93 protein-coding genes, 3 pseudogenes and 1 riboswitch (1 of these 97 running past the window's edge) are annotated in these 107,590 nt (G+C 39.1%); of the genes and pseudogenes, 75 read left to right on the top strand and 21 right to left on the bottom strand.

Features of this window, described 5'->3' with window-relative positions:
* Positions 1-238: 238 nt before the first annotated feature.
* Positions 239-1,522: an O-antigen ligase family protein gene (locus LRP81_RS10005; protein WP_230501135.1), complete on the top strand. Its 1,284-nt coding sequence runs from the start codon at positions 239-241 to the stop codon at positions 1,520-1,522.
* A gap of 361 nt (positions 1,523-1,883) precedes the next feature.
* On the opposite strand, the gene LRP81_RS10000 is transcribed toward LRP81_RS10005, so the two are convergent.
* The 5 genes and pseudogenes from LRP81_RS10000 to LRP81_RS23440 all read right to left on the bottom strand — a co-directional run bounded on the left by LRP81_RS10000 (position 1,884) and on the right by LRP81_RS23440 (position 3,969).
* Positions 1,884-2,390, bottom strand: coding sequence for a competence protein ComK (locus LRP81_RS10000; RefSeq protein ID WP_230501134.1), 507 nt, complete (start codon positions 2,388-2,390; stop codon positions 1,884-1,886).
* Positions 2,391-2,462: 72 nt separating this feature from the next.
* Positions 2,463-2,720, bottom strand: a complete 258-nt coding sequence (locus tag LRP81_RS09995; RefSeq protein WP_230501133.1) for a helix-turn-helix domain-containing protein — start codon at positions 2,718-2,720, stop codon at positions 2,463-2,465.
* Between the two features lie 192 nt (positions 2,721-2,912).
* On the bottom strand, positions 2,913-3,101 hold the full coding sequence (locus LRP81_RS09990) for a hypothetical protein (protein WP_230501132.1): 189 nt from the start codon (positions 3,099-3,101) through the stop codon (positions 2,913-2,915).
* 159 nt (positions 3,102-3,260) lie between these two features.
* On the bottom strand, positions 3,261-3,461 hold the full coding sequence (locus LRP81_RS09985) for a hypothetical protein (RefSeq protein WP_230501131.1): 201 nt from the start codon (positions 3,459-3,461) through the stop codon (positions 3,261-3,263).
* Between the two features lie 155 nt (positions 3,462-3,616).
* Positions 3,617-3,969, bottom strand: a pseudogene (locus LRP81_RS23440) (competence protein ComK).
* A gap of 364 nt (positions 3,970-4,333) precedes the next feature.
* Between LRP81_RS23440 and LRP81_RS09980 the strand changes: the two are divergent.
* The 3 genes from LRP81_RS09980 to LRP81_RS09970 all read left to right on the top strand — a co-directional run bounded on the left by LRP81_RS09980 (position 4,334) and on the right by LRP81_RS09970 (position 9,694).
* Positions 4,334-8,467, top strand: a complete 4,134-nt coding sequence (locus LRP81_RS09980; RefSeq protein ID WP_230501130.1) for a cell wall-binding repeat-containing protein — start codon at positions 4,334-4,336, stop codon at positions 8,465-8,467.
* Between the two features lie 117 nt (positions 8,468-8,584).
* Positions 8,585-8,968, top strand: coding sequence for a plasmid pRiA4b ORF-3 family protein (locus LRP81_RS09975; RefSeq protein ID WP_230501129.1), 384 nt, complete (start codon positions 8,585-8,587; stop codon positions 8,966-8,968).
* Positions 8,969-9,109: 141 nt separating this feature from the next.
* Positions 9,110-9,694, top strand: a complete 585-nt coding sequence (locus LRP81_RS09970; protein WP_230501128.1) for a histidine phosphatase family protein — start codon at positions 9,110-9,112, stop codon at positions 9,692-9,694.
* Positions 9,695-9,751: 57 nt separating this feature from the next.
* Here the strand turns inward: LRP81_RS09970 and LRP81_RS09965 are convergent, their stop codons facing one another.
* Positions 9,752-11,074: a hypothetical protein gene (locus LRP81_RS09965; protein WP_230501127.1), complete on the bottom strand. Its 1,323-nt coding sequence runs from the start codon at positions 11,072-11,074 to the stop codon at positions 9,752-9,754.
* Between the two features lie 475 nt (positions 11,075-11,549).
* On the opposite strand from LRP81_RS09965, the gene LRP81_RS09960 reads away from it, so the two are divergent.
* From LRP81_RS09960 to LRP81_RS09935, 6 genes are all read left to right on the top strand, one after another.
* Positions 11,550-12,899, top strand: coding sequence for a TRAP transporter large permease subunit (locus tag LRP81_RS09960; RefSeq protein ID WP_230501126.1), 1,350 nt, complete (start codon positions 11,550-11,552; stop codon positions 12,897-12,899).
* Between the two features lie 10 nt (positions 12,900-12,909).
* Positions 12,910-13,143: a hypothetical protein gene (locus tag LRP81_RS09955; RefSeq protein WP_230501125.1), complete on the top strand. Its 234-nt coding sequence runs from the start codon at positions 12,910-12,912 to the stop codon at positions 13,141-13,143.
* Between the two features lies 1 nt (position 13,144).
* On the top strand, positions 13,145-13,783 hold the full coding sequence (locus tag LRP81_RS09950; protein WP_230501124.1) for an RraA family protein: 639 nt from the start codon (positions 13,145-13,147) through the stop codon (positions 13,781-13,783).
* An 84-nt stretch (positions 13,784-13,867) separates the two neighbouring features.
* The gene (locus LRP81_RS09945; RefSeq protein ID WP_230501123.1) at positions 13,868-14,722 is read left to right on the top strand and encodes a MurR/RpiR family transcriptional regulator; all 855 of its coding nucleotides are present in this window, start codon (positions 13,868-13,870) and stop codon (positions 14,720-14,722) included.
* Between the two features lie 25 nt (positions 14,723-14,747).
* Positions 14,748-15,617 carry a DUF1932 domain-containing protein gene (locus tag LRP81_RS09940; RefSeq protein WP_230501122.1) on the top strand — a complete coding sequence of 290 codons (870 nt, stop codon included), beginning with the start codon at positions 14,748-14,750 and terminating at the stop codon, positions 15,615-15,617.
* 110 nt (positions 15,618-15,727) lie between these two features.
* Positions 15,728-16,579 (top strand): nuclease-related domain-containing protein, encoded by an 852-nt coding sequence (locus LRP81_RS09935; RefSeq protein ID WP_230501121.1) that lies wholly within the window; start codon positions 15,728-15,730, stop codon positions 16,577-16,579.
* Positions 16,580-16,739: 160 nt separating this feature from the next.
* Here LRP81_RS09935 and LRP81_RS09930 read toward each other — a convergent pair whose 3' ends face one another.
* Together LRP81_RS09930 and LRP81_RS09925 are read right to left on the bottom strand one after the other, a co-directional pair.
* Positions 16,740-17,618 (bottom strand): hydroxymethylglutaryl-CoA lyase, encoded by an 879-nt coding sequence (locus tag LRP81_RS09930; protein ID WP_230501120.1) that lies wholly within the window; start codon positions 17,616-17,618, stop codon positions 16,740-16,742.
* Positions 17,615-18,286, bottom strand: coding sequence for a GntR family transcriptional regulator (locus LRP81_RS09925; protein WP_230501119.1), 672 nt, complete (start codon positions 18,284-18,286; stop codon positions 17,615-17,617). Before LRP81_RS09925 ends, LRP81_RS09930 begins: the two co-directional genes overlap by 4 nt.
* Before the next feature lie 232 nt (positions 18,287-18,518).
* Between LRP81_RS09925 and LRP81_RS09920 the strand changes: the two genes are divergently transcribed.
* From LRP81_RS09920 to LRP81_RS09890, 7 genes are read left to right on the top strand one after another with little or no spacing between them, the layout of a single operon-like run.
* Positions 18,519-19,721 carry a CaiB/BaiF CoA transferase family protein gene (locus tag LRP81_RS09920; protein WP_230501118.1) on the top strand — a complete coding sequence of 401 codons (1,203 nt, stop codon included), beginning with the start codon at positions 18,519-18,521 and terminating at the stop codon, positions 19,719-19,721.
* Between the two features lie 12 nt (positions 19,722-19,733).
* A complete protein-coding gene (leuC, locus tag LRP81_RS09915; RefSeq protein ID WP_230501117.1) occupies positions 19,734-21,158 on the top strand; it encodes a 3-isopropylmalate dehydratase large subunit in 1,425 nt (474 codons plus the stop codon).
* Positions 21,155-21,763: a 3-isopropylmalate dehydratase small subunit gene (gene leuD, locus LRP81_RS09910; protein WP_230501116.1), complete on the top strand. Its 609-nt coding sequence runs from the start codon at positions 21,155-21,157 to the stop codon at positions 21,761-21,763. Before leuC ends, leuD begins: the two co-directional genes overlap by 4 nt.
* A gap of 11 nt (positions 21,764-21,774) precedes the next feature.
* On the top strand, positions 21,775-22,038 hold the full coding sequence (locus tag LRP81_RS09905; protein ID WP_230501115.1) for a hypothetical protein: 264 nt from the start codon (positions 21,775-21,777) through the stop codon (positions 22,036-22,038).
* A complete protein-coding gene (locus tag LRP81_RS09900) occupies positions 22,035-23,543 on the top strand; it encodes a sodium:solute symporter family protein (protein WP_230501114.1) in 1,509 nt (502 codons plus the stop codon). Before LRP81_RS09905 ends, LRP81_RS09900 begins: the two co-directional genes overlap by 4 nt.
* A 25-nt stretch (positions 23,544-23,568) precedes the next feature.
* Entirely contained in the window at positions 23,569-24,204 is a 636-nt protein-coding gene (locus tag LRP81_RS09895) for a flavin reductase family protein (protein WP_230501113.1), read from the top strand.
* 7 nt (positions 24,205-24,211) lie between these two features.
* On the top strand, positions 24,212-24,712 hold the full coding sequence (locus tag LRP81_RS09890) for a hypothetical protein (protein WP_230501112.1): 501 nt from the start codon (positions 24,212-24,214) through the stop codon (positions 24,710-24,712).
* Between the two features lie 123 nt (positions 24,713-24,835).
* Here LRP81_RS09890 and LRP81_RS09885 read toward each other — a convergent pair whose 3' ends face one another.
* Positions 24,836-25,111, bottom strand: a complete 276-nt coding sequence (locus tag LRP81_RS09885; RefSeq protein ID WP_230501111.1) for a hypothetical protein — start codon at positions 25,109-25,111, stop codon at positions 24,836-24,838.
* A gap of 35 nt (positions 25,112-25,146) precedes the next feature.
* Positions 25,147-25,965, bottom strand: a complete 819-nt coding sequence (locus tag LRP81_RS09880) for a nuclease-related domain-containing protein (RefSeq protein ID WP_230501110.1) — start codon at positions 25,963-25,965, stop codon at positions 25,147-25,149.
* A gap of 322 nt (positions 25,966-26,287) precedes the next feature.
* Positions 26,288-26,393: riboswitch (SAM riboswitch) on the top strand.
* 90 nt (positions 26,394-26,483) lie between these two features.
* On the opposite strand from LRP81_RS09880, the gene LRP81_RS09875 reads away from it, so the two are divergent.
* The 8 genes from LRP81_RS09875 to LRP81_RS09840 all read left to right on the top strand — a co-directional run bounded on the left by LRP81_RS09875 (position 26,484) and on the right by LRP81_RS09840 (position 37,608).
* Positions 26,484-27,053 carry a carboxymuconolactone decarboxylase family protein gene (locus LRP81_RS09875; RefSeq protein ID WP_230501109.1) on the top strand — a complete coding sequence of 190 codons (570 nt, stop codon included), beginning with the start codon at positions 26,484-26,486 and terminating at the stop codon, positions 27,051-27,053.
* Between the two features lie 14 nt (positions 27,054-27,067).
* On the top strand, positions 27,068-27,889 hold the full coding sequence (locus tag LRP81_RS09870) for an ABC transporter permease subunit (RefSeq protein ID WP_230501108.1): 822 nt from the start codon (positions 27,068-27,070) through the stop codon (positions 27,887-27,889).
* Positions 27,889-28,614 carry an ATP-binding cassette domain-containing protein gene (locus LRP81_RS09865; RefSeq protein ID WP_230501107.1) on the top strand — a complete coding sequence of 242 codons (726 nt, stop codon included), beginning with the start codon at positions 27,889-27,891 and terminating at the stop codon, positions 28,612-28,614. The genes LRP81_RS09870 and LRP81_RS09865 overlap by 1 nt, the downstream gene beginning before the upstream one ends.
* On the top strand, positions 28,611-29,600 hold the full coding sequence (locus tag LRP81_RS09860) for an aliphatic sulfonate ABC transporter substrate-binding protein (protein WP_230501106.1): 990 nt from the start codon (positions 28,611-28,613) through the stop codon (positions 29,598-29,600). The genes LRP81_RS09865 and LRP81_RS09860 overlap by 4 nt, the downstream gene beginning before the upstream one ends.
* Before the next feature lie 403 nt (positions 29,601-30,003).
* The gene (locus tag LRP81_RS09855) at positions 30,004-30,243 is read left to right on the top strand and encodes a hypothetical protein (RefSeq protein WP_230501105.1); all 240 of its coding nucleotides are present in this window, start codon (positions 30,004-30,006) and stop codon (positions 30,241-30,243) included.
* Positions 30,234-32,372, top strand: coding sequence for a LuxR C-terminal-related transcriptional regulator (locus LRP81_RS09850; RefSeq protein WP_230501104.1), 2,139 nt, complete (start codon positions 30,234-30,236; stop codon positions 32,370-32,372). The genes LRP81_RS09855 and LRP81_RS09850 overlap by 10 nt, the downstream gene beginning before the upstream one ends.
* Positions 32,373-33,144: 772 nt before the next feature.
* On the top strand, positions 33,145-35,532 hold the full coding sequence (locus tag LRP81_RS09845; protein WP_230501103.1) for an EAL domain-containing protein: 2,388 nt from the start codon (positions 33,145-33,147) through the stop codon (positions 35,530-35,532).
* A gap of 33 nt (positions 35,533-35,565) precedes the next feature.
* A complete protein-coding gene (locus LRP81_RS09840; RefSeq protein WP_230501102.1) occupies positions 35,566-37,608 on the top strand; it encodes a flagellar assembly protein A in 2,043 nt (680 codons plus the stop codon).
* A gap of 47 nt (positions 37,609-37,655) precedes the next feature.
* On the opposite strand, the gene LRP81_RS09835 is transcribed toward LRP81_RS09840, so the two are convergent.
* From LRP81_RS09835 to LRP81_RS09825, 3 genes are all read right to left on the bottom strand, one after another.
* Complete coding sequence (locus LRP81_RS09835; RefSeq protein WP_230501101.1) at positions 37,656-37,802, bottom strand: YvrJ family protein; 147 nt, start codon at positions 37,800-37,802, stop codon at positions 37,656-37,658.
* A gap of 64 nt (positions 37,803-37,866) precedes the next feature.
* Complete coding sequence (locus tag LRP81_RS09830; RefSeq protein ID WP_230501100.1) at positions 37,867-38,085, bottom strand: DUF2922 domain-containing protein; 219 nt, start codon at positions 38,083-38,085, stop codon at positions 37,867-37,869.
* A 36-nt stretch (positions 38,086-38,121) separates the two neighbouring features.
* Entirely contained in the window at positions 38,122-38,340 is a 219-nt protein-coding gene (locus LRP81_RS09825; protein WP_230501099.1) for a DUF1659 domain-containing protein, read from the bottom strand.
* Positions 38,341-38,712: 372 nt separating this feature from the next.
* Between LRP81_RS09825 and LRP81_RS09820 the strand changes: the two genes are divergently transcribed.
* From LRP81_RS09820 to LRP81_RS09790, 7 genes are all read left to right on the top strand, one after another.
* A complete protein-coding gene (locus LRP81_RS09820) occupies positions 38,713-38,850 on the top strand; it encodes a hypothetical protein (RefSeq protein ID WP_230501098.1) in 138 nt (45 codons plus the stop codon).
* 85 nt (positions 38,851-38,935) lie between these two features.
* Positions 38,936-41,887: a thiopeptide-type bacteriocin biosynthesis protein gene (locus LRP81_RS09815; protein ID WP_230501097.1), complete on the top strand. Its 2,952-nt coding sequence runs from the start codon at positions 38,936-38,938 to the stop codon at positions 41,885-41,887.
* A gap of 13 nt (positions 41,888-41,900) precedes the next feature.
* Entirely contained in the window at positions 41,901-42,857 is a 957-nt protein-coding gene (locus LRP81_RS09810) for a hypothetical protein (RefSeq protein WP_230501096.1), read from the top strand.
* Complete coding sequence (locus LRP81_RS09805) at positions 42,854-43,903, top strand: hypothetical protein (RefSeq protein ID WP_230501095.1); 1,050 nt, start codon at positions 42,854-42,856, stop codon at positions 43,901-43,903. The genes LRP81_RS09810 and LRP81_RS09805 overlap by 4 nt, the downstream gene beginning before the upstream one ends.
* Positions 43,903-45,480 carry a YcaO-like family protein gene (locus LRP81_RS09800; protein ID WP_230501094.1) on the top strand — a complete coding sequence of 526 codons (1,578 nt, stop codon included), beginning with the start codon at positions 43,903-43,905 and terminating at the stop codon, positions 45,478-45,480. Before LRP81_RS09805 ends, LRP81_RS09800 begins: the two co-directional genes overlap by 1 nt.
* Before the next feature lie 17 nt (positions 45,481-45,497).
* Entirely contained in the window at positions 45,498-46,574 is a 1,077-nt protein-coding gene (locus LRP81_RS09795) for a hypothetical protein (RefSeq protein ID WP_230501093.1), read from the top strand.
* An 11-nt stretch (positions 46,575-46,585) separates the two neighbouring features.
* A complete protein-coding gene (locus tag LRP81_RS09790) occupies positions 46,586-47,971 on the top strand; it encodes an MATE family efflux transporter (RefSeq protein ID WP_230501092.1) in 1,386 nt (461 codons plus the stop codon).
* Positions 47,972-48,033: 62 nt separating this feature from the next.
* Here the strand turns inward: LRP81_RS09790 and LRP81_RS09785 are convergent, their stop codons facing one another.
* Positions 48,034-48,921, bottom strand: a complete 888-nt coding sequence (locus LRP81_RS09785) for a helix-turn-helix domain-containing protein (protein ID WP_230501091.1) — start codon at positions 48,919-48,921, stop codon at positions 48,034-48,036.
* A 169-nt stretch (positions 48,922-49,090) separates the two neighbouring features.
* On the opposite strand from LRP81_RS09785, the gene LRP81_RS09780 reads away from it, so the two are divergent.
* The 7 genes from LRP81_RS09780 to rbsK all read left to right on the top strand — a co-directional run bounded on the left by LRP81_RS09780 (position 49,091) and on the right by rbsK (position 55,467).
* Positions 49,091-49,246, top strand: a complete 156-nt coding sequence (locus LRP81_RS09780; RefSeq protein ID WP_230501090.1) for a hypothetical protein — start codon at positions 49,091-49,093, stop codon at positions 49,244-49,246.
* 214 nt (positions 49,247-49,460) lie between these two features.
* Positions 49,461-50,480, top strand: coding sequence for a LacI family DNA-binding transcriptional regulator (locus LRP81_RS09775; protein ID WP_230501089.1), 1,020 nt, complete (start codon positions 49,461-49,463; stop codon positions 50,478-50,480).
* A 147-nt stretch (positions 50,481-50,627) separates the two neighbouring features.
* Positions 50,628-51,026: a D-ribose pyranase gene (gene rbsD, locus LRP81_RS09770; RefSeq protein ID WP_230501088.1), complete on the top strand. Its 399-nt coding sequence runs from the start codon at positions 50,628-50,630 to the stop codon at positions 51,024-51,026.
* 117 nt (positions 51,027-51,143) lie between these two features.
* On the top strand, positions 51,144-52,625 hold the full coding sequence (locus tag LRP81_RS09765; RefSeq protein WP_399207448.1) for a sugar ABC transporter ATP-binding protein: 1,482 nt from the start codon (positions 51,144-51,146) through the stop codon (positions 52,623-52,625).
* A 1-nt stretch (position 52,626) separates the two neighbouring features.
* Positions 52,627-53,595 carry an ABC transporter permease subunit gene (locus tag LRP81_RS09760; RefSeq protein ID WP_399207446.1) on the top strand — a complete coding sequence of 323 codons (969 nt, stop codon included), beginning with the start codon at positions 52,627-52,629 and terminating at the stop codon, positions 53,593-53,595.
* 18 nt (positions 53,596-53,613) lie between these two features.
* The gene (locus tag LRP81_RS09755) at positions 53,614-54,546 is read left to right on the top strand and encodes a substrate-binding domain-containing protein (protein ID WP_230501086.1); all 933 of its coding nucleotides are present in this window, start codon (positions 53,614-53,616) and stop codon (positions 54,544-54,546) included.
* Positions 54,547-55,467, top strand: coding sequence for a ribokinase (gene rbsK, locus LRP81_RS09750; protein WP_230501085.1), 921 nt, complete (start codon positions 54,547-54,549; stop codon positions 55,465-55,467). It begins immediately after the preceding gene.
* 49 nt (positions 55,468-55,516) lie between these two features.
* On the opposite strand, the gene LRP81_RS09745 is transcribed toward rbsK, so the two are convergent.
* Positions 55,517-56,341 carry a hypothetical protein gene (locus LRP81_RS09745; RefSeq protein WP_230501084.1) on the bottom strand — a complete coding sequence of 275 codons (825 nt, stop codon included), beginning with the start codon at positions 56,339-56,341 and terminating at the stop codon, positions 55,517-55,519.
* 341 nt (positions 56,342-56,682) lie between these two features.
* Here LRP81_RS09745 and LRP81_RS09740 point away from each other — a divergent pair.
* Positions 56,683-57,137 (top strand): annotated as a pseudogene (locus tag LRP81_RS09740) (SRPBCC family protein).
* Positions 57,138-57,451: 314 nt separating this feature from the next.
* On the opposite strand, the gene LRP81_RS09735 reads toward LRP81_RS09740, so the two are convergent.
* Both LRP81_RS09735 and LRP81_RS09730 read right to left on the bottom strand, forming a co-directional pair.
* A complete protein-coding gene (locus LRP81_RS09735; RefSeq protein WP_230501083.1) occupies positions 57,452-58,159 on the bottom strand; it encodes a hypothetical protein in 708 nt (235 codons plus the stop codon).
* A 404-nt stretch (positions 58,160-58,563) separates the two neighbouring features.
* Positions 58,564-60,864 (bottom strand): glycerophosphodiester phosphodiesterase family protein, encoded by a 2,301-nt coding sequence (locus LRP81_RS09730; RefSeq protein ID WP_230501082.1) that lies wholly within the window; start codon positions 60,862-60,864, stop codon positions 58,564-58,566.
* 550 nt (positions 60,865-61,414) lie between these two features.
* Between LRP81_RS09730 and LRP81_RS09725 the strand changes: the two genes are divergently transcribed.
* The 5 genes from LRP81_RS09725 (at position 61,415) to LRP81_RS09705 (ending at position 66,849) form a co-directional block, all read left to right on the top strand.
* Entirely contained in the window at positions 61,415-62,431 is a 1,017-nt protein-coding gene (locus LRP81_RS09725; RefSeq protein ID WP_230501081.1) for an extracellular solute-binding protein, read from the top strand.
* A 69-nt stretch (positions 62,432-62,500) separates the two neighbouring features.
* On the top strand, positions 62,501-63,625 hold the full coding sequence (locus LRP81_RS09720) for an ABC transporter ATP-binding protein (protein ID WP_230501080.1): 1,125 nt from the start codon (positions 62,501-62,503) through the stop codon (positions 63,623-63,625).
* On the top strand, positions 63,622-65,412 hold the full coding sequence (locus tag LRP81_RS09715; RefSeq protein ID WP_230501079.1) for an ABC transporter permease: 1,791 nt from the start codon (positions 63,622-63,624) through the stop codon (positions 65,410-65,412). The genes LRP81_RS09720 and LRP81_RS09715 overlap by 4 nt, the downstream gene beginning before the upstream one ends.
* Before the next feature lie 15 nt (positions 65,413-65,427).
* Positions 65,428-66,219, top strand: a complete 792-nt coding sequence (locus LRP81_RS09710; protein ID WP_230501078.1) for an HAD-IIA family hydrolase — start codon at positions 65,428-65,430, stop codon at positions 66,217-66,219.
* A gap of 57 nt (positions 66,220-66,276) precedes the next feature.
* The gene (locus tag LRP81_RS09705) at positions 66,277-66,849 is read left to right on the top strand and encodes a glycerol-3-phosphate responsive antiterminator (protein WP_230501077.1); all 573 of its coding nucleotides are present in this window, start codon (positions 66,277-66,279) and stop codon (positions 66,847-66,849) included.
* A gap of 45 nt (positions 66,850-66,894) precedes the next feature.
* Here LRP81_RS09705 and LRP81_RS09700 read toward each other — a convergent pair whose 3' ends face one another.
* Entirely contained in the window at positions 66,895-67,107 is a 213-nt protein-coding gene (locus tag LRP81_RS09700) for a hypothetical protein (RefSeq protein ID WP_230501076.1), read from the bottom strand.
* Positions 67,108-67,337: 230 nt separating this feature from the next.
* Here LRP81_RS09700 and yhfZ point away from each other — a divergent pair, with 230 nt between their 5' ends.
* From yhfZ to LRP81_RS09660, 8 genes are all read left to right on the top strand, one after another.
* Complete coding sequence (gene yhfZ / locus LRP81_RS09695) at positions 67,338-68,273, top strand: GntR family transcriptional regulator YhfZ (RefSeq protein WP_230501075.1); 936 nt, start codon at positions 67,338-67,340, stop codon at positions 68,271-68,273.
* Between the two features lie 158 nt (positions 68,274-68,431).
* Positions 68,432-68,773 (top strand): PRD domain-containing protein, encoded by a 342-nt coding sequence (locus LRP81_RS09690; RefSeq protein WP_230501074.1) that lies wholly within the window; start codon positions 68,432-68,434, stop codon positions 68,771-68,773.
* Between the two features lie 13 nt (positions 68,774-68,786).
* On the top strand, positions 68,787-69,146 hold the full coding sequence (locus LRP81_RS09685; protein WP_230501073.1) for a DUF2620 domain-containing protein: 360 nt from the start codon (positions 68,787-68,789) through the stop codon (positions 69,144-69,146).
* A gap of 63 nt (positions 69,147-69,209) precedes the next feature.
* Complete coding sequence (locus LRP81_RS09680) at positions 69,210-70,508, top strand: YhfT family protein (protein ID WP_230501072.1); 1,299 nt, start codon at positions 69,210-69,212, stop codon at positions 70,506-70,508.
* 15 nt (positions 70,509-70,523) lie between these two features.
* Positions 70,524-71,459 carry a phosphotriesterase family protein gene (locus tag LRP81_RS09675; protein ID WP_230501071.1) on the top strand — a complete coding sequence of 312 codons (936 nt, stop codon included), beginning with the start codon at positions 70,524-70,526 and terminating at the stop codon, positions 71,457-71,459.
* Positions 71,449-72,558, top strand: a complete 1,110-nt coding sequence (locus LRP81_RS09670; RefSeq protein ID WP_230501070.1) for an aminotransferase class V-fold PLP-dependent enzyme — start codon at positions 71,449-71,451, stop codon at positions 72,556-72,558. The genes LRP81_RS09675 and LRP81_RS09670 overlap by 11 nt, the downstream gene beginning before the upstream one ends.
* A gap of 6 nt (positions 72,559-72,564) precedes the next feature.
* Positions 72,565-73,728 carry a YhfX family PLP-dependent enzyme gene (locus tag LRP81_RS09665; RefSeq protein WP_230501069.1) on the top strand — a complete coding sequence of 388 codons (1,164 nt, stop codon included), beginning with the start codon at positions 72,565-72,567 and terminating at the stop codon, positions 73,726-73,728.
* 3 nt (positions 73,729-73,731) lie between these two features.
* On the top strand, positions 73,732-74,976 hold the full coding sequence (locus LRP81_RS09660) for a phosphopentomutase (RefSeq protein ID WP_230501068.1): 1,245 nt from the start codon (positions 73,732-73,734) through the stop codon (positions 74,974-74,976).
* Between the two features lie 85 nt (positions 74,977-75,061).
* Here the strand turns inward: LRP81_RS09660 and LRP81_RS09655 are convergent.
* Positions 75,062-75,555, bottom strand: a pseudogene (locus LRP81_RS09655) (GNAT family N-acetyltransferase).
* 289 nt (positions 75,556-75,844) lie between these two features.
* On the opposite strand from LRP81_RS09655, the gene LRP81_RS09650 reads away from it, so the two are divergent.
* The 8 genes from LRP81_RS09650 to LRP81_RS09615 all read left to right on the top strand — a co-directional run bounded on the left by LRP81_RS09650 (position 75,845) and on the right by LRP81_RS09615 (position 87,507).
* Complete coding sequence (locus tag LRP81_RS09650) at positions 75,845-79,510, top strand: S8 family serine peptidase (protein WP_317987057.1); 3,666 nt, start codon at positions 75,845-75,847, stop codon at positions 79,508-79,510.
* 1,024 nt (positions 79,511-80,534) lie between these two features.
* Positions 80,535-82,628: a BglG family transcription antiterminator gene (locus LRP81_RS09645; RefSeq protein WP_230501067.1), complete on the top strand. Its 2,094-nt coding sequence runs from the start codon at positions 80,535-80,537 to the stop codon at positions 82,626-82,628.
* A 24-nt stretch (positions 82,629-82,652) separates the two neighbouring features.
* A complete protein-coding gene (locus LRP81_RS09640; protein WP_230501066.1) occupies positions 82,653-83,084 on the top strand; it encodes a PTS sugar transporter subunit IIA in 432 nt (143 codons plus the stop codon).
* 63 nt (positions 83,085-83,147) lie between these two features.
* Positions 83,148-83,411: a PTS sugar transporter subunit IIB gene (locus LRP81_RS09635; RefSeq protein WP_230501065.1), complete on the top strand. Its 264-nt coding sequence runs from the start codon at positions 83,148-83,150 to the stop codon at positions 83,409-83,411.
* A gap of 55 nt (positions 83,412-83,466) precedes the next feature.
* Positions 83,467-84,762, top strand: coding sequence for a PTS ascorbate transporter subunit IIC (locus LRP81_RS09630; RefSeq protein WP_230501064.1), 1,296 nt, complete (start codon positions 83,467-83,469; stop codon positions 84,760-84,762).
* 181 nt (positions 84,763-84,943) lie between these two features.
* The gene (locus LRP81_RS09625; RefSeq protein WP_230501063.1) at positions 84,944-85,936 is read left to right on the top strand and encodes a phosphotriesterase family protein; all 993 of its coding nucleotides are present in this window, start codon (positions 84,944-84,946) and stop codon (positions 85,934-85,936) included.
* Between the two features lie 13 nt (positions 85,937-85,949).
* On the top strand, positions 85,950-86,690 hold the full coding sequence (locus LRP81_RS09620; RefSeq protein WP_230501062.1) for a creatininase family protein: 741 nt from the start codon (positions 85,950-85,952) through the stop codon (positions 86,688-86,690).
* Positions 86,691-86,772: 82 nt separating this feature from the next.
* Positions 86,773-87,507, top strand: a complete 735-nt coding sequence (locus tag LRP81_RS09615) for an SIS domain-containing protein (RefSeq protein WP_230501061.1) — start codon at positions 86,773-86,775, stop codon at positions 87,505-87,507.
* A gap of 130 nt (positions 87,508-87,637) precedes the next feature.
* Here LRP81_RS09615 and LRP81_RS09610 read toward each other — a convergent pair whose 3' ends face one another.
* The gene (locus LRP81_RS09610; protein WP_230501060.1) at positions 87,638-88,009 is read right to left on the bottom strand and encodes a VOC family protein; all 372 of its coding nucleotides are present in this window, start codon (positions 88,007-88,009) and stop codon (positions 87,638-87,640) included.
* A 127-nt stretch (positions 88,010-88,136) separates the two neighbouring features.
* Entirely contained in the window at positions 88,137-89,252 is a 1,116-nt protein-coding gene (locus LRP81_RS09605) for an SGNH/GDSL hydrolase family protein (protein WP_230501059.1), read from the bottom strand.
* Positions 89,253-89,613: 361 nt separating this feature from the next.
* On the opposite strand from LRP81_RS09605, the gene LRP81_RS09600 reads away from it, so the two are divergent.
* From LRP81_RS09600 to LRP81_RS09535, 14 genes are all read left to right on the top strand, one after another.
* Positions 89,614-92,487, top strand: coding sequence for a family 10 glycosylhydrolase (locus LRP81_RS09600; RefSeq protein ID WP_230501058.1), 2,874 nt, complete (start codon positions 89,614-89,616; stop codon positions 92,485-92,487).
* A gap of 192 nt (positions 92,488-92,679) precedes the next feature.
* A complete protein-coding gene (locus LRP81_RS09595; RefSeq protein WP_230501057.1) occupies positions 92,680-93,333 on the top strand; it encodes a YesL family protein in 654 nt (217 codons plus the stop codon).
* Between the two features lie 47 nt (positions 93,334-93,380).
* Positions 93,381-94,097, top strand: a complete 717-nt coding sequence (locus tag LRP81_RS09590) for an N-acetylmannosamine-6-phosphate 2-epimerase (protein WP_230501056.1) — start codon at positions 93,381-93,383, stop codon at positions 94,095-94,097.
* Between the two features lie 21 nt (positions 94,098-94,118).
* Positions 94,119-95,069 carry an acetylxylan esterase gene (locus LRP81_RS09585; protein ID WP_230501055.1) on the top strand — a complete coding sequence of 317 codons (951 nt, stop codon included), beginning with the start codon at positions 94,119-94,121 and terminating at the stop codon, positions 95,067-95,069.
* 52 nt (positions 95,070-95,121) lie between these two features.
* Positions 95,122-95,982, top strand: a complete 861-nt coding sequence (locus LRP81_RS09580; protein ID WP_230501054.1) for a MurR/RpiR family transcriptional regulator — start codon at positions 95,122-95,124, stop codon at positions 95,980-95,982.
* 10 nt (positions 95,983-95,992) lie between these two features.
* Positions 95,993-97,570: an FAD-dependent oxidoreductase gene (locus tag LRP81_RS09575; RefSeq protein WP_230501053.1), complete on the top strand. Its 1,578-nt coding sequence runs from the start codon at positions 95,993-95,995 to the stop codon at positions 97,568-97,570.
* 37 nt (positions 97,571-97,607) lie between these two features.
* Positions 97,608-98,576: an ABC transporter permease gene (locus LRP81_RS09570; protein ID WP_230501052.1), complete on the top strand. Its 969-nt coding sequence runs from the start codon at positions 97,608-97,610 to the stop codon at positions 98,574-98,576.
* 13 nt (positions 98,577-98,589) lie between these two features.
* Positions 98,590-99,465 carry a carbohydrate ABC transporter permease gene (locus LRP81_RS09565; RefSeq protein ID WP_230501051.1) on the top strand — a complete coding sequence of 292 codons (876 nt, stop codon included), beginning with the start codon at positions 98,590-98,592 and terminating at the stop codon, positions 99,463-99,465.
* 225 nt (positions 99,466-99,690) lie between these two features.
* Positions 99,691-101,169, top strand: coding sequence for an extracellular solute-binding protein (locus tag LRP81_RS09560; RefSeq protein WP_230501050.1), 1,479 nt, complete (start codon positions 99,691-99,693; stop codon positions 101,167-101,169).
* A 73-nt stretch (positions 101,170-101,242) separates the two neighbouring features.
* Positions 101,243-102,331: an alpha amylase family protein gene (locus tag LRP81_RS09555; RefSeq protein ID WP_230501049.1), complete on the top strand. Its 1,089-nt coding sequence runs from the start codon at positions 101,243-101,245 to the stop codon at positions 102,329-102,331.
* A 17-nt stretch (positions 102,332-102,348) separates the two neighbouring features.
* A complete protein-coding gene (locus LRP81_RS09550) occupies positions 102,349-103,947 on the top strand; it encodes a DUF4127 family protein (RefSeq protein ID WP_230501048.1) in 1,599 nt (532 codons plus the stop codon).
* Positions 103,944-105,551, top strand: coding sequence for a beta-N-acetylhexosaminidase (gene nagZ, locus LRP81_RS09545; protein WP_230501047.1), 1,608 nt, complete (start codon positions 103,944-103,946; stop codon positions 105,549-105,551). The genes LRP81_RS09550 and nagZ overlap by 4 nt, the downstream gene beginning before the upstream one ends.
* Positions 105,551-106,480 carry an ROK family protein gene (locus tag LRP81_RS09540; RefSeq protein ID WP_230501046.1) on the top strand — a complete coding sequence of 310 codons (930 nt, stop codon included), beginning with the start codon at positions 105,551-105,553 and terminating at the stop codon, positions 106,478-106,480. The genes nagZ and LRP81_RS09540 overlap by 1 nt, the downstream gene beginning before the upstream one ends.
* 383 nt (positions 106,481-106,863) lie before the next feature.
* On the top strand, positions 106,864-107,590 hold the 5' portion of the coding sequence (locus LRP81_RS09535; RefSeq protein WP_230501045.1) for a CdaR family transcriptional regulator. 413 nt of this gene lie beyond the right edge of the window; 727 of the gene's 1,140 nt are visible here — the first part of the coding sequence; it begins with the start codon at positions 106,864-106,866; the stop codon falls past the right edge of the window.

Genomic DNA, 107,590 nt, shown 5'->3' with positions numbered 1-107,590 from the left:
TATTAATATTTATAACACATAAACTAATAATAATTTTGATTGGGATTTAACAATTTTTCACGTTATATTAAGTGATACAAAAAATTGAAAGTAATCCCGTTCTTAATAATATACTATTGAATTTTCATAGAAGTAAAGTTTTCATCTAGATAATCTGAGGCAAGCGTAGGACTTATGAATTTGCAAATATTAATATAGTATCTATTGTGTCAACTATCAAAGAATGGAGAAGTATGTTTTGAAGCCTTTTTCTTACCTCAATAATAGTGTGAATAGTGTTTCAATTCTATTTGCTATATCTGTACTATCATTATCATATCCTTATGGATTCCCTTTATTCGGTCTTTTGGTTTTATTTTTTGGATTTATGAAAGTTATTACTGGTAGGTTTAGGTTGAATTTAAATGTGGGATTTTTTTTCTTTCTTCTAAATGTTGTAGTCTATCTGATAGGAATGTTGTTTAATGGTGGAATTATCTATAAAAACAATATATCTGATTTAACAAATATTTTTAGCTTTTTTATCATATGGGCTTTGCTAAGTGATATTCAAAAAGATCAATATAACTTACTCATAAATAAAATTGCTAAATATACTGCTATTACAACTTTTTTAATATCTATTATATCACTTCATAAATTTTACGCTTTACTAGGAGATACAAAACTAGACAGGTTCTTTTTTAATGACTATTATCCACCAGGTACATCATTAGTACGTGATTACAACATGTATAGTTTTGCAATGACTGTTGGGTTAATAATGACCATCTACTTAATAAGCAAAGCAAATAAACTATCAACAATGTTTTTTTATATAATTACATTTAGCTGTATTTTTTCTTCATTGTTGTTTGCTGGATCACGTCGTGGCTGGATAGTTGCAGCAATTATTTTTGTTATTGTTATATATTTATTATTAAAATTCATCTTACGCTTCCGCAAAAATTTCAAAAAAATAATAAAATCAGCAATAATTGCGACTATTTCAATAATTTTCATTTATTTTTTAGCCTCTATCACCGGTATTAGTTTTAATTTTCAAGAAAACACAAGTCTTCAACAGTTAGAATATAGATTTAGTACATTAAAACTTCAAAACATGGAAGAGAGTATGAATCCTAGAACAGATCGATGGGACTATGCTTTAAATCTTTATAATGAATATAACCTTTTGGAAGCATTTGTGGGTGGCGGATTTGGTTACCTACCAAAATATGCTTCGATTTTTGGAACTAATTTGCAAGAAGACTATCCACACAATCCTTTTCTTTCTGTAATGCTTTATTCTGGGATTATTGGTTTATTGCTTTTATTGTTGCTTTTTGGATATACAATTTTTAGTTCAATTAAGACAGCAGAAGTGCTAAGTTTTTATTTTTCTTTACTTTTCTTTCTATCTCTTATTTTTATTGTTGTTTCGTCAAATTCTATATTCTCAACGAGTTTGTTTATTTTTATTATGCTAATTATTATTTCAATACCTATTAACAAACTTAATACTACTTTATCACGTAGTTAAAGATATAATTTTCATTAATACATTGCAATCGACGGTAGAGGTTCCCTGAGAGATGAAAACTAGAGAGGGATATTTTGTTATCGGATATGGTATTGCTAGTAACGGAATTCAGAGAATATTAACGGTAGGAACATCTGGAACCCTTACTACGTTAGTGTGCCATTCTTAGAAAAAAGTAAAATGGAATTATTACATCAAAAAAATATTTACTGCTTTAGCATAGGATACAGAAAAAAATAAAATCAATTTTTTGACACAAAACCTCAAACCAATTAATGACTTTTTTTGTGTTTATAGTCATTGTAAGAAAGGTAACTTGTTAGTGTGTCAGGAGCTAATCCCCTGACACACTAATTTAAATTTACCTTCTCTTCCCCCCATCCACCACCACAAAACTAAACTTAATCCTTTGCCCCGTACAAAAAATAGAATAAATAACCGCTGCTTTTTGAGTCTGTTGTCTCATTGTTTGTGAGGAAATAGGTATTTGAAGCTTTTTGTAGTTGTGGAAAAGCAAGTGGCATTGGTGAGAGGTGCTGGTATGGATGACTTCCTTGATTTGGTGGTACATGATCCAGGTGCAGTCGGGATGGTCTGGGGAGTGGGTTGGCAAGGCAATGATGCCGAGGACTTCTGAGATGAGGACGGGTGTTTTTTGAATGAAGTGGGTGAACTTGATAGCGGCTTCTCGTCGTCCGTCGTAGGAGGCACCGAAGTGGATACAGCTTCTTGCTAGAATCTCGATGGGGCGTTCGCTTGTGTAGAAGGTTCCTTCCAAATCACTGATTTTCGTTTGATATTGTGGATGAATATGGGGTTCAATTGCGATGGTGTTTTCGGTGATGGTGTAATCGTTGATTATTTGCATGGGCAGCTCCTTTTTGAGAGGGATGGATTCCCCCTTTATTTGTAGTAGAGGGAGGAGGGAGGCAGATAATTACTATTGTTTGCTAACACGGTTAAGTTTTTTCTTCAGCAATTCATTAAATTCATCAGCGGGTATTTCTTTCACCTTGTTGTTTATGATGTGGAATTGTGTTTTAGAAGATGGCGCTCTTTCTCCCCGCTCAAATTTGCCAATCGCCTTTGGGGGAAGTCCGGTATATTCCTCCATTTGCTCTTGCGTCCAGCCAAATTTCTTTCTAAATATTTTAATTACTTTCCCTAAAGCTACTGCGTATGGATCCTTCTCTGCCAATGAGGTTCCTCCTTTTACCTCATTATCAGTTTGGGAAATAAATGGGAACACACACAAGTAGGTCCCTTTCGCAGTTTTTTTGGGGAGGTCTTTTAATTTCTACATTCCTAGGGTTGGTTATTGCAGCATGAATTTTTTAGAGTTCCACCTCTCCAATCTAAAATGATTAACTACGAAACATGCTTGATACATTTACTCAATGTAGGAAAAGAGGAGATAAATCACCACCAAAACGCTGTGCTTCTGTAAATCTTCTCCCTTCCTGACTACAGCCATGCGATTGTTCCATCGTTGCCATGTTTTTGGTCCACTGCTGACAACAAATTGTTCCACTTCTGTCATTGAGTGATTACAGCCAGACAAATTGAACAGTCTTGCCATGTAATGTACCACCTAATGCCAAAGTTGTTACCGGACAACGCCAATCTATTGAATATTGCAGACAGAATGAGCCACTAGTACAAACTTTTGAGCCACCTAATGCGGATCAGAAAGCCACCAAGTGCGAGGTAAGTGAGCCACATTTCATGAGAATGATAGCTAGTGAACAAGGTCTTCCGTAATAAATACCCCAACTAAGTCACATATCTCCTCAAAACAACATTCATTCGTCAGAGGCTCCACAACCTCCCCATAACACCCAACATGAAAAACAGTATTCACCCCATCCACTATCACCCAATCATTTCTCTCAAACCGCTTCCGGCAAACCGGACAATAAATTGCCACAAGCATTGTCATCTACCTCATCCCTTGTTCTAGCCTCATAATCGAACCTTTCGCTTACTCCCATCCGTCACAAAGCTATAACTGATCTGCTGCTCCGTGCAGAAAACAGAATAGATAACAGCAGCTATTTGGATTTGCTGCCTCATGGTTTGGGAGGAAATAGGGAATTATTTTTCGTTGTAGTTCTGGAATTTCAGGTAGCAGGATGATTGTTTCGTGTGGAAGACTTCCAGTATTTGATGGTACATAATCCAGGCACAGTCTTTGTGGTCTGGTGAGTGGGTTGGGATGGCTATGATCTTATAGAACTCTGATAGTAGGAGAGGGTTTTCTGGATGAAGTTGGTGACTTTCATGGAGGCATCCCGTCTGCCATCGAAGGTAGCACCGTATTTGATGCAGCTTCTGGAGAGGATCTCGGCGGGTCGCTCGTATGTATAATAGACGCAGTCCATCTCTGTGATTTTCGTCTGGTATTGAGGGTGAAGATGTGGCTCGAGTGAAATGGTTCCCGGATGAATGATGTATTCGTTCCTAGTGCCGATTAAACCACTTAATTTATTCAGATTGGAGATAAGTTGTAAGCCCTATATAATGATATGGAGTAAAGACCAAAGTAAAGTAGAAAGCTTACAGGCGTTCATAGAGAAATTTTTTATTAGGTAAAAAATGGAAGCCGAGAGAAACCCAATGCCTGTCCCCCATCTCACAATCACTCCTCCCAACAAACTACCAAAAAATAAAACTATTTTTTCCAAATATATGTTTATATTAATCTAAATAGAGTATGATATAAATGGAATAAAAACACATTATTTCATGAAACTAAAGAGAGAAAAGTCATATGAAATATTTCATATTATGATACATAAAGGGGGATTTTAATTGAAGAAAATACATTTGATTTTTGCTGCTATTATTCTGTTATTTAGTACATTGGCACCTAGCAGCGTTGTTAGAGCGGCGGGCACCATTCCCTCACTTGAGAGCGTGAGTGTCGATAAGGCCCAGGTTGTAGCAGGTGAATCTGTGAAGGTGAGTGTGAAGGTATCCAAAAATGAAGTAGTAAGGTCGGTATATGTTTATTATGAGAGGCCGATTACTGGTGTATCCATGCAAGTAAAGATGGATTATAACCCTGAAACCAAACATTTCGAAAAAGAGATTCCGCTTGATACCTTTTATGAAATGGGAGTCTACAAGATTTCGGCAATATCCATTGGAGACAACTCAGGAAACTCATTCAATTTTTTTGATCATCAGGATACGGAGAAGAAAATGGAGAAGGGGCATTTTGAATTTTTAGGACCTAGCGAAGCGGATACGACTTTTCCTTCCATTGAAAGTATCAGTGTTTCCCAGAATACTGTAACGGCAGGAGATACCCTAATTGTAAGTTTGGATGTAAGAGATGATGCTGGTATTTCAACTGCTTATGTTTATTATAATAAACCACAAACTGGAAACTCCATGCAGTTGAGAATGGAGTTTAACCCAGAAACAGATAGATACGAAAAAATCATTCCTATAACGTCAAGTTTTGAGGTGGGGGTTTACAAAATTTCCGCTATTTCGGTTACAGATAACTCTGGAATTACGACAAGCCTCTATGATTATCAGGATGCGGATGGATTACTCGAAACCGCCCAATTTGAATTTGTTGGTGAAAGTGATGCAGATACCACTTTTCCGGTTATAGAAAGCATTAAAGTTAACAAGGATAAAGTATTAAATGGGGATACTTTAACTGTAATCATGAAAGCTACCGATACTTCAGGTATTTCTGGAGCCTATGTGTACTATAAGGCACCAATAACAGGTAACAACATACAAATGAGATTACGCTACAATGATTTGACAGATGCTTGGGAGAATAGTATTCCTGTAAACTCTAGTTTAGAAACAGGAATTTATAAGATAAGTATTGCTACAGTTACGGACAATTCAGGTAATAGAACAGTCATTTTTGACCATCAGGACGTAGAAAACGTGTTGGGCTCCGGGCAATTCAGGTACGTATCGGAAACGAACCTTCCGGAATTCATCTCTATCTCTACTAATGTAAAAGAGGTGGAATCAGGAGACGATGTCCTTATCCAGGTAGAGGCCACAGATGATACGGGATTAGAGAAGGCAATTGTTCATTATGTAAGCGCTGAAATGCAGGAAAGGCATTCCGTAAATTTAGAATACAACAAAGAAACAAATAGCTTTTTTGGTTACCAGCCGATTGACATGAATACTGAGGTAGGATTATGGCAAGTAGAGTCGTTGGAAATAACGGATGTAAATCTTAACAAGCTGACGATTTCAAGTAATCTCTCTGACGGAAATTATACCGTGATTCCTCCTGTGGAAGCCCTTGAAGCCTATATGGTGACATCCAATGAAACGTGGTCAAATAAGACGGTTGACTCGGATGTCTATATTTCCCCGGGTACGGTACTTACTGTTAACGGAAATGTGAAGATTAATGGAGACGTTTATGTAATAGGAGGGTTACGGAGTTTAGGAGGACTAACCATTAATGGCAAACTCCGTGCCTCATATATGACTTTCGGTTACTATTATCCTTCAGATGGACAGGCGATCTTGAGTGGCTCCAACTCCATCTCAAGTACGATCGTCTCTTCGAAACTTCTGGATAAAGTGCCGTTCACCATTCATGATACCCCGATTATTATAGCGGGTGGTAGTGTTGATATTACTGGAGCGACTCTCCCGTTCGTTCTTGTAACAATCAATGGAAAACCTGTTGATCTTAAGGAAAATGGTACGTTTAGAATCAAAGGATTTGATTTGGTTGGTCAAGAGACCCTTAAGGTGAAGGTGAGAGATACACAAGGCAATGAACATACATCATCCTTCGAGGTAAGCGAGCTTTATGTAGAAGAAATAACAAAAGATACCACGAGAATTAAAGGAAAAACACAACCATTTGTTAAAATAGTTCTTTCAGTCAAAAACCAAAAGCTTGGAGAAACAACATCCGATAAAGATGGTCACTTCAACCTTGCTGTATCGGGTCTTAAAGAAAACGCCACCCTTACTTTTAAAGTCATGGGATTAGACGGCTCTCTTATTACTGAAAAAGAAGTTGTGGTGCCAGATACAACGCCACCAAGTAGGCCAATTGTAGAAAGTGTTTCTGATAATTCAACTTCAGTAAAAGGAACAACCGAACCAAACGCTACGGTAGTAGTGAAATCTGGAACTACAGAATTAGGAAAAGGGACTGCTGATGGCGCAGGCAAGTTTACCATAACCATTGCCAAGCAAAGAGCAGGAACAGAATTGTCTGTCACCGCAGCGGACCAAGCAGGAAACCAAAGTGAGCCGACGATAGTCAAAGTGGTAGATAGGACGCCTCCAGCAAAACCGATTGTAAACGAAGTGAGCGACCAATCCACCACAGTGACAGGAACAACGGAAGAAAACGCAACGGTTGTAGTTAAATCGGGCACAACAGAAATAGGAAAAGGGACGGTTGATAACACAGGCAAGTTTACCATTACCATCGCCAAACAAAGAGCAGGAACAGAATTGTCTATCACCGCAACGGACCAAGCAGGAAACCAGAGTGGATCAACGATAGTCAAAGTGGTAGATAGAACAGCTCCGAACTGGCCAACAGGAGGAAAGCTTGAGATTAGTAATATCAAAGACACTTCCCTCTTATTAAAATGGCCAAATGCAACAGATACCTTTTTAGATTCTTATATCATCTATCAAAATGGGAAAGAAATAAAAAGATTACCAGCGAATCAAACCAGCCTTGAAATAACAAACTTAGAATACGAACAAACATATAAATTTTCCGTTATGGCAGTAGATGCATCTGGAAATAAGTCTATTCTTCTGGAGTCACAACAAATTACTATAAAAGATGAAATACCACCGAATTGGCCCAAAAATAGTAAAATACAAGTGACCAACAAGAAAGCGTCCAGCTTTTCAATTAAATGGACGTTAGCTGAAGATGCTGAAACATATAACTGCTACCTTAATAAAGTATTTATACAAACAGTAGGAAGCAACATGACATGTACGTTCACAGGACTGATTCCCGGAAGTGAGTACCTGGTGAAAGTGGAGGCTATTGATCGATACGGAAATGAGTCAACCGACGGCCCAGAAATGACCGTACAAACAGAAGGAATTAGTAGATTAAGCGGCCCTAGCCGCTATGACACAGCTGCAACCATCTCAACAACAGGCTGGAAGAGCGCGGAAACCGTCATTATTGCAAGGGGAGATTCGTTTCCGGATGCATTAGCAGGAGCGCCACTTGCTTACAAACTTAACGCCCCGATTCTCTTAACCAATAAAGACAAGCTTTCTACTGCTACTAGTGCCGAAATAAAAAGGCTTAGAGCTAAAAAAGTCATTATATTAGGGGGAACAGGAGCAGTAACAACAGCCGTTGAAAAAGAATTGAAAGAACTAAACCTAACGATAGAACGTATCTCAGGAAGCACTCGTTACGAAACAGCCAATGCCATAGCGAAGAAAATGGGGGACAACAAGCAGGTTGTACTAGCATATGGTAAAAACTTTCCTGATGCACTGGCAATCGCATCTTATGCAGCAGAAAAAGGCTATCCAATACTACTGACAGATAAAGATAAGATTGCCGATACAACCAGAAACCTTTTGAGGGAATATGGTTCCTCAAGAGTAATTGTGGTTGGAGGAGAAAGCGTCATCAGTCAGAAAGTCGTGCAATCCTTATCCATGAAAAACATTGTAAGAATAGGCGGAAAAAACCGCTACGAAACAGCAGCAAACATAATATCGACTCTTAATCTAAATACCGATAAAGCATTTATTGCAAACGGTAGCGGATTTGCCGATGCCCTTACAGGATCAGTACTGGCAGCAAAACACCAAGCGCCACTATTGCTCACCAGAAAAACAGAACTGCCAAACGAAACAAAAGCCACCATCCAAAAACATAACATCAAAAACTTCATCATCCTTGGAGGCACCGCAGCAATTGAAGAAGGCGTAATAAGGTAATAAAAAAGATGAATTTGAGCACGCTCAAATTCATCTTTTTTCTATATTTATGGCCTCGGTAAACTTTAAATAACCAGATAAATAAGCTGAACGATCAAATAGAACGGTTCTATAACCATGAATAACAAAGAAATTAACGCAATCGATCAAATAGAACGGTTCTATAGCTATGGGGATACTCCGATGGAATTGATAACAGACCAAAAAGTGAAGTCCTTCTTACCAGCTATTATCGTCTATAACTATGACTTTGGCGATGGCTGGCAGCACATCATTGAGTTCGAACAAACCATTAACGACTACTTCTTCAATTATCCCATTTGTAATGGAGGAGAAGGAAACGCACCACCCGAGGATGTCGGAGCAGAACCAGGATTTGATAACTTCCTAGCCATCATTAACAACCCTTCCCACCCCGACCACAACGCCATGGTGGAATGGGGCGAAATGCAAGGATACCAAGAATTTGATATAGATGAAATTAACATGAGATTGAGATAGTGGGTTGGTGGGACAGTCCCCTCGTACCCATTAGAAAGGAGCGAATCCACCAATGCTAGAAATGCTAGTTTTACTAGGAAGTGTACTTAGCTGTATTGCAGTTGGATATGGGATAAAAGTATGGAAGAAAAAGGATTAAAAATGAGTGGGTCAGAGGGATTGTCTCTACGACCCGATATGGCCCAAAAACTGTATATCATCAGGCATTGTCAAGCACATGGGCAACCTGCAGAATCACCGCTAACTGACGTAGGATTAGCCCAGGCAGAATACTTGGCACAATTTTTCTCCAATACCAAAGTGAACCGCATTATATCTAGTCCATTCAAACGGGCTATTCAGTCAGTAACACCACTAAGTGAAGAGACTAACATTACTCTTGAGATTGACGAACGTCTATCAGAACGGGTACTCAGTACAACAGATTTACCGAATTGGCTTGAAAAATTGAAAGCCACTTTCGATGATGTTGACTTGAAATTTGATGGTGGCGAGTCTAGTAAAGAGGCTATGAAGCGGATTACGGAAGTTGTAGATGAAGTGTTCAGCAGTGATGCAAAAAGCACCATTCTTGTCACCCATGGGAATTTGATGTCCCTTCTCCTGAGAAACTATGATTCTAGTTTCGGTTTCACTGATTGGCAGAATCTCACTAACCCAGACGTGTTTTTATTATCCTACAAAAATAATACAGTAGTTGTAGAACGAGTTTGGAAAGGTGAATAAATTCTTAAAGGATGAAGCTGACGGAGCTTCATCCTTTTTGTAATCTCTAAGGCTCCTTTATGGATCAATGACAACAATATCCTCAACAAACGCATCGCCGCCGCCAAATCCAGACGCATAATATTCCATTGCGACACGTGCGATTACCATGACATCCAACTGTTCCTCATGAATTAATCTCTCATAGATATGAGGATACTTCTTTCGATGCATAATTAAATCCCATCCTTCATAAGTCCTGGGGTAAGAGGTATATTGATCACCATACGGATCCTCGACAATCTTTATGGAGAAGTAATAATCTTGCAAATCTTCATATCCTATTGGAAGATACTCATTTAATTTGGCAGACCCTTCTACAAGAAAAGCCTCACCCGCATGGGCAGACATATTAAATAGTACTTCCAAATTCGTTAAAGATACTTCTTTTTCCTCCATGTAAGCCAGAGCTTGATCTGACGGTAACACATACTTTTCTGGAAAAGGAACATATTCAGCATCATGGCCAATTGCTGCAAGGCCGTCTCTTGGACCAAAACAATCCTTAGGTATTATTGCAGTTAGCGTAACATGATCCATTCCTTCCAGAGCCTTTTCATATAAATCACGATATTTCACTCTGTCTAAAGCAACACGCCAAATCTGCTCATATTCAACACGTGGATCTCTTAAATTTAATACAAAATGTGTGGGTTCCAAATCTCTATATTCGGAATTTATTCTAGCATACGACATAAGCTGAGCTTCTCCACTTAAGGCAAATGGCTGGTTGGACATATTCCTCCTATCAAACAAGACATCAATTGCACTCAGTTGAACGGAATGTTTCTTCATATACTTAACCTTTGCTTCATCCAAGGGCTGCTCATCCGCTTGGTTTTCTTTAAAATAAATCTCTTCAGCTAATGCTAGGCGACCTTGATCAATTTTATAATAGTCAGCCGAAATGGTGGCATCAGCATAAATGTCGACGAGACCTTTTTTTAATTCTTTAAAAAGCTCCGGGAACTCCTGTCTAGGCACATACAAATGCCAATTTATGAATTCCTCTGTAGTGACTTTAATAACAAAGTGGGTTTCTTCTAAATTCAAGTAACCATCACCATAGTAACGGCTAAGCTGAGCCTGCCCCTTCAAAGCCAAACGTTCACCTGCAAATTCCTCTCCAACATAATAGGGAATATCCCTATCAGTTGGTTCTATAGCTCTATCTTCCATAAACTCAGAGAATGAATATTCCTCTTTAGGAATGCCTCCCTCTACAATTTCCTCTTCTTCCATCTCTTCCTGTGGCAGCAGTGACCCTTCCTTTTGATCCACTGCTAGAGAGCATGCCACCAAAAGCATTAATGTCATTACTAAATAAAAACCTTGCTTCACTATGTATACGTCCTTCCCCTAATTTTTTCCTGTGTTTTATCTATTTAGCATAACATATGACAGACTGAATATGCCCTAAATACCGCTCTTTTTATGGTTACAGTAAATATTCGGGTCAGCTACATACAGAAAAGGTAGATCTACCCGAACTTATTGACGAACTAGCTGGGGATATCAACGAAAATAAGGATTTATCGACGAAAACGGCTGAGATATCAACGAAAATAAAATTATATCGACGAAACTGACGGGCATATCGACGGAACCGACCACAATATCGACGAACAGACAAAAAACGACAAATAGTGTCTCATCTTTTCTACCGCTCTACTTATCTTACTATTTAGAATAAATTAAAAAATATTAAATGAATACGTTTACATTGTTGAACGATGATGTTAGACTAACAAAAATGTAATATTTATTACCTTTTATAATTTTAAAGTAATTTTTAATACTGAAAGGAGTTGATTGAATGGGTACAGCGGTTTGGGCATTGATTACATTTATAGTTATCATTTTGTTTTGGGCAATTTTTACGAAGCGAAATATCGGAGAAGCCATGATTTTGGGTTTTATCACTACACTTATTTTTTCAGGCAGTCAGGCATTTGAGTTATTTTTCCCCAGTTTAATGAGAGGGCTTACACATGAAGTGGTGTTTGCTTCACTTGCATTTATCTTTATGGCTCAGTTAATAAATCATACGGGATTAATAGGTCATATTATTCAAATCTTGAACTCCCTAATTGGTCGCTTACCGGGTGGGGCTGCATATGTTAACACATTTGGATCTGGGTTATTTGCACTTGTGGCTGGCTCTGGTTCCGGTATTGCCGCAACGACCGGCTCCATTACGATTCCGTGGATGGAACGCTCTGGTTGGAGAAAAGAGCATGCGGCATCCATCGTTGCTGGAAACTCAGGGTTTGGAAGTATCATTCCACCAAACTCGACCATGTTCATTATGCTGGGGTTTGCTCCCGTAGCAGCAACGGTTGGTCAAGGAGAATTGTTTATCGCCTTATATGTAGCGGGTCTTTATGCGCTAATTCATCGGGTACTGGTCGTATATATTATGACTAAAAAATATAATATCCAGCCAGTTCATGCAGATTTAATTCAGCCAATTGGAAAATCATTCAGTGAAGGCTGGTATTCCTTACTAATATTTTTAGGTATTCTGATCCCGTTAATTATAAATTTTGGACCTCTAGCAAACTGGTTCTTGTCTGTGGGAAGTATTGGAGAATCGGCGATGGGGGCAATATCATTCATTGTATGGGTTCCGGTATTCATGATTATTTTCACATTATTGGTGGGACGCAATCATTTGCCTAAAGGAAAGGGAGAATGGCTGAAGTTCTTTGAAAAGACGGCTCCTTCCTATTATGTTATCGGACCAGTATTAATTTTCACCTTTGCTACAAGTGCTGTGTTAAATGAAATAGGATTAACGGAACAACTGCAGACATTAATGATGTCCTTTGCTGTACCTAAATGGTTAATGGTAGCTATCGTTGGGATCGTTATAACATTGGTGGCCACACCACTTGCCACATCTGCTACCATTGCAACGATTGGCCTTGCTTCATTTGGAGCGTTAACGGCAGTGGGTGTTGATCCTTTATTAGCGGTAGTAACCATTATGATGTTTGGTGCGACGGAGGGTAGTACGCCAACTTCTGGACCAATATATGTGGCCACAGGGATGGCAAAGGTTGGAGCGGAGAAGACGTATGTTCCGTTACTACTCTATTACACTATTCCATTAATGATTATAAGCTGGCTAATAGGTATGGGCATTATACCTATACCATTGTAGGAGGGATACTATGAGAAAAATCATTATGTCAATTTTTATCCTATCAGTCTTCTTATTTACGATACTTGGAACCGTTTTAGTAGTCGGGCAAATGCTTGGACTATTTGCATTACAAGGGAGCTGGGTTATTGGTTTGGATGAGAATTTAGCAAAGGTTGTTTATTTTATGACATCCATTGCTGCCTTTTCAGGGTACTTGCTCTCCTATTTTAAAAAAGCTGAATTGAAAGAAGGCGAGAAATAATATGACTACTGTAGAAATAAAAAAAACACCAGAGATTCTGCCGCAAGAGTGGATAAAAAGAGCGAAAAAGTTAAGTACCACATTAATTAGTGATGCAATGGATACAAAAATTGAAATGCATCATCTAATAAAGCCTTGCAATATGGAAAGTGTTTTAGTCGGTTCAGCAGTGACCATAGATGTGAAGGATGGAGACAACCTAGCCGTGCATCATGCAATCTATAACTCTCAACCGGGACATGTGTTAGTTGTCGATCCAAACGGCTATGAAAAAAAAGCGGTCATTGGCGAACTGATGGTAGCTGCAGCAGCTGCGCTCCAGTTGAACGGCTTCATTATTGATGGGTTGATAAGGGATTATCACACGTTGTCCTCATCTACCTTCCCAGTATTTAGTCGAGGAGCAATACCGGGAGGTCCTACCAAAAATGGCCCTGGCATTATTAATGAGGCAATTACATGTGGGGGACTTACCGTTCTGCCCGGTGATTTTGTCATGGGAGATGCTGATGGAGTGATTGTGGTGCCAAGAGATAAGGTAGAAAGTGCACTAAAAAAAGCAGAAGAAAAAGCAGAATATGAAGCGAATCGCTTGAAAAGTATTGCAGAAGGTAACATTAAGCCAACATGGCTCAAGTAAACTTATTCATAGGAGAATAGACACCCTATCCTAAGTTGGGTATGATTTTAAAGAGAGCAATTATCCTTTAGGAGTGGTCGTGTCATGAAGAACCCTTTGGAAGTATTAAAAATAAATGTTAGTGCGTTACCAAGATCTCAGAAGCTAGTAGTAGATTTTATCATTGATCACTACACAGAAGTAGGGTTTATGACGGTTGAGCAATTATCCAAAAAAGTAGGGACCAGCACCACTACAGTCATGCGCTTAATGTCTAATGTAGGCTATAAGGGTTATTCAGAATTTCAAAAGAGTCTACAAAACTTTTTAAGAGAAGAATCCGCCCCACAAATGAGACTGGAAACGAACCTAAAAAATGTGTCACAAAATGAAAGCTGGAAACGTCATTATGAATTGCAGATGGAACAAATTCAGAAGGCAAACCAATTAAATATTGAAAATTTAAGTCATGTGGAAGAGATGCTTTGTTCTGCATCCAACATATATTGTACAAGTGTTCGCAGTGGCTTGCCGGTAGCGCAATACTTGACTCATAATTTAAATAGAATGCTAGGAAATACAAAATATACGCTTGCTGATTCAAGTGACTGGGTGGATGATGTTATCTCCTTTACAGAAAATGAACTGCTATTCGTAGTAAGCTTTGCAAGGTATGGAGAACGGCTTATCCGTTATGCAGATCAGGCTAAGCAAAAAGGCGCTAAAGTGGTAGTCTTAACCGACAAGTTTTCATCACCACTCATCCCTTATGCAGATGCTGTGTTAGTGTGCCCAGCAGATAGCATCGCTTCGCATAATTCCATTGTGTCTGCCATTTTTATGGTAGATTACATGATCAGTTCTTTATCAATGGCCAACCCTGAGCTTGTTTCACAGCGTTTAAAACAAGTGGATAAAATTCTTACAGACATGAATTATCATGTGAATAAAAAGAAGTAATCTTAACCATTGAAAGGTGATGTTTATGAAAATCGGTTTTTTAGGTTTTGGAGAAGCAGCCTATGAATTATCAAAGGGACTAAAAGAAGAAGGTGTAACACAAATAAAAGCATATGATGTTATGCTAGGTGACGAAGTATTAGGGCCTAAAATACAAGATCGTGCAAAAAGCATTGATGTAAATCTTGTATCGGATTTATATGAACTTCTCTATGATATTCATATACTTTTTGTTGCAGTCCCAGCAAGTAAAGCACTAGAAGTAAGTTCAAATGTCCAAGCCCATTTAAAAGGAAGTTCTTTTTTATACGTCGACGTCTCCGCCTCTAATCCGGCGGTGAAGCAACAGATTGAAAAAGAGTTAGAAAAAGCAAACATAAACTTTGTAGACGCAGCCATGCTCGGTCCTCTGCCCGTTTATAAACATAAAGTACCTATTTCAGCGAGTGGCAATGGCACAAATGAATTTATTGACGCAATGAGCCCCTACAACATGAATATCACTGCAGTCGGAAACAAAGCAGGAGATGCCTCAGCCATAAAGCTAATCAGAAGTATTTTTATGAAAGGCATTGTAGGATTATATTTAGAAACCCTGCAAGCATCAGAAACCTATAACGTTTCACAAGAAGTTCTAGCATCCTTACAAGAAACCATGGACAGCCACAACTTCATGGACACCTTAAACCGACTACTAACCGGTAGCGCTATCCATGCAGAAAGAAGAGCATTTGAACTCCAAAGCTCCATCAACATGTTAAATGAAGTAGGACTAGATTCTACCCTAACTGCCGCAGCAAAAGCAAAACTAGTAGAATTAGCAAAGCTTTCCGCTGAAAAAAGCAATCACAGTAAACCGTCGGATTGGGAAGAGGTGTTGGAGTTTTATAAGTGAGAAATGGGTCGGGGGGACAGTCCCCCCGACCCATTTCATAATTAGAGGTATTTTGTACTAGGTGGCGAATTATACAATGCACGTTATTTTTCAATAAGCGAGGTAATATTTTGTCCATCTTTCAGAAAGTTTTATTAATGGCATTTATCATTTTACTACCCCTTTTATATTTCATCTCTCCCTTTTTTTTATCAATAGCAATTTTAACTGGTGCTTTCTATTTAAAGGTAAAGTACCTGGTCATAAAGGGTGCTGTTGGAGAGTGGTATGTTAATAAAGAGTTAGCCAAGCTTGGGCCGATGTATAAGGTGTATCATGATCTTTATGTTCCAAACGAAGCAGGAGGGACATCCCAGATTGATCATGTAGTCACCTCACCATTTGGCATATTTGTAATGGAAACAAAGCATTATGATGGCTGGATATTAGGGAAAGAGAAGCAGAAGCACTGGACTCAGGTGATCTACAAGCGAAAAGAGAAATTTTTAAACCCGACTTGGCAGAACTACGGACATATAGAAGCCCTGAAAAAGTATTTAGGTGACTATAGCTTTCATTCCCTTATTGTATTTTCCAGTCGTTCCACACTGAAGTTTGAAGATGATTTTAACTCAGCACGAGTCATCCAAATCCCTCAGCTAACCAAAGTCATAAAAGAATGGAACACTAGATTAGTAAGCAATGAAGACTTACATAAAATAAACAAAGTTCTAGAGAAATTAACAGAGAAAAATCAAAAGCAGAAAAGAAACATACATAAAAAGCACGTGGAAGCTATTAAAACTAAGCAAACAAAGAAAGTAACCACTAAAACTCCAGAAGTTACGACATTAGCACCCCCTTGTCCTAAATGTGGGGGTCAACGCTCGATGAAAAAAGGAAAATATGGCTCTTTTTATGGCTGTAGTCAATATCCTAGTTGTCGGTATACGGAAAAGGTAACTTCCGCGGTCGGAGGGTGAGCCGATAAGAAGGATATCGATGAAACAGGCGGGAATATCGACGGAAAAAAGGAAATATCGACGAAACCGGAGGGGATATCGACGAAGAGACAAAAAACGACAACTTTCCCCACCTCCAACCACTTCCTAAACTAAAAAGCGGATCGAGGGGACTGCCCCCTCAACCCACCTTCATCAACATCCCATCCAACCTGCGCTCCATCACATCTTCCATCCATTTCGCCGTCTCCAGCAGCTTACTCAAATCTGTTCCCGTGTCTACTCCCATCCCATGAAACATGTTGACCATGTCTTCCGTGCATGCGTTGCCTACTGCTTTTGGGGCAAAGGGGCAGCCACCGAGGCCGGCGATAGAGGTATCGAATTTTTTTACACCTGCTTGGTACCCTGCGAGTATGTTGGCAAGTCCCAGTCCACGGGTGTTGTGGAAGTGGAGGCCAAGAGTAAGGTCATTACCAAATTGTTTGTAGCATTCTTCAACAACGTGCTGTACCTGGGTTGGGTTCGCCATGCCGGTTGTGTCGGCAAGGGTGATTTCGGTGCAGCCAGCCTTGAGGAAGGTTTCGGTGACATGCAAGACTCTGGATAGGGGCACTTCTCCTTCAAACGGGCAGCCAAATGAGGTGCCGAGGGCTGCTAACATGCCTTTGTTTGCTGCCACTCCCTTATGGATGACCTCACTAAGTTCATTCAACGCTTGATCCACGGTCCTTTTTGCATTTCGAAGATTAAAGGTATCACTAGTAGTAGTAACAACATGGACAAAATCGACTGAGGTGTTAAGCGCGCGTTCTAAACCAGAAGCACTAAGAGCAAGTCCGCCGTAGCGAACGTCGTCTCGTTTAGGAACGAGCTTCATGACTTCTTCTGCATCCGCCATTTGCGGGACCACCTTTGGGTTGACAAAGGAAACGGCTTCCATGTTGCGAATTCCCGCGTCAATGAGTTTGGTGATTAGTTCAACCTTTGTTTCGGTGGAGATTAGCTTTGATTCGTTTTGGAGTCCATCGCGTGGACCGACTTCACAAATTTCAATCATTCGTCATCCTCCTTCACTGATTGGCTGTCCTTTATTTTATCTAAATGCTTTAAAACATGGTCTCTTCCTTGGTAGATATGTTCATGCATGGCAATTCTTGCGCGTTCGGATTCGCGGTTTTTGATTGCGTCTAAAATGGTTTTGTGGACCTCTAATGATTGCTTCATTTGGAAAGGGCTGTACCAATAGAAGGAACGGAAAACGATTGGTACGACGACAACCTTGGATAAATGGAAGTAGATATGTGAATTATTCGCTGCTGCGACAACGGCTTCATGGAATTTTTGATTCACTTCCACCACGTGCTGGAGATTTTTGCTATCCCCATCTACATATTCCACAATTGCCTGTTCATATATTTCATTTGCTTTCTCTAGTTTTTGAATATCATCATCTGTGCGGTGGATGGCAGCCTGACTTGCGGCATAGCCTTCCAACAGCATTCTTAAGTCATAGATTTGTCTAATATCTTCGTTGGTGAAGTGTCTAACACTTACTCCCCGCTTTAACGGGATGACAAGTCCTTCAGCTGATAATTGTTTGATCGCTTCTCTGACTGGTGTCCTGCTTAAGTTCATTTCTTTTGCCAATGATTCTTCAGCAAGTCTCATTCCTGGTTCAAACTTTCCTTGGATAATCGCATCTTTTATAAAATTGTATGCATTCATCGAAACACCTCCCCACCATTGTATACAAACGTAAAAATAATATCAATAAATAATCAGAAAATTATGCATGTAAGCGGTTAATTTGTAATTTTTTCACATGATTTTTAGTATAAGTGTTGACTATTGTATACAAACACTATAAATTTGTATACATGTTGGTTGAATTATAAGAATATTATGATTTATAAGTTTATTAATTGACAATCAGGAGAAATCGACAGGAGGAATGAACATGACGGAACAACGACTACCTTTGGAAGATATTCGGGTTCTGGAGCTTGGGTCATTGATTGCCGGCCCATTCACCGGAAGATTGCTAGCAGATTTTGGCGCAGAAGTAATAAAAGTAGAGCCGCCTGGTAAAGCAGATCCGATGAGAAACTGGGGGAAGTCCAAAGAAGGTGCCGGTCTTTGGTGGCCCATTCAATCTCGAAATAAAAAATCAATCACGTTAAACCTGCGGGAAGAAGAAGGACAGCAAGTTCTTAAAGAATTAGTGAAGGAAGCAGACGTGGTGCTCGAAAACTTCCGCCCGGGAACGATGGAAAAGTGGAATTTATCCTATGAAGAACTGTCTGAGATCAACCCGAAGATCATTATGGTGCGCACTTCTGGCTACGGGCAAACGGGTCCTTATAAACACCGGGCTGGGTTTGGCAGTGTTGGGGAAGCGATGGGTGGACTTCGGAATGTTACTGGCTTTCCAGACCGTCCGCCAACAAGAATTGGTGTATCGGTTGGCGATACGCTCGCTGCGCTGTTTGCGACAGTGGGTTGCTTAGTTGCGATCCATGAACGAAGTCATTCTGGCAAAGGACAAGTGGTGGATACCGCGTTGTATGAATCGGTTTTCTCCATTATGGAGAGTCTTATTCCAGATTACATGCTCGCGGGCTATGTCAGAGAGAGAATGGGAAATATTCTTCCGGGAGTGGCGCCATCCAATATTTATTTTACAAAAGATAAGACCTATATCGTTATTGGAGCCAATGCAGATGGTGTTTTCCAGCGTTTATGTGAAGCGATGGGACAGCCGGAATTGGCGGAGGATCCAAGGTTTGCCACCCATCATGCAAGAGGGGAAAACATGAAACTGCTCGACTCCATGATTGAGGAATGGACAAAGTCATTACCTGCAAAAGATGCACTCGAGATTCTCGATGAAAAAGGCGTGCCATCCGGTCTTATCTATAAGGCAAAGGATATTTTAGAAGATCCACATTATCAAGCAAGGGATATGATTTTAAAGCATGAACACCCGGTAATTGGGGAGTTTCCGATGCCAGGAATCGTTCCGAAATTAAGCAGAACGCCAGGTGAAGTTAAGCATTTGGGCTCTGAATATATGGGAAAACACAATGAGGAAGTGTATCAGAAGCTACTTGGCTGGAAAGAGGAAAGGCTCGAGGAATTAAAGCAGAAAAATATCATATAAGGAGGTTTGACGATGCCAAAGACCTTGTACGAGAAGATTTGGGACCATCATTTAGTCCATCATGAGGAGGATCAACCAGCTGTTTTATACATTGATCTGCATCTAATACACGAAGTGACCTCCCCGCAGGCATTTGAAGGACTCCGGATGCAACACAGAAAAGTGAGAAGACCGGACCTGACGCTTGCAACGTTGGATCATAGTATTCCAACAAAAGAACGACACCTACCGTTTCGAGATGAAATAGCAAAAAAGCAGGTAGATGCACTCGTGAAAAATTGTCAAGATTTCGGAATTAAGCTATTTGATTTACAAAGCCCTAATCAAGGAATTGTTCACGTCATTGCACCAGAGCTTGGTATTACCCAGCCAGGACAAACAATCGTTTGTGGGGACAGCCACACTTCTACACACGGAGCTTTTGGAGCGCTGGCATTTGGCATCGGTACAAGTGAAGTCGAGCACGTGTTAGCCACTCAAACCTTAAAGCAATATCCATCGAAAACATTGGAGATAAACGTGAATGGGATACTCCCCCAAGGAACCACCGCCAAAGACTTAATTTTAGCGTTAATTGGCAAATATGGTCATGATTTTGCTACTGGCTACGTGATTGAGTATCGTGGGGAAGCGATTAGAAGCCTTTCCATGGAGGAGCGAATGACCGTCTGTAATATGAGCATCGAAATGGGAGCAAGGGCCGGCTTAATTCAGCCAGACGAAAAAACCTTTGCTTATCTAAAAGATAAGTCCTATGCACCAAAAGGGATGGAATGGGAACAAGCATTAAGTGCATGGAAGCAATTTTTTACCGACGATGAAGCGGTGTTTGATTTATCAGTGAATTTTGACGCTAAAGACGTGGTGCCGCAAGTAACTTGGGGAACCAATCCAGGCCAGGTGACAGGCATTAACGCGAGGGTGCCATCAGTAGATGAGGTGCCAGCTGAACAAAAAAGATCTATAGAAAAGGCGCTAACTTATATGGCTCTTCAGCCTGGTACGCCAATTATTGATATCACAGTAGATAAAGTATTTATAGGTTCCTGTACGAACAGCCGCATCGAGGATCTACGAAAGGCGGCGAAAATAGTAAGCGGTTACAAAGTCGCGAAGCATGTAAATGCTTTAGTCGTCCCAGGCTCGCAGCTTGTGAAAAGCCAGGCTGAAAAAGAAGGGCTGGACCTCATTTTTAAGGAGGCAGGGTTTGAATGGCGGGAGGCTGGCTGCAGCATGTGTCTTGGAATGAACGAAGATATTGTGCTTCCAGGCGAACGGTGTGCCTCTACATCTAACCGGAATTTCGAAGGAAGACAGGGAAGTAAGGCGAGGACACATTTAGTTAGTCCAGAAATGGCAGCAGCGGCGGCAATTGCCGGTCATTTTGTCGATGTAAGGAATTGGACGTCAAAAGAAGAAAGGGAGGCAAACGTATGAGTGGAAAGTTTGAAAAGTTCACCGGAATAGTTGCCCCGCTTGATGCGGCAAATGTTGATACGGACGCCATTATCCCGAAACAATTTTTGAAAAAAATAGAGCGAACAGGGTTTGGTGAATTTCTTTTCTATGAGTGGCGCTATGAAAATGGCGAAGAAAAAAAGGATTTTGTTTTAAACCAAGAGCCATATCGTGATGCTCCCATTCTTCTTACCCGTAAAAATTTTGGCTGCGGTTCATCTAGAGAACATGCGCCATGGGCAATCGCTGAGCAAGGTATTCGCGCCATCATAGCGCCAAGTTTTGCGGATATTTTTTATAACAACTGCTTTAAAAATGGAATTCTTCCTATCAAGCTATCAGACGAAGCGGTGGAATTGCTCTTTCAGAACAGTGAAATGTACAAAGGTTATCAACTAACGGTCGATTTAAGGAATCAACGAATAGAGGACGGCCTTGGTTATTCCGCACCTTTTGAAGTATCTGCCTATCGTAAAAAACTGTTGTTAGAAGGATTAGATGAAGTGGGCGCTACACTGCAAGCTGAAGAATCAATAGCTTCTTTTGAAAGTAAGCATAAAGTCTTTTATCACTTGAACCTGTAGGGGGTAGCGATATGACAAATAAAAATATTAAAGAACCGATTCGAAAAATATGGATATGGGTGGTTTTTGCAATTATTCTTCTCGGTATTGTCCCATGGTATTTTCCTGAAAATGCCGTTGAGCCAATCATTCTAGGTTTTCCATTATGGGCTTTTATTTCCTTACTATTTTCCCTGTTGTTATGTGCGTATTTAAGCTGGCTATGTATCTATCAGTGGAACATCGTGGAGGACGAGGAAGAGGCGGCAGCCAAGGCAGAGGAGGATAAGCGATGAATGATTTAACATTTGCAGGTATAGATGGAATAATTATTTTATCCGTTTTTGCCATTGGTACACTCTTAGTTGGTTATTTATCTGGACGAGGCGATTCCAAAATTCAAGACAGTCTTTCTGGATACTATTTGGCTGGCAGAAATCTCGGCTTCATTACATTGTTTTTTACCCTCTATGCTACTCAATATAGTGGAAATACGATTGTAGGTTATGCACCAACTGCCTACCGGACTGGATTCTCTTGGCTACAATCCATTTCCTTTATGACGATTATTATTGGAATATACTTATTGTTTGCACCAAGACTATATGTCATTGCCAAACGGAGAAATTTTATTACCCCGACAGATTGGCTAACACATCGATTTAAGTCAAAAGGCGTCACCTTGCTTAGTATTTTTCTCATGCTATGGGGGCTTGGGAACTACTTGTTAGAGCAGCTGGTTGCAATTGGCCAAGCGATTGCGGGAATGACTGGCGGAACAATTCCCTATCAAATTGCCGTTCTTGCCTTCGTGTTCGTCATGCTTGCCTATAAGTGGATGGGTGGGCTAAAGGCAGTCGTTTACACAGATGTGATTCAAGGATTAATACTATTAATAGGTATTATTGTCTTCTTAATTGGAGGACTTTACTTAATAAACGGGAACTTTGCCGACGTGACCCGTTATATTGCAGAGAACGAGCCAGCGAAAGTAGCTGTTCCGAGCACAGACGTCAGTATCAACTGGTTCAGTATGCTACTCCTTGTTGGACTTGGGGCAAGTGTGTACCCACATGCCGTCCAAAGAGTCTATTCATCCAAAAGTGAAAAATCATTAAAGAAATCCTTATCTCGTATGGCGTGGATGCCGCCAATTACAACGGGTCTTGTATTTATCGTCGGTATTATCGGAATTAAACTATACCCTGGTCTTTCAACAGGTGATTCTGAACAGCTTGTCGGAATGATGGCAAACTCCATAGCAACCATCAACCCATTTTACTACTGGATGATGGTCATCTTCTTTGGAGGGATTGTATCTGCTATCATCTCTACTGCTGATTCAGTATTGCTAAGCTTTTCTTCGATTCTTTCAAAGGATGTCTATGGAACCTTTATCCGCCCGAACGCAACAGAACGCAAAAAAGTACTGGTCGGAAAAGTGTCAGGAGTGGTAGTCGTATTCCTACTACTTTGGATCGCTTGGAATCCTCCTGGTACCCTTTACGAAATCTTCGTCTTGAAGTTTGAATTACTCGTTCAAGTATTTCCAGCATTTGTGCTTGGGCTTTACTGGAAGCGTCTAAACGGAAGAGCTGTATTCTGGGGAATGCTAGTAGGAGCAGTTTTAGCTGGTGCACTTACTTTTACAGGCTACAAAACAATTTACGGCATTCACGGTGGTGTCATCGGGCTTGGTCTGAACTTTGTCATCTGTGTCGTTGGAAGCTATGTTGTTCCAGCCTTTACGAGAGATAAAATGGTGGAAGAAGATCTAAATCCATCCAATTTAAAAATGTAACTATTAGGTCCATTCCATGTTCTGCATGGATTGGACTATTCTAATATTGAAAGGAGCAGGAATGATGGAATTTAATCCACAAGACTTACAAGTTCAAGAAGTGTACAAATTACTAACAGGATCAGTAGTACCAAGACCAATTGCTTGGATCGCTACACAATCCGAGGATGGAGTAGACAATCTAGCACCATTTAGCTTTTTTACCGTTGTCTCAAGAAACCCGCCCATGCTTTGTATTTCTATCGGACCAGGTGTCGGCGAGCGTGAAGGAACGGAAAAAGACACACTCGTCAACATTCGCTCACAAGGAGAATTCGTCATCAACATCGTCACCACCCCACTCGGGAACGAAATGCAAAAAAGCGCCGAAAACCTCCCAAGCCACGTGGACGAATTCCAAGCTGCCGGGTTGACACCGGTCGACAGTCGCAAAGTAAAACCAAAACGAATCCTAGAATCACCAATTCAAATGGAATGCAAACTAGAACAAATCATCCAACTCGGCTCCGACCACCTCATCATCGGCCGAATGATCCACTACCATATTCAAGATGACTATTATCTAGGCAACTATAAAGTTGATTTAAATAAACTTCAGCCACTTGGTAGATTGGCAGGAAACTATAGTGAGATTAAGGATATGTTTGGATTGCCGCGGTAGGGAGGAGGTGGAATTACATTTCACTTTTACGAAGGATTTAAAGACGGAGAAGTTTATGCATCAATCCGAGGATATATTTTCCCATTTAAGTACCCGTAATTTACGTTTCTCAAAATTTGGAGCACACAAATCCTTTTTAAGTGCCCGTAATTTACGTTTCTCAAAAATTGGGGCACACAAATCCTTTTTAAGTGCCCGTAATTTACGTTTCTCAAAAATTGGGGCACACAAATCCTTTTTAAGTGCCCGTAATTCACGTTTTTCAAAAATTGGGGCACATAAATCCTTTTTAAGTGCCCGTAATTTACGTTTTTCAAAAATTGGGGCACATAAATCCTTTTTAAGTGCCCGTAATTTACGTTTTTCAAAATTTGGGGCACACAAATCCTTTTTAAGTGCCCGTAATTTGTGTTTTTCAAAATTTGGGGCACACAAATCCTTTTTAAGTGCCCGCTTTTCTCATTATGATGTTATCCGGGCACTTAGTCGAGCTTTGCTGGATGAGTGATAGAATTTACCTATAAAACAATTTTGTAATGGATTGTTATATGGAAGTGCCTTCATAGAGGTGATGAAGACATTATTGAAATGTTTCAAAAGGGTACAAAATATAGAAAAATTACCCTCTATATCACTCCCTTAATTCCATAAAGATTGCCATCAATAAAAATATAACCAAAAAAACAAATAAGAGGATGATTCCTAAGATGTCATATATCCCTGCTAGTGCTTTGCTATAAAGATTTAATTTTAGTTTTATATATAAGAGGCTAGTCCCAATACTCGAGGCTATGGCAGGCATATATTTTATTAGTCTTGAAAACTTCTTTTTACTAACAATGTAAATAAAGTAAGAGATGAATCCAGTGGCTATGGTCACGATAAGAAAGCTAAAAAAAACATCCATTCACCCTCACTCCTAAACTAATGAAAATAAAAAGCTTAACTGTTCTTTTGATGCTCGTAGCAATAATTCTTTCCGTTTAAGCGCTTGTTTGCAAGACAATAGCATTTTACCTTATTTGAGACGGGTTTCTGACATATGATGCATGTAGATGTGGTATTGGTTCTGTTTCCTTCTGTTTTTAAAATCCAAATATGACTTTCTCTTGTATCTAAATCTGTAATATTAGCAGAAAAAAATGACTCGTACACGTGTGAAATGTCTTGTTGGGTAAGAAGTGGTTGTTCGTGCTGTAACTTGAGAACTGCAATCTTTCTTTGAATAAATTCGGTTAACTCTAAATCATAGATAATAAGTTCATCTGATGCTATTTTTCGATAATCCATATCGACTTTAAAGGTACCACGCTTTGTAAAAGATACCATAGAGATAAATCGGTTATGATACCGTGCATCAATCAGTGAAGCTAACGCTTTAATATGACCGTAATTCTGAATAAAAGGATTCATCATCTTAAATTTACCATTTACAAACCAAGTCTTTCTATCTTTCCCACCGTAAATAGTTCCCTGGTAGTTCTTGGTTTCAATGACAAAGATTCCATAAGGAGTTAATACTACATGGTCGATTTGGGAATAACCCGATGTTGCTTTGGGGTTCATAATCAACAAATCACTTATGTAACGGTAATATTTAGGTAGTTGATCGAGTTGAATATCAATCTTGTACTCTCCAATTTCACCTTTTCTGTTGGCAACTTCTTCTTTTGACCGTTTTTGACTTGCTTGAGGTGATATGGCTTCCTTTTCTTTGTTATCGGTATGCTTCTTAAATAAAAACTTTATAAATAATAACACTGGGTACTCCTCCGATGGTTGATATTAGTAATTATACCATTTCCAAGCAGAAGAGCTGTCTTGTTGGTACTTTATTTTATATAACAATTCTTGAACAAACGTTTGATTAATTTATTTATAAATACTAATGTATAGGTTTTAAAAGTCATTCGAGAAATATCGACTATTTTCGAATGGTATAGTAGAAAAATTTTTGAAAAGTTGAGCAGAAGAAAAGCCCTACTTGTAAAATGTTTATCTTGTTTATTTTCATTTTTACTGTTAGAGTTAAACCTAATTAATTTTATCTGTTATCTTGGTTTTTAATTTAATTAGATTTACTTTCTTATCAAGAGAGGTGGAGGGTCTGGCCCTACGAAACCTCAGCAACCGCAATCTTAGGATTGAATGGTGCTAATTCCAACAGAGCATGCTCTGGAAGATGAGAAGGGGATTGTTGTGATAGACCCTCTTCTTATTTATCTGGAAGAGGGTCTTTTTGTATTATTGCAATCAACAAAAAATAGGAGGAGAATGACATGTCAACGTTTCAACAGATTGGTAGAAGTTTAGGGGAAGTGCATAAAAGTGTGCCACAGCCATTCAGAAAATATCGTTCCTTTGCGGATGATGTTTGGGCAAATAGTGTGTTGGATCCAAAGACTGTGGAAATCGTTGCAGTTGCAGTGACGCATGTTACCAAATGTAGTTATTGTGTGGATTACCATACGAAAAAGGCAAAGCGTGCAGGGGCCAGTGCGGAGGAGTTAGTGGAAGCTGCGGTTCTCTCGGCTAGCATTCAGGCGAATCCATTGCTGCTAGATGAGGGAAGTGATTATGAAAGTAAGTCGAAAGCTGCAGAGGAGTTTTTCCGATATCCGATTGATGAAGAAAGCTTTTATCTAGAGAGAAAAACAAAAATTCTAATTGGGCTTTCTGTAAGCATTGCGTTAAAAAACAACTATAGTGTATCTCTTTTTAAGGAACAGGCTACACAAAACGAACTCAGCCAAGAAGAAATAAAGGAAAGCGGTCGAATCGCATCTGCGTTATTAGCTGGTGCGGCAATACGACATCTTGAAGAGGTATGGACAGCTTTTGCTGAATAACTGGAGGAGTTTGTATGTGGAAAGGAAAGAATAGTAGGTTAATTAATCATGTACTCCCTTGGCTAGTACCAGTTGTATTTATTGTAGTGTGGCAGGTGCTGGGGCAAGCAGGATATATAGCGAAAAACTTCCTGCCTACACCTTTAAGTGTGGTGGAGGGAGGAATTAGGTTAGCAAAGACTGGTGATTTATTTGATTATATAGCGGTTAGTACCGGAAGAGCATTAATAGGTTTTTTGATTGGTGGCACAATCGGGTTTGTGCTAGGTCTTTTGAATGGCACGTTTCTACTATTTGAGAGATTGTTTGATACATCCATTCAGATGATCAGGACCATTCCCCATTTGGCTTTGATCCCACTCGTAATCATTTGGTATGGAATTGGGGAGGAGGCTAAGATATTTCTTGTTGCCCTTGGAGTGGCGTTTCCTATTTACCTCAATACTTTTCACGGAATCAAAAATGTGGATAAAGGTTTGCTCGAAATGGGACGAATCTATCGTCTGAAGCCTTTCCAGCTGTTTACGAATATTATCCTCCCGGGTGCATTGCCTTCTATTTTAGTAGGAGTAAGGTATGCACTAGGGATTATGTGGATGTCCTTAATTGTGGCAGAAACAATTGGTTCAGATTCTGGTATTGGGTATATGGCAACCTCTGCTAGGGAATTTGTTCAAATGGATATTGTCATTTTAAGCATCATTCTTTACGCCTTATTAGGAAAGCTATCTGATTATGTTGCCACTTTGCTTGAGCGCAGATGGCTACAATGGCATCCGAATTTTTTCAAGACGAGGAAGCGGTCATCACGCAAACTTAAAAGGAGAGCGTTATAGTGAGTGGAGTAGAAATTACGATTGAAAAATTAGATAAAAGCTTTGGGACCTTACAAGTACTTGAAAACATCGACCTTCACGTAGGGGCAGGGGAGTTTCTTGCCATTGTCGGAAAAAGCGGTTGTGGAAAAAGTACCTTATTGCGTACTATTGCTGGATTGGAAAGTGTTTCGGGAGGAGACATCTCCTTCAACAGTATTCCAGTTAAAGGTGTGCAGGACACAACAAGAATGATGTTCCAGGATGCCAGACTGCTGCCGTGGAAGGACGTTCTGACGAATGTGAGAGTCGGAAATTCAGATCGAGCCAAAGCGGAGGCGGCGTTGAGTAATGTCGGGCTTTTAGATAAAAGTGATGAGTGGCCAGGTGTTCTATCAGGAGGGCAAAAGCAGCGGGTATCCCTGGCGAGGGCATTAGCTGGTGATCCAAAGCTGATTCTTTTTGATGAACCGCTTGGTGCTTTGGATGCGTTGACACGAATTGAAATGCAGCAATTAATAGAGGAATTGTGGAAACAACAAGGGTTCACGTCCATATTGGTCACCCATGATGTAGGGGAAGCCATTATACTGGCAGATCGGGTTATTTTAATTGAAGATGGTGGAATCGCATTAGATGTGAGAGTGGACTTACCACGACCAAGAGCAAGAGATTCCAAGTTTACTGAATATGAAACAATGATTCTTGATAGAATACTGGAGAAAAAAGGAGGAGAGTCAGCATGAAGAAATTCATCTGGACATTTGTTGTCATTGCGAGTCTTTTGGTTGTGACGGCATGTGGAAATACAGGTAGTGCTGGAGGTTCAACTAGCGGCGAAAAGGGAAAGGTGATCGTTGGTTATCAGAAAGGAAATACGTTGAACATTTTAAAAGCTAGAGGAAATTTGGATGAAAGGTTGAAGGAAGAGGGCTATGAAGTGGAGTGGAAAGTCTTTGCGATTGGAACTGCGCTGCTAGAGGCATTACATGCTGGTCACATCGACTTTGGTCATGCATCCGATGCGAACAGTGTCTTTTCACAAGCTGGTGGCAAACCAATTCAATACGCTGCATCAGAAACACCATATCCTAAAGGAGTAGCTCTCGTTGCCAAATCGGACTCCGGTTTGACGACCGTTCAAGATTTAAAAGGGAAGACAATTGGCGTAACGAAAGGTGGAAATATGCATTATCTTCTATTAAAAGCTCTTGAGAAAGAAGGGATGGAAGAAAGTGATGTCGATGTTGTTTACTATGCAGATGCTGCAGAAGGATCTGCCGCCTTTTCATCAGATAAAATTGATGTACTAGGAACATGGGACCCATATCTATCCATAGTGGAGAGTTTATTCGATACGACAACGATTGTAAATGGTGAAAACTTAACAGATAACCGCACTTTCTATTTCGGTTCACAAGAAATTTTGGATGAAAATCCGGACCTCGTAAAAATAATTTTAGAGGAATTGGAGGAGTCCAATCAGTGGGCGAATGAAAACAAAACAGAAGTCGCAAAAATTCTTGCAGAAGAGCTCAGCCTTGATGAAAAACCTCTGGTAACAGCAAATGAACGAAGGGATTTTGGGGTATTGAAGGTCGACGAAAACGCAACTAAGGTCCAACAAGATTTGGCAGACACTTTCTATAAAATAGAGCTTTTCCCCAACGCTATCCAAATTTCCGACTCGGTAGAAGCTAACCCGAACTGGCTTCCAGAAGGACTTGAATAAATGCAGTAGTTGTGTGGCGAGGGGAAGCTCTCTCGCCACGCTCCCGCTCCCCATCCGCCCTCTCCTCCCCCCACTAAGAAATCTAGCCAAAGTATGATAAAAGGTATGAATAGGTGAGTTGGGTCAAGGGGACTGTCCCTACGACCCACGACCCGCCAAAATAGGAAAAAGTTCCTGTCCCCACAAATCATCTAATAGATTATAATACCGTAAACAAGATATGTAGAAAATAAAAGCTATAAAGCAAGCAAAAAAACAGCTTTTGATATATGGAATAGTATAATTAGTTTTTGTAGAGTAAATCAGGGGCATCTATGGTCATGGAGAATTTTTGGAGCAAAACTGTAGGTGAAAGTCCTCCATCTATTCCAGTTTTTCTGCTTGTATAGGAGGGGGTAATAGTATGGTTTTTCTCCAATTAGATCCACCACAAATAAGATGTATAGCTTCCTTCAAAGTCTCTTTTATTATAGGTAAGAGATTAGAAGGTTTTTTTAATGACTTCGTCCAAACTGTAGCTACCTATATGGAAATTGGTCGGGCGTATAAGCTTCTTGAAGTTGTTAGTGTGGACATTCAAACCATTTACCGCTATATTCAGCATACGTTGATGGATAGTAATGAGGGTTTAATATGGAATTAGATGTAAATTATCTTCAGGATGTACAAGAAGCTTATTCAAGCTTGGCTAAATTAATGATGGTCATTGTTGATAGAGAAGGTAACTTTATTACGGAGCTTTCTGTGCAAGATGAATTTTCTAAACTTTTCTTCTACCGGTCAGGACCGAGAAGTAATCTTCAAAGCTTTATTCACCCACTAAGGAACATAAAAAAGACAAGTATCCTGGATGCGAATTTTGGTGGGAAAATAATAGTATCACCTATTATTGTAAGGAAAAAGCCGATGTATTTTATATTGGCGGGGTATTTAATTGAAGCCAATGCTCGGGAATATGCCCTTCGATATATTGAAACTCTCCGCAACCCAGAGGTTTTCAAAAAAGCGCTTCAATCTGTCCCCGACTATGGGGAACGTAAAAAGAAAGAGAAAGTAGAAGTTGTAAAAAAGTTTACGAGAACCGTATCCACTTTTTTGGAGCTTCTCAATGAAAAAAACTTAAGCACCAACTTTGTTGCAGGATTATCAAATGGCCTTGAAAAAATAAGACAATTTTCAAGTACAACGATTCAACAAATAAAGGACAGTATCCCGAACAGTGGCTTGGATTTTAGTGGGATTGCGCTGGAAAGCACGGAAAATAGTGATCAATATGTAATTGATAGTATTCAAGGTGATAATACAGAACATTTAGAAGGCCGTTCTTTTTATCATGGCGAAGGGTTTATTGGTCAAGCGTTTATCACCCAAAAATATTTATTTTGGAACGATGTCCGTAACGATCCAAGGTCACTTTTACTTGTTGAGATGGGAATACACATAAGAAGTCTTTTTTGTATGCCCATTTATGAAAATAATGCGATAAAAGGGGTTTATTTTGGTGGAAGCTTTAAAGAGGAACTAGATGAAAAAGTAGTCTATGTGTATACGAAACTTTTTTCTGAGGTTATCAGTTTCCAGCTCACTGCTAATGCGATTAACAATAATTTAGAAAGCTATTTATTTAAATTGACGGCATTTAATGAAATCTTTAAAATTCTCACCTCTGTAGAGGATATCAAACAAGTTCTTAATATAATGCTGGATATTAGCATTAATTTCATCCGTGCTCCATTCTCATGTATTGTAGGAAAACCTGATAAAGAGGATTCTGCCATTGGGGTTGTGGCAAGAGGGTTGACCAGTGAAAGATTGCATTCATACTGCACAGAAGTGGCGGAACGGTATTTTTACAATAAAGAAATTATTCCCGATGAAGTGGAGTCTTTAATTGCCCATACAAAATGGGGGAATGTGTTAGAGTTCCCGCTGTTATTTAATAAAAAGCTCTATGGTGTTTTTTGTATAGGTCTACCTCCTAAAGGTGAATTCAAAAGATACGAATCATTCTTATCGAGCTTGTCAGTAGTAGGGAGCATCTCCATGTACCTATTGGAAAAAGACAAAGAAATAGATGGAGATGATGGTAAAATAGAAATGCTGCAAAGAATGATGAGACAGCTTGATGAAAAAAAGTACGAGCAGCTTTCCAAGCGGAGGATTCATCTCCAACAATTTAGTAAATATTATAACAGGGATACATATCAACTAATGAGCAGGGCAAATTACTTACTAGAATATGACGTAAACTTTCTTCGGGACTATATTAAAGATAAGGAGCTTCTAGATGTCCTATCAACTTTCAAGCAACTAATAGATAATAATGATGTCGTAGAAGCCGCAAGGAAAAGAGAAAGTGAAATCCTAGCACTTATTTATCTATATGTTCAACAAAATGAAAACATGAAGTTTGTACAAGAAGAGGCTGCTATTTCCAAAGAAGTGAGAGAAAGTTTTCTCCAATATATTAAACAACATAAAGTTTTGAAACGTACAGTCCTCATTAACTCTGAAAGAAAAGAGAAACCTTTGGCTATTGAGCAGGGAACGGAATTTTTAAAATCAGAATTAAACTTATCAAAAAGGGAGGTGGATGTATTACACTTAGTCCTAAAGGGCTATAGCAATCTAGAAATTGCCTCTGAATTATTTATTAGTGATCATACAGTCAAAAATCATATGACCAAAATCCTGCATAAGTTAGGTGTTAGTGATCGGTCACAAGCAATCGCAAAAATATATAAAATGGGCTATTCCCCTATTGATAATTAGAAGGGGCTGGGACAAAAATGTATTAGCATAAGACAAAACCGAACTTATTTGAGTGATTGATCAAATATGTTCGGTTTTTTAGTATAAAAATATGCTTTTTGATTACACTAGCGGTTGATTGGAGGGCAAGACGTAGACTCCTGCGGGAGAAGTGGCCAATGTGAGACCCCGCAGGCGAAGCCGAGGAGGCTCGCGGGTCACCCGAGGAAAGCGAAGTCTTGCACGGAAATCAATAGCGGTATTTATTGTCGGCCATTATATTGTTCGTCTTTTTGTTTGTGTTCTTTAGTTTTGTCCCAGCCTCTTTTACTTGTAAGAAAGTCAAAGAGTCAAAGTAGTGTCTAACTTATTTGGCTTTTTCGTAATAGGAGTTTATTCCTATATAGATGATTCTTTTGAATTATGAAAATGAGAAGGTAAGGTGATAGGAAATTAGCTTTATATACGTGATGATAGAAATGCGACAAAATTAGACAAATGCAATATAGAGGGTGGCCACCAACTTAGCAAAGCTAATTCTAGTAGTTGATATAGGTAGTATTTTTTACCTGCTTCCATTTGAACAATTAGTTCTTAGGACACGATTAATTCCATTCTCTAAAAGCCTCCAGGTTCTATAGGACTTTTTTATGTTCCGCAAAAATAATACTTCCATTTTTGATACAACGTCTTTTTATTGTTTGCCAGGTATTTAGCTTTGTGAACAACAGTAACACGACATAGTAGCGCCCTGCTCCAGGCGCCATGCACTTTTCTTGTTAGGGGGAAAAAGATGAATGATTTAATTGGATTGCCGAACCGCTACAACCTAGAGAAATATATAAAACAAAAAATATGTACGAAGACAAAAGAAGAACAATTTGCCATCGCGTTCATCAATCTGAATCGTTTTAAGCTAGTGAATGATAGCTTAGGATATCGTGCAGGTGATTTACTTTTAACGCAAGTAGCATTCAGATTGAAAAAGGCGATTAGTAAAAAGGATATCCTATTTAGGCAAGGTGGAGATGAGTTTATTCTTCTTCTTTCGGATGTGGATAAGGAACAAGCATCTAGTATCCTTAGAAACATTCAATATTCTTTTGCAAAACCGTTTAAAGTGGATACGTATGATTTCCAATGTTCTGTAAGTATTGGAATTAGTCTATATCCAAAAGATGGGGAAAGTACTGAAGATTTGCTAAGGTTTGCAAATGTGGCAATGTATCATGCCAAAAATATGGGATACACCTATGAATATTTTCATACGGGGTTATTGGAAGAAAAAATAAATAGATTAAAAATAGAGCATGAATTAATCAATGCGATGGATAAGGGTGAGCTTTCATTGCTCTATCAGCCGAAGCTGAATTTGCAAACAGGTAATATTATAGGACTTGAGGCATTGCTTAGATGGAATCATCCGGAATATGGGGCAGTTTCGCCAGAAGTATTTATTCCTATAGCGGAAGAAGCTGGATTGATTGCCTCTATTGGAGAATGGGTCCTCTATGAAGCATGTAGACAGAATGCAATCTTGCACAGCCAAGGTCTATCGACAATTGTATCTGTTAACCTTTCCACGAAACAATTTTATCAAGAAGATTTAGTGGAGGTGATTACTTCTGCACTAAAAATGAACGGGTTAGATCCACGCTTTTTAGAAATTGAAATAACGGAAAGTATGACAGTGGATCTCAGCAAAGCAACCGCTATCCTACACAAACTAAGAGAAATGGGAATTCAGATTAGCATTGATGACTTTGGCACAGGGTTCAGCTCCCTTAATTACATTAAAAACTTTCCCGTTAATACCTTAAAAATTGATCAATCATTTATTCGTGATTTACATAATAATCTTTATGATAAAACCATCGTGAAAACCATTATTTCCATGGCACATCATTTAAATCTAAAAGTGGTGGCAGAAGGAATCGAAACAGAGGAACACCTTGCTTTCCTTCAACAAAACCATTGTGATGGAGGGCAGGGGTATTTTTTTAGTAAGCCTTTACCTCCACAAGAAATTATGCAGAAAATAGAGGCTCTCCAGCAAACGTTAGGGATAACCAAAAGTTCGAAAGAAAAAGGAATGTTTAAAAAAAAGCTTCAAAAAACACTGCGGCTTCAACCAAGTATAGCGTCGGAGAAACATGTCCTTCAAGAAAAATATCAATTAATTGCAGAGCATGCAACCGATCTACTAAGTGTTTTTGATAGCCAAGGTCAGCTTATATATGCCTCCCCTTCTCACGATGAAATGCTTGATGTTCATAAACTTGATTATTTCCAAAATGTTCATCCAGAAGATGCTCCTCTACTAGAAGAGAATCTTAAAAATATGTCACAGCAAAAAGCACCGATCCAAATGGAGTATCGTTACTTGCATAAGCAAAATTATTGGGTTCTCATTGATTCTTTGATGACCCCTGTTATTAGTAAGGGTGGATATGTGGAACAAATAGTAGCAATAGGAAGGGAAATTACCGAAAAGAGGAAAGCCGAAGAATTGCTATGGAATACAGAAAAATTAGCAGTTGTAGGAGAACTCGCAGCGGGAATTGCACATGAAATAAGAAATCCAATAACATCGATTAAAGGCTTCGTTCAGCTGTTTCAAAGTGGCGTAGTGAAGGAAGAGTACTTTAATATTATCTATGCAGAATTTACTAGTCTAGAAGAAATAATCTCAGAATTACTTCTAATTGCTAAACCACAAGCGATTCATGTAAAAACGATAAATGTTAGAAAATTATTGAAAGAAGTATGGAAGTTCTTCTATTCAGAGTGTGAGTTAAAGGCTATCCATATCGATTTGATCATGAAAGATGAAGTTCGTTTTTTCAAAGGTGATCCTAATCAATTAAAACAGATTATGGTTCATCTCATAAAAAATAGCATAGAAGCCATTCAAAATGGTGGGAAAATCACCATACATGCAAGCTATCAGTCATCAAATTTAGTGATAAGTGTAAAGGATAATGGAAAAGGCATCAGCAAAAATCGCTTAGCAAAACTTGGAGAGCCTTTTTATAGTAATAAGGAAAAGGGAACTGGTTTAGGTCTCATGGCTTGCTTTCGAATAGTTAAGCAGCATAACGGCGTAATGAGAATAGAGAGTGAAGAGAGTATAGGGACTACCGTCATGTTTTCCATACCAAATCAAGAGGAACCAAACTAACATATAAATGATGAAAAATGAGGTGGTGAATACATGCAGAGAATCGTATCAAGAGGAAGGAATATACAAGAAGCAATCGAAGTAGGTCTTCATATTCTGCAAGTAACACAAGACGAAGTAGATATTGATATCCTACAACATGCTGAAAAAAGCTTTTTAGGCATACGTAGAAATGGCGCAGTTGTAAAACTGACAAAATTAAAGCCAATGCAGTTAGACGATCATTTGCAAAATCTGTTTGGGATTGATGATGTAGAGACTGATAATACCCTTTCTTCATTAGAAAAAGAAGAACCAATAAAACAAGCTCAGGATTCCACTGAGGGAAAGGTATGGGTGAAGGGAGAAAAAATAAATAGTACAAGCTCGCCTTCTTATTTCCCAACAGTATCCATCAATAAAGGATTGGTCATTTATAAAAATCAGGAACCTCTAAAAGAAAAAACCATCGTACTTTCAACCAATGATGTATTTGAAATAAAGATACAAGCTAGAGAACAAACGAAAAAAACTAAATGGAAAGTCTTTTTAGACGAACGTAAACTTCGTGTTTATGCGAAAGTGGAGCCAGGATATCACATTATTAGATCCATCCCTGATATTCACCCTGCCAGACATATTGAGATTACCCTACAAGAAACAAAGGAAATTCATAATACTTTAAGCTACATCGATTTGATGAATGAAATGGAAAAGCTAAGAGTGATCCACGGGTTCAATCACAGTGCAATGATGAATGCGATTGAAACAAATGAAGCGGGAACATTCGAGATAGCCACAGGCATTGAAGCGAAACAAGGGAAAGATGGATGGGTGGAGAAGGTCAAAATATTCGAAAGAAATGAAACAATTGAAGTAACCGATAGCGTTGATTACAGAGAAAAACAGGAAATTGCTACTGTTGAAAAAGGAACTATTTTTGCCATCATTCATCCGCCAATCCCCGGTAAGATAGGATATACCGTTAGCAACGAGCCAATTCCAGCTAAACAAACATTCCCTGTCCTCCCTAAGCTCGGGAATGGGGTAACACTTGAAGGAAATAAAGTGGTTGCGACGGAATCGGGAAGGCCGCATATTGAAAATAGAGGACTAGCATATCAATTTTCTATTATGCCTAAGTATGTACGTGATGGTAATGTGGATCTTGAAACTGGCAACATTCGATTCAAAGGGGACGTGGAAGTAACTGGAGAAGTAGAAGAGCAAATGCTAATAGAGGCAGGCGGAGACATTACCGTACACAAGACCGTATATAGAGCAAATCTAAGTGCATCAGGTTCGATAATAACCTATGGAAGTGTGATAGATTCAGATATAAAAGCAGGGAAAAGTAACCTTCTCGTCTCTGAGCTCGGTATATTATTGCGAGATATTTATATTGATATGGAGAAAATATCTGCAACCTTAAAGCAGCTGATTCAATCGCCGTCCTATCAGGCAAGTGACTTTGCACATAAAGGCCTGCAACCGCTTGTGAAAATTTTGTTAGATAAAAAGTTTAAAAAATTCACATCAAAAGTAAAAAAGTACGTTGCGAAAATTAATAAAAACAAAGAAAAAAATATCGGAGAACAATGGATTAACTTAAGTACCTCTCTAGCTAACATATTTCTAATATTAAGGAATGACTCCTTAGCTTTAGAAGATGTTACCGAAACAGCAAAAGAGGTGAAACGGTTATATGTACAAAGCATGACCCCACTTGAGCCAAATTCATTCATTACTATTCCCAATGCTTTAAATAGCAGGATATATTGTAGCGGCAACATGCTCATCCTAGACCAAGGCAGTATTAATTCTCACCTGCATTCAGGCGGCACCCTAAAAGTAAATGGTATTGTACGCGGAGGAGAAGTCTATGGAAAACACGGTGTCGCCATAAATGAAGCCGGCGCAGAAAGTGGAACCTCCACCCTCATTTCCGTACCTTCTGGACAAACCATAAAAATACAAACAGTCAAAGAAGGCACCACCATAAAAATTGGATCAACCAAACACACATTCACCCATAGCCAATCCAACATAAATGCCCACCTAAACAAAGAAGGAAAGCTTATTCTTAGTGGGTCGTGATGTGGGTCGTGGTGGGTCGAGGGGACAGTCCCCTCGACCCACCACAGTCATTTGATGGTTTTTGACAACTGGTAAGGGAGTTCTTGCAACGTTTTAGATACATGGTCGAGCTTTTGTTCAATCCGGTGTAGTAAATAGAAGGTTACCACAATAGGAAAGCCCACTTCGCTTACCCATGTCCACCATTGTTCCATGATTATTCTCCTTCCTGTAAAGTGAAAGAAAGGCCTACTTTTGGAGTAGACCTTTCCTTTGTAATTATTGAGATAGTTCGAAATCAGTCACGTTTCGCTCAATGATTCTAGCACCATCTTTACTAACGAAGCTACCGCCTTTAGAAGTGAAGACATCCGCAGCCACAATGCTGTCCATGGCTTGCTCGATTTCTTCAACGGTTAGATCTGCTCTTGGAAAATCCACGGTGATTCTCGCTTTTTCTCCATCTTCGTTAATGAATGTAAGTTCAAGTGTAAACATAGTATTCCCTCCCTTCAAGTTTGTTTATCCCTACTATTAAACTATTAAGAAATGAAGCTCACTACGTTTTACTGTAGATACCGGTGTTTCCTGCAAAGAAGAAATTGCTTCTGCTGCTTGAAGCAACCCAGCTGTTTCTGCATCGACCTTGATGTTGTTATAGTTCTTCGTACGGTAGATCAACTTTCCATTGTCATCTTCCCCTAACTCATACATCAGACGAAGCTGTACATTTTCCACCACATGCTGTGCCATGTCCCTCACCCCCTTTCACTATCTATATAAAGTGGAAGGGGGGAAAAGGTAGCAAAGGAATTACAAAAATTTGTATTTCTCTAACATGCTATGAGTAAAAAACCTAGGCCAACTCCCCAAGTTCAATCCGTTCCGCCACCACAGTCCCTTCTAATTATCTACTTCTGTTGTTCTCCTCTGAATGTCTATAAACTTCATAGATTAGTATTTCTCTAAATAAGATAAATATCTTATTTTTATTAGAAAAAAATAAAAGATACTCATAATTATATTAAAAACTCTGAAAATTCGGTCTATACTGCAAATCCATACTTTTTAGGGATATGCTATTATTCACTCAGGGCCCAGATAAATAGAGAGGAGGAGATAAAAATGAAAGAACTAAACTTAAAAGTTGAAGATTTCGATCTTGAGGTGGAGGTTTACGAAGTTTCTTCTGCCACAGTATTAGATACAATGGGAGCTTCTGTTGGAACAAATTCTTGTTCAGTAGTTGTTACTCAGCAATAATATAAAGTTACTTAACGAGTGCTCAGTTCTTAATGAACTGGGCATTCATATTATTAATCAACATAAGAAGGGAAGTCTGAAAAAAATGGATGTTCAAAATAATTATATAGTCAGGAGGCCAGCATTAGAATTAGACATTCTCAAGTCTATCTATCAAAACGGAGATTGTATGGAGATTTTATTAGAAGCAGCTCTAAAAAACAGCGATGTGATGGAGAGAATACTCATTGCAAGTAATAGTTTGTATCAGCAATTAGTGAGCGGACAGTTAAGCAGCGGAGCAAAACTATCTCTGATAAAATATTTAATCCGTATGTCATCAAGGACTATGCCATTTGGACTGTTTTCGGGTTTATCCATGAGAAATTTTACAGAACCCATGCACAATTCCATGTTGGGTGAAGAGAAAAAAGTAAGGATATCTATTAATTGGTACAAGAGACTGATTTCTCGTGTAGAAAAATCGCAAAATATTCATTCGGAGTTAAAAGTATCTATCAATCCATCTGTCATCATTAATGATCAATATTTAAGTATCGAAAACATAATTAATAATACTTATCAACATATGAAAATAAAGAATGGCTCTCTAATAAAATCTCTTCTTTATCACTCCGAAACTCCGATAAAAATTGTTGATTTATTACATAAAATTGTCCCACATAGTAACGAGAAAAAAATATTATGTCTGGGTACTATTCAAAAATTGTTAAAAAGCGGGTTTCTAATAAGTGAGCTTCAGCCATCCGTGTCTTATTTGGAAGGTGATAGTCTATTAGAAAAATTGCTAAATAGCAGGCATTTTATAGAAGAGGAACTATATACCTCTCTATGCACCATCGCTTCATTAATAAAAGATTATTGCAAGCAACCTGTAGGAGATGGAATTTCAACTTATTTGGATATTATCCACAAGATGCAAGCCATAACGGAAAGTAATCAATATTTAGTGATTGACTTGATTATGCAAAGTGCTGATCGACAAGATGAATTAGAACAAGAAGAAGCTAGTGCTCTGGTTGGAAATGTCTCTTTTTTAGCTGATTTAAGCCAGCAATTTTCTTTTAATATATGGGACAGTTATTATCTTCAGTTTATCAATAAGTATGGCTATTATAACGAGGTCAGTCTTAATGAGGTACTCGATAAAGACAAGGGCATTGGACTTCCCACTTTTATTGGGCAAGAACAATATGCTGAACTCGATGAGAAATATATGAATATTGTTTTGGGGAAAATACTCGCTGGTCAAAGAAAAGGCCAGGATACGATAGAACTAAGTGACGAAGATGTCCATAAAATAACTGATATATATGCCGATAAATTAAAGCATAAATTAAATGATGGTTATGATATGAAGTTTTCCAGTTTTATAGAAGATAATAAAAAAATGTTCCATTTAGGGGTGAATTCTTTTGGGAACACAGGGTCTTCCTTTACAGGCCGCTTTGACTTGAAGAATGACATGAATCCTTATTATTATGACGATTACTATCTAACATGCGAGATCAATGGAATCCCCAATAATTATCCTGACTTAGGAATCACCTATCAAAAACCGAATTATGTCATTAACATTAATAGTGTTAACGAACATTATGAATCTGAAAGAACGATACAAATTGGTGATATTTATGTTGGAGCAGATACTAATGGCTTGTACCTGAAGAGCAAATCCTTGAATAAAAAGCTGTTGCCTGTCTCCACACACATGCTTTACTATAATAATTTTGTTGAACAAAAAACCTTATTGTTTTTATCATTATTCGGAAAATACATGAGTAAAGTCCCTAAAAATATGGGTTTGGGACGTTATAGGTTTTTAAATTTTATACCAAGAATTCAATATAAAAACGTCATTATTTCTCCAAAGAGGTGGAACATTTCTGTTGAGGATTTAGAAGTAGATCCAATAGGTAATTTACATCGATTATCTGACGAATTCTCGTTAAACAATCAGTATGTATATCTACTTGATGGAGATAAGACGATGCCGATCATTGTCACATCACCGATTGGACAACAACTAATTATAGATTATATAAAAAAAGCAAAAAGATCTGGAGCATACATTACTCTTATTGAGGCACCTGAGTTAAATGCTAACGTGAGGTGTAATCAACCATATATTGTGGATTATGTTGTTACTGTTTTGCCGTCCAGATCAGGAATTGAATTAGAGAACTTATCTATGGGAGAGGATGTAGCAACTCATGTCAGAGAAATAAGGAAAGATTGGGCATACTACAAAATTTCTTATAACCAAAATCAAAAAGATAAAGTGTTAACTCTTTGTTTACACTTTCTATATAAGCAGGGATTAAGTGAAGTGTTTTTTATTAATTATAGTGATGTAGAAAGCGGGGATCATCTAAGAATAAGATACAAAATTCAAAGCTCTTCAATTAAAAACGAGCTGTCTACTTTGCTGACTGAGCTATTGGAGAGTGAGCTTATCCATGATTATTCTGCACATATTTTTGAACCAGAGATAAATAGATATGGTGGACAACAGCTTTATGATATTGCATATCAATATTTTTGCAGTGAAACGAAAGTTTATTGTCAAACCGCTTTAGAACAAACAATTGGTATCGTAGATAAAAAGGAGCAAGGAATCATTTTTATCCTTTTTTCCGTATTTGATTTCTTTGATAGTTATGAGAATGCATTCATTTTCTTAGAACAATTACATGACTCAGTGAAAAAAGACCATGTAATTTTACAACAATTTAAATCTAACAGAAATTATTATGTTGGAATCGGAGAGCGTGCCATTGCTTTTTATAAGGAATACCAAAATAGTATTTTCAAAGATAAGAAAGAGATGGGACGCGAATACTCAAAGCTAGTTACAGCTAGATATTCAAAGGAGAGAAGTAATTATATTTTCAATAGTATGGTTCATATGACATTGAATAGAGTAACAGGAATTAATAGATCACTTGAAAATGAAATCTATTGTCTAGCAAAGTATATTCTTTATAACTTGAAGTATTCTTTGGAAATAAAAGGAGAATATTATGAATTTTTATGAGATAAAGATTTTCATGAATGAAGTAGATAATCACCAAATGTATGATTGGATCAAACCATTGATGAAAGAGAAGGAAGCTTTATCAATAAAAAAGAGCTTCGAAAATGGCTATCATATATCCCTTTTTGGTTTTCTGTATCCAGAAGAAGCGAAAGCGATCTATGACAAGTGTCAGGAATTGCTTGAAACCTATCCAACCACAGTATATGACACAAATGAATTTATTAATAAATATAGAAAAGTGGCGGATTTATCTTTAAAGGAAGGAGTTCTTGATGAAATCTATCAGAATAAAATGGAGATAAAGAAAAGAGAAGATTTATACGGATTTCAGAATAAAGAGCAATTGCACCTATTTTTAAAGATTAATAAGGTGTTTGATAGGCACTATGTAAACAGCTATTGGGAGAAAGATAACAATATACTTTCCATTATAAAAGATGTTTTCCCTTTCTTTTCTTTCCTTCCAGACCAAACACTTTCCAAGGAATTTGCTCTTTATTCCAATGGTTTTACTTCTCATTTATCTCATTATCTTGGATTTTTGCATTCGTTAAGTAATGAAGATAAAAATAAAGTCATAAAACGTTTTAATCAATTAGGTGAGCGGGATAAGGAAATGTTACATATAGAGACTGCAGTGGAGAACGAATTTGTTACTGAATTAAAAATGATATACGAGGATATATGCAAGTCTATTGACAATGAACTTCTCAATTTTTACTCACCTAAGTCAAAGGATGAGATTAGCAGGAAGGTGGAACACTCTACACAACGTCATAAACTGGTGCTAGAAAATCCCGCTTTAAACCAATTAATTATTAAAGACCCTGTGTTAATTACGAATCGGTGGGTGTTAAATGTTTTTTATGAAAAACTAGTTTTATTAAACATAAAACCTTTAGAAAAATTTTATATGAATTATTTGCTTAGTTCATTTAGATACAGTAAAGAGGAGGTATATGGATGATAACCTATCTCGATCCAACAATATATATTATTGATACAGAAACTGATTTTTATATTTGCACAAAGGAAAAGAATTTAAAGTTGGTCCTTGAAGATGTATATAAAAACAAAGTTTACAAATTAATCGAGGAGTTAAAAAAGGATGGACATTATACTTCATCTGACAATTTTGAAATGAAAATCCGCCAGCTGTTACTGGATAAAGGTATACTAACATACCAAAACAAAAACAAGGAGATAGACCTAGATGGGCTTTCAGCAATTGTTGGTCCTATAAAATTGTTAGAAACAGTTAAAGAAGAGTTTGGTGATAGAGTTCATCTTAATGAACAAATTAACATGTTAATCATTCACAACAGCACTAAGACAGACCCGATATATGTATCTGTCAGAAATAACAACATGTGTCTATCAAGCAAAATGTTTGAAAATACGATGCAAGAGAAGTTAAATGATGAGTATTTAACATATGCAGGATATGTTTTATTAGAGCAGCTCAGAAAGAAAACATTTCAAATAGAAGATCTCTCTCATTACATTGTAGCTATTAATTTAGATTCCTATGAAAATACTGTGAGAAAAATAACATTAAATCAAATCAACTATAAGAATTTTAAATCAAGTGTCCTCTTTGATAGGGACATTATTAATGGAACGATAGACTTTGACTACCACTCCTATTTTCCTTTTATCTGCATTAGATATAATACTTCAGAAATAGAAAAAGAGCTTTTTGTATTTGGATTGAGTGAAGAGGATGCGATAAATAATTTATTACATCTCCTTTCTAACCTTCATGATGATATTGACTACCTCCCAATAGAAAAGGTCTCTTTGGAAAAAATAGATACCCTACTCAAAAAATTAATATATATTAAACTACAAAAAAAATTAGAGATTAGTGAGATTGAAAATATGGTGCATGTGTTTATAGGAGAAGATAAATATTCCTATCCATCCGACTCAAACTTCCATCCTATAAGTTATGCTCTATCATTGTATTTTAATGAAATGTACGTTTCAAAAGGTCGGGAGGCACTGGTCTAATGATTTACAATCAAGAAGTTGAAGAGACTATTGTAAATCGTTTCTTTCCTAATTTGGAGTCCATGCAGCATGACTCCTATATTTTATCACTTGTTAAAGGAGAAAATACTATAACGATTTACAGGAATGGAACAATCTCTAATCATGATTCCAAAGAGTATGGGGATGAACCGAAGATTACCTACGTCGCGGATGATAAAAATAGTCTTGAGAAAAGTATGCTTTTTTTAAAGATTCATATTAAGAAATTTAGTCAGATGAAATTTGATTTTCATGATCGAACAGTAACGTATCAATATAGTCTTGATTACTCTCCACATTCTTTAAAAAAATCACGATTAGAAAAACGATTACGATCCCATATAGCTTTAGTTGATTTAAAGAATGCATTATTTAATATACATGGCGGTTACGTATTGAGAGAAAAAGAAGGATCTGTTGCGGTTGCTAATAGAAAATTTTTTACCATACAAGGGTTCGGATTTGAATATCATACTTCAACTGCTGTTAGGAAAGCCTTGATGGAATATATAGAAAGATATTCCAGTGTGTTGAAGCTGCCTGGTACGATAAATGGATCGTACGAAGAATTACAAAAAGAAAATAGCCTTGTTAACCCAGAGAAATTTGGATTTTATAAGCCGAGTCTAAGTAAAGAAAAATATAATCTTACTCCTTTCACAAAAAGCCTTCATATAGACTGGGTACCGGCGGTTTCACTAGTTAACCATGACGTCCGTTATGTACCTGAACAGTTGGTGCAATATTTAAAACCAGACATTGAAAACAAATTTATGATTGAAAGCTCTAACGGGTGTGCCGTAGGAAATAGTGTGGAAGAAGCGAGTTTATTTTCTGTATTAGAGGCATATGAGAGAGATATTTTTTTCAAGACGTGGTTCAGTAACGATTCGGTAATCAAAATTGAACAAGTAAAACAGTATGAGAATCAAGAACTCTACTTTTTATCAGAGGGTTATTTACTAGAATTTTATTTATTGGAAAATGAAGCTAATATCCCAGTTGTTTGGGGACTCATCAGGAGTATCCATCCACAAAATGATATATATTCCATAACTGGACTGGGCTGTCATACTCAATTAGAGCAAGCTATCGAGTCTGCATTTACTGAATTATATAATGCCTATAAAAATTTAAAAAGCTTAGAAAACAGTTCGTTAACATCTTTAATTAAAGAGGTAGAAAATAAAGATAAACTAGAGAACATTCAAGATCACTTTTATCTTTTTGCATCTTATAAAATCCAACCATTGTTAGATAAAAAGATAAGTAATAGGAAAAGGGAAAAGTATTCAAAGTTATTGGATATGTCATTTTATGAGCAATGTATCAAGAATGAACTGGATTATGTGATTAAAAAGATAACGCCTCAATACGAGGATATTCTACAAATAAAACAGTCAAATCGTTTACTATCATCTCTTTCTTTGAGCTGTACAAAAGTTCTGCTCATTGGTTCCATACCGGTAGATTTTACTACAGACCTTGTGAGATTCAATCATTCTAAATACGATATAGCTAGGCTTGAAGGGAAAAACATTCACCCTTTAGCTTAATTTAAGGGAGGAGCAATATGCTTTATACAGCTAAAGATTTCTTTCATGAATTGGCTTATAATACAACCTTCATCCAGACAGAGCAGAATTTTGAATTTAGTCATTTCCATGATTTTTCATTAATAGATAATAATTTTATTTGTGAGAATCATTTTTTTAACATTATTCTTAGCCTTAATGACATTATTAGAGTGGAAAAAAACACTATATTTAAGATTCATAAAGGATACCCATCTCCAAGAAGTTTGTATCCGATTAAAGTATTTATGGTTATGGATGACAGAACGTTCCTAACCAAAAGCGGAAACACAAGTAATTTCGAAGTATATAGTAGCAACTCCAGGAAAGCTAATAGAGGAGATATACTTATTGAGTATGGAAAAGAATATCCCGCATATTATAAATCGATAAAAAAGAGCCTATTTTTACTTGAAACAGGTCATTTGCTATTTAATATTCTCTCGATAACGAAGGCATTTGGGTATCAATATGAAGTTCAATTAAATGAAAAATATATATTGTTAAAAAAAGTTTATTCAAATAAGGATCAAACAATTAATTTAAAGGAAATTAGTAGATTTTTAGAAGTGAGTTTGCTACGAAATAGTGGCCCATATCTTCATCCTATTACTAGTTTTAAACAAGTTGAAATAGAAGGTGATACATCAAGTAATATAATTAAGCACCTCTTTGATTATGGGCTGTCCAACTTATTTTCGCAAAGCTTGAAACCAGATTTTATTGACATAATAAAGCTAGTGAATAAAGGGGAAGGAAAGTTCGTTTCATCCAATCATAATGAAACAATTGATTATAAACACCTTAACAAAGTATATCCCTATATTAATTTTAAGGGTGTTTCGGGCATGTACCTTTTCCTTCTAGATAATAAAATATTTGAAGAAGAAGAGATAGCGAGTCAATACATCATGATTCTTGGGTTTATCGCACAATATTATTGTTTGTTGTATGCTTCTAAAGAAAATTTCTGTAGGCCAGTAAAAAGCTTTAATGTAGGAGAAACAGAAAGCTTGTTACGTATTAATGGATATAAGCAAACCATTTTGTACAGTTTAATTGTTGGTACTCCGTAATGACTAGGGGGATGGACAATAGCTGGAAAACATTATTAAAATTTTCTTTGCCTGTAACGTTAATTGGAATAGCAGATTTACTATTAATATTTATAGATCTTATTTGGATCAGAGTATTTATTGATGATACAAATGCACTATCTGCACTTAGATTATCTACATCTATTATTGTATTTATTGAAACGGTATTGGTGGCGGTGATTTCCGCACTGCTTATCTTTATCAGTCAAAATTATAGCGCAGGGAAAGTAGAGCATGCAAAAAAGGGAATTAGAAATGCCTTTTCCTTTTCTATCTATGCAGGTCTTATAGTAGTAATAGTAGGTTTAATTATGCATCCTTTCTTTAAATATGCATTTGGTGTAAACGAGGATGTGAATGCTTATTTAAGTCAATATTTAATTGTCTATTTTAGCGGCTATATTTTCTTCTCTTTAAACAACTTCTTATTATTGTTACCAAGGTACTTCCAAAAATTAAAGGTAATCTATATAGGTTTATTATTAGCGATAATGATTAACCTGTTGTTAACTCCCTTAGTGATGCTTGTGTTTAACTATTATCATTTACCACTAATGAGCGGTGCTGCTGTAGGAACGGTACTAGCTAACATTGTGTGCACCATTTACTTAATCTATAAACTCTTTTACAAGGATTATTTGGAAGTGAAATTATCAAAATATGAACTTACTTTTAAACCTGATTTTCAGTTAATAAAAGAAAACATAAAATTTGTCGGCTCACAAATATTTAACGGTATTACGTTTAATTTATCTATGTTTTTATATATTATTATCCTTTCGTATTATCCTGATGAGGCATTTAATGTATATGCAGTAGGTACGTATGCATTTTTAATATTTGGCGTGTTTTCTCAAAATTTTGCAGCTAGTCTTATTCCTATTGTTGCAAATTACATCGGCAAAGAAGATATTGATTCCATAAAAGCAACTGTCAAGAAAGTTATCATCGTATTGGGAGGATACGGACTAGTCGTTGTAACTACCATAATACTGCTAAGTGATATTTTGTCTGTAGCTCTTTCATCAAATCCAGAAATGATATCGCGGTTCAAGGAGTTTTTTATCCTGTACAGTATTCCATGGGCACTTAATACTGTATCATTTGTATTTGTTTTTGTTGTCGCGGGGTCAGGCGATTATAAGGGAGGTATGTATTTAACTATTACTAATATGTATGTAATTGTTTTGGGGAGTCTCCTGCTATTACCTCACCTTTTTCCAAATGTTACGACAGGTGTTATTATTGCACTTTCTATCATAAACATAATGACCTTCATCAATTCCTTATCTTATTACCTCCTAGGAAGGTGGCAAAAGGCATCATTAATTACGAAGGAAGATTCTAAAGGTAAGGAGCTTTCAGCCTCACACTAAGGACAGAATAAAACAAACTACAGTAACCTCAGGGTTTTGTAGTTTGTTTTATTTTGAAGTATTTATATATTAGAGCAAATCTGTTCTTCCAATTGCTCCACAAATTCCAAACTTTTTGCTTTGTTCGTCAATGTAAAGATGAATTTTGCATTCTGTAAATTCGTTTTAATCCGCTCGGCATCTTCTTTTTTTAATAAGATCATACTTTGAGCAGATTGGATATAAAGATTTCCAAGCATGGAGATGTCCTGTAATTCAATGGATAATTTAATTCCCTTTTCTGCAACTTGAATAGATTCCTCATAATCCTCTTCGTAAAAGTACAGTTTTGACAGATTAAAATATACTTTAAGTTTAAACCTTCTATAGGATTCTAGCTTAATATTGGCCATCAGTATTTCGTTATAATATTCTAGCGCTTTCTCGGTTTCTCCATTTTCCGAATAGACATTCGCTAAGACATTTTTAATTTTAAGATCTTGATATTGCACTTTGTTTATTTCTTTACTCTGCACTAAAAGTGTTAGCTGTTCCACACTATCTTTCCAAGAAATCAAACCAAGTAATTGTGCAGCTCGATAATAATGCCAATCGATAAATTGATTAAACATACTTCCTAGGTCTCTATTTTTTCGTAGTTTTCTTTCTAATTTGGTGATCTCATATATCTCTGAGTAGTTTTTCCTTTTAAGCAAATCTTCAATACCGTCCATCGTTTCAGAAACATACAGTTGGTAGCTTTGGTAGTTATGTTGGAGAAAGTAATCCACAGTAACGTTTAATCGTAGCGAAATAAAGTAAAGGATATCAATACTTGGAAGCGCACGTCCTTTCTCTATACTACTAATAGTTGTTTGACAACAAATTCCATCTGCTAATTCCTTCTGAGATAATAGCTGCTGTTTGCGTAACCTTTTAATTTCTTCCCCTAAAACTTTATTACTGATCATTTTGTCACCCTCCAAAAAATAAGACAAGTATCTTATAATAGGTACAAATTCACACTAAAAAGATTTTACAAACTGAAATTCGGTATATTTGCTTATTTTTAGAAAAAACAGACTATTCAAATATGTAATATAATTATACTAGAGTTTGGTATTGATTAGGAGGGTTAATATGAGACGATTGTTGTATACTATTTCCGTTTTAGCAATACTTTTATTTTTGGTAGGTAACTCCCCAGCCACTACCTTTGCTACTGAAGCAAAGCATAATCCAGATATAGTGGAACCAGATTCAAGAAATGTACCTACTTTACCGTCGGAAGATTAATTCCTTTTTTAGAGTAGTAGTGTTTAGTTTATGAGCCTTCCTTTCATCAGGGTGGGCTTTTCTATTTCCCCGAAAGCTAGTACTTTTATAACTTGATTATTCAAAATTTTCTTGCGTGAAAGAAAAAAAGGTGATATCTTATTGTTTAATAAGTGTGAAAGCGCTTTTAATTTTTAAAATAAAAATCTAAACGTTTACATTTGGGTGATGAGACATGAAGAAAAAACCAACGATAGAGGATGTAGCGAAGGCAGCAAATGTCTCTGTAGCAACTGTTTCACGAGTTGTTAATAGACAAGGTGGTGTACGTAAAGCAACAGAAGAGCGAATTGTTCGAGCTATCGATGAATTGAATTATGTAAGAAGTGCTATTGCTAGAAGTATGGTTAGAAAGGAAACGAAAACAATTGGGGTGATTATCCCTGATTTTACAAACCCTTTCTTTTCGGAAGTGATTTCGGGCCTGCAAAAATCAGCACTTGGACAGAATTATTTTACTCTTATTAGTAGTTCTAATGAGTCAAAAATGATAGAAAGCGAAATAATACAGCATTATATTGAGCGTGGTGTGGATGGACTTGTTGTTACTACTGCAGATGAAAAAGGGGACCATTTGGATCCTGTCATCAAAGCAGGAATCCCTATTGTTGCAGTGGATAGACAGCTTAAAAACTATGAAGTGGATACCGTATTGACAGGCAATCGCGAGGGAGCGTATGAAGCGGTCAAACACCTTATTAGTAGGGGACATACCGATATTGCCATCATAAGAGGACCTCAAGGTACTACTCCAGGACTTGAGCGTTATCGAGGGTTTGAAAGAGCTATGAAAGAGTATGATTTGCCAATTCGAGAAGAATGGATCGGAGAAGGAGATTTCATGGAAGGTAGCGGGTTCGCTTGTGCCAAAAGGTTCTATGAAGCAAGTAAACGTCCAACCGCCATTTTTTCAAGTAACAATAAGATGAGTATTGGAGCGGTAAAAGCACTCCAGCACTTGAATTGGAAAATAGCAGAAGAAATAGCTTTTGTAGGATTTGATGACATTGAAATTGCCACTTTTATTAAACCCAATTTGACAATGGTGTCGAGGCATATGCGCAATCTAGGGGAAATCGCCTTTCAGTTATTGCATGACAGGATGAAGAACAATCAAGAGGTCAGCACTGTGAAAAGACAACATATTCTTTCGCCGTTTTTAATCGTGCGAGATTCGTGTCAGAAGTTCTATTAATACTTTAAAGGCTATTTTTGTAAACCTTGTTGCTTAAGATGAAACTCATAATAATCGTTACTGACGTTCTCTTGACGGGATACTAGCAACAACCTATTAGAAAAGAAAAAAATAAAATCTAAACGTTTACATTTTGGAGGGAAGAAGATGAAAAGAAGTGGAATTTTGAATCCACAACTAAATAAATTAATCGCTGAAACTGGTCATACGGAGAGATTGGTTGTAACAGACGCTGGGCTTCCAATCCCTGAAGAAGTGAACACGCGTGTGGACTTGGCATTAAAAGAAGGTATGGTTCCATTCTTGGAATTGCTCGATACCGTCCTAAGCGAATTTTCTGTAGAGAAAGTCATCATGGCAGAGGAAATTAAGGAGATAAGTCCTGATATGCATTCAGAAATATTAAAGCGCTTTCGAGATATTGATGTAGTGTATATTCCTCATGTGGAATTCAAGGAAGAAACAACCCGTACAAGAGGGTTGATACGTTCTGGAGAATTTACCCCATATGCCAATGTGATCCTCGTTGGCGGTGTTGTTTACTAAAGGATGGGTTTGCAAACTTTGTGCTCTTTTCCTTAATTTAGTTCAAAGAAAAGAGCATGTATTTAAGCATATAAAGAGCCTTATTAAATAGAAAGTCTGATAAAGGTGGTGAACAGCTTGAGTTTGTTAAAGATGGAGGGAATTAAGAAGTCATTTAACCGGATAGAAGTGTTACATGGAATTGATTTGGAAGTAAAGAGCGGAGAAATCGTTGCCCTGCTCGGCGAGAATGGGGCAGGAAAATCTACTCTAATGAAAATCCTAGCTGGGGTGCATCTCCCATCAGAAGGAAAAATCTTCATGGAAGCCAAGGAAGTAACAATTGACAGCCCAAGAGCATCTCAGCAACTTAGAATAAGTATCATTCACCAGGAATTCAATCTGCTGAAAGATTTATCGGTTGCCGAAAATATTTTTCTTGGTAAGCATATTACTACAAAGCTTGGGGTTATTAATTGGAAAGAGATGAACGAAGAAACTACTAAACTTTTAAAAAGAGTAGGAATAGGTCATATTTCCCCAAGTAGGCTCGTAAGTGAATGTTCCATTGCAGAACGTCAATTGATTGAAATAGCAAAAGCATTATCGTTTGAATCCAAAGTGTTAATCATGGACGAACCGACAGCTACCTTAAATAATGAGGACACGCAGAAACTGCTTTCATTGATGGAGGAGCTCAGGGAAGAAGGCTTAGGAATCATATTTATTACTCATCGAATGGATGAAGTGATGAGTGTGGCAGACCGAGCTGTTGTCATGAGAGATGGAGCTTACATTGGTCAAGAAGAAGTAGAAAATCTAACGAAGGATCAAATTGTCAGGATGCTAGTTGGACGGGATCTCACCAATATGTATCCAGATCGTGTAGCTCCTCAGGACGAAGTGGTTATGGAAGTGAATCAACTTCACATTAGTAAGCGTTTACATGATATTTCTTTTACTGTGAAAAAGGGAGAGGTATTAGGGATTGGCGGACTGCTTGGTTCAGGGAAAACGGATCTCTCCAAAGCTTTGTTTGGGCTTTTGAAGCATTCTTCAGGAGAGGTGAAAATGCTTGGACAAAAAGTGAGTACTCCTAGAGGTGCCATTGATGCGGGCATTGCACTTGTGACTGATGATCGTAAGGATGAAGGATTGGTGCTGGATCTTTCAGTTGCGGAAAATATATTAATTCCAAGCTATCGAAAAATATCCAACTTCGGTGTACTGAAGAAAAATACTATGAGCAAAATCGTTGATCGGTGGGTGTCAGGATTGCAAATTAAAACACCAAGCGCTGAATCAGAAGTAAGAAAGCTAAGTGGAGGTAATCAGCAAAAGGTAGTTCTAGGAAAGTGGCTACAAATGGATCCTAAAATCCTCATTTTAAATGAACCGACAAGGGGTATAGACATCGGGGCTAAATTTGAAATATATAAAATAATTCATGAACTGGCTGCAAAAGGGATAGCTATTATTCTTATCTCTTCTGAAATGCCGGAACTGCTTGGAATGTCCCATCGAATTATTGTCATGAACGAAGGAAGACTGTCGGGTGAAATGGACATAACGGAAGCAACTCAAGAGAAAATTTTCGAATATGCAACGGGTGGTGAGTGACGTGACAAATACGAACGATAATAACAATTGGTTACGTGTTGCTTTGTTATTAAATAAATATCGAGTCTTTATTATTTTTCTCGTATTATTGTTGATTGCTAGTTTCATATCAGATGCATTTTTTACAGTGAATAACCTTTTTAATGTGCTACGGCAAGTTTCTATTGTCGCTATTATTGCAGTTGGAATGACCATTGTTATTTTAACAGCAGGAATTGATTTATCAGTCGGCTCCGTCCTTGCTTTGACAGGAGCAATTGCGGCAGGGGCAATTACAGCAGGATTGCCATTTCCTATTGCCATTATTATTTGTTTACTTGCTGGGCTGCTAATAGGATCTATTAATGGACTGATTGTTTCAAAAGGAAAAGTGCCTGCTTTTATTGCCACATTGGCAGTTATGGTAATAGCTAGAGGATTGACACTTGTGTATACACAGGGAAATCCAATCGTAATCTCAGATATGGGATACCGCTTTTTAGGAAGTGGAAGGATTCTGGGTATTCCTTTTCCAGTCATTCTCATGCTTGCCATTTTTGCCATTATGTTTTGGGTGTTAAAGCATACGACGTTTGGTCGTAATATTTATGCAGTGGGAGGCAATGAAGAAGCAGCAAGGCTAGCTGGAATCAATGTTGACCGAGTTAAGATAGGTGTGTATGCACTCACTGGCTTCTTTGCATCTATTTCGGCTCTTATCTATACATCCAGATTGATGTCTGCTCAGCCCAATGCTGGATCAATGATGGAATTAGACGCCATTGCAGCAGTAATTATAGGTGGAACAAGATTAACAGGTGGAAAAGGAGGAGTGACAGGTACTTTAATTGGAGCGTTAATAATGGGAGTGTTGGACAACATCCTCAATTTAGCAAATGTATCACCTTTCTATCAAGATATTGCAAAAGGGTTGGTTATCTTAGCAGCTGTACTAATTGATAGTAAGCTGGCAAAACTACAAAAACAATAAGATGGAGGGAATTATAGGATGAAAAAATTAATGGTACTATGCATAGCTATTATTGGTAGTATTGTATTAGCAGCTTGCGGAAATACAGGGGGTTCAGATGATGATTCATATACCATTGGATTGGCTATGAATACATTGAATAACCCGTTTTTCGTAGATTTAAAAGATGGAGCAGAAGAGACAGCCAAAGCGGAGGGAATTGAATTAATTGTCACCGATTCTCAAGGGGATCCATCCAAGCAACTATCAGATGTCGAGAATATTTTACAAAGAAATCCAGATCTATTAATCTTAAACCCTGTGGACAGTGACGCTGCAGCACAAATCGTTATGATTGCCAACGAGCAAAATGTACCCGTTATTACGGTGGACCGTCAGTCAGCAGGAGGGGAAGTAATCTCTCATATTGGTTTTGATGCACTTAAATCTGGTAACATTGCGGCAACTTTCCTTTCTGATATTTTGGGAGGGAATGGAAAAGTAGTTGAAATTCAAGGTATTTTAGGTACCAATGTAGGGCGTGATAGAAGTCAGGGCTTCAATGACCATATGGAAGGGTTTGACGGAATTGAAATTGTAGCACGTCAATCAGCAAACTTCGACCGTGGTCAGGCGCTTAAAGTGATGGAAGATATTTTACAAGCCAATCCAGAGATTGACGCCGTTTATGCAGCTAATGATGAAATGGTAATGGGTGCATTATCAGCAATTGAATCTGCAGGGAGATTGGATGATATTATTGTCATTGGTACAGATGCAATTGATCCTGCATTAGATGCCATTCGTGAAAAGAAACTAGAAGCAACCATTGCTGAGCCTCCATACTTCTTAGGCAAAGAAGCTATTCATACAGCTATTAAGATATTGAACGATGAAGACGTTGAAGAAATGGTGACGCTCGAAAATACACTAGTAACAGAAGAAAATGTAGACGAAATCAAAACCAAGTAGGTGATTACATTGTCAAAAATAGTTGTAGTGGGAAGCTATGTCGTGGACTTAACAGCAAGAACCCCACACATGCCTAAACCAGGAGAAACCGTATTAGGTGGCCCTTTCCGAATGGGACCAGGTGGGAAAGGTGGAAACCAAGCTGTAGCGGCTGCACGATTAGGTGCAGAAGTTACAATGGTAACAAAGGTGGGAAAGGATCTGTTTGGGGAGGATGCTATTCAGAATTTCAAAAAGGAAGGCATTCAATCGGAGTATGTGCAACAGGTGGAAGAGGAATCCACAGGTGCAGCACTGATTGCTGTCGACGATTCGGGGGAAAACATGATTGTCGTTTCCCTCGGAGCATGTGGCACGATAACAGAAGAGGAAGTGTTGAGAGCAGAAGACGCGTTTCGTGAAGCGGATATTATTCTGGTCCAATTGGAAACTTCCATGGCTGCAATTGAAACAACGATAACTCTTGCTAATAAGCTTACAAAACCAGTTATCCTAAATCCTGCCCCTTATCAAAAGTTTCCTGAAGAGCTGTTGCATAAAGTGACTTATATAACTCCGAATGAAACAGAAGCAGGTCTACTAACTGGAGTGGAAGTAACGGGAGAAGCTACTGCCCAGGAAGCAGCTGAAAAACTAATTGCCAAAGGCGTCGAGACTGTCATAATAACCCTCGGCAAACAAGGCTGTTATCTTCAACAAACAGGAGAGAACAATGGCCGATTAATTCCTGGTTACCAAGTAAAGGCGGTCGACACAACTGGAGCAGGCGACGCTTTCAATGGCGCATTTGCACACTTTATTGCAGAAGGTAACTCGCTCGAATCAGCCTGCACGTTGGCAAATCATATTGCAGCCCTTTCCGTTACAAAACACGGCACCGCTCCTGCCATGCCATATTTAGATGAGTTGCATAAACAATAGAGATAATTTTCTAGAGCCCTCTAACTAAAAGAAGGGCTCTTTTTTTCACTCATTTTTCACTTTTTATTAGCTCTTTTCTGAAAGTTTGTGGCTGTACTAATAGGGAGAGTAAAATACCAATCGTGATTGCTGTTAGGAGTGAATATGGGGAGAATAATGAGCCAAGCATGTAAAAATGAACAACAAAAAAAATAGCAAAAGATCCCCAAATCCACCATGTCTTTTTTAGTGTTACTTTATCATTCTTTTTTAACGTTAATACAAGATATATGCCCATTAAACCAGAAATACTGCCTGATAGTGCATTTACCACCATCGCATCTTGAAAAGGAAGGATTAGGTAACCTGGAATAGCGAATAGGAATAATATTTTCCATGCCCCATACAATCTTTCAAGTATTGGCAATGCTATTAGAACAAAAATTATACCTATTATCAATAGAACAAGTTCCTTAGAGAAGTCTATCGTTTTTACAAATTGTACGCTGTTTGTAGAATGTGAGAAGTCTCTTGTCACGAACTGATAAATTGAATAGAGGAGTAACAAAGTAATGATAATTAAAGTGGCTGGAAAGCGAAACGGTTTCTTAGATGGAGGAGTAACTGGTGATTTGCTTTCTCGCTGATTAGGCTTAGTCCGATTTATATAGTGATACAATTCCAACTTAATCAATCTTTCAACTTCTGTATCTGTGAATTTATCCCAAACTTTACGATCTCGTACCTGTGTTTCTTTTAAACTTTTTACAAGTGCATGGTTCAGCGCACCATTTACATTAAAATCATTTTTAATAAGGTCAATGGACCTTGGATGTGAATGGAAATGCCTAAGTATATAGGCACTGAGATTTCTTTCCCGGCTGTAAATTCCCATGGCTTTTGCTCCTTTTTTTAGGTATTATATATACATATTATACCATTTTGAAGCGAGGGAAACATTCTTTATTTAATAGATTCCTGTATAGAAGTAGAATATACGTTTTTCTTTTGAATAGAGGTAAAGATTTACTTCTTGAAAACAGCATATTTATTGTTTGAAAGTCGATAATTGCTGTCGAGGAGTACTCAGGATTTGTAGATATTTCTCGGGAAATTGTTGAACTTTGCGGATGGGAAATTGCCTGTAAGTTGCAATTGAATATCGACTTTTTTAGGGCGATATGATTGGCTGCTTATATGAAATTTACGTCTGTCTCATGAAAGGACACATTAAATATGCCGATAATTAAACACGAAATATATATTGATGCACCGATTAATGTTTGTTTTGACCTTGCGAGAAATGTGGAGGTTCACACAGAAACTACCACTAAAACAAAGGAGAAGGTAGTTGGTGGCGTTACAGTTGGACTGCTGGAAAATGATGATACTGTTACTTGGGAAGCAACTCATCTTGGAGTGAAACAAAAATTAACAGCTAAGACAATATGATGGAAAAACCATATAAATTTACAGATGTCATGGTTAAAGGAGCCTTCCACTCCTTTTCGCATACACATGAATTCATAGAGAGTGGCAATGGGACTAAGATGATAGATACCTTTATCTATAAATCACCTTTTGGTGTTCTTGGAAATATAGCAGATAAATTGTTTTTAGAAAAATACATGAGAAACTTTATTATAGACCGGGCAAAAGAATTAAAAAGGATAGCCGAAAAAGAGAAATGAATTTCTGTTATTTAAGATAAAACAACATTAAGGCTTAATATGTGGTCGTTTTCTTAAGTCGTATTGCATAGCGATACACTTATTTCCCCTGTGTCTAATTAATGGTTATATCGCCTGGCGATACGTAGAAATGGAGAGTTGGAAACTGAGGGTGAAGGTAGTAAGTTAATTGTTCATATCGCGTGACGCTACATGTGATATATAGCAGACCTGCTTTTTGGAGATTAACGAACAGACATATATTTCTGTATCGCCTGTAGATATGGGGGAGAAATAGATTTAAGGAAGTAGGAGGGGCTGGATTCCCGGCTTCCTTATTTATTAAAAAAGGAGGAAAACCAGCCCCATTTCCCTTGCCGCTTATTTAGTTCTGCTTCTAAACGTTTGTTAAAATCGCTTTGTGATGACCATTCACTTTTTTGTTCATCACGCATTTTTTGTATCTCCTCTTGAAGTGTTTCCGTTCTTTGTTTTTCCTGCTCTAATAATGTCTCGTAGTGAGATTTCTGCTGTGCTGTTAACTTTTCAATTTTATTATTTGTTCGTTGGGCAGAGTTTCCGATGCTGGAACTAATTACATGATGATCTTGCTGAAGTTGAGCTACTGTGGTTTTAATACTTTCCATATCGCCTTTAAGCTGCAAGTTCAATTCCCGTGCCGCTGCAAGCTCATTGACTAAATATTTGAAGGCTTCTTTTAGTTGGTTAGGATCCTGCAAAAAGGTTTCTTCTGTATCGGGTAGCGCTATACTGGTTTCATTCACTTCTTCTAAGTGTTCTTCTTGTTGAATGACAATTTCTTTTGCAGTAATGTCTAAAGCCTTGTCTGTATCGCGTAGCGCTATGAGCGCTTTAATATCGGATTCTACAAAGATTCTTCGGTCGCCATCCTTTAAAAACTCATATCCATTACGCTCTAGTATTTGTCCATACTTACGAACTGTAGGGGTGGCAATGCCAACCTCTTCTGCCACTTCCTTAGTGGAATATGCCCGTTCATTAGGTTTTATATCGTTTCGCATATCGCACCTCCCTTCTTATAATATGGATGGTTTGCGTCGTAATTGCAAGGGTTATATCGCTTTATGTCGAAATTGGTTGAAGTTTTTTAATATTAGTTGGGGAATGCATTTAAAATGCAGCAAAAAGTAAGTATGGGAAGTAATATTCCAATGATAATTTGATTTTATTGACGAAACGGGGGTAGATATCAACGGATATTGAGGTTATATCGACGAACGGGGGTAGATATCGACGGATAATGGGGTTATATCGACGAATCGCCAGGCGATATCGACGGCTAGACATAATACGGCATTTTTCGCTACCCGCTACCCGCTACCCCTCATACACTCGCCACACACACCAAAAAAGAAAGCAGAAAAGAAGTCCATCTGCTTTCTTTCAATAAAGTAGCTCCTCAGCTTCAATCGCTCACATTCACTTCAATCGGTTCGGATACGAGATTCCATTCGACTCCTAGCATGGTGAAGGTGTGTTTAACGAATACTTGAGTGGTGCCAGGTGATAGTGCTTGGATAGTGTTGCCGTCAATGCTTACAATATTATTGTTATCGATTGTGTAGAGCTCTGTTTCAATGTTTTCGGTTTCACCTGTCCGGTAGCTTAGGAATGCTTTAGCTTGGATGGTGCGGGATTTTCCTGTTTTTAAGTTTACTTTTTTGATTGGTGTTTCTATGTGAATAGGGGAATGGGTTAGCCATTGCATATAGTCTGTGATTGGTCCGATAAGCCCTTCTCTTAGTTTATCTGCAAATGGGTCTTCATCACGGAATGTCCAGTGGAGGCTTAACATGCCACGTTGTCTCATATAGGTGATGAATTCTTCGTATACACTACCATAGCTGGCATTAAGTGTTACGTTGTGAGTGGCGCCGTAGTCCAACATTTTCTTAGCGTTGTTTAATCGCTCCTCCACCGTATTTGGAACACCAGCAGAATATAAGTATCCTGTAGGTAGCTCAGGTTGCAATGTATTGAATTTGATCATACTTGGCAAATCAAAATTTTGGATAACGACTTGATCCATCATGTTTTCTTCTTTTATTTCTTGTAGGACTCTTTCCTCTATTCCTTGTGCTTTTAGCTCAACTAGGAGGACCACGTCTTTGCCTTTGAATTCTCGTAGGAACTCTCTTAGCGTTGGTACTAGCTCTCCAGCAAATTCCTCACCAAATTTAATCCCTGCATCCAGCTGTTTCAGTTCTTCTAGTGTGAGGTCACTTACTAAGCCTGTCCCGTTTGTGGTGCGATTCACCGTTGCATCATGCATAACAATGATATGTCCATCCTTTGAAACTTGCAGATCCGTTTCAATCATATCTGCTTCAAGTTCATAGGATAAACGATATCCTGCCATCGTATTTTCCGGTGCAAGGGATGGAACACCACGGTGAGCCGCAACCATTGGTCTTTGGACGATCGTGTTTTCTGGATATTGACCTAGGGCATCAACAGAATGTTCTGGATAATCTGTCACAATGCCATCTACTCCCATATGAATCAGTGCATGGGACGATTTAAGGGAATCTCCGCCAATGCCCCAAACAGCTACCATACGATTGTGAAGATAGTGGACAATTTCCTTGCTCAAAAGCTTTTCTGGAATGAGAACGACCTTGCTTTTATTGGAGTGAACCTCAAATGTTAGATTCCTTAGATCATTTTTGTTCAAGGATGGCTTACTGTAAATTAAACCTGCCCTGATCTTTGGATTTAGTTCTTTCAGTGCTGCGGTAATGGCAGGTTTACTGGAGACTACTTGAACATCGGTTGTTTGTGTTTCCTGCAAAGCGTCTATAACTAAATCTTCAATGCCCTCTTGCTCTATTTGTAGTACCGGGATTTTATTATTTTTCATTAACTGTAATTGCTCTATTAGAGGAATCTCGTTGGCATAAAGCTGACCCGATTTATTTACTACTGGTAACAGCACAGAGGCACTAAAGTCCTCTAAGTCTATTTCCTCATTTTTGCTAATAATAGTAGGGGCATTAACAATATTCGTTTCTGCTTCCATTGGTAAGAAAGCACCACTATTTTCAATTGGAGGCATTTCCTCATCATATGTAGTAACTTTGAAGTTATCAAAATGAACGTTTGTACCACTTGCTTGGAAACCAACATCTCCAGAAGTCCATTCCGTTGCACTAGCACTGTCTATAACAAGTTCCCCATTGATAAACTGCTGCACTCGGTTGTCTTTTACGATAATGGTTAATTTGTACGACTGTTTAAAACTAAAATTCTGATGGAAGAAGTTTGTTTGTGAAACAGCCCAACTGTTGCTTACCCTTTTCGCAAATTCGATTCCATTTAAGGCGCTTGCTCCTCTTCTAATTGCAAATTGATAGTAATTATTAGGATCCTGAATGCGGTACATCACAGATGCCCAGCGTGTATCTTCTACAGCAGACTCAAAGGTAATGTCTGCCTCTATTTTATAGTTACCGATTTCTCCATCAATGGGGGCAATGACTCTAGCAGGTGCTGAAGTTGCTGGTGAAAGTAAGACAAGCTTCCCATCCTGCACATGCCCATTTCCTTCAATTAGGACCCAATTCTCTGGAAGACTCCCATTTGTAACATCATCAAAGGTTTCGTTAATTAATACTTCCTGGCTAGCCAAGACTTTTTCTGTTGGGTGAAAATTAAGCAAACTAAATGCTAGCGTAACAATTAGAATCATACAGCTAAGCTTTTTCATTTTCTTCCTCCCCGATTTGAAAGTTTGGTTGCTTTTTTGAAGGTCACCTCCAGTCTTGGCGCAAAAAAAGAGAAGAACCCACCATAAATTAATTAAAGGGGGGTTCTTCTCCTTGTCTCTGCCCATGATAACTATATAAATTAAATTGAATATTCTCAATAATTAATTTTTCCTATTTTCCAAAATTGGCTGGGTAAAGTGTCCTGTTTTGTAAAAAAGGAAAGGATTTTGCAGTTTTTATGAAGAATGTCTTTGAAAATATACCTGACCTTTTGTAAGTGTGTGTCGTTGAAGTGGCAAAGACATACTCAAAAATATTATTTGTATTACTATACTTTTAGTCTGAATTATTATATAATTTAGAAAAGTAGAATATTTTGGGTAGAGATGATAAGAGAAACCCTCAACGAAATGCGCCTGTAAAGGGCTTATTTCGTTGTGTGGTTTCTCTTTTTATTTTTTTATGGAGGTGAAAGCGGATACACAGGTTGGGAATGTCGCGTGAAGGAAAATTTTTAACGCAAATCTCAAAAAATGAGGGGGAAATGAAATGAGAAAAATACTATTTATGATTATGGCTTTAACACTTTCAATTGGACTTGTTGCCTGTGGCGGAGATGCTACAACTGGAGATACTGGGCAAGTAACGTTATATTCACCAGAAACTCCGGATATGACACGTCAGCTTGCAGAAGCGTATGAAGAAGCGACAGGTGCAACAGTAAATGTTCACTATGCGGGGACAAATATATTAGTAAACCAAATGATGGCAGAAATGGACAATCCACAAGCAGATCTTTGGTATGGTGGCGGGGGAATCCTTCCATTTGAATCTGCCATCAAACATGGCTTCATTGAAAGCTACACCCCTGAATTTGTAAAGGATTGGGAAGTGGTGGAGAACGGTATTAAAGTAAGGCAGGAGGATTGGAATTGGGTCGGTCTTGAAGTCTTTGTTCTCGGGCTTATTTATAATACAGATTTAGTGGATGAAGCGGACTTGCCAGAAACGTGGGATGAGCTATTAGATCCTAAATGGGAAAAAGAGCTGCAAATCCCTAACCCTGCGGCATCTGGAACGGCAACATTACTGGTGCTAAGTCAGCTGATGGAAAAAGGGGAAGACGCGGGCTGGGAGTATTTCGAGAAACTGGTACAGCAAACAAATGCGATGCCTGATTCTGGTGGGGCACCTGCCAATGCCGTTGCATCTGGAGAGGCATCCATTGGGGTAGGTTTTGATTTCATGGCTTATCAAATGAAGGATCGTGGCGAATCTGTTGACTTTCATATTCCCAAAAATACGCCTATCCTCGTGAATCCTGTTGCAGTAATAAAAGATGGCCCCAATCCTGAAGGAGCAAGGAAGTTTGTAGATTTCCTACTTTCTAAAGAAGGGCAGCAAATCAAAGCGGATTGGTTCCATATTCCTATGCATCCAGAGGTGGAAGGGAAATCCCCACTTACCTTGGAAGGCTTGAATGATTATACGATGGATCTTGATATTGACTGGGTGGTTGAAAACTATGACCGAGTTCGTAACGAGTGGAGAGAAAAGTTCCAATAATTAATATTGGAAGCAGGGTGCGGTAGTACTCTGCTTTTGCAAAATTTTTAGCAAACGGGGAGATTAAATATGGGATCGGTACAGGTAGATGGATTAATCAAAAAATATAATGATGTGACTGCCTTAAAAAATGTCAACATCGATATTAAAGAAGGGGAATTCTTTGCCCTGCTCGGACCATCAGGATGTGGAAAAACAACTACAATGCGCTGTATCGCAGGCTTTGAAAACCCAACAGCTGGGAACATCTACATAAACAATAAAGTCGTGAATAAAATCCCTGCGAACAAACGGAACTGTGGCATGGTGTTCCAAAGCTATGCCTTATTTCCGCACTATAATGTCTTTGAAAATGTCGCATACGGTTTGACGGTCCGTGATTTCAATACAGGCAGTTTTGGGAAAAAGGTAAGTAGCTTCGCGAGGTTAATGAGCAAGCGATTAGCCAAGCCAACGAAAGAAATTGAAAAGAAAGTGATGGAAGTTCTTGAATATGTGGAGCTTGGGCACCTTGCAGAGCGAGGAGTCAATGAATTGTCAGGTGGTCAGCAGCAGCGTGTTGCACTGGCAAGAGCACTTGTTTTGGAGCCCTCTGTTCTTCTTATGGACGAACCTTTATCTAATCTTGATAAAAAGCTCCGGAATACGATGAGAACCACAATCCGCAGAATTCAGCAGGAGGTAGGTATTACCACTATTTTTGTCACCCATGACCAGGAGGAAGCGATGAGTATGGCTGATAGAGTGGCGGTAATGAAGGAAGGGGAAATTATTCAAAACGCTACACCGACTGAGCTATACAGTAATCCGAGCTCCGCTTTTGTGGCAGATTTTGTGGGCTCGTCTAATATTTTTGATGGGGAAGTCGTTAAGAGTACTAAACAGGAAACTGTTGTGAAAATTAATGAATGGACATTGAAATCTACTCATACAACAGACAAAAACGAGGTGAAAGTGCTCATTCGCCCTGAGGGGATAGACATTGCATCAGAAAACAGTTTGGTGGCGGAGGGGAATGTGTTAGAAGGAAAGGTGATTTTACATACCTATTTGGGTCCAAATATCCGCTATGATGTGAAGGTTGGAGAGCTGGAATTCTCGATTGAGCATGTATTTGTGCCAGGGGAGCCAATCTTGACGAGTGGGGAAACGGTGAAGGTGTCGGTTGATCCGGAAAGGGTGTTATTGCTATGAAAATAGAGCGACAAGACTCTGGGGTACAGCTTCCCCCTCATCCTGAATCGCAACCTCGGCCGAAACCGCCAAAGGGTAAAGAAAAAAGAACTGCTTTCCTGCGACCTGATGGACTGTTCTTGATGAAGTTGGGTGTATTTGTTTTTTTGGGGCTATTTTTAATTTTGCCGTTAGTCTCGGTATTTTTAGTAAGTTTTACAGGAGCGCCCGTGAATTTGCTTGGCTCGATCGTGAACCCGGATATTCTTTCCACAAATTTGGAGCGGTTTTCGAATGCGTCCTTGGATCATTATAAGAAGCTATTGGCGGGTGGAACGTATTTTAAAGCATTGACCAACAGCTTGACATTGGCTTTAGGTGTAGCGGTATTGGTCATTGTGATGTGTTTGCCGATTGCATATGGGTTTGCAAGAACGACAATGCCTTTTAAGAAGACATTCGCAGCACTTTGTACGATGCCAATTATTGTGCCAACCTTTATTTCTGCTGCGGGTTTCATCATCATGTTTGGTCGTACAGGTTGGGTCAATTCACTCTATCAGGGAATGGGTGGAAATGGAGTGTTGTTTAATGTGTACTCCATGCTTGGAATTGTCCTTGTGCAGATCTTTTTCTTTTTTCCATTTGCACTTTGGCCAATGGTGGCAGCATTCAAGCTCAGTGACATTTCCTTAGAGGAGGCTTCCCGTAATCTTGGATCAAGTAACTGGATGAGTCTTGTATTTGTAACATTTCCTCTCGCTATCCCAGGAATTATCTCCAGTGCGTTGCTCATTTTTACCGTTAGTTTCTCAGACTTCGGTACACCGATTATTTTGGCGCCAGAAGGCTTGAACTTGATTGTTGTGGAAGCATACCGGGAAATTTCCGGCTTCTTTAACTGGGCGGGAGCTTCTATACTAACGGTAGTCATGGTGTTAGTGGCAGGCTTCTTTTTTTGGATTCAACGTAAAATAACGAAAAAAATGAATTACGGTACATTATCAGGTAAGCCAAAAGGGATAAAACTAAATGATAATAAGTGGGTTGCTAATGGACTAGCAATCTATACGACAATCGTCATTTCCATTCCTTTGTTTGCCGTTCTTTCTGTATTAATGCAATCTTTTGCGACAACATGGGGCGCAGACCTCTTGCCAAGGGGGTATACGCTAGATCACTATCGAACTATATTCTCCAGATCCACTACTAATATTGTAAATAGTATCGTGCTTGCCCTTGGCGCATTAGGAATCAGTGTCGTCGTTTCTACCCTTGTTTCCTATTTTGTGGTTCGTCAAAATGCTGCAAAATTAGATTTCCTTTCCTCAGTACCTTTAATAGTGCCTGGAATTGCACTTGGTATTGCCTACATCCAAACCTTTAACACTGCACCATTACAGCTGACTGGAACTGCAGCTATCTTAATTATTGCGTATGCAATTAGGCGGATGCCTTATATGATTCGTTCTACAATGGGGACGATGATGTCGATAAAGCCAGATATAGAAGAAGCATCAATTAATCTAGGAGCATCACGATTACTTGCGATTATTACAGTAATTGGACCATTGATGCTACCGGGAATTGCAGCTGGATCCATTCTCGTTTTTGTAACAGTTATTAAAGAAACAAGTATCACGATATTGATGGCACCTTCCAATTGGGCACCAATGAGCTTGGTCGTATTTCAAAATCTCTTAAGGGGAGAGGTGTATACCGCCTCTGCAATGGCCATTCTCATTATCATTCTCGTATTGTTCTTACAGCTTGCAGCGTCCAAAATTTCGAAGAATTCTTTGTATTAGAGGGTGGTGGAGATAGTGAAAAAAGGATTCATATTTGATCTGGATGGAACAGTGTATCTCGGCGATGAAGTAATAGAAGGTGCTGCAGAAACTATTCAACTTATAAAAGATAAAGGCGACCAAGTCGTGTTTCTTTCGAACAACCCTGCAAACTCAAGGCGTACGTATCAAAATAAGCTTAGAAAAATGGGGATTGAAGCTGATTTGGAAGAAATCATAAATTCCAGCTTTGTTACAGCAAAGTATTTAAAACAAAAGCTCCATTCAAATGAAAAGGTTTGGGTGATTGGCGAAGCGCCGTTATTTGAAGAACTTCAAAATCATGGTGTTCCTATAACAATGGATCCAACAAAGGCAGCATATGCACTTGTGTCCTGGGATCGGGATTTTACGTACGGTAAACTAAATCAGGCATATGTAGCCTGGAAGAATGGAGCAATATTTTTAGCAACGAACCCGGATAGAACCTGTCCAACACCAAATGGTCAGGTTCCCGATTGTGGTGCGATTATCGGTGCGATTGAAGGGGCGACAGGAGAAGCGATCCATCATATCATCGGGAAACCATCCAATATTATGGCTAGAGCAGCAGCGGAGCATTTAAAGCTTAAAATGGCGGATTGTATCATGGTTGGCGATAGGCTGGAGACAGATATCAAAATGGGAAATGAAGTAGGGATGCAGACTATACTTGTTCTTACTGGTATCACCAACTCTTCTACACTAAACCCAGCTATCGCAACGCCGACATATATCATAAAAAGTATAAAAGAGATTCCGGAATTAGAGGAAGTAAAAATTAGCTGATGAAGCTCAGCTATTAGGGGAAATTCATGCAAAAACAGCTATTAAAAAGGAGAAGGTATGGTGGGAAATATAATTGTAGATATGGTAGATTCACAAGTTATTGCAGCAATAGACTCACCGGAGAAAATTCAAGAAGCTATTGATAGCAACGCAAATATTGCATTTCTATTAACAGGAACTATCTTGACGCTACCAGAATATATCACTCTATTGAAAAGAGCAGACATGTATGTGTTTCTTCACCTTGATTTTATTGAGGGTATCTCTAACGATAAAAGCGGTATAAAATATATTGCTACCGTGCTGAAGCCAGACGGCATCATCACTACCAAAAACCACCTCATTAAATTTGCCAAAGAAGAAGGACTTAAAACAATCCAACGCCTGTTTCTCATCGACCACAACGCTATCAAAAAAGGACAAAGACTTGTAGAATCCTCTAAGCCAGATGCCGTCGAAGTCCTGCCAGGCATCATGCCAAGGGTCATCTACAACCTGACAGAAACTTTCCAAACTCCTATCATTGCAGGTGGTCTCATTGAAAACGAACAAGAAATCCACCACTCCCTCCGTGCCGGAGCACTCGCCATCTCGGTTGGCAACCCACACCTCTGGAAGTGTGGTATATAGGAAGGTTGGCGGCTTGTCTTCCACTTCCTCATTTAAGTATGGAGCTTATCTGGGGAGGTCGGTGGAGGGTGGGTTTGGAGGCGTGATGTTGCGGTGATGAAGAGGTGCGAAAAGTATCGTATTTTGTCTAGTCGTCGATAAAACCATAAATTTCGTCGATAATATCATTCTTACCGTTGATATCCACCTTAGTTTCGTCGATAAATCATGCTCACTGTCAATATTCCCCCTGTTTCGCCAAAATAACATCCTCCCCATCGCTATTCCTCCTTGTTTACCTGAAAAATCACACAGCAGGATATCCCCAATTAACTCAAAAAAATCTCTGATCTATCCGATTTACCTAAAGGAAAAGCACTGGAGTGTAGAATTTGAACCCCAAAAGGTAAATATCGAATTTACTCTAGCAAATAATAGGTCACCTCTTGTTTCCTTTCGGACTTCGTGTTAGGATTCCAATATACAGTATTTTGTATTTTGGGATGATGGTGAATATTTTGAAAAATGATTATGGTTTGTATTCGAAGAGAGGGTTGATTTTACAGAAACTTGCGGAGAAGTTGCTTTTTGTGGAAGTAAATGAGCGAATTCCGAAAATAGAAGATCTTTCGATTGATCTGCAGGTAGGCCGTGGGACCATCCAAACTTCGCTTCAGAGATTAGTAGAGTTAAAGGCAATTTCGCTAGAATCGAGAGGGCATCTGGGAACCTATTTACGTTCTAAGAATCATCATGAATTGTTGAAAAGTGCTGGAATGAATCAAATAACGGCGGTGATGCCACTGCCTTATTCAAAAAAGTATGAGGGAATTGCGACTGGGCTGACCATTGCTTTTGAGGAACTTCACATTTTCTTTAATATCGCGTTCATGCGAGGTTCAAGTCTACGAATCCAAGCATTGCAGGATGGAAGATACGACTTAGCTTTAGTATCTAAGTATTCGGCAAATGAGCATATGCGTGAAGATAAAGATTTAGCTATCGGGCTTTCCTTCGGTGAACATTCTTACGTATCTGGTCATGCACTTATGTTTGCTGATGATACGCACACTACTATTGAAAATGGTATGAAAATAGGTGTCGATCCTTCCTCAACCGATCAAAGAACATTAATTGTTGCTGAAACAACAGGGAAAAACGTAGAACTGGTCGAGCTTAATTACATGCATCTTTTATCCAATCTTCATGCTGGGAAAATTGATGCAACGGTTTGGAACATGGATGAAAAAAGCAGTGGGGAGGTAAATAACCGACCATTAACGACTGCGAATGGTACTATGCTGGAGGGAGAAATGAGTGAAGCAGTTTGTTTAATGAGAAAGGACAACGAAAAGCTTGCATACATTCTCCAATTACTATCAGTAGAAGCGATTCTTTCTATCCAAAAGCAAGTGGAAGAAAATGAATTAATTCCAAGATATTAAGATTTGGTTGGTTATACACTTTCCGCTGTTGACTATGAGATTATTGTAAGCTCCTACATGGCCTTGTCCCATAGAAAGCGCGTGGTTAACCATTCAATCTTTTATATTGAAAATACAATTTTTTGTACATTGAAAAGGAAGGAGGTACGAAGAAGCTTATGTTAAAAGAAAGAGTGGAAATTTTATTGGAAACTGACACCATTACACCAAGAGCAACAGATATTTCACTTAAGACAGTGGATGCATTTGTGGAATCAGGGCAAGAGGAAATCTATCAGATGCTCATTACACATCTTGCTATGGCAATTACTCGAATGGATCGAAAGGATGAGATGTCTGCACCACCTGATTTTGTTATGCAAGAGGTGTTTCAATCTCCATATTTTCAAGAGGCAGTCAAACGGGTAGAGTGGATCGAGCAACAATTATCCGAACCATTTCCGAAAGAAGAGAAAGATTTTTTACACATGCATTTTGTAAGCGTTTTATCAAGTTGTTAGGAGGGTGAAACTGATGAGAATTGTAATTGGTGGTCAGGTAGAGAAAGGTGAGATTGAGAAGCTTGTGAAAGAGTATTCGAATGGGGAAGTAACTACGCAAGTTAAACCAGACCTTGAGGCAGCCATGATGTTGAAAAATGGACAGGCTGACTACTATTTAGGGGCTTGCCACACTGGGGGAGGGGGAGCTCTTGCTATGGCGATCGCATTGTTAGGTAAAAACAAATGTGCGACAGTGTCGATGCCAGGAAAGCCTCCCGTTCAAGTGAAAGTTCACGATGCAGTCGAGCAAGGTGCTATTGCATTCGGATTTACAGGAGATCATAAAGAAAAAGCGGTAGAACTTATTTTAGCAGAGCTACTTAAAAGATAACTTACGGTTAATAGCAACTTCTTTTAGAAAAGTAAATAACGAACGGGAAACGGGGGAGTTTTCATGGTGTTGGAAGCGGGGATTTTAATTCTACTTGGGGTAGTAGGGGCCATTATGGCGAATATGGGAATTGCTGTTTTTAATGATGGATTAAGGCCGGTTGTACCGGAGAATTTGGAAGGTCGCATGTCCCGTAAGGAATTATCTGTTACTGCATTTGCGATGAGTTTTGGTTTGGTAATTGGGTTTGGAATACCTATTTCAATCGCTGGGGGAATACTCCTCATCCATAGTATCTTGCTTGGAACGGATATTATTGGTCTATCGCTTAATAAAGGGAAGGTTTCCACTGCGTTAGCAGGTTTGATTGGAGGATTGTACGGAGCAGGGGTTTATTTTGGTTTGCAATTTGTTGTCTCCGGTTTCGAGAAGCTTCCGTTGAATTTTGTGGAAGGATTCAATCTTGTTGGTGCCCCTGTTGTTGTATCGTTCATGGTATTTCCAGCCATTGCGATTGCCTTACAGTTCGGGGTAAAAAAAGGAATCATTGCATTTCTTGTTGCTGCACTTGCCCGTCAAATTATAGTATTTCTGAATACAGAACAATTGATTACGATTGGTGGAACTCCGGTTGTCTTAAGTCCAGAGGGGATTGCCCTTGTAGTTGGTATGATTTTCTTAATGACCTATGCCATAAAAGAAAAGTCAGAAGATACCAGTCTTTCCACACTGGCAAGCCTGTTTGTTGATAGGGTTAATCGTATTAAAAAGCATGTTTGGATTCTTATGGTCAGTGGAGCACTAATTTCTGCAGCGGCCAATTATTTAATTGTAGCCGGGGATCCTATTTCTTTGAATCTATTATCAGAAGGAAAGGTCTCAGAGGGAGCCATTGCTTCTTTTGCAAAAGCGATTGGTTTTGTTCCTTTGATTGCAAGTACTGCCATTGCCACAGGGGTTTACGGTCCTGCAGGGTTTACATTTGTTTTCGGAGCAGGAATTTTGTCTCCTAATCCACTCGTTGCTGCAATAGCAGGTGCACTCATTATTTTTGCGGAAGTATGGCTGTTAACTTACTTGGCAAAGTTTCTTGATCGCTACCCAGGAGTACGTGCTTCTGGTGAGAATATTCGTACTGCCATGACACGGGTGTTGGAAGTAGCACTATTAATCGGTGGAGCCAACGCAGCTAACGCGATTGTACCTGGATTTGGTTTTTTTGCTATAGCTGGTATTTATCTATTGAATGAAGCTGCAGGGCGTCCAATTGTTCGTATGGCAGTAGGTCCACTTGGCGCGATTGCCGTTGGGATTATCGGAAACATCCTTGTGCTACTTGGATTATTTACACCACCTCAATAAAAGGAGTAGATCTTTTTGTATATCCAGACTATCTTAGGGCCGATTTCTCCTGAAAGCCTAGGGGTATGTGCGTGCCACGAACATTTAAGTATCGATCTTAGCAGGATTAAAGGTGACCTTGACACAGCGCTACAAGATGTTTCATTGGTGACAGAGGATCTTCGGAGTTTTAAGGAGTATGGGGGTAAGTCCATCATTGAAGTGACCAATTATGGGATGGGCAGAGATGTTTCTGCCCTTCTTCATATCAGTAAAAGCCTTAATTTGCACATCGTAGCAAGTACTGGCTGCTATAAGGATCCATTTATCCCAGAAGATAAATTCCATTTTACAAGGGATGATTTTTACAAGTGGATGGTTGATGAGATTACTAATGGATTAGATGGAACTAATGTGCTGCCTGGGGTGATTGGAGAAATAGGTAGTAGCTATAATACCTTTGAGCCTATTGAGACCGAGTTATTTTATGGAGCAATCGAAGCTGCCAAGGAAACGAAGCTGCCGCTATCCACCCATACGACCCTTGGAACGATGGCTATAGAACAAATCAATCTGTTTGTAAAAGAAGGTTTGTCACTGGATCAAGTCATCATTGGGCATCAGGATTTAAATCCGAATGATGCTATCGTATTGGACGTGCTATCCTCAGGTGCCTTTGTCGCTTTAGATACAATTGGAAAAGAAAACTACAGAAAGGATGCAGACCGACTCACTTCCTTGCTAGCCTTTCTTGAACATGGATATGAAGACCAACTGTTATTGTCTAGCGATTTAACACGTAACTCCCATATGCGTGTGAATGGAGGACAGGGATACGATGTCGTTTTACGTAGCTTTGTTCCGACATTACGGCATTTCGGGGTGACAGAAGAACAGATTCAAAAACTGCTGGTGACTAACCCGCAAAAAGCATTCAGCATAAGAAAAGAGGTTAACTCATATGCGATATGAAACTTCCATCCTTCCTAACATGACGATTAATGAGGCTCAAGCGCTTCAATTTCGTTTGATTGATGAGATTACAAGAGAGTTCCAAGATAATGATTTTTTTCAAACGGGAGATGTTGGGCTACACCCAGCATATAACCGGCCATTAATGACAGCCAGGGTCGAAAGAGTTATTGCCTCAACTTTTGACGCAGAGGCGTGTGCATTAGTAAGAGGGAGTGGAACAGGTGCGATTCGGGTTATTCTTAGTCAGTTGATGAGTCCAGGAGACCGCTGTATTATCCATAAAGCTCCGATTTACATGACTACGAAGGAAACGTTCCGAATGATGGGGATTCGGATAAATGTTATGGACTTTAATAATCTGGAATTGCTGCGTAACCAACTACTTACTGATAACGATTCCACAGTCTTCTATATTCAGCATGCGAGGCAGCAGCCGACCGATACTTATGATCTTAGCAAAGTATTTGATCTTGTAAAAGAAGTTCGACCGGACTTACCAATTGTTGTCGATGATAATTACTGTGCGATGAAAATGCCAAAAATCGGTGTACAGCTTGGTGCGGATTTTTCTACCTTTTCGGGCTTTAAATTACTTGGTCCACAGGGAATAGGCATATTGCTCGGTAAAAAAGAAGATATCGAGCAAATCCATCAACGAAACTATTCAGGTGGTGGACAGGTGCAGGGCTATGAAGCACATGAACTATTACGTAGTATCGTATTTGCTCCAGTCATGCTTGCCACCCAAAACGAACAGGTAGAAGCACTTAGGGACAGAATTGCTGCTAAAGAAGTACCTTTTGTAAAAGAAGTGTACATCACCAACTCTCAGTCAAAGAATGTCATTATCGAATTGGAACAACCAATTGCTCAGGAAGTCATCCATGAAGCCGCCAAGTTTGGTGCCGCAACCTATCCGGTCGGGGCAGAATCCCGCTTTGAATTGATCCCGATGATTTACCGTGTTTCCGGAAGTTTTCTTGAAAGCCAGCCTGAACTAAAGGAGTATGGTCTGCGCATCAATCCAATGAAGGCTTCCGCAAGCACTGTGATTAGAATCTTGAACCAAGTACTTGAAAAAGTGGCGAAGAGGTGATTTGCCATGTTTCTTAATATGACGATGAAGCGGAATCCCGAACTGATTAAGGCAGCTGTGAAACTTCATCAAAATGGTGATATTCCAGCTAATACGTATGTCTTGGATTTAGATCAAATAGAGCGAAATGTTGAAGAACTAGCACATACAGCGACAACTCATCATCTTCGTTTATATTACATGACCAAACAAATTGGTAGAAGCGGATTTATCGGTCAGGTTATTCAGCAGAGCGGAATTGAAAAAGCAGTCGCTGTTGATATAGATGAAGCATTTATTTTAAGAAAAGCAGGTTGTAAAATCGGCAACCTCGGTCATCTTGTTCAGCCATCCAAGTCTCAGTGGAAGGAAGCAATCACCAGACTCAATCCTGAAGTAGTTACGCTATTTTCTTATGAGAGAGCCGAACAATTATCTGCTGCTGCCATGGAACTTGGTAAGAAACAGCATGTCATTTTACGTGTCATTAGAAAAAGTGATTACCTTTATCCAGGTCAATTTGGTGGCTTTCGATTAGACAGTTTAGAGCAAGATTTGGACCTATTAAAGACATTTCCAGGAATAGAAGTGATAGGTATAACTAGCTTTCCAGTCTTTCAATTAAATGAAGCTAAGGATGCTATGTCATTCACATCCAACATAGAGACGATTCAGTACGCTAGGGTGATATTAGAAAATTCAGGGATAAACGTGCGGCACATAAATGCTCCAAGTGCTACAAGTTGCCACACCATCCCTTTATTAAAAGCAGTCGGGGTCACTCATGGAGAGCCTGGTCACGCGATAACTGGTACAACTCCTTTGCATGCTTATCAGGAACATCTTCCAGAAGTACCTAGCATGGTATACGTGTCTGAAATTTCACACGTTGATGATGAATATGCGTACACGATTGCAGGGGGCTTTTATTCAAGAGGAAATATGGAAGCAGCCCTTTACGGCTCTAAAGGGAGAGATGTGCTGGCACAAAAGGCGACGGTAGCGCTTTCCTCACCGGAAAATATTGATTACTATGGAGCCTTGCAAAAGAAAGGAAACATGGCAGTAGGAGATAGTGTTGTCTATGCCTTTAGAACACAGATTTTCGTAACAAGAGCCCATGTGGCGTTTGTTAGGGGCGTACAAACTTCTAATCCTGCCATTGTTTATTTTCAAAAAAGGGGGCTGTAAACGTTGAAAAGAGTAACCCTATTAGTCTTAGATGGCTTCGGCATTGGGGCAATGGAAGATTGCAAGGAAACAAAACCAGAAGATATAAAGGCTAATACGTATAAAAGTCTTTGTCGAGCTGTGGGCTTAAACATACCTACCCTTCATCTTCTGGGGCTTGAAAAAATAGCGGATGGTAAAGGAGAACCGATTGCTGCTTATGGCAAGAATAATCTAGCTCATTACGGTGCAGACACTTACATGGGACATCAGGAGCTAATGGGGAGTAAGCCTGGGAAGCCGCAAGAAAGATTGATGAAGGATATTGCTCCGCGTCTTAAGGGTGAGCTTGAAACGGCAGGGTATCGGGTAACGTTTCCGTTGGAAGGCATTCCAGTATTACAGGTGGAGGATTCCGTTATTATTGGTGATAATCTTGAATCCCAACTAGGTAATATTATTAATGTGGTGTGTGATTTGAACCGGATTAGCTTTAAAGAAGCAAGCAGGGTAGGCAAAATAGTAAGGAGACATGTAGATACAAGCAGGGTCATTGTGTTTGGAAATACAACGACTTCCACAGAATTAATTCTAGCTACTGTAAAGGAAAAGCACCCCGGGCAGTGGGGTGTAGATGCCCCTAAAGCCAATGTATACGGTGCTGGTTACCATGTCCTACACCTTGGCTATGGAGTAGATGCATCCAAACAGCTGGCAAACCTTGTGGAGAAAGAGGGGCTACCAGTCTTTCGAATTGGAAAAACTGCGGATGTCATTCAGGCAGAAGGGTATGCAAATGGTGTGGTGGAAACGGAAGATGTACTAAATATTTTGGAAGAAAAGCATCAATCTTTACAAGGTGATGGTTTATTTTTAGTGAACGTACAAGAAACAGACCTTGCTGGGCACAAGGAAGACAGTGACTGGTATAAGAAAGTGCTTGAGGAAGTAGACCTCTTTCTTGAGCGTTTCATTCCTACCCTTGGAGAAGAAGATTTGCTTTTTATCACAGCAGACCATGGCAATGATCCAACCATTGGCCACTCCACTCACACTAGAGAACAAACCCCAATCCTCCTAATTGGGAAACCGATCAAACCAATTAACATAGGCACTCGCTCCACTCTAGCAGACATCGCAGCCACTATTGCACATTATCTTCAAACCACACTACCCGAATATGGCACAAGCTTTCTGCATGAAGTGCTAATGGAGCAGGAAAAAGGTTTTCCTGCTTCTCACAAGAGTAGAAGGAGCCAAGTCGAATGATAGAAAAGGCTGTAACCGGAGAATGATAGATGGTTACAGCTTGTTTACATATTGTTATAAGGAATCTACCTTTTTGTGTGTTTTACTAGAGGTAGTTCTTCTTCAATATCCCCATGATGATGATATCATGCCACTTTCCGTTCCTATATAAGCTTTCTCGGATAACGCTTCTCTCTCAAACCCTAGCTTTGAATATATGTGTATAGCTTTTTCGTTGAAAGAGAAGACCCTTAAGGAAACACGATGGAGATTTAATTCTAGGAATGCATAATCAATTAATAGTTTAAGAGCTTCTGTTCCATACCCTTTTCCCCAATATTTCTTGTCTCCAATATCAATAATGCACTCTGCGTTTCTATTTTTCGTGTCGATATTAATTAGGGAGGTAACTCCGATTGGTACGCTGTTTTCTTTTACTTCCATTATGTAACTTTTAGAAGAATGACTATGAAGGATTACATTTTCCACAAATGTATCCGTTTCTTCTTTCGTGTAGTTATCCAATGATAGGCTAGTAGTTGCCATTGCCTCCAAATCATTTCTCCAGCAATGGTATAAATGAACATCATCTTTTTGCATCTTTCTTAATCGTAACGTGTTCGAGCTTAACAAGGTTCATCATCCTTTCTTGTGTCTGCTTTCTTATACGGATTAGTAGCGAAAAAGTTTTAGTGAAACTGATTTTCTTTATTCCTTGTTGAATGTTGGAGTTATTTGTTGAACGAAAAATATATCTTGTGTATGAGGAGCTATATTATATTTTTATTAACGGGTCAAGATGACTCGTTTTTTTGCTAGATTCGTAGATTTTTGGTGGGGGGTGTCATGAGTCTTAGCTGTTTATTTTAAAATGATGGGGGATAGGAAGTTGAAAAGTAGGAGATTTCGTAAGTATTTTAGTAGTTTGTTAGTTTTTGCTATGATTTTTTCTTTATTAATACCATCTGCAGGCTTTGCTGAGTCAGATAGTACTAAATCCCTGAAAGAACAATTAAGTGGCGATACGGAGATGAGGGAGTATATCGCCCAGCAGAAAGCGGCTATGTTCAATGGGCCGACGCTCCATGCTGATCTGAAAAATTTAAAAAGCAATAAAGAAATTTCGGTCATTGTTCAATTAGATGAACTGCCTGTAGCGATGGTAAAAGGAATTAATAAGCTACAAGGGAAATCTTTTTCTAAAGCTTCCGAGCAGGGAGTTAAAAACAAGGTTGCTGCACAGCAAAAGAAAGTAGAAAGAGAGTTAAGTAAATTAGGAATTAAAGCTAAGGTTGGCTTTACTTTTGACAGCGCCATTAACGGTATGGTGTTAACATTAAAAGAAAATGATGTAGACAAGCTATTAGCTATTGATGGTGTAGTATTGGTAGAACCTGATTTAGAAGTACAAGCCCTCTCTAATCCTCAATCTGGAAATAACGGAGATTACATTGAGAGTGTCAATCATCTTGATATTCCAGCTGTTTGGGACCTTGGATATGAGGGTGAAAATGTAAAAGTGGCAGTGCTTGATACAGGTATTGATTATGATCACCCAGATTTTGAAGGAGTGTATAAAGGTGGCTTCAACTTTGTTCCTCATACGGTTGGACCAACAGGCTATGCCCGTGATCGAGCATTCAATGACCCTTATGAGACATCACCTTTAGATAGACCAGGAAATAGAGCGGAGTTTAATGCAAATGGAAGCTCCTTCTACACATCCCATGGTACGCATGTTGCAGGAACAATTGCTGCACAAGGAAAAAATCCTCACGGTATGATTGGGATTGCGCCGAAAATAGAATTGTATGCCTATAGAGTACTAGGAGCTTATGGAAGTGGTGCGACTTCTGGGATTATTGCAGGGATTGATAAATCAGTAGAAGAAGGCATGGATATCATCAACCTTTCTCTTGGCGGGAGTTCAAACAGCCAAATAGCATCTGATGCCATCGCAATCAATAATGCTGCACTTGCTGGAGTAACTGCCGTAATTGCAACAGGTAATAGTGGTCCAAATCGAGGAACGATCGGTAACCCAGCTACAGCTGCATTTGGAATTGCAGTCGGAAATTCTACTGTAAAAGAAGACGTCATTACAGCTGTAGGTACGACAATAGTAGGTTCCAATACTGTAAATAGTTCGTTGAATTTAATGGGTTGGGAATATGGCGTTAAAGCAGAAGATACATTGTCTGGAGGAGCCAAAGACCTTGTCGCTATTGGCGGTTGGGGCGAGCCAAAGGATTATGAAGGAAAAGATGTGGAAGGGAAGATTGCTGTCGTATCTAGGGGAACAACCCCATTTGTGGACAAGATTTCCGCAGCGAAAGCAGCAGGAGCAATTGGCGTTATTATTTATAATAATGCAGCTGGCCATATTAATGTAGGGCTAGGGGACAGCTTTGAATTTATTCCTGCCTTTGATATGACTCGTGAAGCTGGAATTGCTCTTGTAAATGCGCTAAATGCAAATCAAGGCCAAGGGAAAGTAACGTTTGATAACTACACGTATGATAAAACATCTGGAGATGAGATGAATTCGTCGAGCTCTCGTGGCCCAGCAAATCCTGTATTTGACATAAAGCCAGATGTATCAGCACCTGGGACCAATATATTCTCCACTGTACCTGCCTATAAAAAAGACTTCCCTAACGCTAGTTTCGACAAAGCGTATGATCGTTCTACGGGAACAAGTATGGCAACACCGCATGTGGCTGCAATAGCTGCATTATTAAAATCACAGCACCCAGAATGGACTCCATTTGACATCAAAGTAGCACTTTCCAATACAGCAAAACAATTAGATCCAGCAAGATTTGATGTTTTCGCACAGGGACCAGGTAGAGTCCAGCCTTTACAAGCGGCGACGACAGAAGCCCTTGCTTATTCAAAAGATACGACTACCTACGGAAATGCCACACGTGAAAACGTAAAAGGTACGATTACATTCGGAAACGTTCCTACCGGAAATGCAACGACTATCACAAAAGATGTTGTAGTGAAAAATTTAACTGGAAATGTTAGCGATTATGAAGTTTCCGTTCAAGTAACGAAAGCGGCTACTGGAAGTTTCGCAGCAGCAACTGTCACTGTGGACCAAACTTCCTTTACTTTATCAGATGAAAAAACATTGAAAGTAACCTTAAATGTACCAGCAGGTTCTGGGACTACTGGTAATGAATTATTAGGCTATGTGCACCTAACAAATGGTAAAACCAAGCTTCTTCTTCCATTTGCAGCAAACTTCGCTCCGCCAGCTGGTTTGAAGAGCTTCAGTGTGGATCATTTAGATGTGTCCCCAAATGGAGATGGAAAACTCGATAGCACGACGGTTCGTTATGAGTTTTGGAACAGACAAGCCACTACCTACATTGAACTTTGGGATGCAGCAAATCCTGAAGGTGGCATGTATGGAGATGGATACATTGGATACCTAGTTGCACAAAGCGCTACAACTGTCGGTCCAAAAACCTATAATTTTAATGGAATGTACACGCCATGGGGAGGAATTGGCCAACAAAAAGTTCCAGATGGAGTTTATACAATAGACATAACGACTGCCCAGGCATTCAGTTGGACAGGTCCATTCTATGTAAAAACAACCGCTCCAACGATTGTTACGGAAGACATATATACAGCAAATGGAGCTGATTATAAGCTATCTGGATCCATCCAAGATTCTTATATCAACTTCAAATCAACGGTCGAGGAAGTTTTTGGTGAAGACTATGATATCAATAGCAAGCTGACGGTTCAATATGAACTAGTTAATAGCTCAGGTGAAACAGTTGGTTCATTCCCGGTAAACCTTGCACAAGATGGGACATTTGAAACAGAGATATCCGGACTAACACTTGGTGATAATACAGTTAAATTGACTGTAGTCGACGCAGCACAAAACAGTGCTGAAAGAGCTTTTGTTATTACTAGAGTAGATTCTGAGGCGCCAATTACTGACATATCTGTCGAAGGGCAACAAGGGCAGAATGGTTGGTTTACATCTGATGTTACGGTTACTCTTTCTGCAACAGATGCAGATTCTTCTGTAGCACTCACAGAATATCGTATCGATGAAGGGGCATGGAACACATACTCCAACCCATTCAAACTTGATAAGGAAGGTATTCAAAGAATAGAATATCGTAGCACAGACGTAGCAGGAAATGTGGAAACAGCTAAAGCGTACGAAGTGAAAATAGATAAAACCGCACCAAAACTTGTTGTTACTGTGGACAAGCCTAGACTTTTCCCACCAAATAACAAATTAGAAACAATTAAAGCGACGATTGTTTCCTCAGATTCACACTCAGGAATTCAATCTGTCGTCCTTGATTCCATTACCGTCAATGAATCCTCATCCCCAACAGATATTCAAGGGGCAGAATACGGCACACACGACACCGAATTCCAAGTTCGTGCAACTCGTAACGGTAACGGTAATGGAAGAACCTACACCATTCTCTACCTTGCAACTGACCATGCGGGCCACACGACGAAAGCCGAAGCAACCGTCATCGTCCCACACGACAACGGTAAGAAAAACAACTAATAAGTAAAGTTGGAAAAACCTTGCAGATAGATTTTGCAAGGTTTTTTGCTGTGGAACGGGAAGTAAAAAGAAACATTTAGTGAAATCTATATCCACAAAGTATTTTTTAAACAAACGTTTGATCAATAGGTATATTAGGTATTAACGGGACAGTGATTTAAAGTTATCAACATTTTTTTGGGAGTATATTAAAATAGTTTTTGATTGTATATGTTATTTAAAAAGATGGGTAGAAAACCGTTAAGAATAACTGGCAATTATTGTAATAATGAAGCTTTTTTGTTGGTCATCATTTGATTCTTCATGAAAGGCATTTTTTATTGGATCCTACTTTATTTATGTCATCATCGCCATGATGAAGACCATTTCAGGAGGGTTGCCCCCGAAAAGAAGTCATCATAACCCAAAAAGGATTTCCCCGCATTCATGTCTACCATTCATATGAATCCCAATCCACACATGTTTAACCACCCAAGTGATATCACAATATATTCAAGTGTCCTTGAGACACCATCCCCTTTCACGCTAAATCCTTTTATCTAACCTGCATCACTAATTCTTAGGATTAGGTAATATTTCTCTATTGAGAGTTTTAGTGTGGGTTTGTGGACGGTATGATAGAGTGTGGCGAAATTTGTGGAATGCTGTCGACTCATCGATAAGTCCCTCGTGTTGGTCGATATCTCCTTAGTTTCCATCGATAAAGAATCCGTCTTCGTCGATAAATTTAGTTTCCCGTCGATATATCACAAAAGTTAGGAGTCAAGCTTCTGAAAATATGATAAACCCCCGCCTCAAACTAAAAAAACCCCCCTGATGATGTTTCCACACCATTAAGTGAGTTATTCTACCTTCAATATTAATAAGATTGGTGTTAAAAACACAATGTTTCAACTGAATCTGCTCAACAAATTTTCCAATCCATCCAAAACTTGCACGTTGCATTGTACGGTATTTGGTCTCGTATAATAGAGTATATAGGCATATAGTAATAGTAAGGAGATGGGAAAGGAGGTAAGGCTTCGTGTTAGATCAACGTAGTTCCTCTTTATTGTCCTTTTTGGTACATGCAGAATCATTTGTTTCTGCTAAAGAGCTGACAGAAAGATTTAAAATATCTAGAAGAACAATCTACTATGATATTGACAAAATTAATGCATGGTTGAAGGAAAATCAACTTGGTCCTGTACAACATGTCCGGGGGACTGGATTTATTTTGTCGGAAGATACAAAAGCGCAAGTCCCAAACAAAATGGAATATGTTAAGGAATGGCAATATGGTTATTCATTGAATGAGAGAAAGGCGCTGCTTGCTCTCTATCTATTGTGCCGCAACGTTCCTCTTTATGTAGAAGATTTAATGCAGCGGTTGAAGGTAAGTAGAAATACAATAATTGATGACTTGAAAGCTCTTAGAGTGAGGCTCTCAAACTATCATTTGAAAATTGTATTTGAGCGTAAGGCAGGCTATACCATCAAAGGGAATGAAGAGAATAAACGGAAAGCGATTGTCTATTACCTATCTACCATCCTACCAAACGAAGGCTGGCAGACACTTCTGGCTAAGCTGCCAAATACGAATCTCTTTCATTTGGAAGAGTTAGGTGCAATCCAGCAGATGGTCAAAGAGATTGAACGAGATCTTCGTATCCAATTTACGGATGATTTCCAACAACATTTGATATTTCGACTGATCCTGTTCGGAAAAAGATTAACACAAGGTAAGAACATCGTCATTGATGAAGTGGAAAAAGAAATACTACGACAGACAAATGAGTTCCATGCAGCCGTAAAGCTTAGTAACAGGCTGTCAAGGTTATATCAGATGCAATTTCCACAAGATGAAATATATTATTTGACTAGGCATCTGCTTAGCGCAAGAGTTCAATTTAAAGATGTTGACCTTGTTGACAAAGAAGATAATCAGACAAAAGAGCTTTCTATTCTCGTATCGAAAATGGTTACAGACTTTCAGAGGTATGCATGCATTTATATAAAAGATAGGCAACAGTTAGAGAAGAATTTACTGCTTCATGTAAAACCATCCTTTTATCGAATCAAATACGGGCTGGAAGTGGAAAGTGACATTGCAGCACTTTTGAATACGAAATATCCAGATGTTTTTTTGCTCACCAAGAAAGTAATAAATCACTTAGAATCTGCTGTCGGAAAACCGGCAAATGATAATGAGGTCGCGTTAATTGCTATGCATTTCGGAGGATGGATGAAGAGGACTGGAGCTGCTTTAACGGGGAGGAACAAAATCCTCATTGTCTGTACAAACGGAGTAGGGACGTCCAAACTTTTGGAAAGTCAATTAGAAGGACTTTTGCCGACTGTCGATATTGTTGGAAGCGTCTCCATGAAAGAGTACGAAGAGAATCATTATAATGCAGATTTCATCATCTCAACGATTCCGCTCCAAAGTGAAGATACTCCTGTTTTTGTCGTTAGTGCCATTTTGACGGAAGCGGAAAAGAAACGTCTAATAAGAAACATCCATTCACATAGTGAAGAGGAAAATAGCTACTCTGTAGATGCCATCCTTTCCATAGTCGATAAGCATGCCAACATAATAAATAGAAAGTCCTTGGAAAAAGAGATACGGGAATACTTGGCCAAAGAAATACGTTCTATAGGGTTACAGGAAGTAGTTCAGCCGGAGTTAAAAAGTCTGCTGACAACAGATACTGTGAAGTTATTGGATAGGACAGATAATTGGGAAACGGCTATTCAAGCAGCTGCTGAACCGCTATTGATGAACCAATCAATCACAGAAGAATATGTTCAAACGATGATAACAAACATTAAACAGCTTGGTCCTTACGTGGTGGTTTCACCATTGGTAGCAATTCCGCACGCGAAACCGGAAAATGGTGTAAAGAAGTTGGGGATGAGCCTATTACGTCTGAAACACCAGGTGCCTTTCAAAGGTATTGGACCATACCAAATACAGCTAATCATTGTCCTTGCAGCTGCTGATGGAGAAAGTCATTTAAAAGCATTATCCCAACTAACAGCACTTCTTTCAGATGAGGATTATAAACAAAAGATTATCGAAGCGGATAAGGTCGAAACAATAATAAGCCTAATTGAAGAAAAAACAGCCCATGTTTAAACAGGAAAAAAGGAGTAGAAGGAAATGAAATTTTTGGAAGAGAGACTTGTGGCATTGGATGTAGTAGCTACCACTCCAGAGGAAACAATCCGTAAAGCAGGTGAGCTACTTGTCCAGCAAGGTGCAGTAGAGGAAAGTTATATTGATGCGATGTTACTATCCTATGAAGAGAACGGTCCATATTTTGTGCTTGCACCTCAGATAGCTTTACCACATGCAAGACCAGAGGATGGGGTAAAAGAAGCATCTGTCTCCCTTGTCAGATTAAAAAAACCGCTCAACTTTGGTAGTGAAAGGAATGACCCGGTAAAATTCGTGTTTGCCTTAGGAGCTTCCTCCAGTGAGGAGCATCTGGAAATCCTTCAAAAACTCACGGTCCTGTTAAATGATCAACACAATCTAGAAAAGCTGGAATCAGCGGAAGATTATCAACAAATCAAAGCACTATTTAATTAGGTTAATTACGCTTTTAATTTTCTCACTTATGAAAAATAATAGATCAGTTATGGAGGGAACAGCATGAAAATTTTATGTGTATGCGGACTTGGACAAGGAACAAGCCTTATTTTAAGAATGAATGTGGAAACAACATTGAGAGAGCTTGGAATACAAGCTGATGTAGAACACACAGATGTGTCAAGTGCATCAAGCGAAACACCTGACTTTATCATCACTAGCAATGAGCTGGCACAATCATTGGAAGGTCATTCCTCCAAAGTAATTATCGTCAACAATTACTTCGATATGAATGAAATCAAAGCTGCATTGGAATCCAATCTTTAATCATTTGCTGTAACAACTGGCAATTTGCCAATTTATTATACAGGGGGAGAATGGGATGGAAGCAATTCAATGGATGGCAACAAATATTTTTGGAGTACCTGCTATACTTCTTGGACTAATTGTTTTATTAGGGTTACTTTTACAAAAAAAATCTGCCAGTCAAACAGTGAGTGGCACATTTAAAGCAATGATTGGCTTTCTTATCATCAATGCAGGAGCTGGGGTCATTGTTGGCGCCTTGACCGTATTTGAACCGATGTGGAAGGAGGTATTTGGATTAGAAGCAAGCTCATTTGGCAACTTCATCGGCCAGGAAAGCTTTGGTGCTAAATATGGTTCTGCTGTAACGTTGGCCATGTTCCTAGGTTTCCTAATCAACGTCCTGCTGGCCCGCTTCACGAGATTCAAATATATCTATCTGACAGGTCATATGATGTTCTGGACGACAATGATATTTGCTGGAATCATCATCGATGCTGTTGGGGACGTTTCCTTTTGGAAACTGACAGTCTTCCTCGCTATTTTTATGGGACTATATTGGACGTTGCAACCAGCGCTAGTTCAACCTTTTATGAGAAAAGTAACTGGTAATGACAACATTGCGCTAGGTCACACCTCAGCAGTCGTAGCGATTTTAGCTGCACTGGCAGGAAAAGCGTTTGGTAATAAAGAGAATGATTCCGAAAAGATCAAGCTTCCAAAAGGGTTGGAATTTCTGAGGGATTCAAATGTGATCACTGCTTTAACGATGGGACTTCTCTTCTTTGTTGGTGCCCTCATCCTGTTGACAAAAGGGACACCAGGAGCACAGGAGCTAATTGCAAGCTCAGGTGATCAAGACTTTATCGTTTATTCCATCATCCAGTCTCTTACGTTTGCTGGGGGAATAGCCATCGTATTGCTTGGAGTAAAAATGTTTATTGGCGAAATTGTTCCAGCCTTCAATGGAATTGCAACTAAGCTTGTACCTGGAGCGAAGCCTGCACTAGATTGTCCAGTTGTCTTCACATTTGCACCAAATGCCGTAATCCTTGGGTTCCTTGGAGCGTTTGCTGGTGCGTTAATATGGCTAATTGTTATTGGAAATACAGTTGCTTATGTATTCGTTCCAACCATGATCGTGCTATTCTTCCACGGTGCAACAGCAGGAGTTTTCGGTAATGCAACAGGTGGGGTGAGAGGCGCATTAATGGGTGGATTTATCACTGCTACGATTGTAGCATGGGGTCAATTCCTCACAGTGAAATTCTTTCTGTCCTCCACGATCCCAGACACGGCTATGTGGGCGGCGGATTCCGATATGTTCGTCCTTGGCCCAATCATCAAGCTTTTAGCTCAATTACTAGGCTAATACAATGTACAAAATACTACTTTTTCACGCTGCTTGAGGTACGAACCCATTGGAGAAGCGCAGTTACCTAGTAACGTAACAAGCATAAGGCCGTAAGTAACGATGGATATGAGCGTTTGTCAACTATCTGACCGGCATGTGAATGGTGCATGCCGGTATCTTTTTACTAGGAGGAGACAGCATGAGCTTTATTCGAACCTTTCATGGTGATATTAAACCAGATAATCTCGGCTTCACCTATTCCCACGAACATATCATGTGCCGACCGGATTACTGGGTCCAGCGAGGGGAAGATGATCTTTTATTAGATGATAAAGAAAAATCCCGCAGAGATGTGGAAGACTTTGTGTCACATGGTGGAAAGACCATCGTGGATGCAACAGCCATTGATTATGGACGCGATGTACAGGCGGTTAAGGAAATAGCAGACGAGACAGGAGTCCAGATTATTGGTACAGCTGGATTTAATAAAAGCTTTTTATGGAATGCAAGAATTAAAGAAGAATTAAAGCCAATCATCGGTGAATTTACTACTTATGCTGAGTGGATCGAGGCAACCTCCATTAATGAGCTTGCCGAATTTGTCATCAAAGAAGTAGAAGAGGGACTTGAAGGGACTCCCTTTAAAGCTGGTCAAGTAAAGTTTGGGACAGGCTACAACCGGATTACACCTCTAGAGGAAAAAACATTGCGGGCTGTTGCACGAGCACATTTGGAGACAAAAGCACCCCTGCACTCCCATACGGAAGCAGGAACGATGGGGCTAGAGCAGCTAGAGCTTTTGAGAAGTGAAAATATTGATCTTTCCTATTTGAGTCTTGGACATATGGACCGAAACCCTGACCCTTATTACCACGAACAACTTGCAAGAACAGGGGCATATCTTTCTTTTGATGGCATTGGAAAAATAAAATATGCACCAGAAAGCACAAGAATAGCCTGCATCCTAAAACTGGTTGAGAAAGGGTTTGAAAACCAGATTCTTATCAGCGGTGATACAGCTAGAAAAACTTATTATAAGCATTATGATTATGGCTTGGGTCTGGAATATATTATCGCCAAATGGGTCCCTCGCTTTATTGATGATGCAAATAGGCAGGGGTATGACGGAGAGGGACTAATTCATAAATTCTTTGTAGAAAACCCGGCTAACTGCTTCACTTTTAAACAATAAAGGGGATGAAAAAATGCACTTTCAAAACGAAAATTCTTTTGAAGTGGAAAAGAAAATTGCTATCTCCCCCATTGCTATTTTGCCAATTGGAGCAGTGGAGGCCCACGGTCCACATCTACCGTTAGGAACAGATAATATATTGGCTGAAAGACTTGCAGAAAAAGTGGCGGCGAGGACCAATGCCTTTGTCTTGCCAACCCTTCCATTTGGACAAATATGGAGCTTGAAGAATTTTCCTGGTAGCATCAACGTAAGCAATGAATCGCTTATTTCTTTTTTAATAGATATTGGCACAAGCTTATATGAACAAGGGTTTAAGATATTTGTGATGCTCAATGGGCACTTAGGAAATGCGGTGGCATTGAAAGAAGCGGCAAGAAAGCTCTACCAGCTGCACCATGACTTCAAAATTTTATATCTGTTTTACCCTGGGACAAGCAAAATAGTAAGTGAGGTAAGAGAGAGTGAGAGTGTACATGGCTCCTACTTTCATGCTTGTGAAATTGAAACGTCCTATATGCTTTATCTTGCAGAAGATTATGTAGACATGAAAAAGGCAATTACCGACATGCCGAATATACCTTTAAGTGCTGACGTAATGCCAACTCCATGGGAAGAATTCACAACCTCAGCGGTACTGGGAGATGCTAAGCTTGCCTCCAAGGAAAAAGGGGAAAAAATAATCTCCATAGCGATTGAAAATATGGTAACCCTGATAGAAGGTGCTATAAATGCCACTCGAACATCTAATTAAACTGCAAGAGGTTGTTTATGTCCCTCATTTTCGGCTATAAGGAACAAAGCCAGCTGTATTCAAATCACAAGGAGGTAGAACTATGCTCCATCAATATTTTGAAAAAGCAAAAGAAATAATTGATCTTGTTGAAAAAGTAGAAGCGGAAAACCTAAAAGTCGCAGCTGAAAAAGTAGCTCATGCCATCCAACAGGGTGGAATCATTCAATTATTTGGCTGTGGACACTCGCATATTCTTACTGAAGAAGTTTTCTACAGAGCAGGCGGCTTAGTGCCTATCAAACCAATTTTCATTGAGCCTCTCATGCTGCATGAAGGAGCTGTCCGATCATCCCAATTGGAAAGACAAAACGACTATGTCCAGCCATTTCTAGAAGACTATCCTATTCATAAAAACGACATTGTATTTGTCATCTCCACTTCAGGGAGAAATCCTGTACCAGTAGATGTGGCAAATACAGCTAGAGATAAAGGAGCTTTTGTTATCGGAATAACCTCTTTGGAGTACTCCCAAAGCCAGCCTTCCCGCCATAAAACCGGGAAGTATCTCTATAACTCGGTCGACTTAGTCATCAACAACCATTCAGTAACAGGAGATGCCATTCTGCAACACGAAAAAGTACCAGTCTCATTCGGCCCGACCTCGACCGTGGTGGGAGCTGTCATCCTAAACGCCATTTTCGCTGAAGCAATCAAGATCATGGCGGAAAACAACACACAACCACCAGTCTTCCTAAGCGGCAACATTGAAGGAGCTGACAGTCATAACCAAACACTTATCGATCAATACAAGGACAAAATCGAGCTGCTTCGGTAGGAGCTTGTCCTTTATGAGTGCAAAAGCCAAGAATGACGCATACCCGCATTCTTGGCTTTTGTGCTTTGTATTAAGTTTAAAAGGCTGCGCTCATCAACAAACGCGCCTTTTCTGCATTCTATCCTCTACATCATCTATGTTGATCTAACAGAATAGTATTACCATCAGGGTCTTCCATTATAAAACTTGCGGGCCCTTCGCTTGTTTCATCTGCTTCTGTCAACATTTTAACACCATTTGCTTTAAGTTGCTTTTGAATTTCACGGATATCGGTGAATGAATCGATATTTTCGGCATTTTGATTCCAGCCTGGATTGAAAGTCAGCATGTTCTTCTCAAACATTCCTTGAAACAGACCAATGACAGTACTTTCATTCTTCATAATGAGCCAATTTTGGATAATGTCCCCGCCAAAGACCTGAAATCCTAAACCTTCGTAAAATGATTTCGACTTATTAATGTCTTTTACACTTAAACTTATAGAGAAAGCGCCTAATTTCATATATCCTCCTCAAAAATAAATGATTTTTTAAAATTTTCAATAATTAAAGTATACACCTAAAAAGAAGTTGGGACAAAAGTATTCTGGTCAAAGGAAATTCAGAATGTGTTTGTATGTGCCAACTTTTCTAGTTGTATGTACTATGCCTTAAATTAATAATCCCTCTAATTACCTTCTCCATTTTTTCTGCCATACACATGAATCCTAAATCTGTTGGGTGAACGCCGTCAACGGTTCCTTCGTTTGTATATTTCCCGAGTATATTGGTGCCGTCGAAAAAGGTGATATGCTGGTCTCCTGCAGCTTGAAGCTGATGAACTAAATTTTTCTGAAATACCAATCGCTTTAAACGTTCTTCCTCCCAATCTGGGTTTGCAAACTCCCGCGCATAAGGGAACTTGGAAACGACCACAATTGGTACGTTCGGATGCTTCTCTCTGTAAATCCGTATAAACTTAGGTAAAGTAGCCATATAAAGCTCGGTACTTTCACAATTTGGTTCATAATCTAGCACAAGGCATGCTGGATTCTCTATCGTGGCAATCACATTTGCTAGACTAGCCTCCCCTTTCCCATTTCCAGAAAAGCCTAGATTTATAAACTCCATATTTATGTTTCTACTAATTATATTGGTATAGGACATTCCGGGTCTGGAAGCACAGCCACCTTGCAAAATGGAAGTTCCGTACAGGATGATTTTCTTTTTACTTTCGTATGGTGGTGGTGCGAAAATGTTTGCGTGTTCATTTAATCCAATGAACACTTCCTCTACACCTTGATAAAGTGGAAAATTCAAAGTTATTTCCAACACATCCTTTTCCTTTCTTTCCAAAAGAGGTAGTTCGTAAGCTTGGAGGGTGTGGTCGTATTTTGTAACATTGATAAAATGTTTTTTTCCTACTGGACCTAAATAACAGTCAAAACCACATTGACCAGATGCTGGCATATGGCTCATATCTGCTTTTGCACGGAGTTTAACTTTAATTGCCACTACAGTCGAATCTGTTTGAAAGCGAATTTGTCCTCCTGATGTGTGGTTTGCTAGCATATCTACAGCTGGGGGGATTTTCCATTCTGGTGATTTGGGTAGCCGTCTGAAGGTTTTCTCTTGATCAAACCATGCGAAACCGTTTATTTCAAAAGGGGTATTTATTGGGTTATGCCATACAATGCGATTGCCATTCATTTCAGAAACTTTCATGTCAGGGTCAAGCTGGGAAACTTGTTCCTTATCATTTGTCATCTTCTCTCTCACTCCTTTAAATTAGTAATTCCTTCGAACTAGTTTACTGAATTTTTAGAATATTAACTTTACAAAAGGACAACTATTTTATATTATGGAGTCATCTTTCAGAAATGTACAGAAAAAAGGAAGATTCCTCCACAAAAAAGTACTAATATACCTTCAATCTATGCCAGATGTCCTCATCGCAGATTCCATTTTACTCAATAATGACAGCGTTTACATTAGAAAAACGCCAACAGGCTTTTTCGATAGGGTCCTATCTCAATTACGTATGGAGGTGAAAACATTCAAACAAAACGAATCTAGCAATCTGTAGCTCTTGCCCATTGAAAATTATGAAAAAGGCAGGTAAAAAGGAATGTGGAAAAAATGGATAAAAGTCTTGTTTGCTCTGACATTAGTACTCTCACTTCTTCCAGTTAGTCAACCTTCTGCTGACGATGATGTCATTGAAGTGGAAGCTGCCCCGGAAGATATTACAATTGATCCAGTAGGGAAAATGAAACAGATTACCTTTATTGATGAAAGCTTTGAAGGAAAAGCAGATTTTATCGGACTCTACACCTCTGAGTTTGCTCGTGAAATACTAGTCAAGCGTTTATGGGTGGCTGTTATCGTGAGCCCGAATAATGAAGTGCTTCGTGTTGTTAGCCCATCTATTAATGGAGAGGTTCCTATTTGGGAGCCAGAGCAAATGGTGGAAATACCAGAAGGTGGATATTTACTATTGGCTCATGATGATTCTTGGGCCAACAAGGATTATCGGAAATTTCTAGCAGCGAATTTTACAGAAGGGGATATAATCAAGCTTAGAAAAAATGGAGAGGTAGTTCCCATCACTGAATTTATGACAGGGGATGGGCTAATTCCCGGCATTAACCTCCATAATGAATCCCTCTACACTGTAACAGAACCAACTACAGAAATCACCGGAAGTATACGCAATTTCGAGCAAGGAGAAACCTATCTTCTACGTGTAAATAACGAGGAGGTTGAAGTTAGCGCGGATGGAACATTTGCTTTCCAATATCCGTTAAGCTCCAAGACAAACTATATCGACTTAACTATATATAAAGACGGAACGCTTCATGCGACAGAATCACTCGTTGTTTTTTATAAGGATTATGTGGAAGAAAAAAAGGACGTTTTTCTATGGGTTGACCAGGCTGCAAATGCTCGGAAATTCCAAAGCTCACAAAGTATATATGACATGCTTGTACTAGCCAAGGATGCTGGTGTGACAGCAATTGCACTAGATGTCAAAGGTGTGGAAGGCTTTGTATCTTACAAAAGGAATGACCTGACAAATAGACCTTATGTAAGTGAAATGACTGCTTCGGCAAGAGCTGGTGCAAACCCTGATCTTGACCTGCTCCAAGAATTCATTACTCATGCTCACAGTCTAGGATTGACTGTTCATGCTGCAGCCAATGTGTTTGCGGAAGGCTCCATTGCCTTTGATGAATATGCGGTTTTGGACGATCATCTTGATTGGGAAGAAAAAATATACCGTCCTGAAGATGGAGGAGAGATTAAACGGTTAAGAGAGAGCCATTATGGGAAAAATGGGGCGCTGGTGGCGTTTGTAAACCCAGCCAATCCGGATGTGGTGGATTATCAGTTAAGGACATTTGAAGAGATTATTAAAAATTATGAAGTGGATGGAGTTATTCTTGATAGAGGGCGTTATGACAACTATTTTGCTGACTTTAGTGATATATCTAAAGCACAATTTGAGGATTTTCTTGCTGAACGTGGAAAGGGACTGACTAGTTGGCCAGCGGATGTTTTTACGTATGACGGAAATAGAAGAGTAGATGGACCGCTGATTAATGAATGGTTTACGTACCGGGCAAGTGTGATTAAAAGCTTTACAAGCCAGTTACGTGAAGTAGTAGACGAATACAATGTTGAAAGTGAAAAGGATATTCAAATATCATCATACGTTGGCTCATGGTATGATTCCTATTACTTGAATGGAGTGAACTGGGCAAGCCCGAACTTTGAGTATAATCCAAGGCTAAAATTCCCTAATGACAGCCTTTATACGGCAGATTATGCCCAATTTGGCTACACGGATGACCTCGACTTTCTAATGATAGGTACGTATCAAAATACAGCCGCTGAGGTTAAGAAATACATTACTCTTGGCAATGTTTTGATGAATGGGGATCTCCCTGTATATGCAAGTATGGCACTTGCAAATCACCAAGAACCAACACTGCAACGGGAAGTATTCCAAGCTGGTTTACAGAACTCTGCAGGCTTGATGATTTTTGACTACTCACAGGCAAACTTTCCGGTAATAAAAGCATCCATCAATGATGAGGAATATGTAAAGGATTACGAAATCGGAATTAGTGATCCAGGCGATATTACCAAACCGATTCACGCTGATTTTTACAATGTCAACCGTAATGAGGATAACATTAACGTCTATTCTGATTCCTTCGGATATTCAACAGGAACGAATAAATGGGGTGTGGAAGCAATTATTGATGAAAATGGAAAAGTGATAAAAATGGTAAACAAGCAGCAGGCAGTGAATTGGAGCTGGGTGAATGTTGAAGATAACAATAGCGTGATTCCAGAAGGTGGATTTGTCATTTCAGCTGCCGATGCTTCCGGGGTCAGGGAAAGAAGGCAGCGGGTAGCAAACGCATACAATGTTGGGGATGATGTCCGAGCAGCTTTATTGCGTGGTTATCTAGATTATGACGGCAAATCATTTACCAGGGATGAAATTACCTTGACTGGAAATGTGCAAGTAGTAGGAACAGGACATGCGACAGTTAAAGTAAATGATGCCATTGTAGAAGTGGGGGGCAATGGAGTATTCTCGACTCCGCTTACTTTGGAACTTGGAGAAAATGACGTGAGAATAATAGTCCTTGTGGATGGTATGGTCACACATGAGAAAACAATAAGTATCGAAAGAGTCGAGCTAGATGTCCTTGAGACAGTGACGGAAGCAAAGGATCTCATCCAAGAGTTTGTAAGTAATAGAGGAATTCGAACTGCACTTGTGACACAGCTGAACAATGCGGAGCGTCACTATCACAAAATGTTGGAGCATAGAAATAACGGAAACGAACAAAAAGCGTTAAAGGAAGAAAAGCTTTACAAAGATTCGGTTAAAAAAGTAATACAGCAGCTTGATAAACATGCAGGTAAACATGTGGAAGAAGAACATGCTAGAGAAATCATAGAGCTTTTAGAGAATCTTCTCTAAAAGCTACTTATAGGCATCCAGGTTTGCTAACTGTGGATGCCTTTTATTTTGTTAATTTTCAGAATAAACTAAATAAATACTTTACAAAAGATTTGTGGGCACTTATTATGGAGGTATACTCCAATAAAAATATAAAATTTAGGAGGATAATTCCACCAGTAAGATGGAATTCCTTACTAGGAGGCGATATTTTTGCCCAATAACTCCTATATGGACGGTTTTTATAAGTTTTGCTTAATGTTTGCAAGGCTTGCGTATGTGAATATACTGTGGATATTTTTTATTCTACTAGGTTTAGGAATTTTCGGTTTTTTTCCTTCAACGGTTGCGATGTTTACTCTAATTAGGCAATGGGTGCAAGGTAATGTGGATGAGCCTGTCTTCCGTACATTTTGGAACACCTATAAAAGGGAATTCGTAAAGACGAACCTCATAGGCATCACCTATTATGCAGCAGGTCTAATCCTTTATATTGATATTCTTTACTTTTCGTCCCCCCACACCATTTTTTTACTTTTTCTTTACTACTTCTTTTGGGTTTTAACTGGTATTTACCTACTTCTCGGTATTTTTCTCTTCCCAGTCTATGTTCATTACCAATTAAAATGGTGGCAGTATTTCAGATCTACACTTTTGATAATGCTTATGAATCCACTTGTAGTCGTGTCGTTTCTCTTGGTATTAGGAGGAGCAGGAATCCTTTTGAGGGCAATTCCAGGTCTTATCCCCTTATTCTCTGGTAGTGCAATAACCTATATTCTTATGCTTATTAGTTATCGGACTTTTTCTAAAATGGAAGCGCTTACTGATTCCTCGTCGGCCAGCACCCTTCGGACGGTGGATTAGCATATTTGTTTTAAAAGTAGTCTCACTATATAACAGGATGTGAAAAAATGGCATATAAAGATTTCTTCAACAAAATAAAAGGAGAATTAATTGTCTCTTGCCAAGCACTCCCTGAGGAACCTCTTCATGGTCCAGAAACGATGGCAAAAATGGCACTTGCAGCAAAAATTGGCGGGGCAAAGGCAATTAGGGCAAACGGGGTAGTGGACATTCTTGCGATTAAAGCAGCCACAAGCCTCCCAGTTATCGGATTAATTAAACAAGAATACACTAATTCTCCAGTTTACATCACACCAACAAAAAAAGAATTACAAGCATTGATGGATGCAAAAGTAGAGGTGATAGCACTGGATGCAACTAGTCAATCTCGACCAAATAGAGAGGCACTCGGTGAGATGATTGCATACATACGAGACCACAGCAATTGTTTGATAATGGGAGATGTGTCAAATTTTGAAGAAGGGATAGCGGCTGCGTGGGCCGGTGTAGATATGATTTCTACTACATTATCAAGCTATACCCCCTATACGAAAAACCGCCTAATCCCGGATTTACCGCTTATTGAGGAATTAGCAAAAGCTAGTAAGGTGCCTGTTATAGCGGAAGGGAATATTAAAACTCCTGATGAAGCTGCTGAGGCACTACGCCTTGGAGCACATGCAGTTGTAGTAGGTACAGCCATTACAAGACCACAAATCGTAACCAAATATTTTCACGATGCGATTAGAAGAACAGCAGTAAAAATTTCAGAAAAGAAAATATAAAAATTAGCAAGGAGGAAGTGAATGTTACGGCATATAGAAGAGACGAGAAGACAGCTGGAATCATATTCTCCGTCCTTGACTAAACAACCTGACCACGATGAATTTTGGGAAAAGACTCTGAAAGAAGTAGGAGGCTGTGCCCTTCATGAAAAAGTGGAGCGAATAAGCTATCCCATTAAACAAATCAACGCCTATGATGTGAGCTATCACGGCTTTGACGATACACCCATAAAAGCTTTTTACATTACTCCTGCAAAAATAGAGGAGAGGGTGCCGTGTATCATCATTTTTCATGGTTATGCAGGACATAAAAATTCTGTTTCTCACTATATGAAATGGCTGATTCAAGGCTATGCGGTGTTAGCTGTCGATTGTCGTGGCCAAGGTAGGACGGGGGATTACTCTCGGTACACTTCTGACGAGATGGGGACATGGGTAACAAAAGGAATACTTGATAAGGAAGAGTATTATTATCGAAAAGTATTTATGGACGGGGTAAAGGCAATTGATTTCGTCTGTAATAGGGAGGAAGTCGATAAAGAACGGATCGCTCTAATGGGAGCAAGTATGGGTGGTGGAATCGCTCTTGCTGTTGCCGCACTTGACGATCGTCCGAAACTAGCGGTGGCTGATGTTCCCAACCTGTGTGATATTCCTCTTGCCATGAAGCTAAAATTTGAAGGATCCCTTACGGTGGTGGAACAATTTCTACATCGGCATCCTGAGAATATAGAAAAGGTCTACACTACGCTCACATACTTTGATAATTTAAATCTTTGCGAACGTATCAAGTGCCGAGTAAGAATGACGGTGGGTCTTAAAGACCTGATTTGCCCTCCGATGTCCATTTTCGGGGTTTATAACTCAATTAAAGCACCAAAATCAATAGAGGTATTTCCTTTTTCGGGTCATGATATGGCAATTATCGAGCATCTTGACAAGACACTAGCTTACGTAAATGAGCATTTATAAGCAATCAATCACGATACAGGATGTCAGACTAAATAGAAGGTGGAAAATTTAAATGAGCAGAGTAAATTATCCGATGAATCCAGATGTAATGATAACTAGTATTTTTCAGTCTTTGACAAAATCAGAGCAGAAAGTAGCAGAGGTGGTGAGAAACCGTCTAAAGGAGGCTGTTTATTGGTCTGTTTCAGATTTATCCGAACACGCTGGGGTAGGAGAAACAACCGTTATTCGTTTTTGCAGAAAGCTTGGTTATCGCGGGTATCAGGATTTCAAGCTGGCAGTTGCACAAAATGGTACCGAATCCACCATACAAGAATATGGCGAGGTTCAGGACGATGACAGCATGTTTCTATTGGCTCAAAAGGTAACAGCCGAAAACAAGGCAACCTTACAGAATACGGTAAGTTTGGTGCATCCCGAATCAATGGAGGAAGCAGCCAATAAAATTATTGTTGCCAATAAAATATATTTGTTTGGAGTTGGGGCATCAGGAATTATGGCCCAGCAAGCACAATATAGGTTTATGCGTTTAGGATATCATGCGGAATGTGCTTCCGACTCCCATGTTATTGCGATGAATTGTTCCCTTGTAAGAAAGGGTGATGTGGTCATCGGCCTTTCTACTTCGGGAAGTACGAAGGATCTCGTGGATGCCATAGCAATAGCGAAATCAAATGGGGCTTATATTATTTGTATTACTAATCATATGAAATCTCCAGTAACCAAGCATGGAGATGTGGCACTGTTGACATCAGGAGTAGAAGATCCACTCCACGGCGGAGCTTTTTCATCACTTATTTCACAGATGCATGTTTTAGATATGCTCACTAGATACATTGAACGACAACAAAAAGATAAGTCTCTGCTGGCACTCCAAAAAACAGCAAAAGCTGTATCGGATAAATTGTATTAGGAGGCCCTGTATGAAAAACAAGGAACTTTCTGCAGACATTATCATTATTGGTGGAAGTACAGGTGGAGTTTCCGCAGCCTTAGCTGCTGCAAAATCTGGTTGTCGCGTCATTTTGACAGAGGAAACGAGATGGATTGGTGGCCAGTTAACCAATCAAGCTGTCCCCCCAGATGAACATCGTTGGATTGAACAGTTCGGCTGTACAAGAAGTTATAGAACGTATCGCAATAAAGTTAGAAACTATTATTTCTCTCACTTACCCTTAAATGATAAAGCGAGAGCGATGCCGCACTTCAATCCTGGGAATGCCATCGTCAGCAGAATTTCTCATGAACCGCGTGTGTCATTAGCCGTACTTCTTGAAATGCTGGCACCTTATATACATAGCGGGAAAGTAATCGTCTTAACCGAAACAAAAGCGTTGTCAGCGGAAGCTGATGGGGATGAGATCAGGATGGTGGTAGCCGAAAATCTCCAAACGAAGCAAAAATACACCCTTTCGGCACCATTTTTCCTTGATGCGACAGATTGCGGAGACTTACTTCCTCTTGCAGGAGTGGAATATGTGACAGGGGCGGAATCACAACAAGAAACAGGGGAGCCTCATGCGAAACAAGGAAACGCGGATCCTTTGGATATGCAGGCCATTACTCATTGCTTTGCACTGGATTATATAGAAGGTGAGGATTTTACCATTGAAAAGCCAGAGCGCTACGATTTTTGGGAAAACTATCAGGCTGAATTTTGGCCAACTAAACAGTTGGATTGGACCGCTGTCAATCCTATCACACTCGAACCAAATACTTATGGTTTTTTTCAGGAAAAAGGAAAATTCTCGTTATGGGAGTATCGAAGATTAATAGATAAATCATTGTTCAAAGACAACCTTTATGAAGGGGACATTTCATTAATCAATTGGCCGCAAAATGATTACTGGCTTGGTCCTATTATCGATGTGAGTGAGGAGGAACGACGGACCCATCTAGAAGGGGCAAAACAGCTTAGTCTATCCCTCCTTTATTGGATGCAAACGGAGGCACCTAGACCAGATGGGAAAGAGGGTTACCCTGGACTCCGTCTTCGTCCAGATGTTGTAGGAACAGAGGATGGCCTGGCTATGTATCCTTACATTCGTGAATCACGAAGAATTAAAGCGGAATTCACCGTATTGGAACAGCATATAAGCACAGCAGTACGTGGAGAACATGGTGCAGAAAGGTTCTTAGACTCTGTAGGAATTGGCTGTTATCGAATAGATCTACATCCAAGCACAGGTGGGAAGAGTTTTGTGGATATCTCTAGTCTTCCTTTTCAAATACCACTTGGAAGCCTTATCCCAGTTAGGGTAAACAATCTGCTACCTGCCTCAAAAAATTTAGGTGTTACCCATATCACTAATGGCTGTTATCGGCTTCATCCAGTCGAATGGAACATTGGCGAGGCTAGTGGGTTTCTGGCCGCTTACTGCATACAAAAAGGGTATACTCCGCGCCAAGTCCGTAATAGCGAAAGGTTACTGCAGGATTTCCAGCAGCTTCTTGTAAAAGAAGGGGTCGAGCTTTCCTGGCCAGTCACTCATTCTGTTTAGGTGGTTATTTTCTTGGCAAGAAAGGAGGTTCTTAATCATGTCAAATGACACCATACTAGAAACGACAAAGCAAACAAATTTCGAGAAGAAGGTAAACCCAAAAGTAAAACCTAAAAATGTGTTTCTCAAGTATTGGGATCTGTATCTGTTGATGATTCCAGGAATATTATTTTTTATCATTTATAAGTACGTCCCGATGTGGGGAATTGTTATTGCATTTCAGGACTACAGTGTTTTTGCTGGTATCCAAGGTAGTGAATGGGTTGGTTTCAAGCATTTTGAAAGGATGTTTCAGTCAGAGGAATTCTACCGAATATTCTCCAACACCTTATTAATCAGCCTATACAAGCTATTCTGGGGATTTCCTGCCCCAATTATTGTTGCACTTATGTTAAATGAATTGAGAAATATGATGTATAAACGCACCGTCCAAACTATCATCTATATGCCTCACTTTTTGTCTTGGGTCATTGTCGGTGGAATTATGATGAATCTGCTAGGACCTTCAACCGGAATTGTGAACACATTTATTCAGTTCCTTGGATTTGAACCTATCTATTTTATCGCTGATGATAGCTGGTTCCGTACAGTTTTAGTAACTAGTGATCTTTGGAAAAGTGTAGGTTGGGGAACGATTCTATACTTAGCGGCGCTTGCAGGTATAAACCCTCAGCTATATGAGGCCGCTACGGTAGATGGAGCAAGCAAATGGCAACAGACATGGCATATTACGCTTCCTAGTCTCCTACCAACCATCGTCATTCTATTTATCCTTCAGATGGGAAATATTCTTGAAGTTGGATTTGAGCAAGTGTTCATTTTGCTAAACCCACTTGTTTACAATGTGGGAGATGTTTTTGAAACCTATGTGTACCGTGTCGGTGTCACACAGGGGCAATTCAGCTATACAACGGCTGTCGGACTTTTTAAATCAGTGATTGCCTTAATCCTAGTTGTTGCTGCAAATAAAATCGCAAAAAAACTGGGACAAAACGGCATATGGTAAGGAGGTGCCTGGAATGGCAGTAATGCAAACTAAAGGAGAAAAGGCTTTTTCCATCTTTAACTATCTGATTCTGGGTGGCTTTGCACTATTATGTCTTTTTCCCTTTCTACATGTAATCGCCCAGTCCTTGAGCAGCCAGCGGGCAATCGTTTCGGGGGAGGTCATTTTCCTTCCAATTGAAACAACCTTTCTGGCATATAAAGAGGTTTTTATGGATCAGCACTTTCTCCGCGCATTTGGAGTAAGTGTGGCAAGAACGGTTGTGGGGACTTTTATTAACGTATTTCTCACTTGCCTAATGGCCTATCCATTATCTAAAACCTATATCAAAGGAAGAGGTATCATTTTGTTTATGGTCGTTTTCACGATGCTCTTCAGTGGTGGGATGATACCTACATATCTCGTGGTGAGGGAAACAGGATTGTTAAATACATTTTGGGCATATATCATTCCCACTGCCATCAGTGCATTTAATTTAATTATTGTTAAAAATTTCTTTCAAAGCGTACCAGCAGAACTGGAGGAATCCGCAAAGATGGATGGTGCCTCCAATATTGGCATTCTGTTTAAAATAGTAATACCACTATCGATGCCTGTTATCGCAACAATCGGTCTATTTCATGCAGTTTTTCATTGGAATTCATTTTTTGATGCAGTACTCTATATCAATGATCGAAGCTTGTATCCGCTTCAGGTGTACCTGCGTGAACTCATTCAGTTTGACCAATCTGAAATCAATCTCCGGGATAATTTTGAACAACAATTATTGGCAAACGAATCGTTGAAAGCAGCTGCCTTGATATCAAGCACGATTCCAATATTGATTGTTTATCCATTTTTGCAGAAGTATTTTGTCAAAGGAGTCATGCTTGGTTCTGTAAAAGGCTAATAGTTTGCTTACGGAATATGAACACTTTTAATTGGCCCTTTTCGCAAGGAGAGCCAAACCTTCAGCCACCGTTATTATTTTGCGAAGAGGTCTTTTAATAAAACTAGATTAATGGGGGGATAAGGAAGATGCCAATATAAAATAGCATATTACTGGATGGTGCGTCGTTCCTAGGAAGAAAAGATCCTGATAGCCTAACTAAATTTCCAAAGGGGGAAACGATTCATGAAGGGGTTTGAAAGAACAAAGAAATGGTTGCTTGTAGGTTCTGCAGCAGCGATGCTATTTGCCGCTGCTTGTTCCAAGGAGTCAAGTAGTGAAGAGGCAGAGGATTTGGAAGGTGCAGAAATCGAAATCGTTGTTAACAACTATGGCCGAAATTTCCCTAGTGATATGGATGAAAATAAAAATCCATATTTAGATTACATTGAAGAAAACACAGGAATAGATGTAACGGTTCAGGTTCCGCCTGCAGAAGGGTATATGGAGCGCTTGAATGTCTTGATGGCAAGTAATGATTTACCGGATATGATTTATAGTCCTGATGCCACTTGGTTCGTGAACTATGTTAATCAGCAAGCGTTAACACCTCTAACAGAAATTGTTGAACAGTATGGGCAAAATTTGAAAAAATTAATTCCAGAAGAGGCATGGGCGGCAGTTACGGTGGATGGTGAGATTTATGCTATACCTCATATCCTTCAAGAAAAAGGGTCCGAAATTGTGTATGTGCGTCAAGACTGGTTGGATGAATTAGGGCTAGAAAAGCCAGAGACTCTTGAGGAATATGTAAATGTATTAAGAGAATTTAAAGAACAAAAGAATAATGCAGGCTTTATCATGACAGATGCACTTGGACGTATTTCTCCAATCCTTGGTGCGTTTGGTATCCAGCGTAATCAATGGGTGGAAAGGGATGGCGAACTTATTTATTCAAGTACAGCTCCTGAAATGAAGGAAGCATTGGAATTCCTAGCAGAATTGTACGATGAAGGACTACTTGACAAGGAGTTCCCATCCAATAGCTTACAAGTTCTAGGTGAAAAAGTAGCAAATGATCGAGTCGGTTTGTTTACTGCTGCTTGGTGGGATACTCGTGGTCCAATATTGACAAACCAACAAAACAATCCTGATGCAAAATGGGAAGCATTGGAATACCCAGTAGGTCCTAATGGACATTCAGGTACGTCAGGAAGCGCGCTAGTTCGTGGCTACAATGCTGTACCTGTAACAAGTGACAATGCAGCAGCTGTCGTAAAGTATTTAGATTTCATTGTGTCAGATGGATTCCGCGATATTTTCTTAGGTTTTGAAAATGATGTTTGGAGCATACAGGATGGAGTGGCAACCACAGATTTCGAAAAGCATAATGAGCACCTCTATCGTCAAATGTATACGACAGTTGAGCCTTTGGATCCAGAAACGACTAAGATTAGACTAGATTCTCTCGGGCTTGAGTTCAAGTTGAATGATAATGTAATGAAAATTGCCGACCATGCCATGGTTTCTGAATATAATGGACCTCCAACCCGTGCAAGCGGGCAATATGGCGGGCAACTAAAGTCCATGGAAGATGAAATATTTGCGAACATTATTGCAGGAAATCAGCCTATCAGCGCTTTTGATAATTTTGTTGAGAGATGGTACAAAGAAGGCGGTCAAGAATGGACTGATGAAGTAAACGAATGGTTTGAGGAACAATAATTCATATATCTGGGGAGAGGTTTACCATCAGGTGGCCTGTCCCCCTCCTTTTTAAGAGAGTAGGTGACATAGAATGTCTGAAGCGCTTCAACATGCAAAAGTGTTATGGATAGACTTTATGGCTAATGCTAATTCGCTTATTGATAAAGAGAAACGTGAAACGTACATAATAAATGCCAAAAAAGCAGGCTTTACTCATGTAGTAATAGACGCAAAAACTCCTTATGGTTATGTGACAGGAAAAAGTTCATATGCCCCTCCCATCGGAGAGTGGGAACGCTTTAAAACGTGGAAGGACAAAGATTATGTTTTCATTATGTTGGAGCTAATAAACCATTACGGATTAAAAGCTATTTTGAAACTCGACGTTTTTGGAGAAGGTAAGGTAGGGGATTTTGTTGCTCCACCCATTGCTCCTGACTGGCTAGTAAGCTACCAGCAAAGGGCAATAAAAGATGGGAAGATAACTGCTAAAGAAAGGGAGCATTCGATATTTGTAAATCCGGAATTGGAAATAGTTCAAAAATACGAGCTTAATATTATGCGAGAATTTATTAAGAACTATGGTCGATTTTTGGATGCTGTCATTTTAGATCGATGCCGCTATCCAAAGGATGGAGCAGAGTTCATGGAAAGAACAAGCCTTGAGTATAAAAATGAGGTAAAGAAAAGAGCACAAACCATCTATGATTTTGTTCTAAAAGCGAAGCAGATAGTGAAGAATTCCCAACCTGTAAAAGAGCTTAACTTTGGTGTGTATGTCGGCTCTTGGTATCCTGATTTTCATCTAGAGGGAGTAAATTGGGCAAGTAAGGAGTATTTGGCAGATTACGATTGGGTCATTCAAGGATATGAGCAAACAGGGTATGCACAAGAGCTGGATTTTATTATGACAGGCTGTTATTATCCAGATGTTTATAGAAAAGAAGCACTCCAAAAAGGACTAGAAGAGTGGAAAAGCGTAGAAGGTGCCATAGATTTAAGCAATAAAGTAACGATGGGGGAAACACAGATCATCCCTTCCATCTTCCTACATGATTACAAGCAGAATGAAAAACAGTTTCTGTCGGCAATGGAGATGTGTGGTAGGAAAAATGGTAGCTTCATGTTATTTGATGCAGTATATCTTGAAATGTATGATTGGTGGAAATTAGTAAAATAAAGATAGGGGGATACCTGATGAAGAAAGTCATCTACCTTCCATTGGATGAGAGGCCATGTAATCTACGTTATCCAAAGATGCTTGCTGATATGACGGATATGACGATGGTAGTTCCAAACAAGGATATTCTTGGAAATATGAAAGTAGCAGCAAAGGTTTCCGCGCTTCATGATTGGTTGCGTGAGGAAGCTTTTACAGCAAATTATTTAATCGTCTCCATTGATATGCTTCTTTACGGAGGGATTGTACCTTCCAGATTGCATAAACTTTCAATGGAACAGTGTATGGAGAGGCTGGCCATATTGCAAGAATTGAAGTCTCAGAATCCGAATTTGAAAATATATGGATACAGCCTGATTATGCGTGTCCCTGCCTATAACAGTAGTGAAGAAGAACCAGATTACTATGAAGAGATAGGTGAAAAAATATATCGCCTTGGCTGGCTGACAGATAAGAAGGAACAAAACCTAGCAACTGAGTCCGAGCTGAAAGAATTCGTCCAAATTACTGAATCCCTATCGGACGAAGTGAAAAATGATTATTTCTCAAGAAGAATGAAAAACTTTTCTGTGACAAAACAAGCACTCCAAATGGTGGAGGATAACACCATTGAGTATTTGATCATTCCACTAGATGACAATTCTGAGTATGGATTCACAGCGATCGAACAACGACAATTGGTGATAGAGGTCGACACCCGTAGTCTTTTGGACCAGGTGGCCATTTATCCAGGTGCGGATGAAATAGGCTGTACTCTTTTTTCAAGAGTTTTCTGTGTTGAGCATAATTATACGCCAGAAATTTCTGTAAGATATTCCTCCACCAATGGCCCATTTATTATTCCCCGCTATGAAGACCGGAGTCTTTCTGAGAGCATTAAATCACATATTACGGCAGCTGGTGGAGTAATTGTAGCTGATGAAAAAGAGAACGATGTGCTTCTGATGGTCCATGCTTCTGCAGTCGGTCAAAAACATATGGCTGAATCTAGCCACCCACTTGAATCCAGGCACAGGACCTATTCCTCAGAGGTGAATATTAGGGAGTTTGCACAGGCAATGAAACATTTCATAGCGAAAGGTAGAAATGTTGCATTGGCGGATGTTGCGATATGTAATGGTGGTGATCATTCGTTACTGCAGCTATTGGAAAAGCAGGGGACATTGTACGAAATAATGGCCTATGCAGGCTGGAACACGAACGGAAATACGATGGGAACGGTTGTCTCTCATGCCATCATATCTTCTTTTTATAAAAAAGATTCACCATTGCCTCCGTTACATACACGATTAAGTCGCGCTTTTTTTTATGCAAGACTAGTGGAGGATTGGGGGTACCAGTCCATTGTCCGAAAGTATATATCCTATCAGCTACTTCCAGAATTGGGATTGACGCCAAGGTTTCTTCAGAATCAGGTACCACAAATAACGGAAAAGGTCAGTACTTTGTTAAATAGCTTTGTAAAAAAGAATCTGACCAAGGTTCCTGAAGGGAAAATAATGCTAGAAGAAATCCATCTCCCATGGAGAAGAGTGTTTGAAGTAGGATTTACCATTAGCGTGAAAGATGGTGAAGTAAGGTCGTTAAATCTATCGGAGAAGGAGAGAGAGAATTGAACACTTCCACATGGTCACTTAAAGAAAAAATCGGACAGATGTTTATCATTGCTTTTGGTGGAGAATCGATGACGACAGAGCTTGAACGGGCCATAGTCGAATGGAATGTTGGCGGGGTTATTCTTTTTCAGCGAAATTTGAAGGATACACGAAAAGTATTGGGACTTAATCAATCAATACAGGAAGTGGCAAAAGAAAATGGTAACCCCCCTTTATGGATAGGCATAGATCAAGAAGGAGGAGGGATTTCCTATCTCTGGGATGGAATGGTGTTATCCCCTGGAAACATGCTGATTGGAGCTACTAATAGTGAAAAAAATGCTTTTGATGCAGCGTATATTATGGGGAAGCAACTAAGGGAGCTTGGCTTTAACATGAATTATGCGCCAGATATAGATATTAATAATAACCCGAAAAATCCAGTGATTGGTACTCGATCATTTGGTGAAGATCCACATAAAGTAAGTCGTTTTGGTCAAGAAATGATTAAAGGCTATCATAAAGCCGGAATTCTTGCTGTTGGAAAGCATTTTCCCGGACACGGAGATACCGAGCTGGATTCTCATTTAAGTATTCCGAAAGTGGATAAAACTTTCGACGAACTGGATAATTTTGAATTATTACCTTTTAGAGAAAATATTGAAGCGGGAATGGAAGCAATTATGACTGGACATATCCTTTTTCCAAAACTAGATTCAGAGTATCCTGCAACTTTGAGTTCTTTCTTTTTAACTGAATTACTGCGAGAAAAGTATCAATTCAATGGCCTTATATTGACAGATTCCATGGAAATGCATGCAATCTCTAAGTTTTTTGGTAGAGAAACAGGGAGCGTAAAAGCAGTGCAAGCAGGGGCAGATATTATTTTGGCATGTGGAAGGGATGTTGCCGCGCAGGAGAAAATGGTGGCGGCAGTGGAACAGGCCGTTCAAAGTGGTGAAATAAAGGAAGAGAAAATAAATGAAGTTGTTCAGAGAATCCTCACTGTCAAAAAGAAATGGATACCTAATAGTGAGATACCAACGATCGATGTCGATACTCTTCGTGAGGATTCCTACTTTGAAACAATGAAAAGTATCGCAATAGAAGGAATTACCCTTTATTCCGATCTGCTTGACTTACTACCTTTCCCTCCTTCTGAAAAAGTAAAAGTGATAAGTCAAAGAACCTATAATGATGAAAATTATGTAGGAGATCGTAAAGCTATTGTTCACCAAGTCTTTCATTCTAACCAGTATGATGTTTTCTATTTAGAGGAGTCTGAACCAACTGATCAGGAAATACGTGACCTGCATTACTCCATAAAAGAGGAACAATATGTTCTTTTACTAATAAATGAACGGAGAACACTCTCTTCTTCTTGGAGTAATTTATTTCGTACATTGTTTCAAAAAACGAAGAAGATTGTCGTTGTCTCTCTATGGAATCCACAAATATTGGTGGAGCTGCCTAAAGAATTGGGAACTTATATTATGACTTACAGCAATACAAATGAAGTAATGAAAGCATTGAAGGATTTGTTGGAAGGAACTAATGCTTTCAAAGGAAAATCCCCTGTAGAGCTCCTTAGTCCATCTAGAATAAATCAGAGAGAACTTCTTTGATGGAGTATAGTATTGGTGTCGACATTGGTGGTACGAAAATAGCTGCAGGGGTAGTAAAAACGGATGGAGAAGTAGTATTCAAAAAAATAGTAGAGACTCCTAGGATAGGAAGAAAAGAAATTCTACAAGTATTGAGAAATATATTGGAAGAACTGATGGCATGGGCAAATGATAATGGAATTATTCTAAAGAGCATTGGTATTGGAACCGCTGGTCAGGTTGATTATAATCATGGCATTGTTCTATCAGGAACAACTAATATACAAGATTGGAATAATATCCCTTTGCGCCAAACAATAATGGAGTACACCGATCTGCCTGTTTTTCTTGATAATGATGTCAATGTTCTCACCATTTCTGAACATCTTTTCGGAGCTGCAAAGGGATATGGAAATGTCATCTGTCTAGCACTGGGAACTGGTGTGGGTGGTGGCGTCCTTGTAAATGGGACGCTATTAAGAGGGGAATGGGGAGGAGCAGCAGAACTCGGCCATACCTCCCTTAATATCTACGGAGAACTATGCAATTGTGGGATGAGAGGATGCCTAGAAACATACGCTTCCGGGACATGGATCGCCAAGAGAATGCAGCGCCTTTATGTATCACAAGGAAAGCATAATGATAGAATAAGCGCTCAGGACGTCTTCCGATTATATATGGAAGGCAATCCAAACGCAGCGGAGGTTATTCAACTCATGACCAAAGGGCTGTCTTACGGAATTGTCAATTTCATTCACACCTTTAATCCACAACTCATACTACTCGGAGGTGGAGTTATGACGGACGGGCATTGGATTATCCCTCTCCTCCAGAAAGAAATAAACAAAATTGGCTTACAATCCCTCGTTAGCCATGTGGAAATAAAACAATCTCAACTAAGCGCCAACAGCGGTTTAATTGGTGCAGCAATGCTTAAGGAAAGTATTTGAGATAGACTGGAGCTGTTAAAAGGATTTTCATGAACAAAAGTGATAAGGGCGTAATAATGTAGAGATTCCTGTGGAAATGGTTTTCATAAAAGCGATGACGACCCGAAAAACAGGAAAATCGATATAAATGGGCCATCACAATGTATATGCAATAAATATGAATACAATCTCGATAATAATCAAACATTACTAAAGCCCATTCAGAAAGCTTAATCCTTACTGAATGGGCTTTAGTAATGTTTATAATTTGATAGTTAGCTTGATTTTTCGTCTATCTCTAAGGAAAATGGAAAAAGAATAGCTAATTTTAATAGTGAGTGATCTGACAAATAAGAAGGAAGCAGAAGACTCGTTCTAGCTTCCTCCAAAGGAGTATATTACTGATGAAGCTTACAAGTGATGTAGCGTCAATGATCGTTAAACGACTAAAAGCAACGATAGGTCACCATATAAACATTATGGATGAAAAGGGCATGGTAATAGCAAGCTCAGATGAAGAGCGGGTGAATACTATTCATACCGGGGCTATAGAGGTATTGCAGTCGAAGAAAGAACGAATTATTGAAGAACAACTACCTTTGCTGCCTGGTACAAGACCTGGAGTCAATTTACCGATAGAATTTCTTGATGAAATAATTGGAGTTGTCGGCATAACAGGGAATCCTAAAGAGCTATTGCAGCTCGCACAAATGACAAAGATTACAGTGGAGCTAATCATTCAGCAGGATTATTTGAAAAAGCATGCATTTTTTGAACAGCAGCTAATGCACTCATGGATTATGGAGCTGATTAGTACAAACGATCTTAATGAGGAAAAATTGACGAAAGAAGCGAAGCATTTTCTGCAAATTGACTTAAAAATAGCATATACGGTTCTTGTGCTTGAGGTATTTACACTGTCTTCTATAAACGATGATTTATGGGCAATTAATGAAAAAAAGGAAGCAATTCTTTCCGCTCTTCCCTTAACCAAAATGGACATTTCATTTGCTAGCTTCACAAATGAGGAGCTACTAGTGGTCGGGATACCATCGGATGAATTATCTGTGGCAAACGATTTTTATCGTTTATTAAAGGGTTTAAATGCTAAGTTGTTTTCCACCTTAAAGA

This window comes from Sutcliffiella rhizosphaerae (genome assembly GCF_917563925.1).
GTDB lineage: Bacteria > Bacillota > Bacilli > Bacillales > Bacillaceae_I > Sutcliffiella_A > Sutcliffiella_A rhizosphaerae.
Note: the sequence above shows the minus strand (reverse complement) of the source record. Positions and strands in the feature narration are given on the sequence as shown.

Bases quoted from the DNA above. Each gene is read 5' to 3' on its own strand.
- LRP81_RS10000 (WP_230501134.1), bottom strand. From the start codon at position 2,390: ATGCAAATAATCAACGATTACACCATCACCGAAAACACCATCGCAATT.
- LRP81_RS09990 (WP_230501132.1), bottom strand. From the start codon at position 3,101: ATGGCAAGACTGTTCAATTTGTCTGGCTGTAATCACTCAATGACAGAA.
- LRP81_RS09985 (WP_230501131.1), bottom strand. From the start codon at position 3,461: ATGACAATGCTTGTGGCAATTTATTGTCCGGTTTGCCGGAAGCGGTTT.
- LRP81_RS09975 (WP_230501129.1), top strand. From the start codon at position 8,585: ATGAATAACAAAGAAATTAACGCAATCGATCAAATAGAACGGTTCTAT.
- LRP81_RS09970 (WP_230501128.1), top strand. From the start codon at position 9,110: ATGAGTGGGTCAGAGGGATTGTCTCTACGACCCGATATGGCCCAAAAA.
- LRP81_RS09960 (WP_230501126.1), top strand. From the start codon at position 11,550: ATGGGTACAGCGGTTTGGGCATTGATTACATTTATAGTTATCATTTTG.
- LRP81_RS09955 (WP_230501125.1), top strand. From the start codon at position 12,910: ATGAGAAAAATCATTATGTCAATTTTTATCCTATCAGTCTTCTTATTT.
- LRP81_RS09950 (WP_230501124.1), top strand. From the start codon at position 13,145: ATGACTACTGTAGAAATAAAAAAAACACCAGAGATTCTGCCGCAAGAG.
- LRP81_RS09945 (WP_230501123.1), top strand. From the start codon at position 13,868: ATGAAGAACCCTTTGGAAGTATTAAAAATAAATGTTAGTGCGTTACCA.
- LRP81_RS09940 (WP_230501122.1), top strand. From the start codon at position 14,748: ATGAAAATCGGTTTTTTAGGTTTTGGAGAAGCAGCCTATGAATTATCA.
- LRP81_RS09930 (WP_230501120.1), bottom strand. From the start codon at position 17,618: ATGATTGAAATTTGTGAAGTCGGTCCACGCGATGGACTCCAAAACGAA.
- LRP81_RS09925 (WP_230501119.1), bottom strand. From the start codon at position 18,286: ATGAATGCATACAATTTTATAAAAGATGCGATTATCCAAGGAAAGTTT.
- LRP81_RS09920 (WP_230501118.1), top strand. From the start codon at position 18,519: ATGACGGAACAACGACTACCTTTGGAAGATATTCGGGTTCTGGAGCTT.
- leuC (WP_230501117.1), top strand. From the start codon at position 19,734: ATGCCAAAGACCTTGTACGAGAAGATTTGGGACCATCATTTAGTCCAT.
- leuD (WP_230501116.1), top strand. From the start codon at position 21,155: ATGAGTGGAAAGTTTGAAAAGTTCACCGGAATAGTTGCCCCGCTTGAT.
- LRP81_RS09905 (WP_230501115.1), top strand. From the start codon at position 21,775: ATGACAAATAAAAATATTAAAGAACCGATTCGAAAAATATGGATATGG.
- LRP81_RS09900 (WP_230501114.1), top strand. From the start codon at position 22,035: ATGAATGATTTAACATTTGCAGGTATAGATGGAATAATTATTTTATCC.
- LRP81_RS09895 (WP_230501113.1), top strand. From the start codon at position 23,569: ATGGATTGGACTATTCTAATATTGAAAGGAGCAGGAATGATGGAATTT.
- LRP81_RS09885 (WP_230501111.1), bottom strand. From the start codon at position 25,111: ATGGATGTTTTTTTTAGCTTTCTTATCGTGACCATAGCCACTGGATTC.
- LRP81_RS09875 (WP_230501109.1), top strand. From the start codon at position 26,484: ATGTCAACGTTTCAACAGATTGGTAGAAGTTTAGGGGAAGTGCATAAA.
- LRP81_RS09870 (WP_230501108.1), top strand. From the start codon at position 27,068: ATGTGGAAAGGAAAGAATAGTAGGTTAATTAATCATGTACTCCCTTGG.
- LRP81_RS09860 (WP_230501106.1), top strand. From the start codon at position 28,611: ATGAAGAAATTCATCTGGACATTTGTTGTCATTGCGAGTCTTTTGGTT.
- LRP81_RS09855 (WP_230501105.1), top strand. From the start codon at position 30,004: ATGGTTTTTCTCCAATTAGATCCACCACAAATAAGATGTATAGCTTCC.
- LRP81_RS09850 (WP_230501104.1), top strand. From the start codon at position 30,234: ATGGAATTAGATGTAAATTATCTTCAGGATGTACAAGAAGCTTATTCA.
- LRP81_RS09845 (WP_230501103.1), top strand. From the start codon at position 33,145: ATGAATGATTTAATTGGATTGCCGAACCGCTACAACCTAGAGAAATAT.
- LRP81_RS09840 (WP_230501102.1), top strand. From the start codon at position 35,566: ATGCAGAGAATCGTATCAAGAGGAAGGAATATACAAGAAGCAATCGAA.
- LRP81_RS09835 (WP_230501101.1), bottom strand. From the start codon at position 37,802: ATGGAACAATGGTGGACATGGGTAAGCGAAGTGGGCTTTCCTATTGTG.
- LRP81_RS09830 (WP_230501100.1), bottom strand. From the start codon at position 38,085: ATGTTTACACTTGAACTTACATTCATTAACGAAGATGGAGAAAAAGCG.
- LRP81_RS09825 (WP_230501099.1), bottom strand. From the start codon at position 38,340: ATGGCACAGCATGTGGTGGAAAATGTACAGCTTCGTCTGATGTATGAG.
- LRP81_RS09820 (WP_230501098.1), top strand. From the start codon at position 38,713: ATGAAAGAACTAAACTTAAAAGTTGAAGATTTCGATCTTGAGGTGGAG.
- LRP81_RS09815 (WP_230501097.1), top strand. From the start codon at position 38,936: ATGGATGTTCAAAATAATTATATAGTCAGGAGGCCAGCATTAGAATTA.
- LRP81_RS09810 (WP_230501096.1), top strand. From the start codon at position 41,901: ATGAATGAAGTAGATAATCACCAAATGTATGATTGGATCAAACCATTG.
- LRP81_RS09805 (WP_230501095.1), top strand. From the start codon at position 42,854: ATGATAACCTATCTCGATCCAACAATATATATTATTGATACAGAAACT.
- LRP81_RS09800 (WP_230501094.1), top strand. From the start codon at position 43,903: ATGATTTACAATCAAGAAGTTGAAGAGACTATTGTAAATCGTTTCTTT.
- LRP81_RS09795 (WP_230501093.1), top strand. From the start codon at position 45,498: ATGCTTTATACAGCTAAAGATTTCTTTCATGAATTGGCTTATAATACA.
- LRP81_RS09790 (WP_230501092.1), top strand. From the start codon at position 46,586: ATGGACAATAGCTGGAAAACATTATTAAAATTTTCTTTGCCTGTAACG.
- LRP81_RS09785 (WP_230501091.1), bottom strand. From the start codon at position 48,921: ATGATCAGTAATAAAGTTTTAGGGGAAGAAATTAAAAGGTTACGCAAA.
- LRP81_RS09780 (WP_230501090.1), top strand. From the start codon at position 49,091: ATGAGACGATTGTTGTATACTATTTCCGTTTTAGCAATACTTTTATTT.
- LRP81_RS09775 (WP_230501089.1), top strand. From the start codon at position 49,461: ATGAAGAAAAAACCAACGATAGAGGATGTAGCGAAGGCAGCAAATGTC.
- rbsD (WP_230501088.1), top strand. From the start codon at position 50,628: ATGAAAAGAAGTGGAATTTTGAATCCACAACTAAATAAATTAATCGCT.
- LRP81_RS09755 (WP_230501086.1), top strand. From the start codon at position 53,614: ATGAAAAAATTAATGGTACTATGCATAGCTATTATTGGTAGTATTGTA.
- LRP81_RS09745 (WP_230501084.1), bottom strand. From the start codon at position 56,341: ATGGGAATTTACAGCCGGGAAAGAAATCTCAGTGCCTATATACTTAGG.
- LRP81_RS09735 (WP_230501083.1), bottom strand. From the start codon at position 58,159: ATGCGAAACGATATAAAACCTAATGAACGGGCATATTCCACTAAGGAA.
- LRP81_RS09730 (WP_230501082.1), bottom strand. From the start codon at position 60,864: ATGAAAAAGCTTAGCTGTATGATTCTAATTGTTACGCTAGCATTTAGT.
- LRP81_RS09725 (WP_230501081.1), top strand. From the start codon at position 61,415: ATGAGAAAAATACTATTTATGATTATGGCTTTAACACTTTCAATTGGA.
- LRP81_RS09720 (WP_230501080.1), top strand. From the start codon at position 62,501: ATGGGATCGGTACAGGTAGATGGATTAATCAAAAAATATAATGATGTG.
- LRP81_RS09715 (WP_230501079.1), top strand. From the start codon at position 63,622: ATGAAAATAGAGCGACAAGACTCTGGGGTACAGCTTCCCCCTCATCCT.
- LRP81_RS09705 (WP_230501077.1), top strand. From the start codon at position 66,277: ATGGTGGGAAATATAATTGTAGATATGGTAGATTCACAAGTTATTGCA.
- LRP81_RS09700 (WP_230501076.1), bottom strand. From the start codon at position 67,107: ATGGGGAGGATGTTATTTTGGCGAAACAGGGGGAATATTGACAGTGAG.
- LRP81_RS09690 (WP_230501074.1), top strand. From the start codon at position 68,432: ATGTTAAAAGAAAGAGTGGAAATTTTATTGGAAACTGACACCATTACA.
- LRP81_RS09685 (WP_230501073.1), top strand. From the start codon at position 68,787: ATGAGAATTGTAATTGGTGGTCAGGTAGAGAAAGGTGAGATTGAGAAG.
- LRP81_RS09680 (WP_230501072.1), top strand. From the start codon at position 69,210: ATGGTGTTGGAAGCGGGGATTTTAATTCTACTTGGGGTAGTAGGGGCC.
- LRP81_RS09670 (WP_230501070.1), top strand. From the start codon at position 71,449: ATGCGATATGAAACTTCCATCCTTCCTAACATGACGATTAATGAGGCT.
- LRP81_RS09665 (WP_230501069.1), top strand. From the start codon at position 72,565: ATGTTTCTTAATATGACGATGAAGCGGAATCCCGAACTGATTAAGGCA.
- LRP81_RS09640 (WP_230501066.1), top strand. From the start codon at position 82,653: ATGAAATTTTTGGAAGAGAGACTTGTGGCATTGGATGTAGTAGCTACC.
- LRP81_RS09635 (WP_230501065.1), top strand. From the start codon at position 83,148: ATGAAAATTTTATGTGTATGCGGACTTGGACAAGGAACAAGCCTTATT.
- LRP81_RS09630 (WP_230501064.1), top strand. From the start codon at position 83,467: ATGGAAGCAATTCAATGGATGGCAACAAATATTTTTGGAGTACCTGCT.
- LRP81_RS09625 (WP_230501063.1), top strand. From the start codon at position 84,944: ATGAGCTTTATTCGAACCTTTCATGGTGATATTAAACCAGATAATCTC.
- LRP81_RS09620 (WP_230501062.1), top strand. From the start codon at position 85,950: ATGCACTTTCAAAACGAAAATTCTTTTGAAGTGGAAAAGAAAATTGCT.
- LRP81_RS09615 (WP_230501061.1), top strand. From the start codon at position 86,773: ATGCTCCATCAATATTTTGAAAAAGCAAAAGAAATAATTGATCTTGTT.
- LRP81_RS09610 (WP_230501060.1), bottom strand. From the start codon at position 88,009: ATGAAATTAGGCGCTTTCTCTATAAGTTTAAGTGTAAAAGACATTAAT.
- LRP81_RS09605 (WP_230501059.1), bottom strand. From the start codon at position 89,252: ATGACAAATGATAAGGAACAAGTTTCCCAGCTTGACCCTGACATGAAA.
- LRP81_RS09600 (WP_230501058.1), top strand. From the start codon at position 89,614: ATGTGGAAAAAATGGATAAAAGTCTTGTTTGCTCTGACATTAGTACTC.
- LRP81_RS09590 (WP_230501056.1), top strand. From the start codon at position 93,381: ATGGCATATAAAGATTTCTTCAACAAAATAAAAGGAGAATTAATTGTC.
- LRP81_RS09585 (WP_230501055.1), top strand. From the start codon at position 94,119: ATGTTACGGCATATAGAAGAGACGAGAAGACAGCTGGAATCATATTCT.
- LRP81_RS09580 (WP_230501054.1), top strand. From the start codon at position 95,122: ATGAGCAGAGTAAATTATCCGATGAATCCAGATGTAATGATAACTAGT.
- LRP81_RS09575 (WP_230501053.1), top strand. From the start codon at position 95,993: ATGAAAAACAAGGAACTTTCTGCAGACATTATCATTATTGGTGGAAGT.
- LRP81_RS09570 (WP_230501052.1), top strand. From the start codon at position 97,608: ATGTCAAATGACACCATACTAGAAACGACAAAGCAAACAAATTTCGAG.
- LRP81_RS09565 (WP_230501051.1), top strand. From the start codon at position 98,590: ATGGCAGTAATGCAAACTAAAGGAGAAAAGGCTTTTTCCATCTTTAAC.
- LRP81_RS09560 (WP_230501050.1), top strand. From the start codon at position 99,691: ATGAAGGGGTTTGAAAGAACAAAGAAATGGTTGCTTGTAGGTTCTGCA.
- LRP81_RS09555 (WP_230501049.1), top strand. From the start codon at position 101,243: ATGTCTGAAGCGCTTCAACATGCAAAAGTGTTATGGATAGACTTTATG.
- LRP81_RS09550 (WP_230501048.1), top strand. From the start codon at position 102,349: ATGAAGAAAGTCATCTACCTTCCATTGGATGAGAGGCCATGTAATCTA.
- LRP81_RS09540 (WP_230501046.1), top strand. From the start codon at position 105,551: ATGGAGTATAGTATTGGTGTCGACATTGGTGGTACGAAAATAGCTGCA.